This is a genomic window from Micromonospora matsumotoense, assembly GCF_900091525.1.
Classification (GTDB): Bacteria; Actinomycetota; Actinomycetes; order Mycobacteriales; family Micromonosporaceae; genus Micromonospora; species Micromonospora matsumotoensis.
Map to the genome: position 1 here is coordinate 747455 of NZ_FMCU01000001.1, position 115343 is coordinate 862797.

General features: G+C 73.1%; 102 protein-coding genes, 2 pseudogenes and 1 riboswitch (2 of these 105 running past the window's edge). Of the genes and pseudogenes, 29 read left to right on the forward strand and 75 right to left on the reverse strand.

Features of this window, described 5'->3' with window-relative positions:
- The 15 genes from GA0070216_RS03225 to GA0070216_RS03295 form a co-directional block, all read right to left on the reverse strand.
- A protein-coding gene (locus tag GA0070216_RS03225; RefSeq protein ID WP_091238415.1) for an alkaline phosphatase family protein crosses the window boundary here: on the reverse strand, positions 1-235 show its 5' portion. 1286 nt of this gene lie to the left of the window's left edge; the window shows 235 of its 1521 coding nt (coding positions 1-235); its start codon is at positions 233-235; the stop codon falls past the left edge of the window.
- A gap of 64 nt (positions 236-299) precedes the next feature.
- Positions 300-1538 (reverse strand): metabolite traffic protein EboE, encoded by a 1239-nt coding sequence (eboE, locus tag GA0070216_RS03230; protein ID WP_091238417.1) that lies wholly within the window; start codon positions 1536-1538, stop codon positions 300-302.
- Positions 1538-2392 (reverse strand): TatD family hydrolase, encoded by an 855-nt coding sequence (locus GA0070216_RS03235; RefSeq protein ID WP_091238420.1) that lies wholly within the window; start codon positions 2390-2392, stop codon positions 1538-1540. Before GA0070216_RS03235 ends, eboE begins: the two co-directional genes overlap by 1 nt.
- Before the next feature lies 1 nt (position 2393).
- Positions 2394-2996 carry an EboA domain-containing protein gene (locus tag GA0070216_RS03240; RefSeq protein ID WP_091238423.1) on the reverse strand — a complete coding sequence of 201 codons (603 nt, stop codon included), beginning with the start codon at positions 2994-2996 and terminating at the stop codon, positions 2394-2396.
- 37 nt (positions 2997-3033) lie between these two features.
- The gene (locus GA0070216_RS03245) at positions 3034-4047 is read right to left on the reverse strand and encodes a sugar phosphate isomerase/epimerase family protein (RefSeq protein ID WP_091238426.1); all 1014 of its coding nucleotides are present in this window, start codon (positions 4045-4047) and stop codon (positions 3034-3036) included.
- A complete protein-coding gene (locus GA0070216_RS03250; RefSeq protein ID WP_091238429.1) occupies positions 4044-5036 on the reverse strand; it encodes an SCO3242 family prenyltransferase in 993 nt (330 codons plus the stop codon). Before GA0070216_RS03250 ends, GA0070216_RS03245 begins: the two co-directional genes overlap by 4 nt.
- Positions 5033-6181, reverse strand: a complete 1149-nt coding sequence (locus GA0070216_RS03255) for an inositol-3-phosphate synthase (RefSeq protein WP_091238431.1) — start codon at positions 6179-6181, stop codon at positions 5033-5035. The genes GA0070216_RS03250 and GA0070216_RS03255 overlap by 4 nt, the downstream gene beginning before the upstream one ends.
- A 468-nt stretch (positions 6182-6649) precedes the next feature.
- Positions 6650-7825, reverse strand: a complete 1176-nt coding sequence (locus GA0070216_RS03260) for a Gfo/Idh/MocA family protein (protein ID WP_176738816.1) — start codon at positions 7823-7825, stop codon at positions 6650-6652.
- A gap of 53 nt (positions 7826-7878) precedes the next feature.
- Complete coding sequence (locus GA0070216_RS03265; RefSeq protein ID WP_091238437.1) at positions 7879-8934, reverse strand: substrate-binding domain-containing protein; 1056 nt, start codon at positions 8932-8934, stop codon at positions 7879-7881.
- Between the two features lie 127 nt (positions 8935-9061).
- Positions 9062-10183 (reverse strand): ABC transporter permease, encoded by a 1122-nt coding sequence (locus GA0070216_RS03270; protein WP_091238440.1) that lies wholly within the window; start codon positions 10181-10183, stop codon positions 9062-9064.
- A 31-nt stretch (positions 10184-10214) separates the two neighbouring features.
- Positions 10215-11798, reverse strand: coding sequence for a sugar ABC transporter ATP-binding protein (locus GA0070216_RS03275; RefSeq protein ID WP_091238444.1), 1584 nt, complete (start codon positions 11796-11798; stop codon positions 10215-10217).
- Positions 11799-11853: 55 nt separating this feature from the next.
- A complete protein-coding gene (locus GA0070216_RS03280; RefSeq protein ID WP_091238974.1) occupies positions 11854-13032 on the reverse strand; it encodes an ROK family transcriptional regulator in 1179 nt (392 codons plus the stop codon).
- Positions 13033-13383: 351 nt separating this feature from the next.
- The gene (locus tag GA0070216_RS03285; protein ID WP_091238447.1) at positions 13384-14478 is read right to left on the reverse strand and encodes a YihY/virulence factor BrkB family protein; all 1095 of its coding nucleotides are present in this window, start codon (positions 14476-14478) and stop codon (positions 13384-13386) included.
- A 165-nt stretch (positions 14479-14643) separates the two neighbouring features.
- Positions 14644-14835, reverse strand: coding sequence for a DUF397 domain-containing protein (locus GA0070216_RS03290; protein ID WP_091238450.1), 192 nt, complete (start codon positions 14833-14835; stop codon positions 14644-14646).
- A complete protein-coding gene (locus GA0070216_RS03295; RefSeq protein ID WP_245722265.1) occupies positions 14826-15629 on the reverse strand; it encodes a helix-turn-helix domain-containing protein in 804 nt (267 codons plus the stop codon). The genes GA0070216_RS03290 and GA0070216_RS03295 overlap by 10 nt, the downstream gene beginning before the upstream one ends.
- A 463-nt stretch (positions 15630-16092) precedes the next feature.
- Between GA0070216_RS03295 and GA0070216_RS03300 the strand changes: the two genes are divergently transcribed.
- The gene (locus GA0070216_RS03300) at positions 16093-16317 is read left to right on the forward strand and encodes a flavin reductase (protein WP_245722266.1); all 225 of its coding nucleotides are present in this window, start codon (positions 16093-16095) and stop codon (positions 16315-16317) included.
- Positions 16318-16524: 207 nt separating this feature from the next.
- On the opposite strand, the pseudogene GA0070216_RS03305 reads toward GA0070216_RS03300, so the two are convergent.
- The 6 genes and pseudogenes from GA0070216_RS03305 to ppdK all read right to left on the reverse strand — a co-directional run.
- A pseudogene (locus GA0070216_RS03305) lies at positions 16525-16977 on the reverse strand (hypothetical protein); the annotation flags it as partial.
- A gap of 299 nt (positions 16978-17276) precedes the next feature.
- On the reverse strand, positions 17277-19160 hold the full coding sequence (gene dnaG / locus GA0070216_RS03310) for a DNA primase (RefSeq protein WP_091238456.1): 1884 nt from the start codon (positions 19158-19160) through the stop codon (positions 17277-17279).
- Between the two features lie 82 nt (positions 19161-19242).
- Positions 19243-20877 carry a BCCT family transporter gene (locus tag GA0070216_RS03315; RefSeq protein WP_091238460.1) on the reverse strand — a complete coding sequence of 545 codons (1635 nt, stop codon included), beginning with the start codon at positions 20875-20877 and terminating at the stop codon, positions 19243-19245.
- A gap of 246 nt (positions 20878-21123) precedes the next feature.
- Positions 21124-21957 carry a siderophore-interacting protein gene (locus GA0070216_RS03320; protein ID WP_091238464.1) on the reverse strand — a complete coding sequence of 278 codons (834 nt, stop codon included), beginning with the start codon at positions 21955-21957 and terminating at the stop codon, positions 21124-21126.
- A 312-nt stretch (positions 21958-22269) separates the two neighbouring features.
- Entirely contained in the window at positions 22270-23583 is a 1314-nt protein-coding gene (locus tag GA0070216_RS03325) for a deoxyguanosinetriphosphate triphosphohydrolase (RefSeq protein WP_091238468.1), read from the reverse strand.
- 240 nt (positions 23584-23823) lie between these two features.
- Positions 23824-26526, reverse strand: coding sequence for a pyruvate, phosphate dikinase (gene ppdK, locus GA0070216_RS03330; protein ID WP_091238472.1), 2703 nt, complete (start codon positions 26524-26526; stop codon positions 23824-23826).
- Between the two features lie 312 nt (positions 26527-26838).
- Between ppdK and GA0070216_RS03335 the strand changes: the two genes are divergently transcribed.
- Positions 26839-28653 (forward strand): beta-N-acetylhexosaminidase, encoded by a 1815-nt coding sequence (locus GA0070216_RS03335; protein ID WP_091238475.1) that lies wholly within the window; start codon positions 26839-26841, stop codon positions 28651-28653.
- A 1105-nt stretch (positions 28654-29758) separates the two neighbouring features.
- On the forward strand, positions 29759-30412 hold the full coding sequence (locus tag GA0070216_RS03340; RefSeq protein ID WP_091238478.1) for a C39 family peptidase: 654 nt from the start codon (positions 29759-29761) through the stop codon (positions 30410-30412).
- A gap of 115 nt (positions 30413-30527) precedes the next feature.
- On the opposite strand, the gene dusB is transcribed toward GA0070216_RS03340, so the two are convergent.
- The 6 genes from dusB to GA0070216_RS03370 form a co-directional block, all read right to left on the reverse strand.
- Positions 30528-31706: a tRNA dihydrouridine synthase DusB gene (gene dusB / locus GA0070216_RS03345; RefSeq protein WP_176738818.1), complete on the reverse strand. Its 1179-nt coding sequence runs from the start codon at positions 31704-31706 to the stop codon at positions 30528-30530.
- A gap of 113 nt (positions 31707-31819) precedes the next feature.
- A complete protein-coding gene (locus GA0070216_RS03350) occupies positions 31820-32617 on the reverse strand; it encodes a hypothetical protein (protein WP_141723000.1) in 798 nt (265 codons plus the stop codon).
- A 22-nt stretch (positions 32618-32639) separates the two neighbouring features.
- Complete coding sequence (locus GA0070216_RS03355; RefSeq protein WP_091238484.1) at positions 32640-34313, reverse strand: hypothetical protein; 1674 nt, start codon at positions 34311-34313, stop codon at positions 32640-32642.
- A 155-nt stretch (positions 34314-34468) separates the two neighbouring features.
- Complete coding sequence (locus GA0070216_RS03360) at positions 34469-35848, reverse strand: glycine--tRNA ligase (protein ID WP_091238486.1); 1380 nt, start codon at positions 35846-35848, stop codon at positions 34469-34471.
- Between the two features lie 117 nt (positions 35849-35965).
- Entirely contained in the window at positions 35966-36439 is a 474-nt protein-coding gene (locus tag GA0070216_RS03365; RefSeq protein WP_091238983.1) for an Rv0361 family membrane protein, read from the reverse strand.
- Positions 36440-36610: 171 nt separating this feature from the next.
- Positions 36611-36952 (reverse strand): antibiotic biosynthesis monooxygenase family protein, encoded by a 342-nt coding sequence (locus tag GA0070216_RS03370; protein WP_091238490.1) that lies wholly within the window; start codon positions 36950-36952, stop codon positions 36611-36613.
- A 27-nt stretch (positions 36953-36979) separates the two neighbouring features.
- Between GA0070216_RS03370 and GA0070216_RS03375 the strand changes: the two genes are divergently transcribed.
- The 7 genes and pseudogenes from GA0070216_RS03375 (at position 36980) to GA0070216_RS03405 (ending at position 42553) form a co-directional block, all read left to right on the forward strand.
- The gene (locus GA0070216_RS03375) at positions 36980-37237 is read left to right on the forward strand and encodes a DUF6703 family protein (protein WP_091238494.1); all 258 of its coding nucleotides are present in this window, start codon (positions 36980-36982) and stop codon (positions 37235-37237) included.
- 54 nt (positions 37238-37291) lie between these two features.
- Positions 37292-38245: a metal ABC transporter substrate-binding protein gene (locus GA0070216_RS03380; protein ID WP_091238497.1), complete on the forward strand. Its 954-nt coding sequence runs from the start codon at positions 37292-37294 to the stop codon at positions 38243-38245.
- Positions 38242-39003 carry a metal ABC transporter ATP-binding protein gene (locus GA0070216_RS03385; protein ID WP_091238987.1) on the forward strand — a complete coding sequence of 254 codons (762 nt, stop codon included), beginning with the start codon at positions 38242-38244 and terminating at the stop codon, positions 39001-39003. Before GA0070216_RS03380 ends, GA0070216_RS03385 begins: the two co-directional genes overlap by 4 nt.
- 3 nt (positions 39004-39006) lie before the next feature.
- Positions 39007-39873 carry a metal ABC transporter permease gene (locus GA0070216_RS03390; protein ID WP_091238500.1) on the forward strand — a complete coding sequence of 289 codons (867 nt, stop codon included), beginning with the start codon at positions 39007-39009 and terminating at the stop codon, positions 39871-39873.
- Between the two features lie 43 nt (positions 39874-39916).
- Positions 39917-40219 (forward strand): annotated as a pseudogene (locus tag GA0070216_RS03395) (ArsR/SmtB family transcription factor); the annotation flags it as partial.
- A 67-nt stretch (positions 40220-40286) separates the two neighbouring features.
- Positions 40287-40892: a hypothetical protein gene (locus tag GA0070216_RS03400; protein WP_091238503.1), complete on the forward strand. Its 606-nt coding sequence runs from the start codon at positions 40287-40289 to the stop codon at positions 40890-40892.
- A 158-nt stretch (positions 40893-41050) separates the two neighbouring features.
- Positions 41051-42553 carry a cellulose binding domain-containing protein gene (locus GA0070216_RS03405; protein ID WP_091238507.1) on the forward strand — a complete coding sequence of 501 codons (1503 nt, stop codon included), beginning with the start codon at positions 41051-41053 and terminating at the stop codon, positions 42551-42553.
- 121 nt (positions 42554-42674) lie between these two features.
- Here GA0070216_RS03405 and GA0070216_RS35235 read toward each other — a convergent pair whose 3' ends face one another.
- The gene (locus GA0070216_RS35235) at positions 42675-43943 is read right to left on the reverse strand and encodes a cellulose binding domain-containing protein (protein ID WP_091238510.1); all 1269 of its coding nucleotides are present in this window, start codon (positions 43941-43943) and stop codon (positions 42675-42677) included.
- A 261-nt stretch (positions 43944-44204) separates the two neighbouring features.
- Here GA0070216_RS35235 and GA0070216_RS34355 point away from each other — a divergent pair, with 261 nt between their 5' ends.
- Entirely contained in the window at positions 44205-44372 is a 168-nt protein-coding gene (locus tag GA0070216_RS34355) for a hypothetical protein (protein ID WP_176738797.1), read from the forward strand.
- A 146-nt stretch (positions 44373-44518) separates the two neighbouring features.
- Here the strand turns inward: GA0070216_RS34355 and GA0070216_RS03415 are convergent, their stop codons facing one another.
- Positions 44519-45019 carry a DUF6328 family protein gene (locus tag GA0070216_RS03415; RefSeq protein WP_091238514.1) on the reverse strand — a complete coding sequence of 167 codons (501 nt, stop codon included), beginning with the start codon at positions 45017-45019 and terminating at the stop codon, positions 44519-44521.
- A 131-nt stretch (positions 45020-45150) separates the two neighbouring features.
- On the reverse strand, positions 45151-45981 hold the full coding sequence (locus tag GA0070216_RS03420; RefSeq protein ID WP_091238518.1) for an alpha/beta fold hydrolase: 831 nt from the start codon (positions 45979-45981) through the stop codon (positions 45151-45153).
- 111 nt (positions 45982-46092) lie between these two features.
- Positions 46093-46198, forward strand: a riboswitch (TPP riboswitch).
- A 75-nt stretch (positions 46199-46273) separates the two neighbouring features.
- Between GA0070216_RS03420 and GA0070216_RS03425 the strand changes: the two genes are divergently transcribed.
- The 3 genes from GA0070216_RS03425 to GA0070216_RS03435 are packed head-to-tail and all read left to right on the forward strand — an operon-like array spanning position 46274 to position 49128.
- On the forward strand, positions 46274-46870 hold the full coding sequence (locus tag GA0070216_RS03425; protein ID WP_091238991.1) for an ECF transporter S component: 597 nt from the start codon (positions 46274-46276) through the stop codon (positions 46868-46870).
- Positions 46871-46903: 33 nt separating this feature from the next.
- A complete protein-coding gene (locus tag GA0070216_RS03430) occupies positions 46904-48331 on the forward strand; it encodes an ABC transporter ATP-binding protein (RefSeq protein ID WP_091238521.1) in 1428 nt (475 codons plus the stop codon).
- The gene (locus GA0070216_RS03435; RefSeq protein ID WP_091238525.1) at positions 48328-49128 is read left to right on the forward strand and encodes an energy-coupling factor transporter transmembrane component T family protein; all 801 of its coding nucleotides are present in this window, start codon (positions 48328-48330) and stop codon (positions 49126-49128) included. Before GA0070216_RS03430 ends, GA0070216_RS03435 begins: the two co-directional genes overlap by 4 nt.
- A 241-nt stretch (positions 49129-49369) precedes the next feature.
- On the opposite strand, the gene GA0070216_RS03440 is transcribed toward GA0070216_RS03435, so the two are convergent.
- Positions 49370-49621, reverse strand: coding sequence for a hypothetical protein (locus tag GA0070216_RS03440; RefSeq protein ID WP_091238528.1), 252 nt, complete (start codon positions 49619-49621; stop codon positions 49370-49372).
- Positions 49622-49992: 371 nt separating this feature from the next.
- Here GA0070216_RS03440 and gndA point away from each other — a divergent pair, with 371 nt between their 5' ends.
- Positions 49993-51438 (forward strand): NADP-dependent phosphogluconate dehydrogenase, encoded by a 1446-nt coding sequence (gene gndA / locus GA0070216_RS03445; RefSeq protein ID WP_091238532.1) that lies wholly within the window; start codon positions 49993-49995, stop codon positions 51436-51438.
- Positions 51439-51614: 176 nt separating this feature from the next.
- Here the strand turns inward: gndA and GA0070216_RS03450 are convergent, their stop codons facing one another.
- From GA0070216_RS03450 to recO, 3 genes are all read right to left on the reverse strand, one after another.
- The gene (locus GA0070216_RS03450; RefSeq protein ID WP_091238535.1) at positions 51615-51803 is read right to left on the reverse strand and encodes a hypothetical protein; all 189 of its coding nucleotides are present in this window, start codon (positions 51801-51803) and stop codon (positions 51615-51617) included.
- A 78-nt stretch (positions 51804-51881) separates the two neighbouring features.
- A complete protein-coding gene (locus GA0070216_RS03455; RefSeq protein WP_091238538.1) occupies positions 51882-52694 on the reverse strand; it encodes an isoprenyl transferase in 813 nt (270 codons plus the stop codon).
- The gene (gene recO / locus GA0070216_RS03460) at positions 52691-53536 is read right to left on the reverse strand and encodes a DNA repair protein RecO (RefSeq protein ID WP_091238542.1); all 846 of its coding nucleotides are present in this window, start codon (positions 53534-53536) and stop codon (positions 52691-52693) included. The genes GA0070216_RS03455 and recO overlap by 4 nt, the downstream gene beginning before the upstream one ends.
- A gap of 101 nt (positions 53537-53637) precedes the next feature.
- On the opposite strand from recO, the gene GA0070216_RS03465 reads away from it, so the two are divergent.
- Complete coding sequence (locus tag GA0070216_RS03465) at positions 53638-54414, forward strand: DUF4097 family beta strand repeat-containing protein (protein WP_091238546.1); 777 nt, start codon at positions 53638-53640, stop codon at positions 54412-54414.
- Between the two features lie 14 nt (positions 54415-54428).
- On the opposite strand, the gene GA0070216_RS03470 is transcribed toward GA0070216_RS03465, so the two are convergent.
- The 11 genes from GA0070216_RS03470 to hrcA form a co-directional block, all read right to left on the reverse strand.
- On the reverse strand, positions 54429-55511 hold the full coding sequence (locus GA0070216_RS03470) for an acyltransferase family protein (protein WP_091238549.1): 1083 nt from the start codon (positions 55509-55511) through the stop codon (positions 54429-54431).
- 143 nt (positions 55512-55654) lie between these two features.
- A complete protein-coding gene (gene era / locus GA0070216_RS03475) occupies positions 55655-56551 on the reverse strand; it encodes a GTPase Era (RefSeq protein ID WP_091238552.1) in 897 nt (298 codons plus the stop codon).
- Positions 56548-56934 carry a cytidine deaminase gene (locus GA0070216_RS03480; protein ID WP_091238555.1) on the reverse strand — a complete coding sequence of 129 codons (387 nt, stop codon included), beginning with the start codon at positions 56932-56934 and terminating at the stop codon, positions 56548-56550. The genes era and GA0070216_RS03480 overlap by 4 nt, the downstream gene beginning before the upstream one ends.
- Complete coding sequence (locus tag GA0070216_RS03485) at positions 56927-58309, reverse strand: hemolysin family protein (RefSeq protein ID WP_176738798.1); 1383 nt, start codon at positions 58307-58309, stop codon at positions 56927-56929. Before GA0070216_RS03485 ends, GA0070216_RS03480 begins: the two co-directional genes overlap by 8 nt.
- Positions 58285-58758, reverse strand: a complete 474-nt coding sequence (gene ybeY / locus GA0070216_RS03490; RefSeq protein ID WP_091238559.1) for an rRNA maturation RNase YbeY — start codon at positions 58756-58758, stop codon at positions 58285-58287. The genes GA0070216_RS03485 and ybeY overlap by 25 nt, the downstream gene beginning before the upstream one ends.
- Before the next feature lie 18 nt (positions 58759-58776).
- A complete protein-coding gene (locus GA0070216_RS03495; RefSeq protein ID WP_091238562.1) occupies positions 58777-59832 on the reverse strand; it encodes a PhoH family protein in 1056 nt (351 codons plus the stop codon).
- Between the two features lie 138 nt (positions 59833-59970).
- On the reverse strand, positions 59971-61320 hold the full coding sequence (locus GA0070216_RS03500; RefSeq protein WP_245722287.1) for a serine hydrolase domain-containing protein: 1350 nt from the start codon (positions 61318-61320) through the stop codon (positions 59971-59973).
- Between the two features lie 89 nt (positions 61321-61409).
- Positions 61410-61769, reverse strand: a complete 360-nt coding sequence (locus GA0070216_RS03505) for a histidine triad nucleotide-binding protein (RefSeq protein WP_091238565.1) — start codon at positions 61767-61769, stop codon at positions 61410-61412.
- Between the two features lie 353 nt (positions 61770-62122).
- Positions 62123-62857 (reverse strand): 16S rRNA (uracil(1498)-N(3))-methyltransferase, encoded by a 735-nt coding sequence (locus tag GA0070216_RS03510; RefSeq protein ID WP_091239001.1) that lies wholly within the window; start codon positions 62855-62857, stop codon positions 62123-62125.
- 216 nt (positions 62858-63073) lie between these two features.
- Positions 63074-64219, reverse strand: coding sequence for a molecular chaperone DnaJ (gene dnaJ / locus GA0070216_RS03515; protein ID WP_176738819.1), 1146 nt, complete (start codon positions 64217-64219; stop codon positions 63074-63076).
- A 73-nt stretch (positions 64220-64292) separates the two neighbouring features.
- On the reverse strand, positions 64293-65315 hold the full coding sequence (hrcA, locus tag GA0070216_RS03520; RefSeq protein WP_091238570.1) for a heat-inducible transcriptional repressor HrcA: 1023 nt from the start codon (positions 65313-65315) through the stop codon (positions 64293-64295).
- Between the two features lie 237 nt (positions 65316-65552).
- Here hrcA and GA0070216_RS03525 point away from each other — a divergent pair, with 237 nt between their 5' ends.
- Positions 65553-66155 (forward strand): DUF4870 domain-containing protein, encoded by a 603-nt coding sequence (locus GA0070216_RS03525; RefSeq protein WP_091238573.1) that lies wholly within the window; start codon positions 65553-65555, stop codon positions 66153-66155.
- Between the two features lie 38 nt (positions 66156-66193).
- On the opposite strand, the gene hemW is transcribed toward GA0070216_RS03525, so the two are convergent.
- A complete protein-coding gene (hemW, locus tag GA0070216_RS03530; RefSeq protein WP_176738820.1) occupies positions 66194-67417 on the reverse strand; it encodes a radical SAM family heme chaperone HemW in 1224 nt (407 codons plus the stop codon).
- A 19-nt stretch (positions 67418-67436) separates the two neighbouring features.
- Here hemW and GA0070216_RS03535 point away from each other — a divergent pair, with 19 nt between their 5' ends.
- Positions 67437-68246, forward strand: coding sequence for an enoyl-CoA hydratase-related protein (locus GA0070216_RS03535; RefSeq protein ID WP_091239005.1), 810 nt, complete (start codon positions 67437-67439; stop codon positions 68244-68246).
- Between the two features lie 208 nt (positions 68247-68454).
- Complete coding sequence (locus tag GA0070216_RS03540; RefSeq protein ID WP_176738799.1) at positions 68455-69318, forward strand: hypothetical protein; 864 nt, start codon at positions 68455-68457, stop codon at positions 69316-69318.
- 17 nt (positions 69319-69335) lie between these two features.
- Here GA0070216_RS03540 and GA0070216_RS03545 read toward each other — a convergent pair whose 3' ends face one another.
- From GA0070216_RS03545 to GA0070216_RS03580, 8 genes are all read right to left on the reverse strand, one after another.
- Entirely contained in the window at positions 69336-69977 is a 642-nt protein-coding gene (locus tag GA0070216_RS03545; protein ID WP_091238579.1) for an MOSC domain-containing protein, read from the reverse strand.
- Between the two features lie 49 nt (positions 69978-70026).
- Positions 70027-70857, reverse strand: a complete 831-nt coding sequence (locus tag GA0070216_RS03550) for a carbohydrate ABC transporter permease (protein ID WP_091238581.1) — start codon at positions 70855-70857, stop codon at positions 70027-70029.
- Positions 70854-71840: a carbohydrate ABC transporter permease gene (locus GA0070216_RS03555; RefSeq protein ID WP_091238584.1), complete on the reverse strand. Its 987-nt coding sequence runs from the start codon at positions 71838-71840 to the stop codon at positions 70854-70856. Before GA0070216_RS03555 ends, GA0070216_RS03550 begins: the two co-directional genes overlap by 4 nt.
- Positions 71837-73126, reverse strand: a complete 1290-nt coding sequence (locus GA0070216_RS03560) for a sugar ABC transporter substrate-binding protein (protein ID WP_091238586.1) — start codon at positions 73124-73126, stop codon at positions 71837-71839. The genes GA0070216_RS03555 and GA0070216_RS03560 overlap by 4 nt, the downstream gene beginning before the upstream one ends.
- 301 nt (positions 73127-73427) lie before the next feature.
- Entirely contained in the window at positions 73428-73715 is a 288-nt protein-coding gene (locus tag GA0070216_RS03565; RefSeq protein ID WP_091238589.1) for a GlsB/YeaQ/YmgE family stress response membrane protein, read from the reverse strand.
- A gap of 223 nt (positions 73716-73938) precedes the next feature.
- Positions 73939-74226, reverse strand: a complete 288-nt coding sequence (locus GA0070216_RS03570; RefSeq protein ID WP_091238591.1) for a GlsB/YeaQ/YmgE family stress response membrane protein — start codon at positions 74224-74226, stop codon at positions 73939-73941.
- A gap of 342 nt (positions 74227-74568) precedes the next feature.
- The gene (lepA, locus tag GA0070216_RS03575) at positions 74569-76446 is read right to left on the reverse strand and encodes a translation elongation factor 4 (protein ID WP_091238594.1); all 1878 of its coding nucleotides are present in this window, start codon (positions 76444-76446) and stop codon (positions 74569-74571) included.
- A gap of 87 nt (positions 76447-76533) precedes the next feature.
- The gene (locus GA0070216_RS03580; protein ID WP_091238597.1) at positions 76534-77070 is read right to left on the reverse strand and encodes a DUF4240 domain-containing protein; all 537 of its coding nucleotides are present in this window, start codon (positions 77068-77070) and stop codon (positions 76534-76536) included.
- Positions 77071-77110: 40 nt separating this feature from the next.
- On the opposite strand from GA0070216_RS03580, the gene GA0070216_RS03585 reads away from it, so the two are divergent.
- Positions 77111-78223: an aminoglycoside phosphotransferase/kinase family protein gene (locus GA0070216_RS03585; protein ID WP_245722267.1), complete on the forward strand. Its 1113-nt coding sequence runs from the start codon at positions 77111-77113 to the stop codon at positions 78221-78223.
- Positions 78224-78386: 163 nt separating this feature from the next.
- A complete protein-coding gene (gene rpsT, locus GA0070216_RS03590) occupies positions 78387-78653 on the forward strand; it encodes a 30S ribosomal protein S20 (RefSeq protein ID WP_091238600.1) in 267 nt (88 codons plus the stop codon).
- 222 nt (positions 78654-78875) lie between these two features.
- On the opposite strand, the gene GA0070216_RS03595 is transcribed toward rpsT, so the two are convergent.
- From GA0070216_RS03595 to pepN, 9 genes are all read right to left on the reverse strand, one after another.
- Complete coding sequence (locus GA0070216_RS03595) at positions 78876-79313, reverse strand: hypothetical protein (RefSeq protein WP_091238603.1); 438 nt, start codon at positions 79311-79313, stop codon at positions 78876-78878.
- 98 nt (positions 79314-79411) lie between these two features.
- Positions 79412-80392, reverse strand: a complete 981-nt coding sequence (gene holA / locus GA0070216_RS03600) for a DNA polymerase III subunit delta (protein ID WP_091238606.1) — start codon at positions 80390-80392, stop codon at positions 79412-79414.
- Between the two features lie 260 nt (positions 80393-80652).
- Entirely contained in the window at positions 80653-83034 is a 2382-nt protein-coding gene (locus tag GA0070216_RS03605; protein WP_091239016.1) for a ComEC/Rec2 family competence protein, read from the reverse strand.
- Between the two features lie 101 nt (positions 83035-83135).
- Complete coding sequence (locus GA0070216_RS03610; RefSeq protein ID WP_245722268.1) at positions 83136-84137, reverse strand: ComEA family DNA-binding protein; 1002 nt, start codon at positions 84135-84137, stop codon at positions 83136-83138.
- Between the two features lie 287 nt (positions 84138-84424).
- Positions 84425-85276 (reverse strand): DegV family protein, encoded by an 852-nt coding sequence (locus GA0070216_RS03615; RefSeq protein ID WP_091238609.1) that lies wholly within the window; start codon positions 85274-85276, stop codon positions 84425-84427.
- A gap of 48 nt (positions 85277-85324) precedes the next feature.
- Positions 85325-85954 (reverse strand): histidine phosphatase family protein, encoded by a 630-nt coding sequence (locus GA0070216_RS03620; RefSeq protein WP_091238612.1) that lies wholly within the window; start codon positions 85952-85954, stop codon positions 85325-85327.
- Entirely contained in the window at positions 85951-86355 is a 405-nt protein-coding gene (gene rsfS / locus GA0070216_RS03625; protein WP_091238615.1) for a ribosome silencing factor, read from the reverse strand. The genes GA0070216_RS03620 and rsfS overlap by 4 nt, the downstream gene beginning before the upstream one ends.
- 110 nt (positions 86356-86465) lie before the next feature.
- A complete protein-coding gene (gene nadD / locus GA0070216_RS03630) occupies positions 86466-87062 on the reverse strand; it encodes a nicotinate-nucleotide adenylyltransferase (protein ID WP_091238619.1) in 597 nt (198 codons plus the stop codon).
- A gap of 57 nt (positions 87063-87119) precedes the next feature.
- Positions 87120-89636, reverse strand: coding sequence for an aminopeptidase N (pepN, locus tag GA0070216_RS03635; protein ID WP_091238622.1), 2517 nt, complete (start codon positions 89634-89636; stop codon positions 87120-87122).
- A 66-nt stretch (positions 89637-89702) separates the two neighbouring features.
- Between pepN and GA0070216_RS03640 the strand changes: the two genes are divergently transcribed.
- Entirely contained in the window at positions 89703-89921 is a 219-nt protein-coding gene (locus GA0070216_RS03640; RefSeq protein ID WP_067312494.1) for a DUF397 domain-containing protein, read from the forward strand.
- Positions 89922-90034: 113 nt separating this feature from the next.
- On the opposite strand, the gene GA0070216_RS03645 is transcribed toward GA0070216_RS03640, so the two are convergent.
- Positions 90035-90427: a hypothetical protein gene (locus GA0070216_RS03645; protein WP_091238625.1), complete on the reverse strand. Its 393-nt coding sequence runs from the start codon at positions 90425-90427 to the stop codon at positions 90035-90037.
- A gap of 231 nt (positions 90428-90658) precedes the next feature.
- Between GA0070216_RS03645 and GA0070216_RS03650 the strand changes: the two genes are divergently transcribed.
- Both GA0070216_RS03650 and GA0070216_RS03655 read left to right on the forward strand, forming a co-directional pair.
- Entirely contained in the window at positions 90659-91906 is a 1248-nt protein-coding gene (locus GA0070216_RS03650; RefSeq protein WP_091238629.1) for a cytochrome P450, read from the forward strand.
- Positions 91907-92157: 251 nt separating this feature from the next.
- Entirely contained in the window at positions 92158-93240 is a 1083-nt protein-coding gene (locus GA0070216_RS03655) for a glycosyltransferase family 2 protein (RefSeq protein ID WP_141723001.1), read from the forward strand.
- A 77-nt stretch (positions 93241-93317) separates the two neighbouring features.
- Here GA0070216_RS03655 and GA0070216_RS03660 read toward each other — a convergent pair whose 3' ends face one another.
- The 8 genes from GA0070216_RS03660 to GA0070216_RS03695 all read right to left on the reverse strand — a co-directional run bounded on the left by GA0070216_RS03660 (position 93318) and on the right by GA0070216_RS03695 (position 103050).
- Entirely contained in the window at positions 93318-93767 is a 450-nt protein-coding gene (locus GA0070216_RS03660; protein ID WP_091238632.1) for a GNAT family N-acetyltransferase, read from the reverse strand.
- A gap of 70 nt (positions 93768-93837) precedes the next feature.
- The gene (obgE, locus tag GA0070216_RS03665; RefSeq protein ID WP_091238636.1) at positions 93838-95313 is read right to left on the reverse strand and encodes a GTPase ObgE; all 1476 of its coding nucleotides are present in this window, start codon (positions 95311-95313) and stop codon (positions 93838-93840) included.
- Between the two features lie 155 nt (positions 95314-95468).
- The gene (rpmA, locus tag GA0070216_RS03670) at positions 95469-95720 is read right to left on the reverse strand and encodes a 50S ribosomal protein L27 (protein ID WP_088647594.1); all 252 of its coding nucleotides are present in this window, start codon (positions 95718-95720) and stop codon (positions 95469-95471) included.
- Between the two features lie 11 nt (positions 95721-95731).
- The gene (gene rplU / locus GA0070216_RS03675) at positions 95732-96046 is read right to left on the reverse strand and encodes a 50S ribosomal protein L21 (protein WP_067312477.1); all 315 of its coding nucleotides are present in this window, start codon (positions 96044-96046) and stop codon (positions 95732-95734) included.
- Positions 96047-96270: 224 nt separating this feature from the next.
- The gene (locus GA0070216_RS03680) at positions 96271-96765 is read right to left on the reverse strand and encodes a hypothetical protein (protein WP_091238640.1); all 495 of its coding nucleotides are present in this window, start codon (positions 96763-96765) and stop codon (positions 96271-96273) included.
- Between the two features lie 116 nt (positions 96766-96881).
- Entirely contained in the window at positions 96882-99977 is a 3096-nt protein-coding gene (locus GA0070216_RS03685) for an Rne/Rng family ribonuclease (protein ID WP_091238644.1), read from the reverse strand.
- Positions 99978-100108: 131 nt separating this feature from the next.
- Positions 100109-100828, reverse strand: a complete 720-nt coding sequence (locus GA0070216_RS03690; RefSeq protein WP_091238648.1) for a TIGR03936 family radical SAM-associated protein — start codon at positions 100826-100828, stop codon at positions 100109-100111.
- A gap of 191 nt (positions 100829-101019) precedes the next feature.
- Positions 101020-103050 carry a TIGR03960 family B12-binding radical SAM protein gene (locus GA0070216_RS03695; protein ID WP_091238652.1) on the reverse strand — a complete coding sequence of 677 codons (2031 nt, stop codon included), beginning with the start codon at positions 103048-103050 and terminating at the stop codon, positions 101020-101022.
- A 198-nt stretch (positions 103051-103248) separates the two neighbouring features.
- On the opposite strand from GA0070216_RS03695, the gene GA0070216_RS35240 reads away from it, so the two are divergent.
- Positions 103249-105150 carry a hypothetical protein gene (locus GA0070216_RS35240; protein WP_245722270.1) on the forward strand — a complete coding sequence of 634 codons (1902 nt, stop codon included), beginning with the start codon at positions 103249-103251 and terminating at the stop codon, positions 105148-105150.
- Positions 105151-105201: 51 nt separating this feature from the next.
- Here GA0070216_RS35240 and GA0070216_RS03705 read toward each other — a convergent pair whose 3' ends face one another.
- Positions 105202-105894, reverse strand: coding sequence for a lysophospholipid acyltransferase family protein (locus GA0070216_RS03705; protein ID WP_091238659.1), 693 nt, complete (start codon positions 105892-105894; stop codon positions 105202-105204).
- Positions 105895-106056: 162 nt separating this feature from the next.
- Positions 106057-109200, reverse strand: coding sequence for an isoleucine--tRNA ligase (gene ileS, locus GA0070216_RS03710; protein ID WP_091238662.1), 3144 nt, complete (start codon positions 109198-109200; stop codon positions 106057-106059).
- A gap of 362 nt (positions 109201-109562) precedes the next feature.
- On the opposite strand from ileS, the gene GA0070216_RS03720 reads away from it, so the two are divergent.
- The 3 genes from GA0070216_RS03720 to GA0070216_RS03730 are packed head-to-tail and all read left to right on the forward strand — an operon-like array spanning position 109563 to position 112177.
- Positions 109563-110573: an ABC transporter ATP-binding protein gene (locus GA0070216_RS03720; protein ID WP_091238668.1), complete on the forward strand. Its 1011-nt coding sequence runs from the start codon at positions 109563-109565 to the stop codon at positions 110571-110573.
- On the forward strand, positions 110570-111340 hold the full coding sequence (locus tag GA0070216_RS03725) for an ABC transporter permease (RefSeq protein WP_245722271.1): 771 nt from the start codon (positions 110570-110572) through the stop codon (positions 111338-111340). The genes GA0070216_RS03720 and GA0070216_RS03725 overlap by 4 nt, the downstream gene beginning before the upstream one ends.
- Before the next feature lie 48 nt (positions 111341-111388).
- A complete protein-coding gene (locus GA0070216_RS03730) occupies positions 111389-112177 on the forward strand; it encodes an ABC transporter permease (RefSeq protein WP_091238671.1) in 789 nt (262 codons plus the stop codon).
- Positions 112178-112227: 50 nt separating this feature from the next.
- Here the strand turns inward: GA0070216_RS03730 and GA0070216_RS03735 are convergent, their stop codons facing one another.
- Positions 112228-113010 carry an alpha/beta fold hydrolase gene (locus tag GA0070216_RS03735; RefSeq protein ID WP_176738800.1) on the reverse strand — a complete coding sequence of 261 codons (783 nt, stop codon included), beginning with the start codon at positions 113008-113010 and terminating at the stop codon, positions 112228-112230.
- Between the two features lie 141 nt (positions 113011-113151).
- On the opposite strand from GA0070216_RS03735, the gene GA0070216_RS03740 reads away from it, so the two are divergent.
- Positions 113152-115343 carry the 5' portion of a glycogen debranching N-terminal domain-containing protein gene (locus GA0070216_RS03740; protein WP_091238678.1) on the forward strand. 253 nt of this gene lie beyond the right edge of the window, so only the first 2192 of its 2445 coding nucleotides appear in the window; the start codon lies at positions 113152-113154; its stop codon lies off the right edge, out of view.

Genomic DNA, 115343 nt, shown 5'->3' on the forward strand with positions numbered 1-115343 from the left:
GCCACAGCAGCACCTCACCGAGGTCGCGGAAATACCAGCCGTTGCCGACGATGCCGTGCCCGGCCGGCGGTTCACCGGTCAGCAGGGTGGCCTGCGCCGAGCAGGTCACCGCCGGCAGCACGGTGCCCAACTCGGCGGAGAACCCCTGCTCGGCGACGGCACGCAACCGGGGCATGTGGGCCAGCAGCCGGGGGGTCAGGCCGACCACGTCCAGCACCACCAGGCGGCGGCTCATGCCGACACCCCGCTGCGTCCGGCGCGGCGGTGGCACCGCACGGTGCCCGGTCGGTGGTGCTCGCTCATCGTCGTACCCCCAGGGTTGTCGGGACGGCTCGATCGGCCGGAGTCGGGCCGGGGACGGCCCAGCCGGCCGGAGTCAGGCCGAGGGTGACCAGTTCGTCGCGGGCGAAGGCCAGCTCGGCGGCGATCCCGAGGGCCAGCTCCGCATCGGTGCGCGGCCGCCGCGCCGCCGGCAGCACCCCCCAGGTGTACGTCTCGACGTCCAGGTGGTCGCAGCCGGCGGTCGGGCCGGCGAGCAGCGCGGCCAGCGCGGTGCGCAGCACCGGCAGGGTGGAGGTCAGCGGCGGCTCGGGCGGGGCGTGCAGCGGCACGTGGTAGTGCACCCGCCACGCCCCGGGCAGCCGCGCGGCCAGCGCGGCGTCCAGGTCGTCGGCCGCGTACGCCGGGTCGGCCGGGTCGGCGACATGGGCGCAGCCGGCGGTGCGGGTCTGGTGCAGGAAGCGGGGCTCGACCCAGCGGCCCAGCGCCTCGGCGTCGGCGACCGGGTCGGCCGCCTCCAGCGCGGCGGAGACCTGCACCTTGACCACCGGCAGGCCGGCGGCGCGCAGCCGGGCCAGCGCCTCGACGGGCTCCTCCCAGGCGCAGGCGAGGTGGGCCAGGTCGAGACAGATCCCGAGCCGCTCCGGGTCGAGGCCGGCCAGCAGCGCGGCGGCCTGCCCGCTGCTCTCCACCACGCACCCCGGCTCCGGTTCGAAACCCACCCGCACCGGGCGGCCGGTGTCGCGTTCCACCTCGGCCAGCCCGGCGGTGAGCGCGTCGAGCCGGTGACGGGCCGCCTCGGCGTGCGCCGCGTCCCAGGGCTGCCGCCAGGCCAGCGGCAGGGTGGAGATCGATCCCCGGGCGGCGTCGTCGGGGAGCAGGTCGGCCAGCACCCGGGCCAGGTCGAGGGTGTAGCGCAGCCGCTGCCCGGTGGTCCAGTCCGGGTGGTAGACCGCGCCCTTGACCACCGGGGCCTGGAAGGCCGCGTACGGGAAGCCGTTGAGGGTGACCACCTCCAGCCCCCGGTGGGTCAGCTCGGCGCGCAGCCGGCGGCGGGCGGCCGGGTCGGCGGCCAGCTCGGCGGCGACCGGGGCGGCCAGCCACAGCCCCAGGCCGAGCAGGTCGGTGCCGAGCGCCTCGCGCACCGGCAGGGCGTACGTGTCGAGCTGGGCGAGGATGCCGGCGGTGTCCTCGGCGGGGTGCACGTTGGTGCAGTAGCCGAGGTGGACGGTGCTGCCGTCGGCGTGCCGCAGCCGCATCAGTCGCCGCCGCGCAGGATGGAGTTGCCCTCGAAGGTGCCGGTGGCCGGGGCGTCCAGGTCGGTCAGGTCGAGCCGGCCGGACTGCCCGTAGAACTCCACCGGGTTGCGCCAGAGCACCCGGTCGACGTCGTCGTCGGTGAACCCGGCGGCCAGCATCGCCTCGCCGGTGGCCCGGGTCAGCAGCGGGTCGGAGCGGCCCCAGTCGGCGGCCGAGTTGACCAGCATCCGCTCGGTGCCGTACGTGCGCAGCAGCTCCACCATCCGCGGCGGCGACATCTTGGTGTCCGGATAGATGGAGAAACCCAGCCAGCAGCCGCTGTCCCGGGCCAGCTTCACGGTCACCTCGTTGAGGTGGTCCAGCGCCACCCGGCCGGGGGCGATGCCGCTCTCGGCGACCACCGCGAGGCTGCGTTCGACGCCACGCGCCTTGTCCCGGTGCGGGGTGTGCACGAGGGCGGGCAGGGCGTGGTCGACGGCCAGGGCGAGCTGGGTGGCGAACGCCTCGTCCTCGGCCGGCGTCATGTCGTCGTAGCCGATCTCGCCGACCGCGACCACCGCGTCCTTCTCCAGGTAGCGGGGCAGCAGGTCGAGCACCGGGCGGCAGCGCGGGTCGTTGGCCTCCTTGGGGTTCAGCGCCACGGTGGCGTGGTGCCGGACCCCGAACTGCCCGGCCCGGAACGGCTCCCAGCCGATCAGCGAGTCGAAGTAGTCGGCGAAGGAGGCGGCGCTGGTGCGCGGCTGCCCCAGCCAGAAGGCCGGCTCGACCACGGCGCGGACCCCGGCGGCGGCCATCCGCTCGTAGTCGTCGGTGGTCCGCGACGTCATGTGGATGTGCGGGTCGAAGATGCGCATGTCACGCCTCCCTGATGGTGAGCCGGTCGAGCAGTGCGGTGGCGTCGGCGGGGAGCTGCCGGCCGGCGGCGTGCCGTTCCGCGGCGAGCGCGGCGAGCATGGCGGCCAGCTCGGCGTCGGCCCGGTCGTCCAGGTCGGCGACGGCGGCCAGCGGCACCCCGATGAACACGCACTTGAGCACCGCCTGCCGCCAGGCGTCCGCCGTCAGGTGCCGGGCGTACGGGCCGAGTGCGGCGGCGACCAGCCGGGTGTCGTTGGTGCGGATCGCGTCGTGCAGCAGCGACACTCCGGCAGTGCCGATCGGCAGCAGCGGCAGGGCCTTGAGCACGGCCCGCTTCTCGGCGGCGTCGCCGTGCCGGTAGACCTCCTCGGCCTGCCCGGCGGCCTGGTCGGCGGGGAGCGCGGCCAGCAGCAGCGCCCGCGCCGCCTCGTCGGCGGTCCAGCCGGGGGCGCCGGGCAGGTCGTGCCGGCCGCACCGCCGGGCGGCGGCCGGGAACGACCGCGCCACCGTGCCGGGCTCGGCCGCGGCGCGGCGCAGCGCGGTCTCCAGCCAGTCGGGATCGGGTACGCCCTCCAGCGCGGTCCGCAGTCGATCCGGTGTCATCCGTCTCCCCTCCCCAGGTGTGTGCGCTCGGCGGTGGTCAGTCCACCCCGGTGGTGCGGTCGGCCCCGACGGGCGCGGGTGGTGCGCCCGGGTCGAGGCCGGCGTGCCGGGCGGCGGTACGCAGGAAGTCCAGCGACCGGGCCGCCACGGTGGGCGCGGCGTGCGAGTGCCGGGGCAGCTCCACGGCGACCAGTCCCCGGTAGCCGGCGTCGGCCAGGGCCCGCAGCACCGGCGGGAAGTCGATTTCGCCGGTGCCGAACTCCAGGTGCTCGTGCACCCCCCGGCGCATGTCGTCGATCTGCACGTTGACCAGGTGCTCGGCCACCTGGTGCACGCAGTCCGGCACGCTCGACGACTCCAGGCAACGGCAGTGTCCGATGTCGAGGGTGATCCCGAAGCAGGCCGGCTCACCGAGGGCCCGGTGCAGCCGACGCCAGCCGGCGATGTCCTCGACCAGCATTCCGGGCTCCGGTTCGAAGCCCAGCCGCACCCCGGCCCGGTCGGCGGCGGCAACCACCGTGGCGCACCCGGCGACCAGCCGGTCCCACGCGACCTCGGGGGCGACGTGGCCGGGCCGGATGCCGGCCCAGCAGGAGACCGCCTCCGCGCCGAGGTCCGCGCCGACCCGCACGGCCCGTTCCAGGAAGTCGATCCGGCCGGCCGGGTCGTCGTGCAGCAACGTCGGGGCGTGTTTGCGCCACGGGTCGAGCAGGAAGCGGGCGCCGGTCTCCACCACCACGCCGAGACCGAGCGCGGCCAGCCGGTGCGCCACCGCGTCGACCCGCCGGGCCAGCCCCGGCGCGTACGGGTCGAGGTGGTCGTGGTCCAGGGTGAGCGCGATCCCCTCGTAGCCGAGGTCGGCCAGCACCGTCAGGGCGTCGTCGAGCCGGTGGTTGGCGAAGCCGTTGGTGCCGTAGCCGAACCGGAGCCGGTCCACCTCGCCGGCCGACGGGCCGGCGGTGGGGTCAGCCGGGCGGTCCGGGGCCGGGCGGCGGCGCGACGTGTCGGCAGCGCCCGTGGCGGCCGGCGCGACGGCGTGCGGGGTGGTCATGTCGGGGAGAGCTTCCGGGCCAGCCGGCCGCCCAGCGGCGCGGCGAGCGCGACCAGCGCACCGAGCAGGCCGGCGCCGGCCCGTGCGGTGAGCGCGCCCTGCAACGAGGGCAGCCCGGTGATGCCGGCCCCGACGGCCGCCCGGACCCGACCGGCGGTGGGGTCGGCGGCCACCCGGACCTGCGCGCCGCCGTACCGGGCGACGTACCAGCCGGCCAGTCCGACCGGCAGCGCGGCGGCGAGCGACCGGCCGACACCGGCGGCACCGGCGCGGACGCCCGGTGCGGTGCGGCGACCGGGGTCACCGGCCGCGCCGGTCGCCGCCGGCACCGCGTCGTCCCCCGGGGTCGGCCGGCCGGTGCCCGGGGTCGACCGGTGGGTGGGGCGGGGCAGGGTGGTGGCGGCCAGCGCGACCAGGGCGGTGCCGGCGAGGGTACGCCGGGGCAGGGCGACGTCGGCCCCGCTGACCTCACGCCGGGACAGGGCGGTGACCGTCCAGGTGTGCGCGGCGACGGTCAGCGCCGCCGGCAGCGCCCGGACCGGTCGGCCCGACGACGCGCCGAGCAGCACGTCCAGCCCCCGGCAGGCGGCCATCACGGCGGGACCGGCGGCGGTGTTCTTCGCTGCCAGGTCGTACCCCCAGATGGTGGCGGCGAGCGGGAGCGCGACGGCGGTGGCCCGTCGGCCGCCCACGGCGGCGGCCAGGCCCAGGCCGGCGGCGGTCAGTCCGACGGCGACCCCGGCGGCGGCGGTCGGGCTGATCCGGCCACTCGGGATCGGCCGTTCCGGGCGTTCCTCGGCGTCCAGCCGGCGGTCCGCCCAGTCGTTGGCGGCCATCCCGGCCCAGTAGAGCAGGACCGACGCGCCGGCCAGCCCGGCGGTACGCGGGCCGAGCACCCCGGCCGCCGCCGCCCCGGCCACCAGATCCCCCGGTACGGAGAGCGCGGCCGGCGCCCGGACCAGCTCGGCCAGGTCGGCCACGCTGGTCACCCGGCACCCCCGGCGTGCAGGTCCCGGGTGAAGTCGACCAGCCGCTGCCACTGCTCACTCAGCGAGTGGGTGGGGGCGTCGATCGGGTCCTTGAAGAAGAAGGCCAGCTCGGGCAGGGGGCCGACCCGGCCGGCGGCGTGCGCGGCGGCGGTGAGTCGGGCCAGGTCCAGCACCAGCGGGGCGGCCAGCGCGGAGTCGCAGCCGTGCCAGGTGAACTCCATCCGCATCCCGGTGCCGAGGAACCCGGCAAAGGTGATCAGGTCCCAGGCGGTCTTGAAGTCGCCCAGGTCCTCGACGTACTCGATCCGGGTGCCCCCCTGCGGCACGTAGCCCAGCGTCTCGCCGAGGACCCGCTGCTTGCTGTCCACCTTGGCGGCGTTGGCACCCGGCTCGGCCAGGGTCGCCCCGTCGCCGCCACCGAGCAGGTTGACCCCGGACCAGGAGCGCACCGCCAGGTGACGCATCGCGAACATCGGGGCGAGCACCGACTTGACCAGGGTCTCCCCGGTCTTGCCGTCGTGCCCGGCGTACGGCAGGCCACGCTGGGCGGCCAGCGCGGCGAGCGCCGGCAGGCGCAGCCCGGTGGACGGGGTGAAGTCGACGTAGGGGCAGCCCGCCTCGACGGCCGCGTACGCGTACAGCGAGCTGGGCGGCAGCACCTCGTCGGGGCCGGCGAGCGCGGCCCGCAGGGCGTCCGGATCGGCGTGGCCGGGGTGCGGCGACGGGGCCGGTTCGGTGGCGGAGACGTTGACCACCACCACCCGGTCGAGCTGGTGCCGGTCGCGGAACGCGGTCAGGTCGGCGGTGATCGTGGCGGCCCGGTCGGCCTGGCTGCCGCCGGTCGGTGCGGGCCGCAGGTCGTCCTCGACGGCGGTCAGGTCGGCGGCGAGGGCGGTGGCCAGCCGGCCGGGCAGCACCCCGGCGGCGGCGAGCGCGTCGGCGCGCTTCGTCAGCGGGGTGGTGGCCACGTCGTGGCCGCCGAAGACCAGGTCGGCGAAGGTGGGCAGGGCGGGCCCGCGCAGGTCGGGCAGTTCGGTGACGCAGCCGGTGGGGGCGGTGAGGCCGGCCCGCAGGGCGAGGCCTCCGACGATGCCGGTGGTCGCGACGGAACCGCGCGCTCCCACCAGCCAGACACCCGTACGCATGGTGCTCCTTCCGGATGGAAACGTGCTGTCGGTCGGTCGTGCTGTCGGGGCGCGGGGTGGCCCCGCCCGCCCGGTCGTCCGGGGTGGCACCGGGCACGGCGCAGACGTCGGCGGCGTCGACGCCACACCCGGTTCCCGGACGGCGTGCGGGCGGGGCTGGCAGGCAGGGCCGGTTCGGCGTCTCGGCCCTGCCTCCCCGCATCCGGCCGACGGCGGCGGCGCGCCCTCGGCCGGACGAATGGTGGTGGTGACCCGGATTCCCCAGGGGTAATCGAATCACACTCATCTATGTTCCTACTATCGGCCCTCCGGTGCGACCGGGGAATCCCGGTCCGGCCGCACCGGACGGCCATCGTGCGCGTGTCCCGGGCCGGGTGGCCCGGGTGCGCGCCCTCCACTGCCGACCCCGGCCCGGCCGCGGGGCGCAACCGCGGCCGGTCCCTCGCCGGTCGACGGCGGAGTGCCTGGTCAGACGGCGAGCGCGGCCAGGGCCTGCTCGACGTCGGTCCACTGGGAACCGAGTTCCGCCGAACGGGTCACCGCGTCCAGCACCAGCTGGACCTGCAACGCGTCGGCGAACGACGGGGTCGGGTCGACGCCGTTGGCGACCGCCTCGACGAAGTCGCGCATCTCGTGCGTGAAGGAGTGCTCGTAGCCGATGATGTGACCCGGCGGCCACCACGCCGCCATGTACGGGTGCTCGGCCTCGGTGACCAGGATCCGGGCGAATCCCTGCTCGGTCGCCGGCCGGGTGGCGTCATAGAACTCCAGCTCGTTGAGGCGTTCCAGGTCGAACACCACCGAGCCGAGCGAACCGTTGATCTCCACCCGGAGCGCGTTCTTGCGGCCGGTGGCGAACCGGGTCGCCTCGTACGTGGCCAGTGCGCCGTCGTCGAGCCGGGCCACGAAGATCGCGGCGTCGTCGACGGTGACCGTGCCGGTCGCCGTCGCGGTGCCGTCCACCTCGGCGGCCAGGCCGCTCGACGCGCCCGGCAACGGGCGCTCCTTGACGAACGTCTCGGTCACCGCGCTGACCCCGGTGATCCGTTGGCCGGTCACGAACTGGGTCAGGTCGATGATGTGCGCCCCGATGTCGCCGAGGGCACCGGAACCCGCCTTGTCCTTGTCCAGCCTCCAGACCAGGGGGAACTGCGGATCGACGATCCAGTCCTGGAGATACGTCGCGCGGACGTGCCGGATCGTCCCGAGCCGGCCTTCGTCGACCAACTGTCGCATCAGCGCGACGGCGGGCACCCGACGGTAGTTGAACCCGCACATGGACCGGACCCCGGCGGCCCCGGCGGTGGCTGCGGCGGCGGTCATCGCCCGCGCCTCGGCCACCGTGTTGGCCAGCGGTTTCTCGCAGATCACATGCTTGCCGGCGGCGAGCGCGGCAAGGGCGATCTCGGCGTGGCTGTCACCTGGGGTGCAGATGTCGACCACGTCGATGTCGTCCGAGGCGACCAGGGCACGCCAGTCTGTGGTGTGCGTGTCCCAGCCCAGCCGGTCGGCTGCCTCGGCGACCTTCGCGGCGTCCCGGCCGCAGATCTGCGTCATCCGAACCCGGGCAGGCAGGTCGTACACCCGGTTCACGGTCCGCCACGCCTGTGAGTGCGCGGCGCCCATGAACGAGTAGCCGATCATGCCGACCCGGAGTTCGCGGTGATGAGTGGACAAGGTGGGTCTCCCCCCGTGTATCAGAACCCGAGCTTGAGGTAGCTGCTCGCGTTCTCCTTGGTGATCGTCTCCGAGGCGAGGACGATCACCTTGGGCACCTGGAGTTCCACCAGGTCGGACATGCCCTTACCCTGGGCGATCAGGCGGGCCAGGGAGATGGCCGAGGAGGCCATCGACGGGCTGTAGGTCACGGTCGCCTTGAGCACCGTGTTGTCGGCCTGGATGTCCTCCATGGCCTTCTTCGAGCCGGCGCCGCCGACCATGAAGAACTCCTTGCGGTTGGCCTGGTTCACCGCGGCCAGGACACCGATGCCCTGGTCGTCGTCGTGGTTCCAGACCGCGTCGATCTTCGGCAGCGCCTGGAACAGGCCGGTGGCGGCCTGCTGGCCGGAGTCGGCGGTGAACTCCGCCGGCCGCCGGTTGGCCACCTTGAAACCGGCTGCGGCCAGCGTGTCGGCGAAGCCCTTGGAGCGCTGCTGGGTCAGCTCCAGCGAGTCGATGCCCGGGATCTCACCGATGATCGGGGCGCTGACGCCCTTGGCCTTGAGCTGCGCCACGATGTAGTTCGCGGCGGCCACGCCCATGCCGTAGTTGTCGCCCGAGATCTGGAGGCGGTAGGCCAGCGCGTCCGGGAAGGCGCGGTCCAGGTTGACCACCGGGATACCGGCCTTCATCGCCTCCAGGCCGAAGGCGTTGAGCTCCTTGCCGTCGTGCGGCAGCACCACGATGACGTCCGGCTTCTGGGCGACCAGGGTGGACAGCGCGGCCCGCTGGGCCGCCGCGTCCGCGCCCGCCTCGACGGTCTTGAAGTCCACGTCGGAGTACGCGCCGGCCTGCGCCTTGGCGTTGTTGGTGATGGCGGCGATCCAGCCGTGGTCGGCGGCGGGGGCGGAGAAGCCGACGGTGACCTTCTTGCCGGGGGCGGCGTTGCCACCACCGGAGTTGTCGGCCGCCTTGGTCTGCGCCGCGGTCGGTGTGGACTCGTTGCTGGTGCAGCCGGCGAGGAGCACACCGGCGCCGACCGCCGCGCTGCCGAAGAGCATCCGGCGACGGGACAGGTCACGGGGCTGGGTCATGACGACCTCCTGAAATGACGGATGGTGGGGGTGAAAAAGGTGGTGCTGATCCCGGCCACCGTCGGTGGCCGCCGGAATGCGATGGTGCGGAGGGTAGGGACGCGCCCGGTGGGGGCGGCGCGTCCGGTCAGCCGGAGGTGGTGGCCTTCTGGCGGCCGAAGAACTGGGTGACGCTGCGGAACTGCACCTGCTGGATCAGGACGGCGCCGACGATGATGCCGCCCTTGACCATGTTCTGCGCCTCGGTGGACAGGCCGTTGATGGCGAAGAGGTTGGTGATGGTGGAGAAGATCAGCACCCCGAGCAGGGAGCCGACGATGGTGCCCCGGCCGCCGCTGAGCAGCGTGCCGCCGATGATGGCCGCGGCGATCGCGTCCAGCTCGTACAGGTTGGCCATGGCCGCCTGGGCGGAGTTGGCCTGCGCGGTCAGCATGATCGCGGCGATGCCGCAGCAGAGTCCGGAGAGCGCGTAGAGCAGCAGGGTGTGCCGCCGGACGTTGATCCCGGCGAGCCGGGCCGCCTCGGGGTTGCCGCCGACGGCGACCGTACGCCGACCGAAGGTGGTCCGGTTGAGCAGCACCCAACCGGCGGCGACCACGGCGGCCAGGATGTAGACCAGCAGCGGGATGCCGAGCACGTCGGTGCTGGCGATGCCGTTGATGAAGGAGTTGTTCGACACCTGGGTCTGCTTACCGGAGATCTGCGCGGCCAGGCCCCGGGCGGCGACCATCATGGCCAGTGTGGCGATGAACGCCACCAACCGCCCGTAGGAGATGAGCACCCCGTTGACCACTCCGACCGCCGTGCCGACCACGATCGCGGTGAAGATCATGCCGCCGGCGCCGTAGCTCTGGGTGGCGAGCGTGGTCGCCCACACTCCGGCGAGGGCGACGATCGCGCCGACCGACAGGTCGATGCCGCCGCCGATGATCACGAAGGTCATCCCGACAGTGACCACCCCGACCACCGAGGCGAGCTTGAGGATGGTCAGCGTGTTGCCCCACACCCAGTCCGGGTTGGAGTAGAGGTCCCAACGGGTGGCGGCGCCGATCACGACCAGCACCACCAGCACGCCGATCAGGCCGAGGTTACGCTTCGCGCCCTCGCCCCCGTCGCCCTGCCAGAAGGACAACCCGCCCGCCCGGGGCTTCTCCTTGAGCGACGCCGTCACCGCCGGGTCGACCGGCGGGGACTGCGCCGGCAGGTCGGCCGGCCGGTCCGGTGTCGCGGTCCCGGTCGACTCACTCATACCGTCACCTCGTTATGCTCACTGCGCTCGCTCATGCCGGCGCGCCTTCCATCAGAGACCCCGCCATGACGAGGTCGAGCACGGTGTTCTCGTCCAGTTCGCCGGCGGGCGCCTCGCGCACCATCCGGCCCTCGCGCATCACCAGCACCCGGTCGGCCAGGCCGAGCACCTCGGGTACCTCGCTGGAGACCAGCAGTACGCCGACCCCCTGGGCGGCCAGGCCGCGGATCACCCGGTACAGCTCGGCACGGGCCCCCACGTCCACCCCCCGGGTCGGCTCGTCGAGCAGCAGCAGCCGGGTGTCGCCGAGCAGCCAGCGCCCGACCACCACCTTCTGCTGGTTGCCGCCGGACAGGGTGCGTACCGCCCGGCGCACGTCGTTGGGCCGGAGCTGGAGTTCGTCGGCGATCCGTTCCGCCTCGGCCCGTTCCCGCCCGGCGTTGGTGAAGCCGAGGCGGGCGTACCGGGTGAAGGTCGCCAGGGTGACGTTGCGGTGGATCGGCTCGCCGAGCAGCAGCGCCTGGCTCTTGCGCTCCTCCGGGGCCATCCCCATGCCGGCCCGTACGGCCGCGCCGACGCTGCCCGGACGCAGGGGCCGACCGCCCATCCGGACGGTGCCGGACTCGGCGCGGCGGGCCCCGTAGATCGTCTCCAGCAGTTCCGAGCGGCCGGAGCCGACCAGCCCGGCGATGCCGACGATCTCACCGGGGCGGACGCTGAGCGAGACGTCGGCGAACTCGCCGGTCCGGCTCAACCCCTCGACCCGCAGCAGGTCCGCCGCGGCGGCCGGCGCGGTGGGACGGTCCGGGAAGACGTACTCGATGTTGCGGCCGGTCATCCGGGCCACCAGGTCGCGGGTCGGGGTCTCCCGGGCCGGCAGGTTCGCCGCGGTGGTCCGACCGTCCTTGAGTACGGTGACCCGGTCGCCGATCTCGCGGATCTCCTCCATCCGGTGCGAGATGTAGATGACCGCGATGCCCTGGGCGGTGAGTTCCCGGATGATCCGGAACAGGTTGTCGACCTCGTCGTGGGCCAGCACCGCGCTCGGCTCGTCCATGATGATCAGTCGGGCCTCGTGGGACAGCGCGCGGGCCATGCTGACCACCTGCTTGCCGGCGGCAGGCAGGGCCCGCACCATCCGGCCGGGCGGGATCTCGCCGTGGCCGAGCCGGCTCAGGATCTCCCGGGTACGCCGGGCCATGTGGCCGCGTCGGACGAACCCGGCGACCTTCGGCTCGTGGCCGAGGAAGGCGTTCTCCGCGACCGACAGGTCCTCGACCAGGTCGAGTTCCTGGTAGATGGTGGCGATGCCGGCGCGCATGGCGGCCTGCGGGTTGGCGAAGTGCGCCGGTTCGCCGCGCCACTGCACCTGGCCGGAGTCCGGCCGGTGCACCCCGGCGAGCACCTTGATCAGGGTGGACTTGCCAGCGCCGTTCTGCCCGAGCAGGCAGTGCACCTCACCGGCCCGCACCTCCAGCTGCACACCGTCGAGGGCGCGTACCCCGGGGAAGGTCTTGACCACGTCGGTCAGCCGCAGCACGACCTCACCGGCGACGGTGTCGGCGGGCGCCTCGACCAGCGGGCTGTCCCCGGAGGGGGTCGATTCGGTGCTCATCGCGGATACTCCGTTCGCGACTGCGGGGCTCGCAAAACCGGCTCACTCCTCGCGCTCACGATGCCTCCCCGAAGGCGACGTCGCTGGCGAGGACGGCCGCACCGGCCACTCCGGCGCGCGGTCCCAGCTCGGACAGGACGACCGGCAGGTTGCCGGTGGCCAGCGGCAGCGAGCGGCGGTACACCACGCTGCGGATCTCGGCGAGCAGGATGTGCCCGAGGTGGGCCAGCCCGCCGCCGATGACGATCATCGACGGGTTGGTGAAGCTGACCAGCCCGGCCAGCACCTGCCCGACCCGGCGGCCCCCGTCACGGATGAGCTGGATGCAGACGACGTCGCCCTCGATCGCCGCCTCCGCGACGTCGCGGGCGGAGACCGCGCCCCGCTCGGCGAGCCGCTCGGCCAGCGCGGGCGAGGTGCCGGTACGGGCGGCGACGCCGGCCTCCCGGGCCAGGGCCGCTCCGCTGAACACGGCCTCCAGGCAACCGGTGTTGCCGCAGGAGCAGGTCGGACCGCCGGCGTCGGCCTGGATGTGGCCGATGTCCCCGGCACAGCCGTCGGTGCCCCGGTAGACGTCGCCGCTGAGGTAGATCCCACACCCTATTCCGGTGCCGATCTTGATAAAGAGGAAGTCGTCGACCGAGTGCGCCACCCCCCCGTGCCGCTCACCGATCGCCATGATGTTGACGTCGTTGTCGACCACCGCCGGGCAGCCGTGCTCCCGGCTGAGCAGCTCGCGCACCGGGTAGCGGTCCCAGCCGGGCATGATCGGCGGTGACACCGGCAGCCCGTCGCGGAAGCTCACCGGCCCGGGTACGCCGACGCCGACGCCGTTGAGCCGCTCGTACGCCCCGTCCACCCGGGCCTTGTGCAGCAGGTCGTTGACCCGGTGCAGGATGACCTTCGGGCCGGAGCGGATGTCGGCGACCTCGGCGTACGCGGCGACCGGCTCCAGCCGCCCGTTGACCACCTCGACGTCGATCGAGCTGGCGCCCAGGTCGACGGCGGCGAACCGGAGGTCGGGGTTCAACTCGACCAGGGTGGAGCGACGACCGCCCCGGGAGGCGGCCAGTCCGGCCTCGGCCACCAGGCCCAGCCCGACCAGGCGCTCCAACTCGGTGAGGAGCCGGGGTCGGGGCATCTGCAACCGGTCGCCCAGCTCTGCCCGAGACGCGGGCCCCTCGTCGCGGAGCAGCCGCAACAGCTGCACATGCAGGGGATCTGCCGCCCGCACGGGACTCACCTCCGTCTCACGGTTCACATTGACGTCACGCCGATGTGTTGTGGTCGACACAGTAGGAGACTTCCGAGGGGCATGTCCATACCTTCAGTCGTTCCGTCGGCAACTTTTGTCCGAAAGAACAAAAGCTACTAGTGGATCAAGAAAAGGTTGACAGACCGGAAAACTGCCACAACGACCTGCTACCGCCACCGGGTGACCCTCGCACACCGGGCCCACGCCGGGCGAGAGAACCGTTACCGCATCAGGCGGGGTCGTGACAAGCCACCGCCCCACCACGTGGCACGTGGCGGGGCGGGTGCGGCATGGCGGGCGGCGAGCGGCGCGGGAACGCGGCCGGACGCCTCAGCGGCCGGGGGCGGCGTTGCGCTTCTTGCGCAGCTTGCGGTCGTCGCGCAGCTCGACGTACGGCTCCTCGTCGGGGTCGTGGCCGGCGGAGATCGCCCGGCCCCGCTCCAGCTCGGCGTCGAACTCGGCACCCAGCAGGATCGCGAGGTTGCTCAGCCAGAGCCAGATCAGGAAGATGATCACGCCGGCCAGCGCGCCGTAGGTCTTGTTGTAGGACCCGAAGTTGCTCACGTACAGGGCGAAGAGGCCGGAGACGAGCAGCCACAGCAGCACCGCCAGCACGCCTCCCGGGCTGACCCAGCGGAAACCGCCGTGCCGGGCGTTGGGCGACGCCCAGTAGAGGATGGCGAACATCAGGCTGACCAGCACCAGCAGCACCGGCCACTTGGCGATGTTCCACACCGTCACCGCCGTGGAGCCGAGCCCGATCGCGCTGCCGACCTGCTCGGCGAGGCCGCCGGTGAAGACCACGATCACCGCGGCGGCGAGCAGCAGCACACCCACCAGGGCGGTCACCCCGAGCCGGATCGGCAGCGTCTTCCACACCGGCCGCCCCTCCGGCACGTCGTAGATGCTGTTCGAGGCACGCATGAACGCGCCCACGTAGCCGGAGGCCGACCAGAAGGCGGCGACCAGACCGATGATCGCGGCGACGCTGGCCAGCCCACCCGACTGGCCGGCCTGGTCGATCGCGGTCTCGATGATGGTGCGGATGTTCTCCTCCGGCACCACCTGACCGACCGTGTCCCGGACCCCGCTGGTGGCCCGCTCGCCGAGCAGACCGAGGATCGAGAGCAGCACCAGCATCCCGGGGAAGATCGACAGCACCCCGTAGTAGGTCAGCGCGGCGGCCCAGTCGGTCAGGCTGTCCTCCTGGAACTCCCGTCCGGTGCGCTTGAGCGCCGCCTTCCAGTCCGCACGGGGCAGGTCGGTGGGGCTGTCCGGGCCGTCGTCGGGACCGACCGGCCGGGTACGCGCGTCCGCCTCCCGCCGCTCACCGGAGCGCCGTTCACCGGACCGGTCCCGGTCGTGCCGGGCTGCGGTCACGGTGCCCGCGTCGTCGCGGTCGGCGTGGGTCTCGTCGGAGGCCATCGCCCCTCCTCGGGGATCTGCGGATGTCGCCCTCCGACATGCCCCGCCGAAGCCGCCGACTAACCCCGACCAGCAACAGGGGCGACGATGGGATAGCGCCTCCCTACGGCCGGGCGTGCTGCGGTGACGAAGCCACTCGATCGTTCCGGGGCTCAGGTGACCCCGCTATGACCTCCTGGTCATTCCGGCGACGAATGCGCGCCAGGCGTACGGATCAAAGGCCAGTACCGGCCCACTCGGGTCCTTGGAATCCCGCACGATCACCACGCCGGACAGGTTGTCCGCCACCTCGACGCAGTTTCCGCCATCCGGGCCGCTACGAGTGCTCTTACGCCATCGGGCGTCGCTCAGGTCCATGTCTCTGCCACTTCCGCCATCAGTTCGAGGGACTGCTGCTGCGATAGTGCCTCACCACGGATCGACTCCCACACCTCGACCATCTGCCGCACGTAGTCGGTCCGGTCGATCACCTGCCCATGACGCTGTCCCGCGAGGTAGACAAGGTCCTCTGCGTGCTGTGACGAGGCAAGCACGAAGGGTCCGCCGAGCCCCACGTATGCCCCAGCCGCCATCGGCACCACCTGGATTCGAACCCGAGGTAGCGTCGAGCCAACCTTCACCAGATGAAGCAATTGCTCGCGCATCAGTTCCGGCCCTCCGATGCAGCGATGCAGCACGTGCTCGTCGATTACGGCGGTGAATAGAGGTGGCCGCTCCCGGTGGAGTATCGCCTGGCGATCCAGGCGGGTCGTCACGTGGTGCTCGATCTCGTCAGGGGCGAACAGTCCGCCGCCGGAGAGTAGCGCGTGAGCATAAGCCTCGGTCTGCAACAGCCCCGGCACGCAGAGCGGTTCGAATGTGCGCAGCGCAGTGGCTTCCTGCTCGATGCCCGCCCAGTCGCGAAACCAGGGCACCACGGTTTCCCGGCTGATCCGCTTCTGGATGCGCTCGAACCGGCCGTCGGTGGTGAACACCGTGTCGCAGCGACGCGCGAAGTCCAGACTCGGCCGGCGCTCGCAGGTCTCCACCTTGGCCACCAGCGCGCCCGAATAGCTCAGCGCCTCGGCCAGCGTCGCCTGGGACATGCCGTGGGCGGCCCGCGCGAGCCGCATCTCCTCCGCGAAGTGGTCCAGCATCGACGAGTGCTCCACCAGACAGCCTCCGTACATCCTCGTACCACCCGGAGCCGGCCGGCCCACGCCCCGGCCGTCGGCACGGCGAATCCCCCACCGTAGCCGAGACATCTACAGACTGTCACTCAGCGGGACCGCTCCCGGGATCGGACGGCGGGCGGAACCAGGCCGGGAGCGTCCGCCGGTGACGACGTCGGCGGGCGCTCCCCTCCACTCTCGACGGAGGCTCGACCATGCGACTGCTGCTCCGGCCGCGCTCCGCACTCTCGCGGTGCCACAGCCCGCGACCTGGCGGACCGGCCCACAATAGACCGGCCCACGCCAGACCGAGCCACGACGGAACCAGCCACAGCGGACCGGACCACCGCAGAGCGGCCCACGGCAGAGCTGACCAGGGTGGACCAGGGCACGGCGGGTCGGGCGGCCACGGGTCGGGCGGTCACGGGTCAGGGCCGCGCTGATGCCCCGGTACCGCCCGCATGTGGCTGCCCGCCCCTCCTGGCGTTGCCGGGTGTGCGGGGCAGCCTGGCCGTGCTCGCCGGCCCGACTGGCGCTGCTCGGGGAGTACCGCGAGGATCGCACCGCCCTGTTGTTCTACCTGGGCACCCTGCTGGGCGAGGCGATGAGCGACCTCGCCACCCTGCACGACGGCGTCACGCCACCCGACCTGACCGCACGCATCGTCACCTGGGCGCGAGCCCGATGACCTGACCGGTTCGAGGCCGAGCGACTGAGATCTTGGAGGATTTCGGCCCCTCTGGCGGCCGTTTATTACCAAGATCTACCCGGGTCCGGGTTCGCAGCGCCGTGATCAACTCAGTGGTGGAGCGGTGTCGGCTTCGCTTTGATACCCGCCCTGTCGTCGCAGGTGCGAACGCGTCCAGCGACCGCGCGGGGCGGCACCCGTTCCGGGTCAGAGGTCGGCGGGGGCGGTGGCGGCGCGGGCGGCGGCGACGAGTTGGTCGGTCTCGGCGCGTACCCCGTCGGCGTCGACCGGGGTGCCGGGGTCGTAGCGGACCGTCCAGGTCAGACCGTCCGCCCCGGCCACCCGCCGGGCCGCGATCCGGCCTGAGCCGCCGGGCACCGCGTGCTGCTGGGTGTACGCCACCGAGCGGGTCACCCGCGCGCGCACCTGGTGCGGCAGGTCCCCCGGATCGAGCAGCAGGTACGTCTCGACGGGACGGTCGGCGACCACCTGGTAGCCGTCCCGCTCGGCGACCGTCTCCGCCACCGTGACGGTCAGCTCCCGCCCGGACCAGACGGCCTTGAGGATGTCGTGCCAGCCCAGCCGCTCCCCCCGGCCGGGCAGCCAGAGCCCGAGGTTGGTGGCCACCAGCACCCCGCCACCGGCACCCGCCGGCGCTGAGGTGCTCCCCCCGCCGTCGACGCCTGCCGAGGCACCGTCGCCCACGCCTGCCGAAGCACCGTCGCCGACAGCGTCCGGGGCGTCCTCGCCGCTGCTGGCAGCTGCCGCCGCGCCGGCACGGGTGGCCGTACCCTCGTCGTCGCCCCCTGCCGACGCGCGGGCAGGAGCGGCGGCCGGTGCGCCGGCGCTGCCGGCGGCGGTCGGTGTGCCGACGGCGGCCCAGGCAAGCACCCGTTCACCGGCGGCCAGCGCGGGGCGGGCGGCGGGCGGCAGCTTGGGTTTGCGGCCGAACAGTCCCATCAGAGTCCTCCTGCGGCCTGCTCGCGCAGGGCCCGCGCGTGCTGTTCCAGCGAGAGCAGTTCCCCGAAGAGGGCGAAGTACTCGTCCTTCTGGTTGACCGGGTTGATCCGCTGGATCTTGGACTTGAGGTCCCTGATCCGGGCGGTCACCGAGCCCCACTGCAACTGGGCGAGGGTGCTGGAGACGTACCTCGGGTCGGGTTCGCCGTCGAGCCGCAGGGGCTCCACAGCCAGCTCACCGACGAGCGCCTGGGCGGCCAGGTCCTCGCAGGCGTCCCGGACCGCCTCGATCCACACCGCGCCGCCGGCCGCCGTCGCCACCCCGCCGGCCGCCGCGATCGCCGTACGGACCGCCACGTGCACCGGGTGCCGGTATTCCACGGCCTCGACCGCGTCGAACATCGGCCCGGCGAGGACCGGCTCCTGGAGGGCGAGCTTCAACGCCTCCCGCTCGACCATCGACTCCGGACTGTCCCCGGCGGGCGTGGCCGGGCGGGCCCGACCCCGGGGCGGGGCGGCGGCCTCCCGTTCGCCGGGAGCGTGGGCGGCGGCCAGCACCGCCCGCTGCACCGGCTCGATCTCCATGCCGAGGTCACCGGCGAGCTTGCGGACGTACTCGGGGCGCTTCTCCCGGTCCTTGATCTTGGCAACCAGGGGCGCGGCCCGGCGCATCGCCTCCACCCGGCCGTCCACCGTGTCCAGGTCGTAGCGGTTGATCACGTGCCGGAGGGCGAAGTCGACAAGCGGCTCGCGGCGGGCCACCAGGTCGCGGATCGCCAGGTCACCCTTTGCCAACCGCAGGTCGCACGGGTCCATGTTGTCCGGACTGACCGCGATGAAGGTACGCCCGACGAAGCGCTGGTCGTCCTCGAAGGCACGCAGCGCGGCCTTCTGACCGGCGGCGTCCCCGTCGAAGGTGAAGATGACCTCACCGGCCACCGCGTCGGTGTCGAGCAGCAGCCGGCGCAGCACGGCGATGTGGTCGGTGCCGAAGGCGGTGCCGCAGGTCGCCACGGCGGTGGGGACCCCGGCCAGGTGGCAGGCCATCACGTCGGTGTAGCCCTCGACGACGACCACCCGGCCCTGCTTGGCGATCTCCCGCTTGGCCTGGTCGATGCCGTAGAGGACGTGCGACTTCTTGTAGATCGGCGTCTCGGGGGTGTTCAGGTATTTCGGGCCGTCGTCGTCGTCGAAGAGTTTCCGCGCCCCGAAGCCGATCACGTCCCCGGCGATGTCCCGGATCGGCCACATCAGCCGACGCCGGAACCGGTCGATCAGGGTGCCCGAGCGGGACGGGCGGGACAGCCCGCCGGTGACCAGCTCGTCGTGGCTGAACCCCTGCTGGCGCAGGTGCTTGGTGAGCAGGTCCCAGGCGTCCGGGGCGAAGCCGCAGCCGTACCGCTGCGCGGCGGCCCGGTCGAAGCCGCGACGGGCCAGGAACTCCCGGGCCGGGCGGGCCCCGGCCGTGCTGAGCTGCGACTGGTAGAACTCCACGGCGGCGGCGTGCGCGGCCACCAGCCGCTGCTTCTGTCCCTGCTGCGGTCGGGCCCGGGGCGCGGCCTGGTCACCCTCGACGTAGCGCAGCTGGATGCCGACCCGGTCGGCGAGCCGCTCGACGGACTCGATGAAGGTGAGATGCTCCGCGTCCATCAGGAACTTGATCGCGTCGCCGCCGACCCCGCAGCCGAAGCAGTAGAAGACGTTGCGGGCCGGCGAGACGTTGAACGACGGGCTCTTCTCGTCGTGGAACGGGCAGAGGCCCTTGAGGTTGCCACCACCGGCCGACTTGAGGGTCACCGTGTCCGAGATGACCTCCGCGATGGAGGTCCGCTCGCGGACCAACGCGATGTCCTCGTCCCTGATCCGGCCAGCCACCGACGCCACCTCCTCGGGCTACATCCTGCCCTGCCGCGCCGACGATCCCCCGCCCGGGGGACGCCCGGTGGCCCACCCTGCCGGCACCCGCTCACGGGGCACGCCGATGCAGCCACCGCGTCACCGGTGGCGGGTTCTCCTCCTCGTACGACCGGGCGGCCCGCACGGCGGCGGCCAGCCCGGACCGCTGCCCCCGACCCACCTGCGGGCTGACGGCCGGGTCCCGGGCCAGGTCACGCAGCAACGCCACGGCCAGGCCGAGCATCACCACCACGAACGGCAGCGCCACCATGATCGTCGCCTGTTGCAGGGCGGACAGCCCGCCGGCGAGCAGCAGCGCGCCGGCCACCGCGCCGATCAGCACACCCCAGGTCACCACCAGCAGCCGATGCGGGCGCAGCGCGCCGCCGGAGGTCAGCGAGCCGAGCACCAGGGACGCCGAGTCGGCACTGGTCACGAAGTAGAGCCCGATGAGGATCATGGCGAGCACGCTGGTCAACGTCGTCAGCGGCAACACCTCCAGCAGACCGAACAGCGCCTGCTCACTTCCCCTGCCCACGTCCGCGACCAGATCCCGGGTGCCGGTGGCCTGGGCCCGCAGCGCGCTACCGCCCAGCACCGCGAACCAGATCGCGCTGGCCCCGCTGGGCACGAGCAGCACCCCCACCAGGAACTGTCGGATGGTACGACCCCGGGAGATCCGGGCGATGAAGGTACCCACGAACGGGGCCCAGGAGATCCACCACGCCCAGTAGAAGATCGTCCAGGCAGCCAGCCAGGACGGATCGGAGAAGGCGCCGGTCCGGGTGGACATGAAGATCAGGCTGCTCAGATAGTCCCCGACGGAGGCCGGCAGCACCTCCAGCGTGTAGATGGTCGGGCCGACCACGAACACGAACGCCATCAACAGTACGGCCAGCATCACGTTGACGGTGGAGAGCCACTTCACCCCCCGGTGCAGGCCGGAGAAGGCGGACAGGACGAAGGCCAGGGTGAGCGCGCCGATCACGATCAGCTCCACCGCCCTGGTGTCCCGTACGCCTCCCACCAGGTTCAGGCCGGCGGCCACCTGGAGGGCACCGAGCCCCAGACTGGTCGCCGAACCGAACACGGTGGCGAAGACCGCCAGCAGATCCACGCACCGCCCTGCCAGGCCGTCGGCCCGTGCCCCGAGCAGTGGACGGAAGGCGGCCGAGACGCGGTTGTCCCGCCCCTTGCGGAAGGTCGAGTAGGCCAGGGCGAGCGCAGCGATCGCGTAGATCCCCCACGGGTGCAGCGTCCAGTGGAAGAGCGTGTACCGCATCGCCGCCGCCCCGGCGGCCGGCGTCTGCGCCTCGATGCCGGTGCCCGGTGGCGGGGTGGCGTAGTGCTGGATCGGCTCGGCCACCGCGAAGAAGACCAGGCCGATCCCCATCCCGGCGCTGAACATCATGGCCACCCAGGCCAACGTGCTGAACTCGGGCTCGTCGTCGTCGGCACCCAGCCGGATCCGGCCGTAGCGGGAGGCCGCGAGCACCACCGCGAGCACCAGGAAGGCATCGGCCGCGACGACGAAGAACCAGCCGAAGGTGCCGATCACCCAGGCGAGTCCGGACTCACCGAACGAGGCGAGCGAGTCGCGGGCGGTCACCCCCCAGACCACCACGGCCAGCACGCCACCCAGGCTCAGCGCGAGCACCACCGGATCGGGTCTGCGGGTCGCCGCCGTCCGTTCCTGTCTTCCCATGGTCACATCGTCTGGCCCCCACCCGGCAGGCGCGACGGATATCGCCACTTCTCACCGCTGCGGAGACCCCCGCGAGCGGCCACGACCGCCACTCCTCGCCGCTGCTGGGGGGACCGGGGAGAGCGGCCACGACCGCCACGAAGAGCACCGCCGTGGAGACCAGCACTGTGCCACGACCACACCCGCACCCCGGGCCACCGCCAACCGGCGGGGTGGCACCCGACCGACGAACACCGGTCGGTGGAATCAGCCGACGGTGGCGGCTTCCTCGGCCTCGACCTGCTGGTTCCAGTCCTGCTTGGTGGAACGCCAGCCCTCGTCGTCCATGCCCTGCCGCCAGTAGCCGGAGATGGACAGCGCCTCCCGGGGCACCGACCGCTCCACCCGCAACAGCCGCCGCAGCTCCTTGACGAAGGTGGCCTCGCCGTGCACGAAGGCGTGCACCCGACCGGGCGGGAACTCCAGCTCACGCACCGCCGCGACCAGTGCCTCGCCGACCGGCCGGTCGCCCCGGTGCAGCCAGGTCAGCGTCATCGCACCGGGACTGCGCAGCGGCTGCTCCTCGGCCCGGTCGGCGACCTCGACCAGGACGACAGCGAGGGCGCCCTCGGGCAGCCGCTCCACCGCAGCGCCGATCGCCGGCAGCGCACTCTCGTCGCCCACCAGCAGGTGCCAGTCCGCCGTCGGATCCGGCGCGTACGCCCCACCAGGGCCGACGAACAGCACCTCGTCGCCGGGGCGCAGCCGGGCCGCCCAGGGGCCGGCCAGCCCCACGTCCCCGTGGTGCACCACGTCGACCGTCATCTCCCCGGCCGCCGCGTCCCAGGCCCGCACGGTGTACGCCCGCAACCGGGGCCACTGCTCGCGGGGCAGGTCCCGCTTGATCGCCGCCAGGTCCAGCGGCCTCGGCAGGTCCACGCCGGGCGGCGGAAAGACCAGCTTGATGTAGTGGTCGGTGAACTCCCCCACGGGCAGCCCGGCCAACTCTTCCCCACCGAGCACGAGCCGCACCAGATGCGGCGTGGGCCGCCCCACCCGTACCACCCGTGCCGACGTAACCAACCTGGACCGCTCCGCCATACCGCTAAGGCTACCCTAACTTCCCACCCTCCCCCACCCTCCCCCCGCCCTCGCCCGCCCCCGCCGCCTGCCCCGCCCCGGTGATCAAGAGGTTTAGGTCAATTTGAAGATCAACCATGACGCAAACCTCTTGATCACCGGGGCGGGGCGGGGCGGGGCGGGGCGGGGCGGGGCGGGGCGAGGCGGGGCGAGGCGAGGCGGGGCGGGGCGAGGCGAGGGCGGCGGGGCGAGCCAGTCCGGGGCCGGGGGCGGGGGCGGGGCGGGTAAGCAGGGGTGGGGTGAGTCGGGGCAGGGTGGGGTGGGTGGGAGGGGTCAGGTGAGGTGGGTGTGCCAGGTCAGGGCGGCGGGGTCGGTGAGGGAGGCGACCTGGTCGATGATCACGCGGAGGCGGGCGGGGTCGTCCTCGGCCTCTCGCCACAGGGGGGCGAAGACCGGGTCCAGGGCTTGCGGGGCGCGGTCGGTGAGCGCGGTGACCAGTTCGGTGAGGACTTCCCGCTGACGTTGGTAGCGGGTGCGGGCGTCCGGACGGCACATCACGTACCGCCAGGCGATGCCCTTGAGCAGCGCACACTGCGCCCTGATCCGGCGCGGCACCACCAGGTCGGCGGCGTACCGGTGGTGCGGGCCGGGGCCGAAGCGCTCCCGGGTCGCCCCCACCACGGTCGCCACGAACCGGCCGGTGAGCACGCTGGTGGTGGCCTTGAGCGCGACCTGCGCCCGGTGGCTGCCGTCGTACCCGGCCAGCGGGGTGAGCACCGGATCGGCGAGCAGTTCGACCAGCACCCCTTCGAGGTCGGCCGGGGACTCCCCGGAGTAGACGGCGGCCACGTCGACGCAGAGCGCCGCCCGCTCGGCCGGGTCGTCGAGGAGTGGGCGCAGCGAGACGTAGCCGCCGTGGATGCCGTCCTCGACGTCGTGCACCGAGTACGCCACGTCGTCGGCCCAGTCCATCACCTGCGCCTCCAGGCACCGGCGGGCCCCACCGAACGGGTCGACGGCAGGCAGGTCGGGGGCGGTGGGGCTGCCGGCGCGTAGCCAGTCGAAGACCGGGCGGTCGTCGCCGTACACGCCGAACTTGCGCAGCCCGGGGCGGCGCGGCCACGGGTACTTGCTGACCGCGTCGAGCGCGGCCCGGGTGAGGTTGAGCCCGGCGGAACTGCCGTCCGGGGCGAGCACCTTGGCTTCCAGCCGGGTCAGCACCCGCAGCGTCTGCGCGTTGCCCTCGAAGCCGCCGCAGGACGCGGCGAGCCCGTCCAGGGTGTCCTCGCCGTTGTGCCCGAAGGGCGGGTGCCCGAGGTCGTGGGCCAGCCCGGCGGCGTCCACCAGATCCGGGTCGCAGCCGAGCCGGGCACCCATCTCCCGGGCGATCTGAGCCACCTCCAGCGAGTGGGTCAGCCGGGTACGCAGGAAGTCGTCGGTGCCGGCCACGTGCACCTGGGTCTTCGCGGCGAGCCGGCGGAAGGCCGCCGAGTGCAGCACCCGGGCCCGGTCCCGCTCGTACGGGGACCGGCCGTGGCCGGTGTCCTTCGGCGTCTCCGCGACCCACCGTTGCGCATCGGAGGGCTCCCCGGCGGTGGAGCGCGTCCCGGCAGTGAAGTGCCCCCCGGCGGCGGGTTCGGCGGGCATCTCAGCCCCGCCGCCGCAGCACGGGGAACTCGTCGCCCCCGGGTCCGGCCAGCATGATCGTGCCGGTTCCGGGCCGGCCGGCATCGACGGTCACGCTCACCCAGCCGCTGGTCATCCGGCCACCCCTTCACCGTCGTACCCCAAGGTCGCGGGAGAGCCCAGGTTACGCCGCACCGCGCCGGACAGCGCACGCACCGGCGGCGGCCGGTGGGGCCACCGCCGGGTGACCGTGGCGGGTGGTCAGCGGCTGTCCGAGCCGGTGGTCTCGATGGCGGCCCGGCCGGCTTCCAGCCGGGCGACCGGCACCCGGAACGGCGAGCAGGAGACGTAGTCCAGCCCCACCTCGTGGAAGAAGTGCACCGAGTCGGGGTCGCCGCCGTGTTCGCCGCAGATGCCGAGCTTCAGCCCGGGGCGGGCGGCCCGGCCCTCCTCGGCGGCGATCCGGATCAGCCGGCCGACCCCGTCGCGGTCGATCGACTCGAACGGGGAGATGCCGAAGATGCCCAGCTCCAGGTAGCGCCAGAAGAACGCGCCCTCGACGTCGTCGCGGGAGAAGCCCCAGGCCATCTGGGTGAGGTCGTTGGTGCCGAAGGAGAAGAACTGCGCCGCCTCGGCGATCTGCCCGGCGGTCAGCGCCGCCCGAGGCACCTCGATCATGGTGCCGATCAGCACCTCGACCCCGCTGTCCCCGACCACCTCGGCGATGATCTTTTCGGCCTCGGCGCGTACCGTCTCCAGCTCCTGGACCGCGCCGACCAGCGGGACCATGATCTCCGGGCGGGCCGCGCCGCCGTCGCGGGTGACCGCGACGGCGGCCTCGGCGATCGCCCGGACCTGCATCGCGAACAGGCCGGGGATGACCAGGCCGAGGCGCACGCCGCGCAGGCCGAGCATCGGGTTCTCCTCGTGCATCCGCCGGACGGCGGCGAGCAGCGCCTCCTCCTTGGCGACGTCCTCGCCGCGTTCCTGGGCGACCGCGACGTTGACCGCGAGCTGTTCCAGCGGGGGCAGGAACTCGTGCAGCGGCGGGTCGATCAGCCGGACGGTGACGGGCAGGCCGTCCATCTCGCGGAAGATCTCCACGAAGTCCTGGCGCTGCAGGGGCAGCAGAGCGGCGAGGGCGTCGGTGCGGTCGGTGTCGGTGGCCGCGAGGATCAGTCGTTCGACCAGCTCCCGCCGATCGCCGAGGAACATGTGCTCGGTGCGGCACAGGCCGATGCCCTCGGCGCCGAACCGCCGGGCCCGGGCCGCGTCCGCCCCGGTGTCGGCGTTCGTCCGCACGGCCAGCCGCCGCCGGTCGTCGGCGTGCGTCATGATCCGGTGTACGGCCCGGACCAGCGCGTTGTCGACGTGCGCCGGGTCGAGGCTGCCCTCGAAGTACTGCACCACCTCGGACGGCATGACCGGCACCTCGCCCAGGTAGACCCTGCCGGTGGTGCCGTCGATGGAGATGACGTCACCCTCACCGACGGTGTGCCCGCCGACGGTGAACCGCTTCGCCGGCACGTTCACCTCGATCTCGTCGGCCCCGGAGACGCAGGTCTTGCCCATCCCCCGGGCCACCACGGCGGCGTGGCTGGTCTTGCCGCCGCGCGAGGTGAGGATGCCCTGGGCGGCGATCATGCCGTTGAGGTCGTCGGGGTTGGTCTCCCGACGGACCAGGATCACCGACCGGCCCTCGGCGGCCAACTCGACCGCGCGGGCGGAGGTGAAGACCACCGTGCCGGAGGCGGCCCCCGGGGAGGCGCCGATGCCCCGGGCGACCGGCACGAAGTCGTGGTCGAGCTGGAAGCGGGGGAACATCAACTGGGCGAGCTGCGCCCCGTTGACCCGGTGCAGCGCCTCGTCCAGGTCGATCAGGCCCTCGTCGACGAGCTGTCCGGCGATGACGAACGCGGCGGCGGCGGTGCGCTTGCCCACCCGGGTCTGGAGCATCCAGAGCTTGCCCCGTTCGATGGTGAACTCGATGTCGCAGAGATCCTGGTAGTGCCCCTCCAGCCGGGCCATGATGTCGAGCAGCTGGTGGTAGGACTTCGGGTCGAGCTGCTCCAGCTCCTGCAACGGCACGGTGTTGCGGATGCCGGCGACGACGTCCTCACCCTGGGCGTTGGCCAGGTAGTCGCCGTAGATGCCCTGCGCGCCGCTGCCCGGGTCGCGGGTGAAGGCGACCCCGGTGCCGGAGTCGGGACCGAGGTTGCCGAAGACCATCGTCACCACGTTGACCGCGGTGCCCAGGTCGGCCGGGATGCGCTCCTGGCGGCGGTAGAGGATCGCCCGCTCGGCGTTCCACGACTCGAACACCGCCCGGATGGCCAGGTCGAGCTGCTCACGTGGCTCCTGCGGGAACTCCCGCCCGGTGTGCCCGGCAAAGATCTTCTTGTACGCCTCGACCAGCCCGCGCAGGTCGTCGGCGTCCAGGTCCAGGTCGTCGGTGCTGCCCTTGGCGCGCTTGGCCTCGTCGAGGGCGTGCGCGAACTCCTCGCCCGGCACCTCGCACACGGTCTTGCCGAACATCTGGATCAGCCGCCTGTAGGAGTCCCAGGCGAACCGGTCGTTGCCCCCGGCCTGGCTGCTCAGGCCGACGACGCTGTGGTCGTTGAGGCCGACGTTGAGGACGGTCTCCATCATGCCGGGCATCGAGAACCGGGCGCCGGAGCGTACCGAGACCAGCAGCGGGTCGTCCGGGTCACCGAGGCGGCGGCCCATCTCGCGTTCCAGAGCCTCCAGGTGGGCCTCGATCTGCCCGGCCAGCCCGTCCGGCTCCCGCCCGGTCGCCAGGTACGCCTTGCAGGCCTCGGTGGTGATGGTGAACCCGGGTGGCACCGGCAGGCCGAGATTGGTCATCTCGGCGAGATTGGCACCCTTTCCACCGAGCAGGTCCTTGAGATCCCTGTTTCCCTCGGCGAAGTCGTAGACGTACTTATCCGTCTCGTGCGCTGCCACCAGAAGCCTCCCACGCGCGCCGGAATTGACACTTAACGAAGGTTCAGTTCTGACCTACCCCGGGCCAACCTCCGGCAATCCGGCCTGGTCAGCGTTCGGTGGGCGAAGGTTAAGCGAACATCGGGCGGCCTGGGACCGTTCGGTGACAATAGGCACAGCCATCACGACTATCCGCGTTCGCGACGGTTTCTGGGAACGCTTCCATGCGCACGATCACGCAATTCCGCTTCCTCGCCGTACTCTTGACGTCGCCGGTCCCGTCAAACCTGACCTTTGCCATATCCCTCGCGAATACACCCCGGGAGCTGCCCCGTGTCGCTCACCCCACATGCCGGCGTCACCCCCGTCCCCGAGCAGCCAGACCCGGCCGCCGACGTCCCGACCACGGCCGGCCTGACCCCCAGCGAGCCGGCCACGCCCGACCTGGCCGCGAGCGTGCTGATCACGGCGGAGGAGCCGGCGGCGGCAGTGCTGGCGGGCAGCGCCGCCGAGGCCGCCGACCGGCTGCTCACCCGGCCGACGATCGGGCTGGGCGACGTGGTGCCGGCACCCGCGTCGGTCACGCCGCGCCCGGCCGCGAACTTCGTCCTCCCGGCCGACGCGGCGGTACGGGTGAGCGCCGACCCGGCCGCCCGGGACGTCGCCGCACAGCTCGCGGAGCTGCTGCGCCCCGCCACCGGCCTTCCGCTGCCGGTCACCGACCTGCCCGCCGCCCCGGGCGCACTGGTGCTGACCCTGGCCGCGACCGCGCCGCGCGGGTCCACGGCGGTGCGGGAGTGGGCGGAGGAGGAGTACCGGCTCGACGTCGACGTCGACGCGGTACGCATCACCGCCGGCACCGCGAACGGCCTCTTCCACGGCGTACAGACGCTGCGGCAACTGCTGCCGACGGCCGTGGAGAGCCGGACCCCGGTGGCCGAGCGTTGGGTGGTGCCCGGCGGCACGATCGTCGACCGGCCCCGCTTCCCCTACCGGGGCGCGATGCTCGACGTGGCGCGGCACTTCTTCACCGTCGACGACGTGTGCCGGGTGATCGACCACCTGGCCCGGTACAAGCTCAACCACCTGCACCTGCACCTCACTGACGACCAGGGCTGGCGGATCGCCGTCGACTCCTGGCCCCGGCTGACCGCCGTCGGCGGGAGCACCGGGGTGGGTGGTGGCCCCAGTGCCTGGTACACCGCCGCCGACTACCGGCGCATCGTCGGGTACGCCGCCCGACGACACGTCACCGTCGTACCCGAGGTGGACCTGCCCGGCCACACCAACGCGGCGCTGGTCGCCTACCCGGAGCTGGCGCCGGACAAGGTCGCGCCGCCGCCGTACACCGGCACCGACGTCGGCTTCAGCTACGTCGACCCCACCGACGAGCGGACGTACGACTTCGTCGCCGACGTGCTCGGTGAGGTGGCCGCGCTGACTCCCGGGCCGTGGCTGCACATCGGTGGTGACGAGGCGTTCAAGGTCAAGGGTGTGGCGTACACCGGTTTCGTGGAGCGGGTGCAGCGGATCGTCGCCGGGCTCGGCCGGACCGTGGTCGGGTGGCACCAGATCGCCCCCGCCGGGCAGGTCGACGGACGGGTGCTCCAGTGGTGGGGCACGAACGGCGACGACCCGACCGTGGCCGAGGCGGTACGGCGGGGCGCCCGGCTGATCCTCTCCCCCGGCAACCACGCATACCTGGACATGAAGTACGCGCCGGACACTCCGCTCGGACACGACTGGGCGGGCCTGATCGACGTGCACCGGGCGTACCACTGGGACCCAGCGACCCACCTCGCCGACGTGCCGGCGGAGGCGGTGCTCGGCGTGGAGGCACCGCTCTGGACCGAGTCGGTGACCTCGTTGACCGAGATCGAGTTCCTGTTCTTCCCGCGCCTGCCTGCCCTCGCCGAGCTGGCCTGGTCCGCGCCGTCGACCCGGAGCTGGACGGGATTCCGGGAGCGGCTGGCCGGCCAGGGCCCGCGCTGGCACGCCGCCGGCATCACCTTCCACCCGTCCCCGGAGATCCCCTGGCCCGCCACGTCAGCCGGCGGGCATCTCCCCGGCACCGCAGGAACGTACCGCAATCCCACCCCCCGCCAGCCCTCACCCGGCCGAGACCTCACCGCCCCCGACACCCGCTGACGACCCTGCACTCCCGAACCCGCCGCCCAGCTCCGCCCTGCCAGCTCTCCGGCCCGGCGGGCTCCCCGACACGGCGGGCTCCCCGACACGGCGGAGGGTCGACCTGCCGGAGGGTCGACCGGCCGGAGGGTCGACCGGCCGGAGGGTCGACCGGCCGGAGGGTCGACCGGCCGGCCTCCGCACCGACGTCCGACCTGGCGGCTCTCCGACCTGTCGACCTGTCGACCACAGCCAGTCACTTCGGGCACAAGGGGCCCATAGATCACATAGAGTGACCGCTCTCCGGCGTCAATCGGGGACCTCCGCCGCCCCTCACCCATGAAACCGCCCTGAGCTGCCCATTCTCATCGCTCCCCGGCAACCACCACATACCTCCCTCGCACCCTTTGCTCTGCTGCCGCATACGCAACAGACACACCAGGTGACCGTCGCGCGGAAGGCAGCAGAGCAAAGGGAGTGGAGGGGTCTTGGTGGGGGCGGGTCGTTATGACGCTGGGTGACCGGATTCGGGGGTGCCGACGGGTGTCGTCAGTGGCGACGATTCGATGACGGATCGGCCCACAGGGGGTGACGGGGACCACCCGCAGGGCGGAATCGTCGGCCGGCCGGGGTCGTTACACCTGGTATCCGCGATCGCCCCGGCCGGTCCGCCGACACGGCCCGGGTCCGCCCCAGCGGGCAGCGTGGCGCCACCCCCGCCAACGCCGTCAGCCCGGCCAGTAAAGTCCCGCCGCCCGGCCGGCGCAGCCCGCCCGGGCCGCTCGGCCCGCACGGCCCGCTCGGCCCGCACAGCCCGCTCGGCCGGTCGGGCAACCCGCACGTCACCCAGAACGCACGTCACCCTGACGGCCCCGGTCCGAAAGCGGGCCGCGGAATGCCTGATCCACCGGGTCGGTTGCACATCCTCGGGTCGGCATCCCCACGATCGCCGGTCCGATCTTCCTCTTCACCTGCCGATGCGGCACGACCGCACCTGCCGATGCGACGCACCTGCTACGCGGCGCACCTGCGACGCGGCGCACCTGCGACGCGGCACGACCGCGCGCCGTCCCGCACCCCCTGCGGACCGTGCGGGGACCCCCGAGATGCAGAGGAGCACGACATCATGCGTACCGACATCCTGCGTAAGACCGTGCTGGCCGCTGCCGGCCTGGCCGCCACCGCCGGTGGTATCTCCGGCCCCGCGTTGGCCGCCCAGGCCGCCGAGACCACCCGACCCGCCGCCGCCGTCCAGGCCGACCGCAAGCCCGCCGGCGAGCGCGAGCTGAAGGTCGACTATGCCGCCCAGCCCAACTTCTACTACTGCGGCCCCGCCGCCACCCGCAACGCCCTGAGCGTCCAGGGCAAGAAGATCGACGTCGACGCCATGGCCAAGGAGATGGGCACCACGGAGAGTGGCACCGACAGCATCAACGACATCACCCCGGTGCTGAACAAGGAGATCGGCCGCAACGCGTACCGCAGCACCGAGATCCCGGCCGACAAGGTCGACGACAAGCGGATCGCGCAGCTGCGTGCCGACATCGTCCGAGCCGTGGACGACGGCCGGGCCGTGGTCGCCAACATCGCCGGCACCGCCACCGACACCGACGGCAACACCCACGCCTTCGAGGGTGGCCACTACATCAGCGTCATCGGCTACCGCGACGGTGGGCGGGTCGCGACGATCGCCGACTCCGCCAACCCGGACACCGCCTCCTACCGGATCGACGTCGACGAGCTGGCCCACTGGATCGCCAGCCGCGGCTACGCCTCCTGACCTGTCCCACCGATCGCCGAAAGGGCCGACCCCCACAGGGTCGGCCCTTTCGCTGTCAGCGCGGACGGACGCCGGCGCGGACGGACGCCGGCACGGACGGACGCCGTGGGACTGCTCAGCCGCCCGAGTCGTCCAGCTCGGCGCCCTCGGGAACGGTGTCGTCGTCCCGGCTGGCCAGCCAGCCCTCCGGCAGGAAGACCTTGCCGGGAGAGTTCGTCCGGCCGCGCGGCTGGCCGAGGGTGGCCACCGAGAAGGGTTCGGCCGCATCGAGCTTGCCGAGCAGGTCGTCCAGCTGGGCCAGGCTCTCGATCATGGCCAGCTCCCGACGCAGGTCACTGCCCACCGGGAAGCCCTTCAGATACCAGGCGACATGCTTGCGGAAGTCGGTGCAGCCGTCCCGCTCGCCCCGGGAAGGGGTGCGCGAGCCGGCGGTGAACTGGTCCACCAGCAGTTCGGCATGCCGGCGCATGGTCACGGCGACCTCGCCGAGGGTGGGCAACCGACGCTCCGAACGGCCGTCGAACGCGGCCTCCAGGTCGGCGAAGAGCCACGGCCGCCCCAGGCAGCCACGGCCGACCACCACCCCGTCCACCCCGGTGTGGGCCACCATCCGCAGCGCGTCGTCGGCCTCCCAGATGTCGCCGTTGCCGAGCACCGGCACGTCGAGCGCCTGCTTGAGGGTGGCGATGGCGTCCCAGTCGGCGGTGCCGGAATACCGCTGCGCGGCCGTCCGCCCGTGCAGGGCCACTGCCGCGACCCCGGCGTCCTGGGCGGCCAGCCCCGCTTCGACGTACGTCAGGTGGTCGTCGTCGATGCCCTTGCGCATCTTGACGGTGACCGGCACCCCGGCGGGTGACGCGGCGTCCACGGCGGCCCGCACCAGCCGGGCGAAGAGCCGCCGCCGCCAGGGCAGGGCCGAGCCGCCGCCCCGGCGGGTCACCTTCGGCACCGGGCACCCGAAGTTGAGGTCGATGTGGTCGGCGAGGTCGCGTTCCACCACGATCCGCACCGCGGCGGCGGTCACCTCCGGGTCGGTGCCATAGAGCTGGAGGCTGCGCGGCCGCTCGTCGGCCCCGAAGGCGATCATGCGCAGGGTCTTCGGGTTCCGCTGGACCAGCGCGATCGTGGTGATCATCTCGCAGACGTAGATGCCGCCGCCCTGCTCCCGGCAGAGCTGCCGGAAACCGACGTTGGTGATGCCGGCCATCGGCGCGAGCACCACCGGCGGCCACACCTGGTGGGGGCCGATGATGAGCGGGCGCAGAACCGGAGCGGGACGGGTCACGTACCCCAGAATCCCATGCCCGTGGTGGCCCGCCCACCGCCGGTGGCCGGTCGCCGCCGCGACGGTGAGCGAACTCGCACCACGACGGTGAGCGAACTCGCACCGCGACGGCGACCGGTCGGTCAGTAGCCCCGGCCGGGACGGGTCAGGATCAGGGCCGAGACGTCCACGATCACCGCGGTCGCGGCGCGGACGTGGACGGCGAACGCGGCCGGGTCACGGTCGTAGGGACCCAGCGGCACCTCCACCAGGTTGGACAGGATCTGGTTCGGCCCCCACCAGTTCAGCGAGGAGGTCTCCGGCATGGTCACCCCGGCCTGGAAGGCGGTGAGCACTCCCCCGGAGACCGTGTTCGCCACGGTGACGTTGAGGTAGGCGCCGACCGCCACGCCGTCGGACGCCCCCGGGACCCGCCCCACGGTCAGGTGCAGGGTCCGACCCGCCTGCAACCTGCCCGACACCACCCCGTCGGCGCCGGCGAGGACGTTGGCGGAGTAACTGGCCAGCGCCCGGGTGTCCACCAGTCGCACCGGGGGTAAGGCAACGGTGCGGTTGGCCCAGCGCGACGTGTTGACGTAGGCCCGCCGACCGCTCCGGCCACCGATCACCAGGTCGGCTACCGGAGTCACGGCGAGGGACCCGGTCGGCAGCTCCGCCGGGATGGCGTTCTCCGGCGTCGGGGACAGCCGCAGCATCGGGCTGGTGCCGCCCAGCGCCAGCGTCGGGTTCGCCGACGCGCCACCGACCAGCAGCGTCTCGGCCGTACCCGCGTCGTTGACCTGGCCGCCGATCACCGCGGCGCCCGGCGCGGCATCGGCCGGCGTGCCGACCAGCGCCGCCGCGCCGACGCCGACGCCGGCGGCGACGCCGGTCCGCAGGACCACCCGGCGGGTGGTGGACGACGTCTCGTCGGTGCTCATGGCGCTCTCCCCGGTTCCGTGGTCACGCATCGGCCCGCACCGCCCGGTCGCCGCGCTCGGCGGCCTGCCTGATCGCCCGGGTCCGCGCCCGGCGGCCGTCGGACCCGGTGGCGGTACGGACCGACGTCGGGATGTTGATGACGGCGGACTCCGGGTGGTGGACCAGCAGGCCGGTCACGTCGAGGATCACCGCCGCCGCGCTCTTCTGCAGATAGATGCCGACCACGTCCGGGTGGTAGTCGCCGCCGACCGTCTCGTAGCCGCCGAGCTGCGTGATCACCCCGTTGGACAACAGCTGGCCGGCGGCCGCCCAGTTGATGGTGGAGGCGGTGGGCAGGCTGCCGGTGCCCCACACCGTGGCGAAGCCACCCTGGGTGGTGTCGGCCACGGTGATGTTGCCCAGCATCCCGTCGCCGTACTCGACGATGTCGCGCAGGTGCACGATCAGCAGCGTCTCGGCCAGCACCCGGCCCCGGGCGTCGATCCGGCCGGCACCCTCCAGCAGTCGGGCCCGGCCGGCGGCGCTGCGGGTGTCGAGGATCCGGATGGGCGGGACGGGCACCAGCATGGTCGCGTTCGCCGTGCTGAACGCGGCGTGCGTGGGGTAGCCCACGGAGCTGCCGTTGCCGACGTACAGCCCGCCCGGGTCGACGGCGATGGCGCCCACGTCGATGGTGCCGAGTTGGTGGCTGTCGCCCCGGGTCAGCTCCAGGGTCGCCCCGGTCGCGTTCCGCAGCGCCAGGGTGGCGGCACCGTCCGGGGCGGCGCTGGTCACCGTCGTGACACCGGGGCTGTTCGGCAGACCGATGACGATCGGCTCACCCGGGGCGGCCGCCGCCGGGGCAGGGTCCACCGGGGTCGCGGCGGGGGCGGCACCGCCGCTGCCCGCGACGACCTGGCTCGGGTGGCCGACCAGCAGGCTGGTCAGGTCGACGATCACGTGGGTAGGTGCGGAGACCTGCACCGTGAGCACGCTGCGGTACCCGCCGACGGCACCCAGCTCGGCGAAGAGGAAGTTCGACAGGATCTGACCGGCGGCCGACCAGTTCACCGTGGACGCGGTCGGCCTGGTGCCGCTGCCCCACGCCGTCAGGAAGCCCGGACCGGTCATCCCCACCACGGTCACGTTGCCCTTGAGGGCGTAGCCGTCCCGGACGAGATGGTCCAGGCTCAACACGATCGGGTTGCCGGGGGTGAGCCGGCCCGTCGGGTCGAGCGTCGAGGCGCCCGAGACGATGGTGCGGCGCAGGTCCGGGTCCCGGCTGTCCAGCACCCGGGTCGGCCGCACCGGGACCGAGGTGGTCGCCCACTCGCTCGTCCACACCCAGCTGTTGACCTCGTTGCCCGACGGGCCGGCCTGCACGAACAGGTCGCCCGACGGGTCCACCGCGACGGTGCCGGACGCCGAGTCCAGCACCTGCGGATAGATCTTCTCGCCGGGCACCAGCCGCAGCGGCGCACCGGCGGTGTTCCGCAGGGTGAGTCCGGCGTAGCCGAGGCTGAGCGTGGTGGTGGCCAGGCCGGCGTCGTTGGTCGTACCCATGGTGAGGTGGTCGCCTGGGGCGGCCTGGGCGGTGCCGGGCAGGCCGACCGTGGCGGCGACCCCGGCCCCGGCGGTGGTGACGGCGACCGTGGCGGCCCGGCGCAGCAGGCGGCGGCGGTCCGGATCATGGTCAGGTTGCGACGCGCGCGCCATTCACACCCCCGTGTAGAGATTCAGCACCGGGAATGCTGGCACGGCCCACCCACCCGCTCAAGGACCGGACGGCCAGAGAACTCGACCGATGCCGCAAACGCGTACCGGCCCCGCCCCGGGTCGGTGGGGCGGGGCCGGTACGACGGCGGGCGTGGTCAGCAGCCGGGCAGCCGCTCGATCAGGTAGCGCTCGACCTGGTCCAGGGCGACCCGCTCCTGGGTCATGGTGTCCCGGTTCCGCACGGTCACCGCGTCGTCGTCGAGGGTGTCGAAGTCGACGGTGACGCAGAACGGGGTGCCGATCTCGTCCTGCCGACGGTAGCGGCGGCCGATCGCCTGCGAGTCGTCGAACTCGACCACCCAGCGCTTGCGGAGCTGGGCGGCGAGCCCCTTGGCCTTCGGGGAGAGCGCCTCGTTACGCGACAGCGGCAGCACCGCCACCTTGACCGGGGCCAGCCGGGGGTCGAAGCGCATCACGGTGCGCTTGTCGACGCCACCCTTGGTGTTCGGCGCCTCGTCCTCGTCGTACGCCTCCAGCAGGAACGCCAGCACCGCGCGGGTGAGGCCGGCGGCCGGCTCGATGACGTACGGCACCCACCGCTCGTTCTTGGTCTGGTCGAAGTACGACAGGTCCACGCCGGAGTGCTTGCTGTGCGTGGACAGGTCGAAGTCGGTGCGGTTGGCCACACCCTCCAGCTCGGCGAACTCCGTGCCGCCGAACCGGAACCGGTACTCGATGTCGACGGTGCGCTTCGAGTAGTGCGAGAGCTTCTCCTTGGGGTGCTCGTAGAAGCGCAGGTTCTCCTCGGATAGGCCCAGGTCGAGGTACCAGTTCCAGCGCTCCTGAAGCCAGTATTCGTGCCACTGCTCGTCGGAGCCGGGCTCGACGAAGAACTCCATCTCCATCTGCTCGAACTCCCGGGTCCGGAAGATGAAGTTGCCCGGGGTGATCTCGTTGCGGAACGACTTGCCGGTCTGCGCGATGCCGAACGGCGGCTTCTTGCGGGCGGCCGTCGCCACGTTGTTGTAGTTGACGAAGATGCCCTGGGCGGTCTCCGGGCGCAGGTAGTGCAGGCCCTCGTCGCTCTCCACCGGGCCGAGGTGGGTCTTCATCAGGCCGTTGAACATCTTGGGCTCGGTGAAGGTGCCCTTGTTGCCGCAGTTGGGGCAGTTCAGCTCCTGCAACGAGGTCAGCGGCTTGCCGTGCTTCTCGACGTACGCCTCTTCGAGGTGGTCGGCGCGGAACCGCTTGTGGCAGGACTGGCACTCGGTCAGCGGGTCGACGAACTCGGCGAGGTGGCCGCTGGCCTCCCAGACCTTGCGGGCCAGGATGACCGCCGAGTCGAGGCCGACGACGTCGTCGCGCTGCTGGACCATGGCCTTCCACCACTGCCGGCGGACGTTCTCCTTCAGCTCCACGCCGAGCGGGCCGTAGTCCCACGCCGATCGGGTGCCTCCGTAGATCTCGCTGGAGGGGAAGACGAAGCCTCGGCGCTTGGCGAGGCTGACGACGGCGTCGATACGGTCGGCTGACATGGGTTTCCTCCTACGCCGGCTGGCGGTCGGCGGGGACGTGAGGTGAATGGGACCGAACGGTTCGGGACAACGGTACGACCAGCAGCGCCCCGGGCCCAGCAGAATACCGCTGCCGGCTCAGCTGACCCCGCAGACCTCCATGCCACCGGTCTGCTGGTCGGCGGCGAGGGTGACCTGCTGGGTGCCCCGCCCGCCACCGTTGAAGGTGACGTCGACCGGCACGGTCAGGGTCTGCGGGTCGACGTCGCCGACCCGGTAGCTGGCGACGGCCGGCTCCTCGGCGATCCGGCGGGTGAACTCCCCCCGGGACTCCCGCCGTCGCGCGTCGTCGCAGAGCTTCTCGTACGCCTTGCCGTACTGCTTGTCGACCAGGGCGCGGTAGTAGTCGTCGGTGACCGCCTGACCCTGTTCCTCGATCGCCTGCACGTTGCTGACCACCAGCCCGACGGCCGCCGCGCCGCCGCCTCCGCAGCAGATCAGCAGGGCGATCGCCCCGACGCCGAGCCCCAGCCAGAGCCGCTTGCGGCGACCCTCGGTGGGCGGGGCGGCGAACGGCGGGGCCACCCCGGGCCCGGGGGGCGGAGCGGGCACACCCGGATCACCCGGGGCGGTGGGCACCCCCGGGGCACCCGGCGGGGCGGGCACGCCCGGGTCACCCGGGGCGACCGACGGCGGGGTGCCGCCCGGGCCGGGTGTCGCGGGGTACGGCGGTGGGGCTGCCGGGCCGGGAGCGGTCATAGGAGCAGGGTAGTGCCCCCCGGCTCAGCGGTGCGGACGCGCGGCCCGATCGCTGTCGACCACCACCACCTCGCCGTCGGGGGCGGCACCGGCCAGTCTCTCGTACGCCGAGGGCTCGTCGACCGACTCGGCGAGCAACGGCACGGCGGTGATCTTGACGTCGAAACCGCCCAGGGCCCGCCGGTAGGTCCCGACCGACTCCCACTCGGTGAGCAGGCACCAGTGCCGGGGGTCGTCGAGGGCGCGCAGGAGTTCACCGCGCAGGTAGCCGGGACGGGCGGCGAGCGCGGCCAGCGCGGCGTGCGCCCGGGCGGTGAAGTCGTCCGACGCCTCGACGGCGACCACGAACCGGTTGGTGACCAGCACCGGGTTCCTCCTCGTAGAGTCTGTGGGATGCAGCCTACGCAGCGCCCCCTGCTGGCCCGGTTGGCCCGGGCGAACCCGACGTCGGTGTTCCTCGCCGCCCTGGCGCTGGTGCTGGTGGCGCTCTTCGCGCCCGGCCCGGTCGGCGGGTTGCTGTTGTTGGCGCTGGCCGCCGGGCTGGCCTACCTGCTGGCCACCACCTGGCCGGTGCAGGCGCCGCAGACCCGGCTGCTCCGGTTGGTGATGTTGACGTTGCTGGTCACGGTGGCCCTGGTCAAGCTCTTCTGACATGCACTCATGCGTTTTTGACAATCATTCTCGTTTTCACGGACAGTTGCCGACATGACCGCCCGCACCCTGCCCCGCGTCCTGACCGCCGCCGCCACCACCCTGCTCGTCCTGGCCGGTGGCACCGCCTGCTCGACCGACGTGGCCGGGGCCGATCCGGACCGGGTGGACGTGGTCGCCGCCTTCTATCCCCTCCAGTTCGTCGCCGAACGGGTCGGGGGGGACGCGGTCACCGTCACCAACCTCGCCAAGCCGGGCGCGGAGCCGCACGACCTGGAACTCAACCCCCGGCAGGTCGGCCAGGTCAGCCAGGCCGAGCTGGTCTTCTATCTCAAGGGCTTCCAGCCGGCGGTGGACGAGGCCGTCGCGCAGAACGCCGCCGACCGGGCCTTCGACGTGACAGGCGTCGCACCGCTGCGGGACGCGACAGCCGGCGGACACGAACACGAACACGAGGGTGAGGCCGATCACGCCGAGGAGGAGGGCGGCGGCAAGGACCCGCACCTCTGGCTGGACCCGACCCGGCTGGCCACCGTCGCCGACAAGCTGGCCGAACGGCTCGGCGCCGTCGACCCGGACCGGGCCGCCGACTTCACCACCCGGGCCCGGACGCTGCGCAGCGAGCTGGAGAAGCTCGACACCGAGTACGCCGTCGGCCTGAAGACCTGCCAGCGGCGGGAGATCGTGGTCAGCCACGCCGCCTTCGGCTACCTCGCCGAGCGTTACCGGCTGGAGCAGATCGGCCTCACCGGGCTCACCCCGGACACCGAGCCCGCCCCGCAGCGGCTGGCCGAGGTCGCCCGCGAGGCCCGCGAGCACGGCGCCACCACGATCTTCTTCGAGACGCTGGTCAGCCCGAAGGTGGCCGAGACCATCGCCGCCGAGGTCGGCGCGAAGACCGCGGTGCTGGACCCGATCGAAGGGCTCTCCGCTGACGGGGGTGGGGACTACCTTTCGGTGATGCGCACCAACCTGACCTCGCTCCGTACCGCCCTGGGGTGCTCGTGACCACACCCGTGATCCAGGTCGGGCACGCCTCGGTCGGCTACGACGGCCGCCCGGTGCTGCGGGACGTCTCGCTGACCGTCACCGCCGGCGAGGTGGTGGCCGTACTCGGGGCCAACGGCTCCGGCAAGTCCACCCTGATCCGCGCCGTGCTCGGGCTGGTCCCGCTCGGCACCGGCACGGTCACGCTGTTCGGCGTCCCGCAGCGCCGGTTCCGGCAGTGGCACCGGATCGGCTACGTCCCGCAGCGGCTCGGCGCGGGCAGCGGCGTGCCGGCCACCGTCCGCGAGGTGGTGGCCTCCGGGCGGCTGGCCCGCCGGGGGGTGCTGCGCCCACCCGGCCGGGCCGACCGGACCGCGGTCGAGGCGGCACTGCGCGCGGTCGGGCTCGCCGACCGGGCCCGGGACCCGGTGGCCACCCTCTCCGGCGGCCAGCAGCAGCGCACCCTGATCGCCCGTGCCCTGGCCGGCGAGCCGGAGCTGCTGGTGCTCGACGAGCCGACCGCCGGGGTCGACGCGGCCAGCCAGGAGGCGTTCGCCGGGGCGCTGCACGAGTTCGTCGGCACCGGCGGCACGGTGCTGCTGGTCGCCCACGAGCTGGGGCCGCTGCGCCCGCTGATCAGCCGGGCCGTGGTGGTGCACCAGGGCGGCGTCTGCCATGACGGCGCGGTGCCGGAACCGGCCGGGCACCACGCCGAGCCCGACCACGACCACGTGCACCCGCACGGTCCCGAGGAGCCCGCCGGGCTGTGGAGCAGCTGAGCAATGGACCTCTTCCAGTACGACTTCATGCAGCGGGCGCTGCTCGGCGCCCTGGTGATCGGGCTGACCGCCCCGGCCCTCGGGATCTATCTGGTGCAGCGGCGGCTGGCCCTGATCGGTGACGGCATCGGTCACGTCGCGCTCACCGGCGTCGGTGCCGGCCTGCTGCTCAACCGGTCACCGGTGCTGGTGGCGGTGGTCGCGGCGATCCTCGGCGCGGTCACCATCGAGCTGGTCCGGGCCCGGGGCCGCACCTCCGGCGACCTGGCGCTGGCGCTGCTGTTCTACGGCGGCATCGCCGGTGGCGTGATGCTGGTCGGCCTCTCCGACGCCAGCAGCGCCAACCTCAACGCCTACCTGTTCGGCTCGCTCACCACCACCTCGCCCGCCGACCTGACCACCATCGCGGTGCTCGGCGCGACCATCGCGGTGCTCATGCTGGCGCTGCGCCCGGCGCTCTTCGCGGTCTGCCACGACGAGGAGTACGCCCGGGTCGCCGGGCTGCCCGTCCGGGCGCTGAACCTGCTGCTGGCGGTCGCCACCGCGGTCACCGTCACGATCGCCATGCGGGCCGTCGGCGTGTTGCTGATCAGCGCCCTGATGGTGGTGCCGGTGGCCACCGCGCAGCAGGTCACCCGGGGCTTCCGCAGCACCATGACGGCGGCCATGGCGCTCGGCCTGTTCGCCGCCGGGGCGGGGGTCTGGGTGGCGGCCACCGCCGACACCGCCCCCGGCGCCTCGGTGGTGCTGCTGGCGATCGGGTCCTTCCTCGTGGTGGCGCTGGCCGCCGCCGGCTGGCGGGTGCTGCGCCGCCGGGCCACCCCGGCCGTCGCCACCACCCCGGAACCGCACGAGGTGGTGCTCCGGTGACGCCGACCGACGAACCGTCACCGGCACTGGTTACCGTTACGGGGTGACCGGCACCCAGGGCTACGACGCGTTCGAGGGCGCGGGCGAGCTGCTCCGGGCGCTGTCCGCCCCGATCCGGCTGGCCATCGTCAGCGAGCTCGCCCAGGGTGAGCGGTGCGTGCACGAGCTGGTCGAGCAGCTCGGTGCCCCGCAGCCGCTGGTCTCCCAGCACCTGCGGGTGCTGCGCGGCGCCGGGGTGGTGCGGGGCTCCCGGCGCGGTCGGGAGATCGCGTACGCCCTGGTCGACGAGCACGTCGCGCACATCGTGGCCGACGCGGTCAGCCACGCCGGGGAGGGGCCGTCGTCCCCCGCCGAGCCGGCTCACGGGCGACCGGAGGGTGCCGGCCGGCCCGCGTCGTGGCACGCTGTCGGCCGTGAAGGTCTACGCTGACCGGCTTCCGGTCCTCCTCCGTCAGGTCGTCACCGACCTGCTCGTCGTCGCCTGGGTCTACGGGGCGATCCGCTTCGCGATGTGGCTGTACGACCTGGTGGAGAAGCTCGCCGTACCCGGGCAGAAGCTGGAGGGGGCCGGCAGCGGCCTCGCCGACAACCTGGCCGAGGCCGGCGGCAAGGTCGGCCAGCTGCCGCTGGTCGGCGACGAGCTGACCGGCCCGTTCGCCAAGGCCGCCGACGCCGCCCGGGCGATGGCCGAGGTCGGCCGCGACGAGCAGGAACTGGTCGGCCAGCTCGCCTGGGCGCTGAGCATCGCCGTGCTGGTGTTCCCGCTCGGGCTGGTGCTGTTCGGCTGGCTGCCGCTGCGGCTGCGCTGGATGCGCCGGGCCGCCTCGGCCAAGGCCCTCGCCGCCGGCCCGGCCGGAAGGGACCTGCTGGCCCTGCGCGCGCTGACCAGCCAACCGCTGCGCCGGCTGACCAGGATCGATCCGGACGTGGCCCAGGCGTGGCGGCGCGGCGACGACGCCACCGTCGACGCGCTCGCCGCCCTGGAACTGCGCCGACTCGGCCTCCGGACCGGCCGCTAGGCCCGGGCCGGGCGGCGACCGGCCCGGGGCGCGACCGGGCGGGTCGGCCCGCCGCCGGTTGTGCCTCCGCACCGGAGAGGCTTAGATGACGATAAATGTCTTGAGCCTGGAAGCCGTCGGCGTGCGTCGGCGTGGACGGCCCGGAAGGGAAGCGATCCATGTCCGTGTCCCGCAGTCGGTCGATCGTCGCGGCCGGGGCAGCCTGCCTGGTGGCGATGCTGGCCGCCGCACTCATCGCCCTACCGTCGGCGCAGGCCGCCACCGGTGACGGCTCCCCCACCGACGCGAACATCGCGTTCGTCGGCCGCTGGGACCGCAGCAACAGCACCGCGTACGTGCCGAACTGGGCCGGCGCCTATCTGCGGACCGGATTCACCGGCACCACGGTCAAGCTGCGGCAACGTCGCACCATCGACCTCTACTACAGCATCGACGGGGCCGACTTCAGGTACCTGACCAACGTCAGCGGCACGGTCAACCTGACCCCGACCCCGCTGCGCGCCGGCAACCACACGCTGGTGGTGTCGTACCGGGTGGTCGCCGGCTCGTACACCGGGGACGCGGTGTTCCAGGGGCTGACCCTCGACTCGGGCGCGCGGACCCTGCCGGCGGCGGTGCGGCCCCGGCTGATCGAGTTCGTCGGCGACTCCATCACCCTCGGCACCACCTCGTCCCGCACGGCGCTGACCGCGTACGGCTGGCTGACCGGGGAGCAGCTCGGCACCGAGCACACCCAGCTCGGCTACGGCGGGGGTTGCCTGGTGGCCACCGCCGACGGCTGCGTCAGCGTGGCCAGCCAGTTCCTCCGCACCGGATACTCGGCCACCAGCCCCGCCTGGGACTTCACCCGCTACCAGGCGGACGCCGTGGTGATCAACCTGGGCACCAACGACCGCAGCCACGGGGTGAGCGGCGCGGACTTCCAGAACCAGTACGCCACGTTCATCCGTACCGTGCGGGGCAGGTACCCGCGCGCGGCGATCTTCGCGCTGCGCACCTTCAGCGGCCGGTACGCCGCGGAGACCGCCGCCGCCGTCACGACGGTCACCGGCGGCGGGGACCGCAACGTGTTCTACGTGGACACCACCGGCTGGCTGCCCGCCGACGGGCTGAGCGACTCGGTGCACCCGAACGACGCCGGCCACCGGGCGATCACGGCCCGGCTCGCCCCGATCGTCGCCGCGAAGCTGACCACCACCCCGACGCCGACCCCCACCACCCCACCTCCCACCACCCCGCCCACGACCACGCCGCCCGTGACCACCCCGCCCGTGACCACGCCACCGGTCACCACCGCACCGCCCACCACCCCGCCCGTGACCACGCCGCCGGCCGGCGGGACCGGGTGCGGCGTCGGTTACGCGGTCACCGGGCAGTGGCAGGGCGGCTTCCAGGGCGAGGTGACGATCCGCAACACGGGCGCCACCCCGATCGACGGGTGGACGCTCCAGTGGGCGTTCACCGACGGCCAACGGGTCAGCCAGGCGTGGAACGCCAGCTACACGCAGAGCGGCGGCACCGTCCGCGCGACCAACGTCAGCTGGAACGGCGCGATCGCGGCCGGGGCGACGGTGAGCTTCGGCTTCCTGGCCGACGCCACCGGCGCGAACAGCCGACCCGCCGGGTTCGCCCTCAACGGCACCGCCTGCGCGGTCTCCTGACGGTCCGCCGTGGTCCGGGTGGCCCCGCCACCCGGACCACGGCGACCGGGGCCGCCCGCTGCACAGCGCCGACCGCAGCCCGGCCGGGGCAGCTCCCATCCGCCCGGCCGGGGCGGACGCCTCACCGCAGGTAGGCCGAGAGGCCGATCTGCTGGTTGCGGAGGGCGGTGGCGACCACACCGGCGATCTGCCGGGCCCCGGCCGTCTCGAAGTGGGTGTGGTCGGCGCAGAAGAACGCCCCCACCGCGCCCGAGTTGTAGTCGCCGTTGTTCGGGCAGAGCCGCAGCGTGTTGTAGAGCGTGTAGCTCAGCTTGTGCAGGTCGATGACGGGGACGTTGTTGGCCCGCCCCGCGTCGAACGTCTCGGTGAGGAAGCCCCGGTTGCCGACGGCGGTGCTGCCCGAGCAGGTGATCGCGGCGGCCGGGGTGAGGAAGACCGGGTACGCGCCGCGCTGCTGGGCCGCGCGGGCCATCACGCCGAGCAGTTCCTTGTAGCGGGCCGACCCGACGTGCCGGTTGCAGGTGGCGCTGCCGTCGTTGATGCCGAACTGGATGAACAGGTAGTCGCCGGCCTTCATCCCGCCGCTGGCGTTCAGCATGGCCTGCCAGCGGGTCGAGTAGGTCTGCGGGTTGATCACGCACTCGCCGGACGCGTTCATCGTGGTGGTGACGTTGGGGTCGTACAGCCAGGTCTGGATGCTGCGCCCGCCGACCGCGCTGTTGACCACCGTGGCGTTGCCGTTGAGGTACTGGCCGAACTGGTTGCCCCAGCCGACCGGGCAGACGGTGCCGGAGGACGGGTTGGCGACCGTGGAGTCGCCGGCCAGCCACACGGTGACCGGCCGCTGCGCCGAGGGGGTCGGGCTGGGCGTCGGAGTGGGCGTGGGCGTCCGGGTCGGGGTCGGGGTCGGGGTGGGCGTCGGGGTCGGGGTCGGCGGGGTGGACGGCGGCGGGCAGGGGGTGGCGGTCGGCGTCGCGCCGGTGCAGGAGACCCCGTTGAGCGCGAACGCGGTGGGGACCGGGTTGGCGGTGGTCCACGCGCCGTTGAAGCCGAAGCTGACGCCGGCCCCGGTCGCGATGGCGGCGTTGTAACCGGCGTCCTTCGCGCTGACCGTCGTCCCGTTCTGGGTGACGGTGGCGTTCCACGCCTGGCTGACCCGCTGCCCGCTGGCGAAGGCCCAGGTGAGCGTCCAGCCGGAGACCGGGTCGCCGAGGTTGGTGATGGTGACGTCCGCGCCGAAGCCACCCTGCCACTCGCTGGTGACCTTGTAGTCGACCCGGCAGCCGGTCGCCACCGCGGCCCCGGCCCCGGCCGCGACCGCCACCCCGCCCGCGAGGACCGCCAGCGTGATCGCGCCCAGTCCGGCGGTACGTCGTCGCGCTGCTCTCATGTCCACTCCTCGTCGATGGTGCCGGGCCGGCGTCGCCCGCCCCCACCTGGACGGCGGCTCGATCCCCGCAACGAAGGCGGAGCCGGCCGCGCACCCGGGACGGAAGGAGACAACAATCGATATTACTCGATGCTAGACTCTCCCGTTCGCCGTCGGTCAGCTACGGCTGGTCAGCGCGACACGCCGGGGTACGCACCTACGGGCCGTAGCTGATCATGAGCGGTCGCCGGGCAGCCGAACCCCCTCGTCTAGGGTGGTGCGGTGCTCTACTTCCTGATCGTCATCGCCGTGCTGCTGCTGGCGTACGCCGCCGCGCTGGTCAGCTTCGTCCGGCGCGGCCGCAAGATCCCGCCGCAGGCGTACCTGGTGCTGGCGCTGCTCAACGGGCTCATCCTGGCCGCCGTGCTGGCCTGGGCGATCGCCCGCTGACGACCCGACCACGACGGGCCGGGCCCGCCCCGACGGCCGTGACCCGGCGGCCCGTTCCGACCGCCACGAAGCGGGGGCCCACCCGGCCACCGTTGGCCCGGGTGGGCCCCGGCCCACTTCGTTCGGCTCCGCCCCGACGGGCGTGATCAGTCGCCGTCCACCACCGGGTCGTCATCGTCGTCGTCGACGTCGTCCTCACCCCAGTTGCGCCGGACGAACGGCAGGATCACCCAGAACGTCAGGAACCACAGACCGGTGATCGCGGTGAGCACCACGGCGATGCCGGTGTCCAGCACGAAGTCGGCGATCAGCAGGACCGCGCTCACCATGGCGACCAGCATGAAGGCCAGGCCGCCGGTGGCCATCCGGTGGGCGAAGCGGACCAGTTCCGGCTTGCGGCCCTGGCGGAACAGCGCCCGGTGGAAGGCGACCGGCGAGATGATCATCGCGGTGGCCGCGGCGGCGGACAGCAACGCGAGAATGTAGACGTCCCGCTGGAACTCGCTCGTCCGGGTGAAACCGTTGCTGAACGGCAGGGTCAACAGGAAGGCGAAGAGGATCTGCACGCCGGTCTGGGCGACCCGCAACTCCTGGAGCAGATCGGCGAAGTTGCGCTGCCAGCGCTGCTTCTCGGATTCCTTCGACACGCGCTACCTCCGGATGAGACGGTACGACCGACGGGGACACCTCCCCGTCGGCAGCAACGCCTGTGCCCGATCCGGAACCGCGCGAAACCGACTCATGATCGCCGATCAAGCCGATCGGCCGGCGGATCGGCTCAGGCCGTCCCGCGCACCCGGGCCAGGATCGCCTCGGCCAGCGGGCCCGGCGCCTCGTCGGGAATCCAGTGGGTGACCCCGGCCAGCACCACGAACCGGTAGTCCCCCGAGACGTGCCGGGCGCACGCCTGCGCGGCGGTGCGCCCGATCGCCACGTCCCGGTCGCTCCAGACGTAGCTGGTCGGCACCCGCACCGGACCGACCACCTTCATGTCCCGCCCCGACATCGCCCGGTACCAGTTCAACCCGCCGGTCAACGCGCCCGGCCGGCGCATCGGCTCGGCATACCGGGCCACCCGGGCGGAGTCGCCGACGCCGGCCAGCAGCCGGCGCAGGACCGCCCCCCGCCAGGCCAGCAGCACCCGCTCCGCCAGGCCCGCCCGGCGGAACAACGTCATGTACGACGAGCGCGCCCGCTGCCGCCGGTCGGTGGCCAACGCGTGGCCGAAGGCGGCCGGATGGGGCACCGAGACCGCGGTGAGGGTGCGTACCCGCTCCGGGTGCCGGGCGGCCAACGCCCAGGCGACGATCGCGCCCCAGTCGTGCCCCACCACGTGCGCGGCCTCGACGCCCAGCCCGTCCAGCACCGCCACCGCGTCGGCGACCAGTTCCGGCAGCCGGTAGCCGGCCACCTCGGCGGGCCGGGCCCCGGGCGAGTAACCCCGCTGGTCGGGGGCGTAGGTGCGCAACCCGGCGGCGTGCAGGGCGGGCACCACCTCGTCCCACTCCCCGCCGTGCTGGGGGAACCCGTGCAGCAGCAGCACGACCGCGCCGTCCTCGGGCCCACCGGCCCGTACGTCGAACGTCAGTCCCCGCGCCGCTACCCGCATGATCGGCAGCCTACCCAGCGACCCCGGGCCCCGCTCGGGCGTCGAATGCCGGGAACCGTGACCTGCTGGGCTGTTGGCGCAGGTCGGTGCTAGCGTCTGCCGAGACAACTTCACATCCGACAGGGGAGCGCACAGCGCTGAGAGTGCGGGCACCGCCCGCAGACCCTCGAACCTGATCTGGGTAATGCCAGCGCAGGGAGTTCGGTCGACCTCCAGCCGCGCCGCCGTCCGGCAGCCGCCGGGCGCGGCGTGCGTCTTCTCCTGGTTCGATCTCTGGACTGGGAGCACCGACATGCCGCACACCACCACCAACAGCAACCGGTGGCGCACGATCGACATCGTGGTCGCCGCCGTGATCGCCGTGGCCTTCGGCGTCATCTTCTGGGCCTGGGGCCTGGTCTGGAAGGCCGCCGACCCGGCGTTCGCCGCCGCACCGGCCAGCCAGGCCGTCATGTACGGCGTCTGGCTGGTCCCGGCCGTCCTCGGCGGCCTGGTGATCCGCAAGCCCGGGGCGGCCCTGTTCTGCGAGGCCGTCGCCGCCACCGTCTCCGCGCTGCTCGGCGCGGAGTGGGGCGGGATCACCATCGTGCAGGGGCTGATCCAGGGTCTCGGCGCGGAGCTGGCCTTCGCCGCGTTCCGCTACCGGTCGTTCCGGCTGCCGGTGGCGGTGCTGGCCGGCGCGCTGACCGGGCTGAGCGCCGCCGTGTTCGACTTCTTCGCCTGGAACGCCGAGTACGACCTGGTCAGCTACCGCCTGCCGTACGCGGCGCTGACCGTGCTCAGCGCCGCCGTCGTCGCCGGGGTCGGCGGTTGGTACCTGACCCGCGCGCTGGCCGAGACCGGGGTGCTGGACCGGTTCCCCGCCGGCCGTGACCGCACCCTGGTCTGACCCTCCCCTGGCGATCATGGAGGTGCCGGCGACGTGGCGAGTGTGAGGCTGGTCGGTTTCGGCTGGCGGCACGCCGGGCGGCGGGCCTGGGCGGTACGCGGGGTGGACCTGCGCATCGACCACGGGGAGCGGGTGCTGCTGCTGGGACCGTCCGGGGCCGGCAAGAGCACCCTGCTGGCCGCGCTGGCCGGGCTGCTGCCGGCGGACTCCGGCGAGCAGGAGGGCACCGTCGAGATCGACGGCCTCGACCCGACCAAGGCCCGCGAACGGGTCGGCACCGTCTTCCAGGACCCGCAGTCCCAACTGGTGATGGCCCGCTGCGGTGACGACGTCGCGTTCGGCCTGGAGAACCGGGGGGTGCCCGGCGACGAGATCTGGCCCCGGGTGGACGAGGCGCTGCGCCGGGTGGGCTTCCCGTACCACCGGGACCGGCCCACCGCGGCGCTGTCCGGCGGCGAGCAGCAGCGGCTCGCGCTGGCCGGGGTCCTGGCGCTGCGGCCCGGGTTGTTGCTGCTCGACGAGCCGACCGCCAACCTCGACCCGGCCGGCGCGGAGCTGGTGCGCGCGGCGGTGGCCGGCGCGCTGGACCCGGACACCACCCTGGTCCTGGTCGAACACCGGGTCGCCGACGCTCTCGCCCTGGTCGACCGGGTGGTGGTGCTGACCCCCGGTGGCGGGGTCCGGGCCGACGGGCCACCGGAGGCGGTCTTCGCCGCGCACGGTGCCGCGCTCGCCGCCGAGGGCGTCTGGGTGCCCGGCCACCCCACCGGGTCCCGCCCTGCCGTCGGGCCGCCCGGCGCGGGGTTGCTCACCGCCGACCGGCTCGGCCTGCCACCCCGGCTGGCCCCCACCGACCTGACGGTACGCGCCGGCGAGGCGCTCGCCGTCCTCGGTCCCAACGGGGTCGGCAAGTCCACCCTGGCACTGCTGCTCGGCGGCCTGCTCCGCCCCGGCGTCGGGCGGCTGACCGGCACCGCCGCCCTGGCCGACGGAGACACCCGCACCCCGCCGCACCGGTGGCGGGCCCCCGCCCTGGCCGGCCGGATCGGTTCGGTCTTCCAGGACCCGGAGCACCAGTTCGTCACGGGCACCGTCCGCGACGAACTGGCCCTCGGCCCGCGCCGGACCGGCCGCCCGGAATCCGCCGTCCGGGCCACCGTGGACGAGTTGCTGGACCGGCTGCGGCTGACCCGGCTCGCCGGGGCCAACCCGTACACCCTCTCCGGTGGGGAGGCCCGGCGGCTCAGCGTGGCGACCGCCCTGGCCACCGCGCCCCGGCTGCTGATCTGCGACGAACCCACCTTCGGTCAGGACCGCCGGACCTGGGGTGAGCTGGTCGACCTCTTCGCCGACCTGCGCGACGCCGGGCACGGCGTGGTGACCGTCACCCACGACGGGGACTTCGTCGCCGCGCTCGCCGACCGGACGGTCACCCTGCACCCCGCCCGGGATGAGCCGTGATCAGCCTGGAACCCGTCGCGGTGCCCGGCGCGCCGCTGGCCCGGCGCAACCCGGTGGCCAAGCTGGCGGCCGGGCTGATCTTCTCGTTCCTGCTGGTGGCCAGCCTCGACCCGGTCGCACCGGCGATCGCGATCGCCGTCGAGCTGGCGTTGCTGCCGCTGTTCGGCATCCGCTACCGGGTGCTGGCCCGGCGGGCCCTGCCCTTGCTGGCCGGTGCCGTCGGCATCCTGGTCACGCTGCTGCTGTTCGCCGCCGACCGGACCGGCCGGGTGCTGTGGGAGGCCGGGCCGCTGCTGGTGACCTCCGGGGTGCTGGTCACCGCGCTCGGGCTGGTGCTGCGGATGCTCGCGGTCGCCCTGCCCGGGGTGATCGTGTTCGCCACCACCGACCCCACCGACCTGGCCGACGCGCTGGTCCAGAACGCGAAGGCCCCGGCCCGGTTCGCCATCGGCGCGCTGGCCGCGTTCCGGTTGGTGCCGCTGCTCGGCCAGGAGTGGCAGATGCTCACCATGGCCCGTCGCGCCCGGGGCGTGGACGCCGGCCGCAATCCGCTGGCCCGGTTGAGGCTCTTCGTCTCCACGGCATTCGCCCTGCTGGTGGGCGCGATCCGACGCGGCACCCGGCTGGCGGTGGCGATGGACGCCCGGGGCTTCGACGCCGGCACCCCCCGCACGGTGGCCCGCCGGCAGGTGTTCGGCCCGGCCGACTGGCTGCTGATCGTCGGCGCCGCCGCACTGGCCGGCGGCGCACTCGCGGTCAGCGTCGCCCTCGGCACCTTCCGCCCCCTGATCGGCTGACCAGCGCCCCACCCGGGCCATCGCCCCACCGGGCACGCCTGCCACCAGGCCACCCAGGCACGCCGGCACCACCCAGGCACGCCGGCACCACCCAGGCACGCCGGCACCACCCAGGCACGCCGGCACCACTGGGCCGAAACAGCGGTATCCGGTCCCCCGGATACCGCTGTTTCGGCGATCTGGTGTGGGACGTCTCCGCCGGGACGTCTCCGCCGGGGCGGATCAGCTCCGCCGGGGCGGATCAGCTGCGCCGGAAGGCGTACCGGCGGTTCTGGCCCTGGGCGGTGGTGGAGCCGGCCCGGACCGGCCGGCCCGACCGCGACGGCGGCGGGGGCGGGCTCGACCGGACGACGGCGTCCGGATGGGCCGACGCGACGGCGAGGGGGACCGGGTGCGCGGGCGTCACGGCGAGTGCCGCGAGCGCCGCCGGGTCCACCTCCATCGGGGACGGCACCGGACGACGGGACTTCTTCGGACTGCGCTTGGCGGGCATACGCTGCCTCCTGTACGTACGGAGGACCACACCGCAGCCTTGAACGGCGGGCGGGCGGTCGACGGACGGGGAATCGGCCCCGGACGACCGGCCACGAGTCATCCCCTGCCAGGAGGGGTGGGAGACGCGGACGCCCGAGCACGCGGACCCGCGGCCACGGCGGCGGGTCGGCTCTCAGATAGGGCGTCAGATGCGCATGCCGTCACGGTAGCCGACCCCCGCGCCCGACGCACCCGCTTTTCCCGACGGCCATCCCGCCCCCTGCCGCACGCACACGACCACCCTGTGACACTGGGTGGACGGCGGCTGCCGACCGTCGCGGGCGCGCGATACGGTCGCAGCACACAGGTGACGTGAGAGGGCGGGTACGGATGACGCAACAGGCGACGGCGCAGATCGGCGTGACCGGGCTGGCGGTGATGGGTCGCAACCTGGCCCGGAACCTGGCCCGGAACGGGTTCACCGTGGCGGTGCACAACCGCTCCCCGGAGCGCACCCGCAGCCTGGTCGCCGACCACGGTGACGAGGGCACCTTCGTGCCGTCGGAGTCCCTGGCGGACTTCGTCGGCTCGCTGGAGCGGCCCCGCGCGGTGATCGTCATGGTCAAGGCGGGCGCCCCCACCGACGCGGTCATCGACGAGCTGGTGCCGCTGCTGGAGGAGGGTGACATCGTCGTCGACGCCGGCAACGCGCACTTCGCCGACACCCGCCGGCGGGAGGAGACGCTGCGCGAGCACGGGCTGCACTTCGTCGGCACCGGCGTCTCCGGCGGTGAGGAGGGCGCGCTGCTCGGGCCGAGCATCATGCCGGGCGGTTCGGCGGAGTCCTACCAGAAGCTCGGGCCGATCTTCGAGAAGATCGCCGCGCAGGTGGACGGCGTCGCGTGCTGCCAGCACGTCGGCCCCGACGGTGCCGGCCACTTCGTCAAGATGGTCCACAACGGCATCGAGTACGCCGACATGCAGCTCATCGCCGAGGCGTACGACCTGCTGCGGGCCGGGCTGGGGGCGACCCCGGGTGAGATCGCGGAGATCTTCCGGGAGTGGAACACCGGCGAGCTGGAGTCGTTCCTCATCGAGATCACCGCCGACGTGCTGGCCCACACCGACGCGGCCAGCGGCAAGCCCTTCGTCGACGTGGTGCTCGACCAGGCGGAGCAGAAGGGCACCGGCCGCTGGACGGTGCAGATCGCCCTCGACCTGGGCATCCCGATCACCGGCATCGCCGAGGCGACCTTCGCCCGGTCGCTGTCCGGGCACGCCGGTCAGCGGGAGGCCGCCCGCCGTACCTTCGGCGACGCGGGCGAGAAGTGGCAGGTCGAGGACCGGGACGCGTTCGTCGAGGACGTCCGCCGGGCGCTGCTGGCCAGCAAGATCGTCGCGTACGCGCAGGGCTTCGACCAGATCCGGGCCGGCAGCCGCGAGTACCACTGGGACATCGACCTGGGCGGCACCGCCACCATCTGGCGGGGCGGCTGCATCATCCGGGCCCGCTTCCTGGACCGCATCCGGGAGGCGTACGACTCGCAGCCGGAGCTGCCGACCCTGCTGGTCGCGCCGTACTTCGCCGACGCGGTGAGCGACGGCGTGCCGAGCTGGCGTCGGGTGGTGGCGGACTCGGCACGGGCCGGCGTGCCCACCCCGGCCTTCTCCTCGTCGCTCGCCTACTTCGACGCGCTGCGCGCGGAGCGGCTGCCGGCGGCCCTGATCCAGGGCCTGCGGGACAACTTCGGGGCGCACACCTACCACCGGGTCGACCGGGAGGGTGCGTTCCACACCCTGTGGGCGACCGCCGACCGCTCCGAAGTGGCCGGCTGACCAGCCCGCCATCGCCGGGTGTGCCGCGGTGTCCCGCAGCGGGGGCACCGCGCTCACCGGACCGGCACCAGTGCTACACGAACGCCCCGCCGTCCCGGTGAGAACCGGGGTGGCGGGGCGTTCGCCGTGAGGTCAGTGGTGACCCGCTGGTCACCGGGAATGCCGGCGCCGGATGGTCACCAGAACCGACGACGCCGGGCGGCCTTCTGGGGGCGCAGCACGTCGGCGCCCTTGGACAGCATCCGGCTCACTCCGCTGGGCCCCCGACGCGACTCCAGGGTGTGGCTCAGCTGGCGGGCACCGGCCGCGGCCAGCGGCACGGCGACCGCCATGACCGCCCACTGCGCGATCCGCTTCTGAATCATGTGTGCTCACCTCCGCGATTGGCTGCTGGAGTGGTGGTACCCCGCAGGTGGGATCACCAATCGTGACCGGGGCAACGGTCAGCGCGGCGGGGCCACCGGGTTGGGCAGCGCCCCACCGAAGCGGCGGTCCCGCTGGGCGTACAGCTCGCAGGCGTACCAGAGGTGGCGGCGGTCGAAGTCCGGCCAGAGGGTGTCCAGGAACACCAGCTCCGCGTACGCCGCCTGCCAGAGCATGAAGTTGGAGATCCGTTCCTCGCCGGAGGGGCGCAGGAAGAGGTCGACCTCGGGGACCTCCGGGTGGTAGAGGTACTTCGCCACGGTCTTCTCGGTGACCTTGGCCGGGTCGAGCCGGCCCGCGGCCACCTCCCGGGCGATCGCGGCGGCGGCGTCGGCGATCTCGGCCTGGCCGCCGTAGTTGACGCAGAACTGGAGGGTCAGCGTCGAGTTGCCCCGGGACATCTCCTCGGCGGTCTGCAACTCGGAGATGACGCTCTTCCAGAGCCGGCCGGCCCGCCCCGACCAGACCACCCGCACCCCCAGGTCGACCAGCTGGTCGCGGCGGCGACGGATGACGTCCCGGTTGAAGCCCATCAGGAACCGGACCTCGTCCGGCGAGCGCCGCCAGTTCTCGGTGGAGAAGGCGTACGCCGACAGGTAGGGCACGCCCAGCTCGATCGCCCCCTCGACGGTGTCGAAGAGGCTGTGCTCTCCCTGCTCGTGGCCCTTGGTACGGGGCAGACCGCGTTCCTTGGCCCACCGGCCGTTGCCGTCCATCACCACGGCGATGTGCTTGGGCAGCGCCTCGGCGGGCAGTGCCGGCGGTCGGGCGCCCGACGGGTGCGGAGTCGGCGGCGTCGGCTCCCGCCGGCCGGCCCTCAACGATCGGATCACTCGGTCATCTCCTTGTCCCCACCCTCCACACCGACCCGGGGCGATAGCGCCGGACCGCTCCCCTCGCCTGCCGTCGGACCGCCCCGGTCGACCAGCGGCAGCGAGCGTAGCGCGCGTTCCAGGTGCCACTGCAGGTGCGCCGCGACCAGGCCGCTGCACTCCCGGCGTACCCCGGTCGCGGTGGCGTCGGCGACCTGCCAGTCACCGCTGGTGAGGGCGGACATCAGGTCGATGGTGGCCGGTGCGGGGTGGGCCGCGCCGGGCGGCCGGCAGTCCGGGCAGACCGCGCCCCCGGCCGGTACGGAGAACGCCCGGTGCCGCCCCGGGGTGCCGCAGACCGCGCAGGCGGTCAGCGCCGGCGCCCAACCGGCCAGGCTCATCCCGCGCAGCAGGTACGCGTCGAGCACCAGCGTGGTGGCGTGCTCGCCCCGGGACAGCGCCTTGAGCGCGCCGAGGGTGAGCTGGAACAGCCGCAGCGACGGCTCCCGCTCGACGGGGGTGAGGCGTTCGGCGGTCTCCGCGATCGCGCTGGCCGCCGTGTACCGGGGGTAGTCCCCGAGGAAACGTTTGCCGTACAGGTCGATGCCCTCGACCTGGCTGACGCTGTGCAGCGAGCTGCCGGTGTTGCCCTTCGGGTCACCGGCGAGCTGGACGTCGACGTGGCCGAACGGCTCCAGCCGGGCGCCGAACTTGCTGGTGGTGCGGCGTACCCCCCGGGCCACCGCCCGCAACCGGCCGTGCCGGCGGGTCAGCAGGGTGATGATCCGGTCGGACTCGCCGAGCTTCTGCACGCGCAGCACCACCGCGTCGTCGCGGTAGAGCTGTCGGCGGTACCCGGCCATCCGGTCATTCTCCCTCGGGGTGGGAAATCAGGGTCGGATCGGGGTGGGCCCGCGCTTCGCCCCGGATGTGCCGCAGGTGGCGGCGGTCGTAGGTTGCTGGCATGGCTCTTCCCCGCAGCGCGGTCGCCCTGGGCGCGACCGCCGCCCTCATCCTCGCCACCGGGTGCGACACGCTCTCGTTCCGACGGCTGGACTTCGACACCACCGAGGCGGCGAAGATCGCCCGGATCACCGTACGGCCCGGTTCCGGGGACGTGGTGGTCCGGGCGACCGGCCCGGCCACCGGCGTACGCGTCAAGCGGGTGCTCCGTTACCAGGGTGACCAGCCGGACACCACGTACGAGATCACCGGTGACGAGTTGGTGCTGGACACCGAGTGCGGTTCCCGCTGCTCGGTGTCGTACGAGGTGACCGCCCCACCCGGGGTGCGGGTGCAGGGTGAGACCGGCTCGGGTGAGGTGGAGCTGGCCAGGATCGGGTCGGTCGACTTCACCCTCGGCTCGGGCAACATCCGGATCATCGAGGCGGCCGGCCCGGTGCGGGCCGAGACCGGGTCGGGCAACATCGAGGTGCTCGACGTCACCGGCCCGGTCGACGTGCGGGCGTCCTCCGGCGACGTCACCGGCACCCGGCTCGGTGGCGACGTCTCCGCCGAGACCGGTTCCGGCAACATCACACTCACCCTGAGCAGGCCGGCCTCGGCGCGGGCCCATGCCGGCAGCGGGGACGTCGAGTTGACGGTGCCGGCCGGCCGGTACCGGGTGAAGTCGAACGTCGACTCGGGGGACACCGAGATCGGGGTCACCAACGACCCGGGCGCATCACTGGTGCTGGACCTGGAGGCCGGCAGCGGGAACGTGACGGTCGTGCAGCGCTGAGCGGGGGGCGTACCTCAGCGGGCCCTGATCTCGACGGGGTCGACCTCGGGTGTCCGGGGAGCCGGGACGCCGGGCGACGCCGTCGCCGGGCGGGGGAGCGGGCGGCCGGGGATCAGCTCGGGGCGACGGCGGGCCGCCACGTCCTCCACCCAGCCGACCAGCAGGGTCACCACCCCGACCAGGAGGAAGACCAGCACCACCCGGACCGCCAGGCCCCACGGGTCCCGGGGTGACCAGCCGACCAGGCCCACCAGCGGGGTGAGCGCCACCACGAAGGGCATGTGCCACAGATAGATGGTCAACGCACGCCGGTTCGCCACCGTCACCAGCCGACCGAAGATCCGGCTACGGTCCACCCAGGCGGCGGCCGCCGGGCCCCGGCCAATGACCACCAGGATGAACGCCGCCGACCACAGGGCGTTGCCCAGCGGGATGTCGTTGAGGTCGTAGCCGCGCGGCCCGGGATGGGTGAGGACCCATGCCCCGCCGGCCCCGGCCAGCAGCACCGCCACCGGCACCAGCACCCGGTCGGCCAGCCGGCGCAGCATGCCGTCGTGGTGGGCGAAGCCGAGCAGCCAGGCCCCGAAGTAGAGGCCGAAGTCGCGTAGCACCGCCGAGGTGGTCGGCAGGATGCCCACCTCGATCGCGACCAGCAGCAGGTAGGGGGCGGCCAGGGTGGGCAGCGGGGCCCGGCGGAAGAGCCAGAGCGCCACCGGTGAGGCGAGCACGAACCACAGGTAGTCCCGCAGGTACCAGATCGGGCTGAGCGCGAGCCCGCCCCAGTAGTTGGCCGGCGGGTCGGCGATCGGAAACAGCCAGATCACCACCTGGGGGGTGAACGTCAGCCCGGTGAGCAGCATGGCCGGCACGAAGATCACCGCCACCACCCAGAGCGAGGGCAGCAGGCGGCGCAGCCGACGTCCCACGGCGGGCACGCCGGACCGGTCCAGCGACGCGGCCATCAACGACCCGGCCAGGGCGAACATGATCGACATGGCCGGGAAGATCAGCGTCAGCGTGGCCAGCCCGGTGACGTGGTAGACCACGACGCGGACGATGGCCAGGAGGCGGAGCAGGTCCAGATATCGGTTACGCATCAGGCTGCATCTATGTCGGGGGCGGTTGCACGTCCCCTACCCTGCGACCCCAGCCTGTGAAACCGCTGCTAATTCGGGCTAGAAGTGAAAATTCCCATATCCGCCCCCAAATGTCGCAGCGACGGACCCCCCGGGAGCCGGGCTCAGAAACCCAGCTTGCGCAGCTGCTTCGGGTCCCGCTGCCACTCCTTCGCCACCCGGACGTGCAGGTCCAGATAGACCCGGGTGCCGAGCAGCTCCTCGATCTGCTTGCGGGCGGTGGTGCCGACCTCCTTGAGCCGGCTGGCCCGGTGACCGAGCACGATCGCCTTCTGGCTGGGCCGCTCGACGTAGACGTCGGCATAGATCTTCATGAGCTGACCCTCGGGGATCATCTCCTCCACCACCACGGCGATGGAGTGCGGCAGCTCGTCGCGGACCCCCTCCAGGGCCGCCTCCCGGATCAGCTCGGCGACCAGCACCTGCTCCGGCTCGTCGGTGAGCATGTCGTCCGGATAGAGCTGCGGTGACGGCGGCAGGTAACCGGTCATCACCTCGACCAGGGTGTCCACCTGGTGCCCGGAGACCGCGCTGACCGGCACCACGGCGGCGAAGTCGGCCAGCTCGCTGACCGCGAGCAACTGCTCGGCCAGCCGCCGCTTGTCGACCAGGTCGGTCTTGGTGACCACCGCGAGCACGGTGGCCTTCAGCTCGCTCAACTCGCCACTGATGAACCGGTCGCCCCGGCCCACCCGCTCGTCCGCCGGGATGCAGAGGCCGATCACGTCGACCTCCGTCCAGGTGGTGCGGACCAGGTCGTTGAGGCGCTCGCCGAGCAGCGTCCGGGGCCGGTGCAGGCCGGGGGTGTCGACCAGGACCAGCTGCGACTCCGGCCGGTGCAGCACCGCCCGGATCACGTGCCGGGTGGTCTGCGGCTTGTTCGAGGTGATCGCGATCTTGGTGCCGACGATGGCGTTGGTCAGCGTCGACTTACCGGCGTTCGGCCGCCCGACGAAACACCCGAAACCCGCCCGGTACGGCCGCTGCTCCCCGCCGGTCACTCGATCACCGTGCCCAGGACGGTCCCGTCCGGCGCGGCCACGTGGATCGGCGCGTCGGCGGCCAGGTCCCGCACCGCGGCGTGCCCCGCCCCGTCCAGCGTCGACGCCTCGGTCACCACCGCCGCCGCCTCCAACCGGCTCGCCCCGGCCGCCGCCGCCGAGGCGACCGCCAACTGGAGCGCCGTGACGGTCAGCGAGGGCAGCGAGACGCTCGCCGCGGCGTACGTCCGGCCGTCCTGGTCGCGGACCGCCGCGCCCTCCACGGCAGCCACCCGGGCCCGGGCGCCTCGGGCCAGCACGACCAGCTTGCCGTCCTCGGCGCTCAACTCGGCCGGATCGGACGGGGTGGGCCGGGCAGCCGGCACGGCGGGTGTCTCAGGCATCGGCGGGTTGCCTCTCCTCGGCGCTGTTCTGGTGGTCACGGGAATCGGGGCCGCCGGTCGACGGTGCCCGGCTGACCAACACACTGTCTATCCGGTTGCGCCGGCCGGTGGTGCCCTCGGCGACCAGCTTCAGGCCGGCCACCTCGGCGTCGGCACCCGGGATCGGGACCCGACCCAGAGCCTGCGCCAACAGCCCACCGACCGTCTCCACCTCGTCGGTGGGCAACTCGGTGTCGAACAACTCACCCAGGTTCTCCACCGGCAACCGGGCGGTGACCCGGACCGCGCCGTCGGCCAGGTGCTCCACCGGCGGGCGCTCGACATCGTACTCGTCGGTGATCTCGCCGACGATCTCCTCCAGGATGTCCTCGATGGTGACCAGGCCGCCGGTGCCGCCGTACTCGTCGACGACGATGACCAGGTGGTTGCGGGCGGCCTGCATCTCCGACAGCAGGTCGTCGACCGGCTTGGACTCCGGCACGAAGGTGGCCGGGCGCATCAGCTCGGCCACCGGGGTCTGGTGCGCCCGCAGGTCGCCACCCCGGGTATGCCGGATGAGGTCCTTGAGATAGAGCACGCCGAGCACGTCGTCGACGCTCTCACCGATCACCGGGATGCGGGAGAAGCCGGACCGCAGGAAGAGCGCCAGCGCCTGGGAGAGCGCCTTGCCCTCCTCGATCCACACCATCTCGGTACGCGGCACCATCACCTCCCGGGCGATGGTGTCGCCGAGCGCGAAGACCGAGTGGATCATCTGGCGCTCGCCGTGCTCCACCACCCCCCGTTGCTCGGCCAGGTCGACCAGCTCACGCAGCTCCACCTGGGTGGCGAACGGACCCTCCCGGAAACCGCGCCCCGGGGTGACCGCGTTGCCGATCAGGATCAGCAGCGAGGCGAGCGGGTTGAGCGCCCGGCCCAGCCAACGGACCAGCGGCGCCACCGCCCGACCCACCGCGTACGCGTGCTGCCGGCCCAGGGTGCGCGGTGCCACGCCGACCACCACGAAGCTGACCACGGTCATCGCCCCGGCGGTCACCAACGCCGCCCGCCAGCCCGCGCCGAAGCTGTCCACCGCCACCAGGGCGACCAGGGTGGTGGCGGTCAACTCCGCGAGCAGCCGGAGCAGCAGCAGCAGGTTGAGGTGGCGGACCACGTCACCGGCGACGGCCTGGAGGGTACGCGCGCCGCGCGCCCCGTCGCGGGCCAGCTCGGCGGCGCGGGCCGGGGAGACCGCGGCCAGCGCGGCCTCGGTCATCGCGATCAGACCGGCGAGCACCACCAGCCCGGCCGCGAAGAAGATCAGCTGAAGATCGGGAAGGCCGGCGGTCGGACCGGCCGCGAATATGTCCATCACCGGGACCGGGTCGACCGCCAACTGGCCAGCAACCGGGCCTGGAGGGCGAACATCTCCCGCTCCTCCTCCGGCTCGGCGTGGTCGTAGCCGAGCAGGTGCAGCACGCCGTGCACGGTGAGCAGGTGCAGCTCGTCGGCGGCGGTGTGCCCGGCGGTGGCCGCCTGCTTGGCCGCCACCTCCGGGCAGAGCACGATGTCGCCGAGCAGGGCCGGCTCACCGCTGGCCGGGGCGCTCTCCCCCGGGCCGTGGTCGACGCTGCCCTCGTCCATGGGGAAGGCGAGCACGTCGGTGGGGCCGTCGCCGCCCATCCAGCGATGGTTCAGCTCGGTCATGTAGCCGATGTCGACCAGCAGCACGGACAGCTCGGCGAGCGGGTTGACCCCCATCTCGTCGAGGGCGTGCCGGGCCACGGCGAGCACGGAGTCGGTGTCGACCTCGGCACCGGACTCGTTGGCGATCTCGATGGACAACTGTCTTCCTCTGATTGGTTAGCGGCGCCGGCCGGCCCGGCCGCCCTGGGCGGTCCGCCCCGGCACGGCGTGCACGCCCTGCTCCTGCTGGTTCTCCCGCTCGTCCCAGCGGGCGTACGCGTCGACGATCTCCCCGACCAGCCGGTGCCGGACCACGTCCGCGCTGGAGAGCTGGGCGAAGTGCACGTCCTCGACGTTCACCAGGATCTCCCGGACCACCCGCAGCCCGCTGGCCGTCCCACCGGGAAGGTCCACCTGGGTGACGTCACCGGTCACCACGATCTTGGAACCGAAGCCGAGCCGGGTGAGGAACATCTTCATCTGCTCGGGCGTGGTGTTCTGCGCCTCGTCCAAGATGATGAAAGCGTCATTCAGGGTCCTACCCCGCATATATGCCAACGGCGCCACCTCGATCGTGCCGGCGGCCATCAGCTTCGGGATGGACTCCGGGTCGAGCATGTCGTGCAGCGCGTCGTAGAGCGGGCGCAGGTAGGGGTCGATCTTCTCGTTCAGGGTGCCCGGCAGGAAGCCCAGCCGCTCACCCGCCTCGACCGCCGGCCGGGTCAGGATGATCCGGCTGACCTGCTTGGCCTGGAGCGCCTGGACGGCCTTCGCCATCGCCAGGTAGGTCTTGCCGGTGCCGGCCGGGCCGATGCCGAACACGATCGTGTTGGCGTCGATCGAGTCGACGTAGGTCTTCTGGCCCAGCGTCTTGGGGCGGATGGTGCGCCCGCGCCGGGAGAGGATGTTGAGGGTGAGCACCTCGGCGGGCCGCTCGGTGCCGCCCTGTTCGAGCATGCCGACGGTACGCCGGACAGCATCAGTGGTCAGGGTCTCACCTTTCTCGATCAGTTCGAGCAGCTCGTTGAAGAGGCGCTCGGCGAGAGCGTTGTCCGCGGGCGCACCGGTGATGGTGATCTCGTTGCCGCGGACGTGCACGTCACTGGTGACCGAACGTTCGACGAGTCGCAGGATCTCGTCGCCCGCGCCGAGCAGGTTGACCATGATCTTGGCATCGGGAACCGTGATCCTGGTCTGCGCCCGGGGCGGGCCGGGAGGTGGGGTGCCGGTCATAGATCGGGCCGTGGGGCCCTGCGCCACCTGCTTCCATCTCGCGCCGTGCCCTGCTGGCGCGGCGTGCGGACGATACTCCCATCGTATCCGCTCCGCACCGGCGGCACCGCGTCACTTTTCCCGGCCCGGTCGGCCCGGTCAGGCCCGGAAGTCGTACCGGTCGAAGGTCTCCTGGTGGCGGGTGAAGCGGTAGGTGGCCCAGTGCAACGCGACCACCGTCCCGTCGGTGCCCCGGGTGAGCCGCAGCAACTCCCCGACCTCCCGCCCGGCGACGGTCCGGAACACGTCCGGCGACTCCGGGATCGGCGCGAAGACCGCCGGCGGCCGGCCCACCGGATCGTCCGCACCCCGGGCCCGCAGCGTCCCCTCGTGCCAGCTGAAGACGTACTCGAATCCCTCGCCCCACCAGCGGCCCAGCACCCCGCGCAGCGACCCCGGCGCGCCCGGTCCCGGACGCCACGGCGGGATTTCCGCCGGGTCGTGCTCGGCGGCGGCGGCCAGCAACCGGTGCGGCAGCTCCGACACCTCCGCCGCCGTGCCCGAGGAGGCGAGCACCGCGCAGCCCATCGCGCCGGCCGTGCCGTCACCACCGCGCCGACCGTAGACCCCGGCCAGGAAACCGGGCATCGCACCGTCGTGCCCCACGTGCACCACCCGGTCCGGGTACGGCACCAGGATCAGGCCGAGGCCGAAGCCGGCCTTCCAGACCGTCTCGTCGGTGGTCGTCACCGGCCAGCGCATCTCGTCCAGGGTGGCCGGGGCGAGCACCGCCCCGGCCGGGTCGAGGGCCCCCGGGTCGGCCAGGAACGCCGCCCACCGGGCCATGTCCGTCGCCGTGCTCCACAACTGGGCGGCCGGCCCGACCGCCCCGAAGTCGGTCGGCGGCTCCGGATGTGCCTCGTCGGAGTACGCGTCGACCAGGAACCCGGTCACCGCCTGCGGCCCCGGGTCGACCGAGGTGTCGGCCAGCCCCAGCGGGGTGAGCACCCGGTCGGCGAGCACCTCGGCCCAGGTGCCGCCCCGCAGTGCGCCGACCAGCCGGCCGAGCAGCGCCATGCCCAGGTTGGAGTAGTGGTAGCGGCGTCCGGTGGGCAGGACCCGCTCGACCCGGACCAGGTCGGCGATCAACTCGTCCACCTGCGGCGCGCGCAGCGTGTCCCAGACGTCCCCGTACGGCTCCCGTTGCAGCCCGGCGGTGTGCGACAGCAACCGGCGTACGGTCAGCTCGCCGTGCGCCGGCAACCCCAGGTGCCGGCCCAGCGGATCGTCCAGGTCGAGCAGCCCGTCGTCGCGGCACTGCAACACCAGCACCGAGGTGAAGGTCTTGGTGACCGAGCCGATCCGGAACCGGCTGCGCGGGCCGAGCGCGGTGTCGTTGCCGGTGCCGCCGACCTGGCAGGTCCAGAGCGGACGGTCGGCCCGGTGCAGCGCCACCGCCAGCGCGGGCACCCGGGCCTGTGCCTGGACCTGCCGGACCAGCCGCTCCAGCCGATGGCCCGAGCCGCCCCGGTCCGGATCGGACGACGGGCCTGGCTTCGGGTCGGGCTCCAGGCCGGACTCCGGGTCGGCTTCGGACGTCACCCCAGGTCCCGGGCCAGCATGGGCCCCAGCGGCGCGCCGCCGAGCAGGTGGGCGTGCACGTGGAAGACCTCCTGACCGCCGTACGGCCCGGTGTTGAACATCAGCCGGAAGCCGTCGCCGGTCAGCCCCTCGTCCTCGGCCACCGCGGCAGCCGTGGCCAGCACCTCACCGGCCAGTCCCGGGTCGCCCTGGCCGAGCGTCGCCACGTCGGCGTAGTGCTCCTTGGGGATGACGAGCACGTGCACCGGCGCCTTCGGCCCGATGTCGCGGAAGGCCAGGGTGGTGGCGGTCTCCTTGACGATGGTGGCCGGAATCTCCCCGGCGACGATGCGGCAGAACAGACAGTCGGCTCCCATCCCCCCACTCTAAAGACCACCCCCACCACCCCCACCACCCCGACCCGCCCCCCACCCCGCCCCGCCGACCCCGCCAGCCTCGGCCAGCCCCGCCCCGCCCCGGTGATCAAGAGCTTTACGCCAACCTCAAGCCTCCAGATGACCCAAACTTCTTGATCACCAGCCACCAACGCCAAGGGCTGGGTGGTGGGCCCGGTGATCAAGAGGTTTGGGGCGGGATTGGACTCGCGGATGACGTAAACCTCTTGATCACCGGGGAGAGGCGGAGGCGGGCGGGGAGAGGCGGAGGCGGGCGGAGGCGGGCGGAACGGAGCCGGAGGAGAACGGAGCCGGAGGGAGGAGGGGAGCGGGGGTTACCAGCGGGGGAGGCGGGTGGCTAGGACGGAGAGGGCGGCCACGCCGGCGGTGGAGGTGCGCAGGACCGAGGGGCCCAGCCGTACCGGGCGGGCGCCCGCCTCGGTGAAGACGGTCAGCTCGGTCGGCGCGATGCCACCCTCGGGTCCGACCACGAGGACGATCTCACCGGTGGTCGGCAGCTCGACCGTGGTCAGCCGCTCGTCGGCCTCCTCGTGCAGGACGAACGCCGCGCCGGCCCCGGCGATCCGGCGGGCCACCGTGGCGGTGGACTCGTCCGGTGCGCCGGCCACCACCGGCAACCAGGCCCGGCGGGCCTGCTTGGCCGCCTCCCGGGCGGTCGCCGCCCACTTCTCCCGGGCCCGTACGCCCCGGTCGCCGCGCCACTGCACCACCGAACGGGACGCCGCCCAGGGCACGATCTCGTCCACCCCGACCTCGGTCATCGCCTGCACGGCCAGTTCACCCCGGTCGCCCTTGGCGATGCCCTGCACCACGACCAGCCGGGGGACGTCCGCGTCGACGTACCCCCGGGAGGTGACGGTGAGGTCGAGGGTGCCCCGGCCGACGGCGGTGACCACGGCGGCGGCGGTGCCACCCCGCCCGTCGGCGAGCAGCAGTTCCTCGCCGACGCGCAGCCGTTGCACGGTGGCGGCGTGGTGCCCCTCGGGGCCGTCCAGGGTGAGCTGGTCGGCGGCGGGCAGCGACTCGACCAGGAACAGCGGCGCGGACACGACGATCAGGCTAGCCGCCCGGGACCCCGCCGCCCCGGGCCGGGCCCGGCGCCCCCGAGGGGAGTCGGGCCGGGCACCCTCGACCGGGGCCGGCTGGCCGGAACCCGCCCGCATCACCACCACGCCGAGCCGCCCGGCCGACACCACACCGGCGACGGCGACGGCGACGGCAGGAGGGAACAGGGCCGAACGGGGCCGGCCAGGGCCGGCCCCGGGTCAGGCGTGGCCGTTGAAGGCGTCGCGCATCCGGGAGAAGAAGCCGCCCTGCTTGCTCAGTTCGGCGACCTCCTCGCCCCGGGTCTTGGCGAAGTCCCGCAGCATCTTCTCCTGGTCGACGTCGAGCTTGGTGGGGGTGCGCACGTCGAGGTGGACGTAGAGGTCACCCCGGCCGGTGCCGCGCAGGTGCGGTACGCCCCGGGCGCGCAACCGCAGCGTGCTGCCGGGCTGGGTGCCGGCCTTGACGTCGACGGTCTCCTCGCTGTCCAGCGTCTTGATGGTCAGCCGGGTGCCCAGCGCGGCGGCGGTCATCGGGACGGTGACCCGGCAGTGCAGGTCGTCGCCCTTGCGGGAGTAGACGTCGTGCGGGCGCTCGTGGATCTCGACGTAGAGGTCACCGGCGGTGCCACCACCCGGGCCGACCTCGCCCTGCTGGGCCAGCCGGATCCGCATGCCGTCCTCGACCCCGGCCGGGATCTTCACGGTCAGCGAGCGGCGGGTCCGCACCCGGCCGTCGCCGGCGCAGGTCGGGCAGGGGTGCGGGATGGTGGTGCCGTACCCCTGGCAGACGGTGCACGGTCGGGCCGACACCACCTGACCGAGGAAGGTCCGTTGCACCGACTGCACCTCGCCCCGGCCCCCGCACGCCTCGCAGGTCGCCAGGTGGGTGCCGGCCGCGGTGCCCGCACCGGAGCAGGTGGTGCAGAGCACGGCGGTGTCGACGGTGATCGGGGCCTCGACCCCGAAGGCCGTCTCGTGCAGGTCCAGCTCCAGCCGCAGGATCGCGTCGGCCCCCGGCCGGGTACGCGGGCGTGGACCACGCGCGCCACCGGCCGCACCGCCGAAGAAGGCGTCCATGATGTCCTGGAAGCCGACGAACGGGCCCGCCCCGGCGGGGCCACCCGGGCCACCGGCGCCCCCGCCGCCCGGGGCGAGCGGGTCGCCGCCCAGGTCGACGATCTGCCGCTTCCGATCATCCGAGAGGACCTCGTACGCGGCGTTGATGTCCTTGAACTTCTCCTGTGCCTCCGGGTCCGGATTCACGTCCGGGTGGAACTGCCGCGCCAGCTTGCGGTAGGCGCGCTTGATCTCGTCATCGGAGGCTTCCCGGCCCACGCCGAGAATGCCGTAGTAGTCCCTGGCCACTGCGTTCCGTGTCCTCATGTTCGTCTCGCGTTGCGCCGGTCGGCGGCCGGAGCCGGCCGTCGGCCCTGACTGGTCAGTTCTGGGCCAGCAGCTCGCCCACGTAGCGTGCCACGGCCCGCACCGTGGCGATGGTGCCGGGGTAGTCCATCCGGGTCGGGCCGAGCACGCCCATCCCGCCGACGATGGTGCTGCCGGGGCCGTATCCGGTGCTGACCACCGAGGCGGCGCGGAGGTTGTCGACCTCGTTCTCGTCGCCGATCAGTACCCGGGTGGTGCTCGGCTCGGCCTCGCCGATCAGCTTGAGCAGGACGACCTCCTCTTCGAGCGCCTCCAGGATGGGTCGGAGCGAGCCCTGGAAGTCGAGCAGGCCACCCCGGGTGAGGTTGGCGGTGCCGGCCAACGCCAGCCGCTCCTCGGTGCGTTCGACGAGGGTCTCCAGCAGCACGGTGGACAGGGTGGTCATGGCGCCGCGCAGGTGCGTCGCGGACTCCTCGACCAGCGCCTGGACCAGCGGTGGAGTGTCGGACAGCCGACTGCCCACCAGCTTCTCGTTGACCAGCCGACGCAGGTCGGTGACGTCGGCGGCGGGAACCGGCGTGGGCAGTTCGACCAGCCGCTGCTCGACCCGTCCGGTATCGGCGATCATGACCAGCATCAGCCGGGTGGTGGAGATCGGCACCAGCTCCAGGTGGCGCACCGACGAACGGGCCAGTGACGGGTACTGCACCACGGCGACCTGCCGGGTGAGCTGCGCCAGCAGTCGTACGGTGCGGTGCACCACGTCGTCCAGGTCGACCGCGCCGACCAGGAAACGCTCGATGGCCCGACGCTCGGCGGGGCTGAGCGGTTTGACCCGGGAGAGCCGGTCGACGAAGAGGCGGTAGCCCCGGTCGGTGGGCACCCGGCCGGCGCTGGTGTGCGGCTGCCGGATGTAGCCCTCCTCCTCCAGCACCGCCATGTCGTTGCGGACGGTCGCCGGGGAGACCCCGAGCTGGTGCCGCTCGACCAGCGCCCTGCTGCCGACGGGCTCCTGCGTGGCGACGTAGTCCTCGACGATGGCCCGCAGCACGGCCAGTTTGCGGTCGTCGAGACCCATCTCCCACCTCCTGACGCACGTCGGCCCGGACACCTGCCGCGTCCGGCAGGCGCTCTGGCACTCGACTGTAGCGAGTGCCAGTCTACGTCGGCAGCACCGCCGCCGCGATGATCAACGACGGACCGTCGGTGCGTCCGCGCCGGCGGGCAGCCGGCGTGGTCACTGACCGAACGTCGAGGCCAACCTCACCAGTGTCGCTCTGGTGCACCCTTGCCGGCAGCCCCTACCGTGACGTGCATGACTGAACCACCTCGCCCGCCCGGCGCGGGGGACGGCTACCCGCCGGACCCGAACGCTGGCCAGGGCTCGCCATACGAGCCGCCCACCGCACCACTGTCCGGGGCACCGGGGGCAGGCGGATATCCCCCGCCCGGCGGGTACCCGCCGCCCACCGGTGACCAGCCGCCGTCGGGTGGCTACGGCCCGCCCGGCGGCTATCCTCCGGCCGGTGGCGGATATCCGACCGGTGGCGCGTACGGCGCCCCGGCCGGTGGTTACGCCAACAGCGAGGACAAGACCTGGACGCTGGTCGCGCACTTCGGCGGTGCCGCCGGCGCGCTGATCAGCTTCGGCCCGCTCGGCTTCGTCGCCCCGCTGATCGCCTACCTGGTGCGCGGTCAGCAGTCGCCGGCCGTCCGGGCGCAGGCGCTGGCCGCGCTGAACTTCCAGATCCTCTGGTCGATCATCGCGTTCGTGCTGCTCTTCGTGAGCTGGTGCCTGTTCTTCCTGCCCAGCATCGCGGTCGTGGTGATCCAGATCCTGTTCGGGATCATCGCCGGCATGAAGGCGAACGAGGGTCAGGCCTACCGCTACCCGATGTCCACCAGCTTCATCAAGTGAACCTCGGCCGGCCGCTCCCCCGGCCGGCCGGGCACCACTCAGGGCAGCAGGTCGCGGACCACGGCGTCGGCCAGCAGCCGGCCCCGCAGGGTGAGCACCGCCCGCCCCTGCGGGTACGCCACCGGGTCCAGCAGCCCGTCGGCGAGCGCCCGGGCGGCACCGGCCCGGCCGGCGTCGTCCAGCGCGGTCAGCGGCAGCCCGGAGGCGAGCCGCAGCCGCAGCATCACGTCCTCCATGTGCGCCTCGGCCGGGGTGAGGACCTCCCGGGCCAGGCCGGGCGAGCACCCGGCGGCGAGCCGCTGCGCGTACGTCGTGGGGTGCTTGACGTTCCACCAGCGCACCCCGCCGACGTGGCTGTGTGCCCCCGGGCCGAGCCCCCACCAGTCGGCCCCGGTCCAGTAGAGCAGGTTGTGCCGGCACCGGGCCGCCTCGCTGCGGGCCCAGTTGGAGACCTCGTACCAGGAGAAACCGGCCGCGTCGAGGGCGGCCTCCGCCGCCAGGTAACGGTCCGCCGCCACGTCGTCGGAGGGGTACGGCAGCTCGCCGCGCCGCATCCGGGCGGCCAACCGGGTGCCGTCCTCCACGATCAGGGCGTACGCGCTGACGTGGTCGACCCCGGCGGCGACCACCTGGTCCAGCGAGGCGGCGAAGTCCTCGGGGCGCTCCCCCGGGGTGCCGTAGATCAGGTCCAGGTTGACGTGGTCGAACCCGGCGTCACGGGCCTCCCGGGCGGCCTCGGCGGCCCGTCCCGGGCGGTGGGTACGGTCGAGGATCGCCAGCACCCCGGGGGCGGCGGACTGCATGCCCAGCGAGATCCGGGTGTAGCCGGCGGCCCGCAGGGTCTTCAGCGACTCCGGGGTGACCGATTCGGGGTTGGCCTCGGTGGTCACCTCGGCGTCGGCGGCCAGCCCCCAGGTGCGGTCGATGCCGTCCAGCAGGCGGGCCAGGTCGTCGGCGGGCAGCAGGGTGGGGGTGCCGCCGCCGACGAAGACCGTGTCGACCCTCGGCGGCGGGGTGTCGCCGAGCACCCGGGCGGCGAGCGCCAACTCGGCCAGCACCGTGTCGGCGTACGACCCGCGGTCGGCGCCCCCGCCCAGCTCGGCGGCGGTGTAGGTGTTGAAGTCGCAGTAGCCGCAGCGGCTGGCGCAGAACGGCACGTGCAGGTAGACGCCGAAACCGCGCGCGCCGACCTCCCGCAGGGCGGTGGTGGGCAGCGCACCGTCGACGGGAACGGTCTCACCATCTGGAAGGACGCCGGGCATGGCCACTAGTGTGCCCGGCATGACCTCTCCCGACCGACTCGTGCGGGTCGCCACGGCCCGTGGGGTGACGACGCTCACCCTGGACAGCCCGCACAACCGCAACGCGCTCTCCACCGCGCTGATGACCGAGCTGCTGGCCGGGATCGCCGCGGCGGTGGCCGACGACGCGGTCCGGGTGGTCGTGCTGGACCACACCGGCCCGGTCTTCTGCTCCGGGGCGGACCTGAAGGAGACGGCGGCGGCGTACGCCAGCGGGTCGGTGCCGGCCGGGATGCTCGGTGACGTGCTGGTGGCGGTCCGGGAGTGCCCGAAGCCGGTGCTGGCGAAGGTGGCCGGGCCGGCCCGGGCCGGCGGCCTCGGCCTGATCGCGGCGGCCGATCTGGCGGTCTGTGCGCAGGAGGCGACGTTCGCCTTCACCGAGGTGCGGATCGGGGTGATCCCGGCGGTGATCTCGGCGACCGTGCTGCCCCGGCTGCACCCCCGGGCCGCCGCCGAGCTGTATCTGACCGGCGACACCTTCGACGGTCGGCGGGCCGCCGAGGTGGGGCTGGTGACCGCCGCCGTGCCGGCCGGTGAGCTGGACGCGGCGGTGGCGCGGTACTGCGCCTCGCTGGTCCGGGGAGCACCGGGGGCGTTGGCCGGGACGAAGGAGTTGCTGCGCCGGCCGGCGGCCACCGACCTGCGTGCGGAGATCGCCGACCTGTCCGCCCGGTCCACCGGCTACTTCCTGTCCGCCGAGGGCCGCGAGGGTGTCGCGGCGTTCCGCGAGAACCGGTTAGCTCGATGGGTGGTGGCGGTGGACGGTGGGGACGGTGAGGGTGCGGGGTGAGAGCGAGGGGCACGGGCGGGGGTGCGGGGTGAGAGCGAGGGCACGGGCGGGTGCGGGGTGAGAGCGAGGGCACGGGCGGGTGCGGGGTGAGAGCGAGGGGCACGGGCGGGGGCGGGGTTTTCTGGGCGGTGCTGCGGGAACGTGAACCGGTCGACCGACCCGGTGCCGCCGGTCGACGACGTACGCTTGGCGAACGCTGAAACGGGAGGTGCGGGTGCAAACACGGACATTCGTGGCAGCCGGTGTCGTGGTGGCGTTGTTCGCCATCGTCGGGGGCTGGGGAGTCCGTCAGCTCGACGGGGAGCTTCGGCTCCCGACCGCCGGCCGCAACTGCACCGTGCAGGCCGACGGCACCGTGAAGCTGGACGCCGACCAGATGGCCAACGCGGCCACCATCGCCGCGATCGGCATGCAGCGGCAGATGCCGGAGCAGGCCGTGGTGGTCGCCCTGGCCACCGCCTACCAGGAGTCGGGGCTACGTAACCTCGCCCACGGCGACCGGGACTCGCTCGGCCTGTTCCAGCAGCGCCCCAGCCAGGGTTGGGGCACCCCGGAGCAGATCCGCGACCAGCGGTACGCGGCGAATCGGTTCTACAAGGCGTTGAAGAAGGTACGCGGCTGGGAGCGGATGGAGGTCACCGACGCCGCCCAGGCGGTGCAGCGGTCGGCGTACCCGACGGCGTACCAGAAGTGGGCGGACGAGTCCCAGGTGCTGGCGCGGGCCCTGCTCGGTGAGGCGACCGGCGCGGTGGCCTGCACGGTCGGGCGTACCCCGGTGATGCGCGGGCAGGCGGCGGCGGCCGAGCTGACCCGCGGCCTGACCCTCGACTGGGGGTTGCCCGACGCCGGTGCGGTGGCCGAGCTGACCGACGTGACGGTGCCCGCCACGGACGCCCGCGACGGCTGGCGGTACGCGCACTGGCTGGTCTCGCACGCCCCCGACCACGGGGTGAAGCGGGTCCGCTTCGGTGGCCTGGAGTGGAGCGCCGACAACGGTCGGTGGGCGAAGGTCTCCGACGGCCGGCCGACCGAGGCCCGGGTGCTGGCCGAGGTCTTCGCCGACAACGCCTGACGGGGCTGCCGGTGCGGTCAGCCGGCGACGTTCAGCCGGCGACGCACCTTCTCCATGGTCGAGGCGGGCAACTCGGGGACGTCGAGCAGTCGGGGCAGCAGTTCCGGCTCCAGGCTGGTGGCCCGGAACACCTCACCGATGGTGACCCCGTGCGCCGGCCGGTCCACCACCTCGACCGGGTCGCCCGCGCCGACCTCACCGTCGCGCAGCACCCGCAGGTACGCCCCGGGCGTGGCCCGGACGGTGAACCGCTTGATCAGGTCGGGCACCCCCCAGAAGCCGGCGAAGGTCAGGCACGGGGTGCGCGGCTTGGTGACCTGAAGCAGCGCCGACCCGACGGACCAGCGTTCGCCGATCACCGCGCCGGTGACGTCCACCGCCCAGGTGGTCAGGTTCTCACCGAACCCGCCGGGGCCGATGTCGCGGGCCAGCTCGGCCGACCACCAGCCGGCGTCCTCCTGCGCATAGGCGTAGACCGCCTGGTCGGGGCCGCCGTGGTGGGCCCGCTCACCGATGAAGTCACCGGTCACCCCGTCGGCGCGCAGCAGCACCGGGCCGTCGACCGGCCGCTTGTCGATGCCGCTGCGCCCGCTGGCGTCGCCCGCCCACTGCGCCTCGGTCACCACGCCCAGGTTCACCGCCGCCACCCTGCCTGTCATGGCCCCAGCCTACGACCGCGTGCGGGCCCTTGCCGTCCCCCGTCGTCGCTCAGCCCTTGACCGCACCGGCGACCAGGCCGGAGACCATCCGCCGCTGCACCAACAGGAAGAAGACGATCACCGGCAGGGTGAACAGCGTGGAGGCGGCCATCACCGAACCCCAGGCGGTGTCGTCCCGGCCGAAGAAGAAGGTCATCGCCACCGGCAGGGTGTACCGGCTCTGGTCGTTGACGAAGGTCAGCGCGAAGATCAGCTCGTTCCAGGCGGTGATGAAGGAGAAGATGCTGGTCGCCACCAGGCCCGGTGCGACCAGCGGGAAGAGGACCTTCCGGAAGGTCTGCGACCGGCTCGCCCCGTCGATCGCGGCGGCCTCCTCCAACTCCTTCGGCACCGCCGCGACGAAACCGCGCAGCATCCACACCGCGAACGGCAGCGAGAAGCCCAGGTAGGTCAGGATCAGGCTGGGCAGGGTGTTGTAGAGGCCGAGCCGCTGGATCATCAGGAACAACGGGATGACCAGCGCCTCCAGCGGGATCATCTGGACCACCAGCAGCATGATCAGGAAGGTGGTCCGCAGTCGGAACCGGAACCGGGCCACCGCCGTCGCGGCCAGCAGCGCCACCAGGCCGCTGAGCACGACCGTGCTCACCGCCACCAGCACGCTGTTGAGGAAGAAGTCGCCGAAGGTGACGCCCGGGATCAGGTTGCCGGTGAGGATCTCCCGGTAGTGCTCCAGGGTGGGGTGCGCCGGTACCGGCCGGGGGGTGGCCGAGAAGATCTCCCGGTGGGGCTTCAGTGAGGTGGCGACCATCCAGTAGACCGGGAACGCGGCGAAGAGCGCCACCAGCAGGCCCGCGCCGTTGAGGGCGACCTTCTTCACGACTCGTCCTCCTGTCTGAGCACCATCCGGACGTACAGGCCGGTCACCAGCAGCAGGATCAGCGTGAGGATGACCGCGACGGCCGAACCCACCCCGTACTTGGGCGGCGGCGAGAACGCCTCGGCGTACGAGTAGATGGCCAGCATGTACGTGGGTCGGTCCTGGGTGCCGCCGGCCAGCACGAACTGCTGGGTGAAGACCTTGAAGTCCCAGATGGTGGAGAGCACCACCAGGATGCCGAAGACCGGCCGCAGCACCGGGAAGGTGATCTTCCAGAACACCTGCCACGGGCCGGCCCCGTCGACCCGGGCCGCCTCGGGCAACTCGCTCGGCACGCTCTTGAGCCCGGCGAGCACGCTCACCGCGATGAACGGGAACGAGTGCCAGACCACCACCAGGGTCAGGATCGCGAAGAACAGCAGCGGCGAGTTGAACCAGCCGTAACCGGACCAGTCGGTACGCCCGAAGAGCGCCTGGGACAGCCCGTCCGGCAGGGCGTTGAACGCCCAGGTGACCAGGCCGGAGGTGTCATCGAAGATCCACTTCCAGACGATCGTGCCGGTCAGCGCCGGGGTCGCCCAGGCCAGCATCACGCAACTGGCCACGAAGGTGGCCATCCGGCGGCCGAGCCGGTGCAGCAGCAGCCCGACCAGGGTGCCCAGCACCATCGTCAGCAGCACGTTCGCCGCCGCGAAGAGCACCGTGTTGCGCAGCACCGTCCGGAAGAACGGGTCGCCGAGGATCTGGGTGTAGTTGGCCCACCCGACGAACGGCCACCCACGGTCGCCGCGCAACTGCCGGACGTTGTCCAGCTTGAAGAACGACATCGCCACCACCTGGCCCAACGGCCAGAGCAGCAGCACCCCGATGACCACCAGGCAGGGCAGCAGAAGCAGGTACGGCAGGCGGTCCGCCCGGGACCGCCGCCGTACGGGGGTCTCCCGCGCGGCGGCCGTCCCGGTGTCCTCGGTCAGCGTGCTCACTTGGCGTTGAGGATGCTTTCCATCTCGGCGGCCGCGTCGGCGGTGGCCTGCTCGACGCTCTTCTGCCCCTTCATCACCGAGCTGTTCATCGCCTGGGTCACCGTCCTGGTCCGGCTGACCTCGACCCACTTCGGCGTGAGGGGGGTGACCCTGGTCTTCTGCATGGTGGTGGCGAACGCCGCCATCAGCTTGTCGTTGGCGTACTCCCCGCCGCTGACCAGGTCGGAATAGACCGGGAAGAAGCCGAGGCTGCCGGCGAAGGCCCGCGCGTTCTTCTTGTTGAGCAGCACGGTCAGGTAGTCCCAGGCCAGGTCCTGCTTCTTGCTGTCGCGCCAGAGGGCGAGGTCCGAGCCACCGGCGAACGCGGGGGCCGGCCGGCCGTCCGGGCCGGGGATCGGGAACGTGCCCCAGACCTTCTCGATCTCGGGGTTGTCCTTCTTGATCGCGCCGGCCTGCCAGCTTCCGGCGAAGGCCATCGCCGCCTTGCCGGTGGCGAACTGGGTACGGGCGTCGATCTCGTTCCACCCGGCGGCGGCGGGCGGGGCGACCTTGTGCACGGTCACCAGGTCGGTCCAGAACTTCACCGCCTGCTGCGCCGCCGGGCTGGTGTAGCCGGACTTCCAGCTGCCGCCCTGGTCGGTGGCGATCTCGCCGCCGGCACCCCAGAGGAAGGAGTAGAACGGCAGCTCGGAGTTGCCGGGCAGGGCGATGCCGTAGGTGCCGGGCTTCTTGGCCTGCACCGCCTTGGCGACCGAGACCAGCTCGTCCCAGTTCTTCGGCGGCTGCACGCCGGCCTCGGCGAACCAGTCGGTGCGGTAGTAGATGGCGCGCACACCGGCATACCAGGGGACGCCGTACTGCTTGCCGTCGAGCTGGGCGTTGCGCACCAGGTCCGGCAGGACGTCCCTGCCCTCGGCCCAGCTGCCGAACCGCCCGGAGACGTCGGCGAGGGCCTCCTGCGCCGCCCAGCCCTGGGTCTCGGTGTTGCCGAGTTCGGTGACGTCCGGGCCCTCTCCACCGGCGAGCGCCGCCTGGAACTTCTTCGGTGCCTCCAGCCAGGGGAGGTACTGGACCACCACGTCCGTGTCGGGGTGCTGCTGCCGGAACTCGGTCTCGACGCCGTCGAGGAACGTCGTCTGGGCTGCGCTCCCCTCGCCCATCATCCAGACCGTCAGCTTGCTGTCGTCGGCGGCTTCGTCATCGCCGGAACCGCCGCAACCGGCGAGCACCATCGCGGCCGAGGCCACGACGGCGGTGACCGGAGCCAGCCGTTTCCACCTGTTCACGCCACTTCTCCCTCGCGCCGTCCGGCACTAACCTTCCCAGCCGCACCCTAGTAGGAAAATTTCCTTTACGACAGGGGGGTGGTGCGCGCCCCGGCCGCGGACCGTCGCCGACGTCGGCGACGCCACCGGAGGGCGTCGGCGAGGCGACCGTATCGCAGCCGGGGGTCGCTGAGGCAGGCCCCGCGAAGGCCGGTCCGGCTCGACCGTCGGCACCCGGACGAGCGGATGCCCGCCCCCCGAACCGGGGGGCGGGCATCCGCTGAGTGGTACGTGCCGGCCGGTCACCGACCGGCGGGCGGGGTCACCGGTGGCTGACGCCCCGACGCCGACCCACACCGGCCACCAGGGCCACGGCGATGGCGGCGAGGACGACCTGCACCAGCAGTTCGGCCCAGTCGATGCCGGCGGTGGCGGTCGCGATGCCCAACGCCCGCGCCAGCACGGTGCCCAGCAGCGCGGCACCGACACCGATCAGCAGGTGTAGCCAGATCGGCATGTTCTGGCGGCCCGGCACGACCAGGCGGCCCAGCGCGCCGACGATGAGGCCGACGACGAGCGCGGTGATGATGCCCCAGACGGTGAACTCCACGACCGTCCTCCTTCTGTTGATATGTCATCAGGTGAGTTGTTGTTGCTGTGGTGATCGATAGGTTCCCGGAGCGGAGAATTTCCAAACCGGCTCCGGTAACGATCCGGTCTAGATCGCCCGCCACCGCGATCGATCCGCTTCCCACGGGAGCGGCAGCTCAGGGCGGACGCGAGCGGGCGCCCGACCCCGAAGGGTGCGGGCGCCCGCCGAGCGGTACGGCTGATTACCGGTGGGTGACGCCGCGGCGGCGACCCACGCCGGCCACCAGGGCCACGGCGATGGCCGCGAGGACGACCTGCACCAGCAGCTCGGTCCAGTCGATGCCGGCGGTCTCCGTGGCGATGCCCATCGCCCGGGCCAGCACGGTGCCCAGCAGCGCGGCGCCCACGCCGATCAGCATGTGCATCCAGATCGGCATGTTCTGGCGGCCCGGCACGACCAAGCGGCCCAGAGCGCCGATGATGAGACCAACAACGAGCGCAGTGATGATGCCCCAGACGGTGAACTCCACGGTCGCCCTCCTCCTCCAAGTTGAGTCACACGGTATGTGTGGTTCCTGTCGTGACAGTTAGATTCCCGACCGCCCGCCAACCCAAACCGACTCATCCCCAGGCGAGTCGCCGCACGTCGATACGACGACGGTGCGTCGTTTTGCCAGCGGTCGATATTTGGGCAGGTCAACAGGCATCCGGTGGGGCGTCGCGCGCGTCCCGGAGGGCGAGGGAAATTTTTCCGTACGACAGGTGGGGCGCCCAGCCGACGGTGGCCGGCACCCGGCGGGAAACACCGGGTACCGGCCACCGTGGACCGCAGGGGCGGGGGCTTCCGGGCTCGGCCGGTGCGCCCGGCCCCGCTACTTCTTGCCGGCCGACTTGACGTCGCCGGAGTCCGAGGAGAGCGCCGCGATGAAGGCCTCCTGGGGCACCTCCACCCGGCCCACCATCTTCATCCGCTTCTTGCCCTCCTTCTGCTTCTCCAGCAGCTTGCGCTTACGGCTGATGTCACCGCCGTAGCACTTGGCGAGGACGTCCTTGCGGATGGCGCGGATGGTCTCCCGGGCGATCACCCGGCTGCCGATGGCCGCCTGGATCGGCACCTCGAACTGCTGGCGCGGGATCAGGTTGCGCAGCTTGGCCGCGATCGACGTGCCGTAGTGGTACGCCTTGTCCTTGTGCACGATCGCGCTGAACGCGTCCACCGGCTCACCGTGCAGCAGGATGTCCACCTTGACCAGGTCGGACGCCTGCTCGTCGGAGGGCTCGTAGTCCAGCGAGGCGTAACCCTTGGTGCGGCTCTTCAACTGGTCGAAGAAGTCATAGATGATCTCGGCGAGCGGGAGGGTGTAGCGCAACTCCACCCGGTCGGCGGAGAGGTACTCCATGCCGAGCAGGCTGCCGCGCCGCCCCTGGCACAGCTCCATCACCGCACCGACGTAGTCGTTCGGGGTGAGCACGCTGGCCCGCACGACCGGCTCGTACACCTCGGCGATCCGGCCGGTGGGGTACTCGCTCGGGTTGGTCACCACGATCTCCTCACCGTCGTCGGTGACGGCCCGGTAGACCACGTTCGGCGCGGTGGAGATCAGGTCGAGGTTGTACTCCCGTTCCAGCCGCTCCCGGATGATCTCCAGGTGCAGCAGGCCGAGGAAGCCGCAGCGGAAGCCGAAGCCGAGCGCCCCGGACGTCTCCGGCTCGTAGTCGAGCGCGGCGTCGTTGAGCTTGAGCTTGTCCAGCGCCTCGCGCAGGTTGGGGTAGTCCGAGCCGTCGATCGGATAGAGGCCGGAGTAGACCATCGGCTTGGGGTCCTTGTAGCCGCCGAGCGCCTCGGTGGCCGGCCGGGAGTTGATCGTGACGGTGTCACCGACCCGGGACTGCCGGACGTCCTTCACACCGGTGATCAGGTAGCCCACCTCGCCGACGCCGAGCGCGTCGGCCTTGACCATCTCGGGCGAGATGACGCCGATCTCCAGCAACTCGTGCACGGCGGCGGTGGACATCATCTTGATCCGGTCCCGGGCGCTGATCCGGCCGTCGATCACCCGGACGTAGGTGACCACGCCCCGGTAGACGTCGTAGACCGAATCGAAGATCATCGCGCGGGCCGGCGCGTCGGCGTCGCCGACCGGCGGGACGAACTGCCGGACGATCTCGTCGAGCAGGTAGGGCACCCCGTCCCCGGTCTTGCCGGAGACCCGGATGCAGTCGGCCGGGTCGCCGCCGATCAGGTGGGCCAGCTCCTCGGCGTACTTCTCCGGCTGGGCCGCCGGCAGGTCGATCTTGTTGAGCACCGGAATGATCTTGAGATCGTTCTCCAGGGCCAGGTAGAGGTTGGCCAGGGTCTGCGCCTCGATGCCCTGGGCGGCGTCGACCAGCAGCAGCGCCCCCTCGCAGGCGGCCAGCGACCGGGACACCTCATAGGTGAAGTCCACGTGGCCCGGGGTATCGATCATGTTGAGGACGGCCTGCTCACCGGTCCGCTCGCCCTCCCGGATGGTCCACGGCATCCGGACGGCCTGGCTCTTGATGGTGATGCCGCGCTCGCGCTCGATGTCCATCCGGTCGAGGTACTGCGCGCGCATCTGCCGGGGGTCGACCACGCCGGTGAGCTGCAGCATCCGGTCGGCCAGGGTCGACTTCCCGTGGTCGATGTGGGCGATGATGCAGAAGTTCCGGATGCGCGCCGGGTCGGTGGCACCAGGAGCGTTCGCGCCGGGATCGAGCGTCGGTGGCACAGCGGTCCGTTCTGGTCGGCTGACGTGAGCAGGCCGGCGCACCGCCGGCCCCCTCTATGCTCCCACGTCGCTCCGAACCCGGTCCGATCACTCCTCGGGTGGCTCCACGAAGAGGGCGGCGAGCTTCGGCAGCCGGCGGCGGGCCTCCTCCTCGTCGTCGAAGTCCCAGAAGTCGTTCAGGTCCGGCACCGGCACCTTGTCACGCTCCGCCGGCAGGTCGGCGGCGGTCGCCTTCCGGTAGGCGTCCCACGGCACCGCCAGCATGTCCGCACACTCGAACTCCTCGCCGCTGAGCGCGGCCGACCGGACCCGCGGCACCTCGGCCAGCGAATCCGGGGCGGCCACCGCGGCGGCGAAGACCGCCCGCCCCTGGGTCATCAGCCAGCCCCGGAAATACTCGAACCCGTCGTCGGACGCACCCCCGTTGATCAGGTACGCCGCACCCCACAGGTCGACCCGGTAGGAGGCGGCGAGCACCCGCTGCTGGTGGTGCGCGTACCCGACGATGTCCTCCGGGGTGCGCTCGGCGAGCAGCGCGACCGCCCGGGCGGCGACCGCGTCGGCCTCGCCCCCGGCCCCGGCCCGGGCCTGGTCGATCAACTGCCAGAAGTCGTCGGTCCTCATGGCCTGGAGTCTCCCAGAGTCGACCGGGCACGATGGTGGGGTGTCCACGACGCTGCCGCCGTACCACCGCACCGCCGTGCGGCCCGACTGGCGCGACCTGCCCGCCGGCCTGCGGGACGCGGTGACCGCCCGGCTCGGCGCGCCGGTGGTCGCGGCCCGGACCGCGACCGCGGGCTTCACCGGCGGCTTCGCCGCCGTGCTGGAGACGGCGGCCGGCGGCCGGGTCTTCGTCAAGGCCGCCGACCTGACCCGGCAACGCCACCTGGCCGACTGGTACGCCCGGGAACTGGCCGTCCTCGCCCGGCTGCCGGAGGGCCTGCCGGTCCCCCGCCCGCGCTGGGCGCTCGACGCCGCCGGCTGGTACGCGGTCGGCCTCGACGCCCTGGACGGGCGGACGCCCCGACTGCCCTGGGACCCGGTCGAGCTGACCGCCGTGCTCGCCGGATACGCCGAGGTGGCCGCCGCGCTGGCCGACCCGCCGGCCGCGCTGACCACCCTCGGCCTGCCCCGGCTGGCCGACCTGGCCCGCGCCGACATCCTCTGGTGGGGCGAGGTGGCCGCCGGCCGGGAGCCGACGCCCCCGCTGCCCCCGGCGGCCCACGACCGGCTGCCCGAACTCGTCGCGCTGGAGTCCCGACTGCCCGGGTACGCGGCCGCCTCGGTCGGCCTGGCCCACGGTGACCTGCGGGTGGACAACGTGCTGCTGGACCCCGCCGGGCGGGCCTGGTTCTGCGACTGGAACTGGCTCTGCCACGGCTCCGCCTGGTTCGACCTGGCCGGCCTTCTGATCACCGGGTACGCCGGCGGGGTGGACCTGGACGCGATCTTCGCCGGTCATCCGGCGGCGGCCGACGCCCCAGCCGACGCCCTGGACGTGACGCTGGCCGCCCTCTCCGGCTACTACCTCACCGCCGCCGGCCCACCACCGGCCGCCGCTCCCCCACCCGCTGGCTCCCCGGCGGGTGGGGGAGCCTCCCCGGCCGCCGGCTCCTCAGCGGTTGCCGGCGTCCCGCCGACCGCTGACCTCTCCACGGCGGCCGAGGGGGGCGCCGGTCCGGATGCCGCGGGAACGTCTCCGCTGCTGGGGGCGCACCGGCGGTTCAGCGGGGAGCAGGCCCTGCGCTGGCTCGCCGCCCGGCAGGGCTGGCGCTGAACCTCGCCGCCGGCAGCCGTCGGGGCTGGTCGGTCCGGGCGGGGGTGGGGCGTTTTGGCTCGTCCGGCCGGACCTGGTAACCTGGCCTTTCGCGTGGCGATGACGCATGCTCGTCGCGCGCGGTAATGCAGACCAAACCGAGCTATCAAGACGAGGCTGTCGCGTGGCGAACATCAAGTCCCAGATCAAGCGCAACCGGCAGAACGAGAAGCGCCGGCTGCGTAACAAGTCGGTCAAGTCGTCGCTGAAGACCGCCATCCGGAAGTTCCACGAGGCTGCGGAGGCCGGTGACGCCGAGAAGGCCACCGTCCTGATGCGTGACGCCGCCCGCAAGCTCGACAAGGCCGCCAGCAAGGGCGTCATCCACGCCAACCAGGCAGCCAACCGGAAGTCGGCCATCTCGAAGCGCGTCGGCTCGCTCTCGGCCTGACCGAGCGACCCCAGACCTGACCGTAGGCCCCGGAGCAGTGCTCCGGGGCCTACGGCTTCGCGCTGTTGCCGGGTGCCGGCTCCAGCCCTCCGCGCTGTTTCCGGGCGGCGGCCTGTCGTCCGCTCAGGTGTCGGCCCGTCGTCCGCTCCGCGCGGCGGGCTGATCACGACCTGGCCGGCCTCCGGCGGGCTGACCAGGGCCTGCTCGGCCACCGGCGGCTGATCACGACCTGGCCGGCCTACCTGCGCGTGGCGACGGCGCGTCGGCCGGCTCCCACCGGGCGGGTGCGGTGGTGACCATCGCGCCGGGCAGGGTGTGCGGCACCCGGGCTCGTCCGACCACCGGCTCGACCTGCCGTCGAAACCGGTCCCGTTCCTGCTCCGGCACCAGCGCCGCCGAGTGGACCACCCGCTCGGCGACCTCGTCGTTGAGTTTCACCATGACCGCCACCGCCATCGGCAGCACCGGCACCGCCCACCAGTTCACCAACTCGGCCAGGGCGAGAAGCACCGCAAGCGCCACCGCCCCCTCGAAGAAGAGGAAGCAGAGCACCCCGCCGGGGTTGACGAAGCGCAGGCCGAGTAGCCGGGCGTAGAGCGGTCGGTAGCGTTGATCATCCGCCGGCACGGCGGACCATCCGGTCCGGCTGTGCCCCGCCACCGGGCGGGCGGGTCCAGGCACCGGGCGGGTGGGAGCAGGCAGGCCATGACCGCCATCCACCGGGCGAAGGTGACCCGTCACCGGGCGGATCGGGCCGGTCACCGGGCACTGCCTCGCCGGGCGGCGGCGACCGAGAAGACCGCCTTTTCCAGGGCGTACCCCCGGTCGTCGGCACCGCCCTTGACCGCCGCGTTGCACTCGGCCGCCGCCCGCATCGCCTCGACCAGCCCTTCCGGCGTCCAGCCCCGGGCCCGCTGCTGGGCATTCTTGATCTTCCAGGCAGGCATGCCGAGGGTGCTCGCCAGCTGGTACGGATCACCTCGGCCGGCGGCGGCGACCCGGGCCACCGTGCGGACTCCGTCGGCGAGGGCATCGGCGATCGGCACCGGGTCGACCCCGACGTGCAACGCCCAGCGCAACGCCTCCAGGGCGGCAGGGACATCGCCCACCATGGTGGCGTCGGCGACGGTGAAGCCGCTCACCTCGACCCGGCCGCGGTAGTAGCGGGAGACCGTCTCCGCGCCGATCCGCCCATCCGTGTCGGCGATCAGCTGGGAACAGGCGGCGGCCAGTTCCCGCAGGTCGGTGCCGACGGCGGCGATCAACGCATCGGCCGCGTCGTCGGTGCACTTGCCGCCACCCCGGCGGATCTCGTCGCGGACGAAGGCCACCCGCTCGCGGTGCCCCTTGAGCTTCGCTGCCGGGACGACCGTCGCACCGGCGGCGCGCAGGCCGTCGGCGAAGGCCTTGCCCTTGCCCCCGCCCAGGTGCAGCGCCACCAACTGGACGTCCGGGTCGGGATTCTTCGCGTAGTCGAGCAGTGCGGCAACCAGGTCTTTCCGGGCGTCCTGGGCGGACCGGAGCACCAGCACCCGCCGCCCCCCGAACAACGACGGGCTGAGCATCTCGGCGATCTCGCCGACCGCCAACGCCCCGGCCTGGTACTCCCGGACGTCCACCTCCGGGTCGACGCTACGGGCTTTCGCCACGGCGTCGGTCACCGCGCGCGTGGCGAGCAGCTCCTCGTCGCCGAGGACGAGCAGAATAGGAGCAATGTCGACGCCGGTCACGTCGCTCATCTTGGCACGGCCCGGCGGAGGATCGTGCCTGCTCATCAACGGCTGCGACGGCCCACCCCGCACTCAGTGCAAATATAGACATTTACCTCGATTGCCGGGTAATAGCAAAGATACCCCCTCGACTTCGGATTGCCTTTCACCTTCCGCCGGCGGGTGCGGGCTGCTCGGCCTCCCACCCCATCGGCCCGTGCGCGGGCTGCTCGGCCTCCCACCCCCATCGGCCGGGGAGGACTCGGGAGCACAGTTCTGAGCTGTCCCGGTCAGCGGCGGCCCGGGGACAGCCCTCGACCGACCACTGCGAGCCGGCCGGACCGCACTACCACCGCCACGTCCCCGTCGGTGTCGGTACGCAGCACCCGCGCACCGGAGCGGGCCAGCCGATCCAGGATCACCGGGCTCGGGTGGCCGTAGTCGTTGTCGACTCCCACCGGCACCAACGCCACCATCGGCCGGACCGCGTCGAGGAAGGCCGGGTCCTGGTACGCGCTGCCGTGGTGGGCCACCTTGAGCACCTCAGCCCGCAATTCCTGCGGCGGCGTCCGGTCCAGCAGTGCCCGCTGCTCCTCCGTCTCCGCGTCCCCGGGCAGCACGATACGTACGCCGGCCACGGTGGCCCGCAACACCAGTGAGTTGTTGTTCGGGTCGGACCGGGTGCCCCGCATCGGGTAGGGCGGCCCGAGCGCGACCACCTCCACCCCACCCGACCGGTACGACCAACCCGCCGCCGGCACCACCTGCCGCGCAGCACCGACGGCGGCCGTCACCAGGTCCCGTCCCGCCGCCGGCTCGGCCAGTGCCGGAGCGAGCACCATGGCCACCCGTCGACCCCGGGACACCCCGGCCACGCCACCGACATGGTCGGCGTGGAAGTGGCTGACCACCAGCAACGACACCTCACGCACCCCGAGCCGGCGCAGGCAGGCGTCCACCGCCGACGGCTCCGGACCGGCGTCCACCACCACCGCCCGCCCGGGCGTCACCGGCAGCACGATGGCGTCCCCCTGTCCGACGGCGCACGCCGCCACCACCCAACCGTCCGGCGGCCACCCGCTGGCGACCAGCCGGACCGGGAGGGTGCCCAGCACCACCGCCACCGCGCCGACGGCCACCAGCCGGCGGATCAGCGGTCGGCGGACGGCCAGCAGCAACCCCAGGGTCAGCCCGGCGAGCAGCAACGCGCCCGGCAGCCCACCCGGCCAGGGCAGGGTCCCGGCCGGCAGGCGGGCCCCGACCCGGGCCACGGTGACCAGCCACCAGGCCGGCCAGCTCGCCAACCAGGCGCTGAACTCCGCGCCGGCCGGCCACACCGGGGAGACGACCGCCGCCGCCACCCCCAACACCGTGGCCGGGGCGATCGCCGGCACCACCAGCAGGTTGGCCGGCACCGCCACCAGGCTCACCGTGCCGGAGATGCCCGCCACCACCGGCCCGCAGGCGAGTTGGGCCGCCGCCGGGACGGCGAGCGCCTCCGCGAACCCCGCCGGCACGCCCCGGCGTCGCAGCCCGTCCCGCCAGCCCGGGGCGAGCAGCAGCAACCCACCGGTGGCCAGGACGGACAGCGCGAAACCGGCGTCACCGGCCAACTCCGGGTCGACCAGCACCAGCACGGCCACCGCCGCGGCCAACGCCGGCAGGGTGGCCCGGGGACGTCCGGCGGCCAACGCGGCCAGCCCGATCGCCCCCATGGTGGCCGCCCGGACCACACTGGGCGAGGGACGGACCAGGACGACGAAGCCGATCAGGGCGAGGCCACAGAGGATCGCCGCCAGCCGGGGACCGGCCCGGCCCCAGCGGGCCAGCAGCAGCACCGCGCCGACCACGATCGCCACGTTCGACCCGGACACCGCGTTGAGATGGGTCATCCCGGTGGCCCGGAAGTCCTCCTCCACGGTGGCCGGCAACCGGCTGGTGTCGCCGACGACCAGGCCGGGCAACAGACCACCCTGATCGGGTGGGAGCGGTGTGCAGGCCCGCTGCAGACCGGCCCGCAGGGTGCCGGCGGCACGCTGGAGCCACGGCGGTGGCCCGTGCCGGACGGGAGGACCCGGCACGGTCAGCACGGCAGCGGTGAGATCGCCGCCCCGGGGTGCGGCCAACCGCCCCTGGGCGGTCAGTCGCTGTCCGGGCAGCAGACCCCGCCAGGCCGGGTCGGTGGCGAGCACGAGCACCCGCACGGGGACCCGCAGGCGATGGCCCTGGGGGTCGGTGAGGACGGTCGACTGCGCGGTGACGAGCAGGGTCGCCGGGCGGCCCGGCGCGCCCCGGACCGGGCGGGGATCGTCGCGGAGCACCAGCTCGGCGGTGACCCGGGCCCGGTCGTCGACCAGGGCACGCACCGGAGCGGCGTCCCGGACGTGCAGCCGGGCCCCGGTGGCGGTGCTGCCGCAGACCACACCGAGCAGCACGGCGACGGCGATCCAGCCGTACCGGCGGACGGGGGCGGCCGGGGTGCCCAGCACGCCGCACAGGTGCCCGGCGAGCAGGGCGGCGAGGACAGCGGCGGCGGCCGCCAGCAGGACCGCCGTCCGGGCGGTGAGGTGCAGGCAGGCCAGCGCCGCCCACCAGGCCGCCACCGCCAGCCCGGCCAGGCGCAGGTCGGGAAGCCGGTCGCCGGTGGCGGGGTCGCCGGATGCAGCGGTCATCGCGCCGGCGGGTGCGGGGCCGCCGGCACCTTGGCCGCCCACCCCGGGCCACCGGCCGGCAGCGCTGCTCCGCCGGTCCTGCACCGGCTCGGGACGGCCGGTCACACCGTCACCAGGTCCTTGAGCTGCTCGTACCGGGCGTCGCCGATGCCGTCGACCTGGCGCAGGTCGCCCACGCTACGGAAGCCGCCCTGCTGGTCGCGGTGGGTGAGGATGCGTTGGGCGAGCACCGGGCCGACCCCGGGCAGCGCGTCGAGCTGCGCCAACGTGGCCGTGTTGAGGTTGACCCGACCGCTCGGAACTCCCCCGGGCGGCGCTGCTGCGGGGCCGGCCGCAGCACCGTCCGGGCCGGTTCCACCGGGTGGTGCGGTGACGCCGACCAGGATCAGTTCCCCGTCGGTCAGCTTCCGCGCCGGGTTGAGCAACGCCACGTCGACGCCGGGCAGGGCACCACCGGCTGCCTCGACCGCGTCGGCGACCCGCGCCCCGGCCGGCACCCGGACGAGCCCGGGGCGGCGTACCTTGCCGGCCACCGCCACCACCAGGTCGCCGGTCGGTTTCGGGGCCGGGCCCGACGCGGCCCCGGCTGAGGACTCCGGCCCCGCCACCGCAGTCGCCGCCGGGACCGGTTGCGCCTGGGGGCGGGAGCGCCAGGCCCAGAACCCCGCGCCGAGCACCACGACCACTGCCACGGCAGCCAACGCCCGGACCCCGCGCCGGCCGGGGTCGAAGACGCCGGGCCCGGGCAGCCGACCGGCGGAGATCCCGTCGTCACCGGCGGCGTGGTGCGCCCGGTCGAGGTCGGCGGACCGGACGGAACCGCCGTCCCGGACCGGATCGTCCACTTCGGTGTGACGCGCCCAGTCGGCATCGGAAGGACCGACCTTGAGGGGTCCACCGGCCGGCCCGGCGTCGCGGGGGCTGGTGTCGGCGGCCGGCCCGGACCGACGGCGGGCCGACGCCCCACCCACGCCGTCACCCGGCGGTACGCGCAGCCCCACCGGCCCGTACGGGCGGGGCGGTGACAGCGGCGGCCCTGCCGACACCCCGTCGGTCAGCCGGTACAGCCGCCGCCGCACCCTGGTTTCCTCATCCTCCGACACGGCGCGAGATTAGGCCGGCGGAGGGCACCTGCTCCGCTCGTCGGAGGTCGGCTGTGGACAACGGCACCGGCTGTGGACAACCGCCTGATCATGGTCAGATCTGCTACAGCGCACAGCGGGTAACGCACAGCGGACGGTTGCCGGGTCAGGGGTTCGTCCCCGCCGTGTGCCCGGTGCCGCCGCCGCGCCGCCACAGGCGGTGCATGCCGAGATCCACGTGGCGCTCGGAAGGCGTCGCGTCGCCGACCCGAGCAGTCAACGGGGCAGCTGCCGGCGCCCGTCCCGGCTCAGGTCGGCCGGCGGTGGACCACCACGCTGGCCAGGCCCGGTCCGGCGTGGGCGGCGACCACCGCACCGGCCTCGGAGACGTAGGTGTCGTGCAGGCGGTCGCCGAACCGGGCGGTGAGCGCCTCGACCAACTGCTGGGCGCGTTGCGGGGCGGCGAGGTGGTGCACGCCGAGATCCACGTCGGCGTCGGCGGCGGCCTCGACCGCCAGGTCGATCAGGCGGGCCACCCCCCGGCTGGCGGTACGCACCTTGTCGCGTACCACGATCGCGCCGTCCGGCATGTGCATGATCGGCTTCACCGACAGGGCGGTGCCGAGCAGCGCCTCGGCCGCGTTGATCCGGCCGCCCCGACGCAGGAACTCCAGCGTGTCGACATAGAAAAAGATGGTGGTCCGGTCGACGGCGGCCAGCGCTGCGGCGCGTACCCCGGCCAGGTCGGCACCGGTCTCGGCGGCAGTGGCGGCGGCGAGCACCGGGAAGCCGAGGCCCATGCCGGCGGCCCGGCTGTCGACCACCTCGACGCGGTCACCGACCTCGGCGGCGGCGAGCCGGGCCGCCGCCACCGTGCCGGACAGTTCGGCCGACAGGTGCACCGACACCACCCCGTCCGCGCCGTCGGCCAGCAACCGCCGGTAGGTCGCGACGAACTGTGCCGGGGAGGGGCGGGACGTGCTCACCGAGACCCGTCGGCCACCGAGCACCCGGGTGGCGTCGGCGGGGAAGGTCTCCACCCCCTCCAGCCCCTCGGCTCCGTTGAGCACGACGGTCAACGGCACCACGGTCAACCGGTGCGCCCGCACCGGTTCGGGGGGCAGGTAGGCGGTGGAGTCGGTGACGACCGCGACGGACATGCCCGGCACGCTAGCCGATGCCGGGGCCGACCGCCCGGGCCGACCGGCTCAGACCGGCTCGGATTGCGCCGGCCGGGTGATCGGGCCGACGTTGTGGGCGCGCAGGTGCCAGCCCCGGACGTCGTTGTGCCGCAGCTCGGTCCAGTGGCAGTTGGCCAGTGAGCCGACGCTGCGCAGCACCGAGTGGTCCCAGCCGAGCAGGTGACCGACGCCCTGCCGGGCCGCACCGCCGTGGGTGGCGACCACGACGGTGCCACCGTCGACCAGCTCGGCGGCGGCCAGCAGCGCCTCACCGACGCGCTTGCCGAGGTCGTCGAGGGATTCGATGCCCGCGCCCGGGTCCGGCTCGCCGGCCCGCCAGCGGGCGTGCTCGGTGGGGAACCGTGCGGCGGCGTCGGTCAGGGCGAGCCCCTGCCACTGGCCGAAGTGTCGTTCCCGCAGCCGGGTGTCGGGGCGTACCGGCTGGCCGGTCAGCTGGGCGAGCGCGGCGGCGGTGTCGGCGGCCCGGCGCAGGTCGGAGGCGACGACGACGTCCGGACGCAGCGCCGCGAGCAGCGGCGCGGCGGTCCGGGCCTGGTCCCGGCCGAGCTCGTTGAGCGGTACGTCGACCTGCCCCTGAACCCGGCCGGCAGCGTTCCAGTCGGTGTTGCCGTGCCGCCAGACGATCAGGCGGGTCATTCGGCGGCGGAACCGGCGGCGTCGGCGTCGACCAGGTCACGGTCGACGAACGGCAGCTGCGGGCAGTCCTTCCAGAGCCGGTCGAGGGCGTAGAACTCGCGCTCCTCGGTGTGCTGGACGTGGACCACCATGTCGACGAAGTCGAGCAGCACCCAGCGGCCACCGCGCTCGCCCTCGCGGCGGAGCGGCTTGGCCTTCTCGGGCAGCTCCAACAGACGCTCCTCGATGGCATCGACGATGGCCATCACCTGGCGCTCGTTGGGCGCGGAGGCGACCAGGAACACGTCGGTGATGGCGAGCTGCTCACCCACGTCGATGAGGACGATGTCCTGCGCCTTCTTGTCGGCCGCAGCCTGGGCGGCGGCCATCGCCAGCTCGTGAGCGCGTTCGGAAACTGTCACCGTTCTCCTTCGATCAACCGTGCGACCCACCAAGCGTCTCACACCTGGCGCAGCGACGACTTGTCAGTTCTGGCCGGTTACCGGGACGAACTGGCTGTTACCGGACGGGATCACTGCTGGTAGAGCCGCCGTTTCGCGATGTACTGCACCACACCGTCGGGCACCAGATACCAGACCGGCTCGCCCCGACCGACCCGGTCGCGGCAGTTGGTCGAGGAGATCGCCATCGCGGGCACCTGCACCAGGCTGACCGTGTCGGCGGGCAGGTGCTCGTCGGTCAGCGCGAAGCCGGGCCGGGTGACCCCGATGAAGTGGGCCAGCGCGAAGATCTCGTCCAGGTCCTTCCAGGAGAGGATGCGCTCCAGCGCGTCCGCGCCGGTGATGAAGTGCAGCTGCGCCTTCGGGCCGTACTCGTGGTGCAGGTCACGGAGGGTGTCGACGGTGTAGGTGGGGCCCCCACGGTCGATGTCGACCCGGCTGACCTGGAAGCGCGGGTTGGACGCGGTGGCGATGACCGTCATCAGGTAACGGTCCTCGGCCGGGCTGACCGGGGTGTCCGCCTTCTGCCACGGCTCACCGGTCGGCACGAAGACCACCTCGTCCAGGCCGAACCGGTCCGCCACCTCGCTGGCCGCCACGAGGTGGCCGTGATGGATCGGGTCGAAGGTGCCGCCCATGATGCCGATCCGCCGGATGTCTTCCTCCACCCGATGATCGTAGGCCGCCCCGCGCCGGGCCCGCCGGGGCCCGGCGCGGACCGACCGTCAGGCGGCGGCAGCCGCGACCGCCGTCCGGGCGACCAGGGCCCGACGCAGGTCGTCGGCGGCGTCGACGACGGTCCGGCGCAGCCCGGGAGTGAGGTCGTCGCGGGCGAGCAGGGCCGCGGCCGAGTCCAGGGTGGGCTGGGCCACGGCGTACCGGGGGAAGGCCAGCCGGGCGACCCGTTCGGCCACCCAGGCGGTACGCCGCCGTGCCGCCGCCGGCATCTCGGTGAAGTACCGGTCGACGTAGATGCCGGTCAGCTCGGCCTGCTCCGGTTGCCAGAACCCTTCGGCCGCCGCCTCGACGAGCCGGTTGGAGCGGGTGGTGTCCCGGGTGATGATCTCCCAGGCGGCGTCCTTCGCGGCCACCTCGGGCCGGGCCGCCCGGCACCGGGCCGCCCGCTCGGCACCGGTGGCGCTGGGATCGGCCGACGCCTCGGCGGCGATCTCGGTCTCGCCGGCCGCGCCCAGCACCACCAGCCGGCGCAGCAGCGCCCAGCGCAGCTCGGCGTCGACCGCCAGCCCGTCGGGCACCTCCCGGCCGACGAGCCACCCGGCCAGCAGGTCGGCGTCGGCGGTGGCCGAGAGCAGCCCACGCGCGGCGGCCAGTTGCAGCGAACCGCCGGCCGGGGCCGCGGCGAGCAACGTGGCGCAGGCCTCGGCCGTCCGCAGCAGCGCGGCGTCCCGGGCGAGCGGGTCGAGATAGCGGTCGACCAGGTTGCGGCTGCGGGCGAGCACGCTCTCCGCGACGGCCACCTCGGTCTCGGTGGGCAGGGCCACCGTCAACAACGACACCACCGCCGACACCGGCCGCTCGCCGTCGGTCGCCGCGTCCAGCGACTCCTCCCAGAGCAGGGCGCGGGCCAACGGGTCGGTGAGTCCGGGCAGCACGGTGCCGACCGCGTCCGCCGACGCCGGGTCGAGCCGGATCTTGGCGAAGGTGAGGTCGCCGTCGTTGGGCAGGAGCAGACCCTCGGCGACCCGTCCGGTCAGCGCGGGCAGCGCGGTGCGCCCCCGGTCGGCGGCCGGGTCGAGATCGACCTCGATCCGTTCGGCCGGGCCGTCGGGCAGGTACCGGGCGACGGCGATCCGGTGCGGACGCAGCACCGGGTACTCCTGCGGCGCGGTCTGCACCACCGCCGCCGAGGCCCACCGGCCGTCGGCGTCCACCGAGATCTCCGTGCGCAGCGTGTTGACCTGCGGTTGGCGCAACCAGCGGGCGGCCCAGTCGGTGAGGTCGCGCCCGCTGGCGGCGCTGAGATTGGCGAGCAGGTCGGCCAGGGTGGCGTTGCCGAAGCGGTGGGCGGCGAAGTGCCGGTTGAGCCCGGCCAGGAAGGCGTCGTCGCCGAGCCAGGCGACGAGCTGGCGGAGCACGCTGGCGCCCTTGGCGTACGAGATGCCGTCGAAGTTGAGCAGGGCCTGGGCGGCGTCGGCGACCTCCTCCGGGGCGACCGGGTGGGTGGACGGGCGCTGGTCGGCGGCGTACCCCCAGGCCTTGCGGCGGATCGCGAAGGTCGTCCAGGCCCCGTCGAACCGGGTCGCCTCGGCGGTGACCCGGGTGCCCAGGTACTCGGCGAAGGACTCGTTCAGCCACAGGTCGTCCCACCAGCGCATGGTGACCAGGTCACCGAACCACATGTGGGCCATCTCGTGGGCGATGGTGGTGGCCCGCTGCTCCCGCTCGCTGTCGGTGACCGCCGACCGGAAGACGTCGTCGTCGCGGATGGTCACCAGGCCCGGGTTCTCCATCGCCCCGGCGTTGAACTCCGGCACGAACGCCTGGTCGTACTTGACGAACGGGTAGGGCTCGGCGAAGAGCTGGTGGAAGCGGTCCAGGCACTGCCTGGTGACGGTGAGGATCTCGTCCAGGTCGGCGTCGAGGTGGGTGGCCAACGACTGCCGGCAGTAGACGCCGAGCGGGATGCCGTCGTGGCTGTCCCGGCGTACGTGCCAGGGGCCGGCGATCAGGGTGACGAAATAGCTGGCCAGCGGCGCGGTGGGGGCGAACTCCCAACGGCCCGGGGCCGGGTTGGCGGCGAGCGGGCCGTTGGCGGCGACCGTCCACTGCGGTGGCGCGGTCACCGCGAGGGTCACCGGGGCCTTGAGGTCGGGCTGGTCGAAGGCGGCGAAGATGCGCGGCGCCTCGTCCAGGAACGACATCGCGTAGAGGTATGTCGCTCCGTCGGCCGGGTCGACAAAGCGGTGCATCCCCTCACCGGTGTTGGAGTACGCCATCTCGGCGGTGACCGTGAGGGTGTTCTCCGCCGCCAGTCCGGTGAGTGGGAAACGGCCGTCGGTGAGGGCTGCCGGGTCCAGCTCCCGGTCGTTGAGGCGGACCGCCTCCAGGGTCGCGGGCTTGACCTCGACAAAGGTCTCGGCACCGGCGGTGGCCCGGAACCGGATGATGGTCGTCGACCGGAAGCGTTCCTCGCCGCCGGTCAGATCGAGGTCCACCTGATAGGACTCGACATCGATCAGTGCGCGACGCGCGGTCGCCTCTACACGGGTCAGGCTCGGCATCCGCTTATCCTGCCCGACGGGGGAGCCGGCCGGGCTTCCCTTACGCGTGGCAATGGAGGATCAACAATGGGTCAGCACCCCAAGGGCGACTTCGACCTGTCCCGGGCGGTCTGGCAGCGAGCCGAGGGAGACACCTCCGACAGCGCGGTCGAGGTGGCCTTCGTGGACGACCTGATCGGGATGCGCAACTCGGCCGAGCCGGACGGTCCGGTGCTGGTCTTCACCCAGGCCGAGTGGGACGCGTTCGTCGCGGGCGCCCAGGACGGCGAGTTCGACCTGGACTGAGCGCCGGACGTCGACCCCCGGGCGGTACGCGGCGAGACGCCCTACCCCCCGGGGGACACCAGGCCGGCCGACGGCCACCGCGCCGGCCGGTCGACCGGCCCCGGGACGACGACTCACCCGTCCCCCTCGCCCCAGCCCAACCCGCCCGGCCCGGGTGCGTGGTGGAACCCCGGGTGGCCGGCGACGTCGGCGCAGCGCTCGTCGTCCGGGCCGACGGCGGCACAGAAGAGCCGCTCCGCGGCCCGCCAGGAATCGGCCGGGGACAGGGCGACCGAGGCCAGCACCAGCTCCGGACGGAGCAGGCTCAGCGCCTCCGCGTACGCCACCGCCAGCTCACGGGCCTGCTCCGGGCCGTCGGCGGCGAAGCCCAGGTGAACGGTGAAGTGTCGGGGTGGCCGGCGGGGTCGCAGGATCAGCGGTTGCTCCGGCGGACGGACCCCGACCGACCCACCGGGCGGGTCGGCCATCCGTCGCTGACGCCAGTACGGCGGTGTGTTCTCCCGCATCCGGTCCTCCCCGTCGTCGACGCACGACCACCTGCGGTGGTCCTGCCGACGAGCCAACCAGGTTTCCGGCGTCCCGGGAGGGGCCAGCGGTCGCCTGACTGCTGGCCCACATCCGGCCGACCGCCCCCGGCACCGGGCCCACACAGGGGGATTCAATACCCCAAAACCGGGTAGAACCCCCACGGCCGACCAGCCGGGTCCGCCCACCGTCACTGCGTCAGGAGAAGCCAGATGGCCACCACCCCGGCCGACCGCAGCCCGGAGAGCACGCTGGCGTTCTTCCGCGAGGGCTACCGGTTCATCAGCACCCGGTGCGAGCGCTACGACACCGACATCTTCACCGCGCGGCTGCTGCTGGAACAAACGATCTTCCTGCGCGGGCGGGAGGCGGCGGAGCTCTTCTATGACACCGAACGGTTCCGGCGGGCCGGCGCGGCACCCAAGCGGGGCCAGCGGACGCTGACCGGGCAGGGCGGGGTGCAGGGGTTGGACGGCGCGGCCCACGCCGACCGCAAGGCCATGTTCATGTCGATCATGACCCCCTCGGCCGTCGCGCGACTCGGCCAGCTCTTCGCCGACCAGTGGCGCAGCCGACTGGCGGGCTGGGGCGGGACCGGCCCGGTGGTGCTGCGCGACGAGGTCGGCCCGCTGCTGCTACGGGCCGTCTGCGCCTGGGCGGGAGTGCCGCTGCCGGAGAGTGAGGTCGTCCGGCGCAACGCCCAGATGCAGGCCATGATCGACGGACCGGCCGCGCTGGGGCCCCGGCACTGGCGTGGTCTGCGCGGACGCCTGCGGGCCGAGCGCTGGATCGCCGACGTGGTGGAGCGGGTCCGGACCGGCACCCTGCCCGCACCCGCCGGAAGCGCGCTCGCGGTCATCGCCGAGCACCGGGACGCCGACGGGCGGCTGCTCCCCCGCCGGGTCGCCGCGGTGGAACTGATCAACGTGCTGCGCCCCACCGTGGCCGTCGACCGGTACGTGGTCTTCGCCGCCCTGGCCCTGCACGACCACCCGGCCTGGCGGGACCGGGTCCGCACCGGCGACGAACCGACCGAGTGGTTCGTCCAGGAGGTCCGCCGCTACTACCCGTTCTTCCCGGTCGCCTTCGCCCGGGTGCGGCACTCCTTCGAGTGGCAGGGGCACCACTTCCCGAAGGGCCGCCGGGTGCTGCTCGACCTGTACGGCACCAACCACCACCCGCGGCTCTGGGCCGAGCCGGAGCAGTTCCACCCGGAGCGGTTCGCCGGTTGGCGCGACGACCCGTACGGTTTCGTGCCGCAGGGCGGGGGCAGCCACCTGGGCGGTCACCGCTGCGCCGGGGAGTGGATCACCATCGAGCTGATGAAGCAGGCGGTCGGCCTGCTGGCCGGGGCGATGGACTACCAGGTGCCCCCGCAGGATCTGGCCCTGAACCTGTCCCGGGTGCCGACCCTGCCGCCCAGCGGCTTCGTGCTCACCGGCGTGCGCCGGGCCGGCTGACCCGTCCCCCGCACCGGGGCCACCGGGCGTCGGCGTCCGACGGGCCGCCGCCCTGACCGGTCAGCCCGGGGACGGGCACTCTGCCACCCGCGTCGAGGGCCGGAAACTGCGCGGTTTGGTCGGGCAGCGGCGGGGGATGTTCGGGAACCATCATCACCGGGAGGACCCTTGCCCGACACCACCACCGGCCGGGACCACCGTGCCGTCCGCCGTCGCGACCGTCGTGCCGTCGCCCGCCGGACGGAGCGAGGGTGAGCGCCCCCGCCGGGTCCGCGCGACCGGCCCCGGCCGGGTCCCGCCTAGGCGCCCCGCCCCGATTCCCCGTCGAGTACGTCCTGCCGCTGTGCCGGGCCGACGACGACGGCCCGGACGAGCTGACCGGCTACCTGCGCGCGCTGTGCCGGCTGGTCGACGTGACCGTGGTCGACGGCTCACCACCGCAGGTGTACGCCCGGCACGCCGCCCGCTGGCACGGCCTGCTGCGCCACCTGCCACCCGATCCGACGGTGCACGGGGTCAACGGCAAGGTACGCGGGGTGCTGACCGGGGTGGCGGCGGCGCGGCACGAACACGTGGTGATCGCCGACGACGACGTCCGGTACGACGAGGCGGGGCTGCGGGCGGTGCACCGGTTGCTGGACACCGCCGACCTGGTCCGCCCGCAGAACTACTTCGACCCGCTGCCCTGGCACGCCTGGTGGGACACCGGCCGGACCCTGCTCAACCGGGCGTTCGGCGCGGACTGGCCGGGCACCCTGGCGGTGCGGCGCAGCACCTTCCGGGCGATGGGCGGCTACGACCCGGACGTGCTCTTCGAGAACCTGGAACTGGTGCGCACCGTCCGGGCGTACGGCGGGACCGAGGCGAGCCCCGCCTGGCTCTACGTACGACGGTTGCCGCCCAGCGCGGCGCACTTCCGGGGCCAGCGGGTCCGCCAGGCGTACGACGACCTGGCCCAGCCGGCGCGGCTGCTGGTCGCGCTGGCGGTGCTGCCCGGGGTGCTGGCCGCGGTGGTGGCCCGCCGGCCGGGACTGCTGGCCGTCGGCGCGGCCGGCGCGGTGGCCGTGGCGGAGGTCGGCCGGCGACGGGCCGGCGGACCGGCGGTGTTCCCCCCGGCCACCGCGCTGGCCGCACCGTTCTGGCTGCTCGAACGCGGGGTCTGCGGCTGGCTCGCACTGGCCCGTCGGGTGGGTCGCGGCGGGGTCCGCTACGCCGGTCGGCGGGTCCGTCGACCGGCCCACTCGGTCCGGGCGCTGCGTCGCCGGCTGACCCCGGCCGAGCCCAGCGACCTGAGCAGGTGGATCCGGGCCGACCCGACCACCCGGGGCCGCTGACCGGCGAGAACGCCACCGGCTCACGGCCACCTGGGTCGATCCGCTCGCCGACGCCACCCTGTCGCGGGCCGTCCCCTTCAGGCCGCCACCGGCAGCCGCTTGGCGAAGCACACGCTGTACGGGTTGTCGACGTACTCGCCGTAGACCGGGATCGGCTGGTAGCCGCCGGAGGTGTAGAGGCCGATCGCGGCCGGCAGGTAGCTGCCCGTCTCCAGGCAGAGCACCGAGTGGCCCTGCTGGAACGCCAACTCCTCCAGCGCGCTGAGCAACTGCCGGGCGATCCCGCGCCCCCGGTAGGCCGGGCGGACGTACATCCGCTTCAGCTCACCGGTGTCCGCGTCGAGGGGCTGGACGCCACCGCAGGCGACCACCCGGCCGCCGTCCACCACCACCAGGTAGCGGATGCCGTCGTGGACCACCGTGGCCTGCCCGTCCAGCCCGCCGTCGGCCACGCGCAGCTCCCGCTGCTGGGCGGCGACCAACGCGTCGACCTCCGGGTCGGTGGCGGGACGGGACTCGATCAGCATCACCCCACGCTAGGCCGGGTCCGTTTCCCGGAGGTTTCCGGAAAACGACCCGGACCCGACCGGTACGGGGCTACTCCTCGTCCTCGTCGCTGTCCTCGTCGTCGTCCGCCAGGTCCTCCGAGGCGGTGGACAGTTCGTCCTCGGGGCGCTGCCGACGGGCCTTGCGGGCGGCCAACCGCTCCGCCGCCGCAGGGCGCGACGACTTGTCCTCCAGCCGTACGTCGGTGCCCCGGTTGCCGGGGACGAAGTCGACGCCGGCGTACAGGGTCGGTTGCCAGTCGAACTCCCGCTCGCCGATCCGGACCAGGTCACCGGGGTTCGCGCCGGCCTTGGCCAGCTTGTCCTCCACCCCCAGCCGGGCCAGCCGGTCGGCGAGGAAACCGACCGCCTCGTCGTTGTCGAAGTTCGTCTGGCGTACCCAGCGCTCGGGTCGGACACCCCGGACCGTGAACGAGCCGTCGGCCGCCGCCTCGATGGTGAAGCCGGCGTCGTCGACCGCCTTGGGACGGATCACGGCCCGGGTTGGCTCGGCCGGCGGCGCGGCACGGCGGGCCTGGTCGACCAGCTCCGCCATCGCGTACATCAGCTCCTTGAGCCCCTCCCGGGTGGCCGCGGACACGTCGAACACCTGGAAACCCCGCGCCTGGAGGTCGGGTCGGACGATGTCGGCGAGGTCCTGCCCGTCCGGCACGTCGACCTTGTTCAGCGCCACCAGCCGGGGCCGGTCGGTCAACCCGCCGTACTCGGCCAGCTCCGCCTCGATGGTGTCGATGTCGGCCAGCGGGTCCCGACCCGGTTCCAGGGTCGCCGTGTCGACCACGTGCACCAGCACGGCGCACCGCTCGACGTGGCGGAGGAACTCCAGGCCCAGTCCCTTGCCGGTGGCCGCACCCGGGATCAGGCCCGGCACGTCGGCGACGGTGAAGGTGTGGTTGTCCACCCGCACCACGCCCAGGTTGGGCACCAGGGTGGTGAACGGGTAGTCGGCGATCTTCGGCTTGGCGGCGGAGATCACCGAGATCAGCGACGACTTGCCCGCCGACGGGAAACCGACCAGGCCGACGTCGGCGACGCTCTTGAGTTCCAGCACCACGTCGAGCTGGTCACCGGGCTCGCCCAGTTCGGCGAAGCCGGGCGCCTTACGTCGGGCGTTGGCCAGCGAGGCGTTGCCCCGTCCGCCCCGCCCGCCCCGGGCCGCCTCGAAGGTGGTGCCCGCGCCGACCAGGTCGGCCAGCACCGTGCCGTCGAGGGTCTGCACGACGGTGCCGTTCGGCACCTTGATCAGCAGGTCGTGGCCGTTGGCGCCGTCCCGGTTCGAGCCCGCGCCGCCCTTGCCGTTGTCCGCCTTCATGTGCGGGCGGAAGTGGAAGTCCAGCAGCGTGGTCACCTGCGGGTCGACGACCAGCGAGACACTGCCGCCGTGCCCGCCGTTGCCCCCGTCCGGGCCGCCGAAGGGCTTGAACTTCTCCCGGTGGATGGAGACACAGCCGTGCCCGCCGTCGCCGGCCTGCATGTGCAGGACGACCCGGTCAACGAACGTCGTCACGACGCCAATCCTTCCAGCGGGGTCCGGCCCCGCACCTGAAAAACACACCCCCGGGCCGGCCCCACAGGCAGTGGGCACCCGGTGGCGGGAGATCCCGCCCCTGAAACGGCGAAGCGGGCCGGGACCCGAGGTCCGCGGCCCGCTTCGCCTTCGAGCTACTGCGGCACGATGCTGACGGTCTTGCGACCCCGCTTGGTGCCGAACAGGACCGAGCCGGCGGCCAGCGCGAAGAGCGTGTCGTCGCCACCGCGGCCGACCAGGTCACCGGGGTGGAACTTGGTGCCACGCTGACGGATGAGGATCTCACCCGCGCTGACGACCTGACCACCGAAGCGCTTCACGCCGAGTCGCTGGGCCGCGGAGTCACGACCGTTACGCGAGCTGGACGCACCCTTTTTGTGAGCCATTGGAGGACGACCTACTTCCCGCTGGAGATGCCGGTCACCTTGACCTGGGTCAACGGCTGGCGGTGACCCTGGCGCTTGTGGTAGCCGGTCTTGTTCTTGAACTTGTGGATCCGGATCTTCGGGCCCTTGGTGTGCGCGGCGATCTCGCCGGACACCGCGACCTTGGCAAGCTTCGCCGCGTCGGTCACCAGGTCGTCACCGTCGACGAGGAGCACCGCGGTGAGCTTCACCGCGTCACCGGGGGCACCGGTGAGCTTCTCGACCTCGATCACGTCGCCCTCGGCGACCTTGTACTGCTTGCCGCCGGTCTTGACGATCGCGTACATCGGAGGCGGACTCCCTGTCGTTGAGGCTGCTGGCGGTCGTTCCCATGGCAACTCGCCGGGTAGCTGTGACACCGGCAGCGCGGGCACGCGGGAACTCGGCACACCAAAGTGTGCCGCAGGAAAGAGTACGCCATCACCCACCCGCCCCCCAAACCGGCCCCCCTGTCGACCGGCCTCCCGGCGGCCCCACACCGGTCAGCCGACCGCGCCGCAGCCGTCCGCCGTCAGCGGGCGCAGAGCTGGTCCAGCCGCTGCTGGAGCCGGTCCAGCTCGGTCTCGTCGATCGAGTCGACGTCGGTGCCGAGCCGGCCGATCTCGGCGGCCAGGTCGGTGAGCAGGGTCTTCAACTGCGGATCGGTGGCCCGGCCGGACTGCTGCCGCAACCCGGTCCGCCAGGTGGACAGGGCCGCCTCCGCCCGCTTCCGGGCGGTGTCCGCCGCCGTGCTGTCGTTCGCGCCGACCGCCGCGATCATCTTGCCCAGTTCCTCGACGTAGGTGCGCACCGCCGTGGTCGACGCGGCCTCGGCGTCGGCGCACACCTGCGGCCCGTTGCCACCCGCCGGAGAGCCGCTGACCATGGCGGACGGGACCACGGTGGCGGGGGTCGCGGCACCGGACGACGGGCCGGAGGTGGCCGGCGCGTCGGACCGGTCGCCGGAACACCCGACGCCGGTCAGCAGGACGGTGGTCACCACGATGGCGGCGAGCAGGCGGCGCATGTCTTCTCCTAGCCGGGGGTGACCGATCGTATCGTCGGCCACCGGCACGGCAGGACCCCTCCCACCGACGGTACGCCGAGGAAGGGGTCCGGTGACGCCTGGTGCAGGTCAGCCCGTCACGGTCGGGTACGGCGACGGGCACCGCCCCGGCGGGAGCGACGCCGACCCGTGCCGGCCTCCCCACCGTCGTCGTCGCCGTCGGCCTCGCCGAGCGCGTCCGGGTCGTCCGCCCCCGCGAGCCGGGCCGACTCGCCGGTCTGGGCGTCGACCACGGCCGACGCGGCCGGGCTCTGCGTCTCGTACCGGGACAGGTCGTAGCCCATGGTGTCGTCGTAGCCGTTGTCGGCCGCCGGGGCGGCGACCTCGACGTCGGGGGCCTCGGTGGTCTCGACCACGGTCCGCTCCGCCGTGGCGGCCTTACGGGCCCGCCGCCGCGACGACGCGCTGGCCGGCGGCTCGGCCGGCGGTGCGGCGACCGCCGAGGCGACGGCCTTGACCCGGTCGCCCGCGCCGCCGTTGACGGCACGCGGCTTCTCCGGCACCGGCTCGGTGTGGATCACCAGGCCCCGACCCTTGCAGCACTCGCAGGGCTCGCTGAACGCCTCCAGCAGGCCGGCGGCGATCCGCTTGCGGGTCATCTGCACCAGGCCGAGCGAGGTGATCTCGGTCACCTGGTGCTTGGTCCGGTCCCGGCCCAGGCACTCGGTGAGCCGGCGCAGCACCAGCTCCCGGTTGGACTCCAGCACCATGTCGATGAAGTCGATCACCACGATGCCGCCGATGTCACGCAGCCGCAGCTGGCGGACGATCTCCTCGGCCGCCTCCAGGTTGTTGCGGGTGACCGTCTCCTCCAGGTTGCCCCCGGAGCCGGTGTACTTGCCGGTGTTGACGTCGATGACGGTCATCGCCTCGGTGCGGTCGATCACCAGCGAACCACCGGAGGGGAGGAAGACCTTGCGGTCCAGCCCCTTGATGATCTGCTCGTCGATCCGGTACTCGGTGAACACGTCGGCGGTGCCGACGTACCGGCGCACCCGGTCGACCAGGTCCGGTGAGACGTGCGACAGGTACGACTCGACCATGCCGTACGACTGCTCGCCCTCGATGACCAGCTCGCGGAAGTCCTCGTTGAACAGGTCCCGGACCACCCGGATGACCAGGTCGGGCTCCTCGTAGAGCAGCACCGGGGCGCCACCCGCGGTCGCCTTGGCCTGGATGTCCTCCCACTGGGCCTGCAGCCGCGTGACGTCCCGGGCCAGCTCGTCCTCGCTGGCCCCCTCGGCGGCGGTCCGGACGATCACGCCCGCGCCGTCGGGAACCAGCTTCTTGAGCACGTCGCGCAGCCGCTTGCGCTCGGTGTCGGGCAGCTTGCGGCTGATCCCGGAGGCGTTGCCGTTGGGCACGTAGACCAGGTGCCGGCCGGAGAGCGCGACGTGGCTGGTCAGCCGGGCACCCTTGTGCCCGATCGGGTCCTTGGTGACCTGCACCAGCACCGAGTCGCCGGAACGCAGCGCCTGCTCGATCGAGCGGGAGCGCCCTTCCAGGCCGCTGCTGTCCCAGTTGACCTCACCGGCGTACAGGACGGCGTTGCGACCCCGCCCGACGTCGACGAAGGCCGCCTCCATGCTGGGCAGGACGTTCTGCACCTTGCCCAGGTAGACGTTGCCGGCCATGGTGCCGGAGGAGTTCCGGGTGACGTAGTGCTCCACCAGGATGCCGTCCTCGAGGACCGCGATCTGGGTACGGTCGCCCCGCTGACGGACCGCCATCACCCGGTCGACCGCCTCCCGGCGGGCCAGGAACTCCGACTCGCTCAGGATCGGCGGGCGGGTCCGCCGCTGCTCCCGGCCGTCCCGGCGGCGCTGGCGCTTGGCCTCCAGCCGGGTCGAGCCGGAGACCCCCTGCACCTCGTCGACGGCCTTGCGGGGTTCCCGGATCTTCACCACCGTGGGTACGCCGTCGTCGGCGCCCGCCTCGACGTCCCCGGCACCCCGACGGCGACGCCGCCGACGCCGACGGGTCAGTCCGTCGCCGTCCCCGTCGCCGTCGTCCTCGGCGTCGTCGCCCTCCGGCTCGGCCTCGGCCTGGGCCGGCTCCTCGGTCTCGTCCTCGTCGGCGTCGTCCGCGCCGCCCTTGCCCCGGCCCCGGCCACGGCGGCCACGGCGGCGACGGCGGCGCGCGGCAGCCGACTCGTCGTCGTCCTCGTCGTCGTCCTCGTCGTCGCCCTCCTCAGCCTCGCCGGTGGGCTCCTCCGCGACGACCTCGACCGGCTCGACGGCCTCGACCGGCTCGACCTCGCGACGGCCACGGCGACGCCGCCGACCCGTCTCGACCGGTTCGTCGACCGGTTCCTCGACGGGCTCCTCGGCGACCGGGCCGGGCTCGACCACCCGGAAGGTGGGCAGTTCCTCCGGCTGCGGGGCCATGAACAGGACCGTCGGCGCGGCGATCGCGGCCCGCCGCCGACGGGTACGCGGCTGCGGCTCGGCCGGCTCCACCGGCTCGTCGGCCGCCGACACGGCGACACCGGGCGACACCTCCCCGGCAGCGGACCCGAACGACGGCGTCGCCGCGGTGGACGGCTGACCGACGGGCGCCGCCGCAGCGGGCTCGTCGGCGACGGTCGGCTCGGTCGGGGCAGCCGCCTCGACGGCAGGCTCCTCCTCCTCGACCACCGCTTCCTCAACTGCGGAAACCTGAGCCGTCGCCGCCGGCGCGGTCGGGGTCTCGGCGGGTGGCTCGGTCGCCGCCGGGGCGACGGCCTTCTTCCGCCGGGTACGGGTCACCTTCACCGGCGGCGCCAGTTCCGCGCTGCCCTCTTCCACGCCGTCAGCGACGACCGGCTCCTCGGCTGCCTTGGCCGGGGTGGCCTTGCGGCGGCGTCGGGTGGTCTTCGGCGCGGAGTCCAGCTCACCGGCGACCGGGACGATCACCTCGGCCTGCTGCGACTCGTCGGTGGCCGAGGCGGCGCTGGCGGACGCCTCGGCGGGCGCCCCGGTCAGCTCCGGCTGACTCAGCGGCGCGGCCCGCCGTCGGGTGGTCCGCCGCCGGGTCGGTGCCGCCGCCGCACCGTCCGGCGACGCCACAGCGCCGTCCGGTGGTGTGCCGTCGGTGGCGGCGGCTCCCGTGCCGTCGGCGACGGTGCTGTCGGCGGTGTCGCCGGCCGGCTGGGAACCGGTCCGTTCGCCGCCCTCGGGCTCGTTCTCGAGCATGGAGGTTCTCCAGTTCTGGCGGCCCCGGGCGCGGGTGAGCGCTGCCACGCAGGATCGCCGCAAAAGTGTTTCCGCCGGGCACGCGACGTGCGTGACCGCCGAAGTCTGCCTGCCAGAACGCTGACCGACGGTCAGTGTTCTCCGATGGCTGCCCCGTCGCGGTCCGCGTCCAACGGATCCACGATCGCGCCCTGCGCGGTCAACATGCCCTGCGCCAGCCGGATCACCCTCGGGGAGACCGGCGGCTCCAGGGCGGCCACCACGCGGAGGCCGGAAAGGACGTCATCGGGTCGCACGGACGGGGTGACCTGCCGAACGACCAGTTCGAGTATCGCACACGACGAGTCCGCTGCCCCGGAAGGCGTCTCCACCGGGGGCAACACATCGATGCGGGTCACCGCGCCACGGGCGTCGAACGTCCGTCGGCCCTGCTTGGTCATCCGCTCGACCTGCACCTCGTCGGCGGCCACGAAGGCGGAAACCGCCCGTTGCGCCACTTCCGGGTCGACGTCGGGCAGCTCGATGCGCCAGTACGACGCCTCCATCCGCTCGGCCAGGCTCCCCCCGGCGGCGACCACCACCTCCAGCACGTCGAGGCCGGGTGAGAGCGCCGCGTCGAGGGCGACCCGCAGTTGCTCCGGGTCGACCGTCGCCTGGAGGCCGACCTCCAGGTACTCCGCCTCGCTGGCGACGCCGGTGGGGGCGGCGCTGGCATAGGAGATCTTCGGGTGCGGGGTGAAGCCCTGGGAGAAGGCCACCGGCACGGCGGCCCGGCGCAGGGCGCGCTCGAAGGCGCGGGCGAAGTCCCGGTGGGAGGTAAACCGCAACGGCCCGCGCTTGGCGTACCGGATCCGGACACGCTGGACGACCGGCGCCTGCCCGCCCTCCGGCTGTGGTTTCCTGCTGATCGTCGTACTCCTCGGTCTGACGCCGGCCGGTCATCCCGCGCCCCGGATCAACCCGTGGCGCGGACTGCCGGTGACGATAGCTTCACGATCGTCGGCGCGGGACGGGTGGCCCGCCGGAGCCGCCCCGTCGACGGTCACTGCTGGGCGGCGGTGGGCACCTTCAGCGCGGTGACCGGGGTGAGCGGCAGGAGCTTGCGGCCGGTGGGACCGATCTGGATCTCGGTGTCCATCGACGGGCAGACGCCGCAGTCGAAGCACGGGGTCCACCGGCAGTCGTCCTGCTCGTACTGGCTCAGCGAATCCTGCCAGTCCTGCCAGAGCCAGTCCTTGTCCAGGCCCGAGTCGAGGTGGTCCCAGGGCAGCACCTCCAGCTCGTCGCGCTCGCGGATGGTGTACCAGTCCAGGTCGACACCGAAGGCGGGCAGCGTCTCGGCGGCGGCGTCCACCCAGCGCTGGTACGAGAAGTGCTCGCTCCAACCGTCGAACCGGCCGCCGTTGCGCCACACCTGGTGGATCACCGCGCCGACCCGGCGGTCACCCCGGCTGAGCAGCCCCTCGATCAGCGAAGGCTCGCCGTCGTGGTAGCGGAAGCCGATCGCCCGACCGAGCGACCGGTCCGCGTTGATCGCCTGCTTGAGCAGCTTGAGCCGGCCGTCGATGACCTCCGGGGCGGACATCGACGCCCACTGGAACGGGGTGTGCGGCTTGGGCACGAACCCGCCGATGGACACGGTGCAGCGGATGTCCTTCGATCCGGTGGCGGCCCGCCCGGCCCGGATCACCTCGTGCGCCATGTCGGCGATCTCGAGGACGTCCTCGTCGGTCTCGGTGGGCAGGCCGCACATGAAGTAGAGCTTCACCTGCCGCCAGCCGTTGGTGTACGCGGTGACCACGGTGCGGATCAGGTCTTCCTTCGACACCATCTTGTTGATGACCTTGCGGATCCGCTCCGACCCGCCCTCCGGGGCGAAGGTCAGCCCGGTCCGCCGGCCGTTGCGGGACAGCTCCTGCGCCAGGTCGATGTTGAACGCGTCCACCCGGGTCGACGGCAGCGACAGCGACACGTTGGTGCCGGCGTACTGCTCGGCCAGGCCGGAGCACATGTCGCCGATCTCGGAGTGGTCGGCCGAGGACAGCGACAGCAGCCCCACCTCGTGGAAGCCGGAGAACTCCAGCCCCTGCTGGACCATCTGCCCGACGGTGGTGATCGAACGCTCCCGGACCGGACGGGTGATCATGCCGGCCTGGCAGAACCGGCAACCCCGGGTGCAGCCCCGGAAGATCTCCACCGCGTACCGCTCGTGCACCGTCTCGGCCAACGGCACGAGCGGCTTCTTCGGGTACGGCCAGGCGTCCAGGTCCATGGTCGTGCGCTTGTGCACCCGGAACGGCACGTCCGGGCGGTTCGGCACCACCCGCTGGATGCGACCGTCGGGCAGGTAGTCCACGTCGTAGAAGCGCGGCACGTAGACGCTCTCGGTGCGGGCCAGCCGCAGCAGCAGCTCGTCCCGGCCGCCCGGGGAGCCCTCCGCCTTCCACTCCCGGACGATCGTGGTGATCTCCAGGACCGCCTCCTCGCCGTCGCCGAGCACCGCGGCGTCGATGAAGTCGGCGATCGGCTCCGGGTTGAACGCGGCGTGCCCACCGGCCACGATCACCGGGTCGGCCTCGGTGCGGTCGGCGGCGCGCATCGGGATGCCGGCGAGGTCGATCGCGGTGAGCAGGTTGGTGTAGCCCAGCTCGGTGGAGAACGAGATCCCGAACACGTCGAAGCGGCGCACCGACCGGTGCGCGTCGACGGTGAACTGCGGCACGCCGTGGGTGCGCATCAGCTGTTCCAGGTCCGGCCAGACCGCGTACGTCCGCTCGGCCAGCACGTCGGGCAGCTCGTTGAGCACCTCGTAGAGGATCTGCACGCCCTGGTTGGGCAGGCCCACCTCGTACGCGTCGGGGTACATCAGCGCCCAGCGGACGGTCGCCGCGTCCCAGTCCTTGACCACCGCGCCCAACTCGCCACCGACGTACTGGATGGGCTTGGTCACCTGGGGCAGCAGCGCCTCCAGCCGGGGCCACACCGACAACTCGGAGTCGCGGTGCGGCGGCAGACCCACCGCGTCGTCGGTCATGGCCGCGGCGGGGCGCGGGGTCGTGGACGGAGCACTCATGGAGCCCAAGGGTACGCGTCCACCGGCGGACGGCACGCCGCACCGCCGACCTACCCCGCCACGCTGCCGCCCCCTCCCGTCGGGCTCCCCACCCCCGGCTGACGCCCCGTGCGCGGTCGGGGCTTCCCGGGTGCCGGGGTGGGCGGTCGCGGGGCGCCGATTGGTCGAGGTGGCGCCCCGGTACTAACCTCGCAACCGGTGCGAGAGGAGATTGCCGCGATGCCGGAGCCGCAGCCGGGAGCAGACCGGCTGGCCGATGGGGGCGACCCGCTCCCAGGTCGGCAGCAGGATCCGGTGGTCACCGCCGGGTCGGTCGACCTCCCCGTACCCCCACCCCACGACCCTGTCGACACCGCAGCGCCGGCCGACGAGCCCACTCCGGTCACGCAAGGCGACCTCGCGCATCCGGCCGGTGAGGATTCCCCGCCGACCCCGCCCGTCGACGCCACCACCGGTCCGGAGCGTCCCACCCTGGCGGAGCCTCCCACCCCGACCGGGCCCACCACCGCACCGGAGTCCACCAGCCCGACCGGGTCGTCCCACCCGCCGGAGCCGGCCGCCCCGGACGAGCAAACCAACCCGGACGAGCCGGCTGACCCGGATGAGCAGACCAGCCCGCCGGAGCCCGTCGGTCCGGACGCGCAGAGCCGTCCGGTGGAGGCGGCCGCCCCGGCGCGGGGGGTCGCCCCCGGCCCGGTCACCCCGGCGCGGGGGGTCGCCCCCGGCCCGGCCGCCCCGGCGCGGGGATCGGCCGCCGTTCCGGCCGGGAACACGCCCCCCGAGCCGCCGACGCCCGGCCGACCCGACCCGACCCGACTGGACCCGCACCCCGACGCCCCGCACCCCGACGCCCCTCGCCCCGACGCCACCCGGCTGGAACAGCGCCCCGACGCGACGCTGGAGGAGCCGGCGGTGCCCCGGTGGAGTGGTTCCGCCGCCGTACCCGCGCCGCCGCCGCGCCGCCGCGGCTGGGGTGAGTCGGTCGAGTTCTCTCCGGTGCCGCCGCCACCGCCACCGCCGCTCCCACCGGAGCTGCCCGAACACCGCGCCCCGGTGGACCCGTGGGCGGGCGCGGACACCGGTGGCTGGGACCTGCACCACCCGGAACTGGCTCCGCCGCCCTACCCCGCGTCCCCGCCGACCCGCCCCTACCCACCGGTCGCCGACCCGACCCCACCCCAACGGGCCCACGCCACCCCGCCGGCCCCGTCGACGCCGCCCTACCAGCACACCCCGACCCCACCGGCCCCGCCCTACCAGCAGACCCCGACGCCGCCGACCCCGCCGGCCCCGTCGACGCCCCACCCGCACTCGCCGGCTCCGGCGTACCCGTCGGCGTCGTCGGCCGGTCCGGCCTCGCCGTCGCCGACCCGGCCGTACCCGGTCGCGCCGGTGCCCGCCGCGCGGCCGGCGTCCCCGCCGCCGGCCCGCCCGGCGCTGCCACCCCCGCCGCCGCCCGCGCCGCCCCGGCCGCCCAAGCAGCGGCGGGTCCGCCCGCAACCGGTCGCCCCGCCGCCGAACCCCGCCAGCCCTCCCAAGGGGTACGTCCGCCGCAAGCGGCGGCGCTGGCCCTGGGTGCTGCTGCTCAGCCTGGCCTGCTGCTGTGGCTGCCCCGCCTGGTTCGGCAAGCCGGTCTGGCAGCAGTACCCGGCCGACGCGGCGCTGCCCGCCCAGGTGGCCGACCTGACCCTGCGCGACGACTCGGGCAGTGAGGTCGACAAGCTCAAGACCGAGGCACGCAAGGCGAACATGCTGGCCGAGGACGTCTACGCCGGGGTGTACATCACCTCCGACGGCAAGCGGGTGGCAGTCTTCGGTGACACCGGTTTCCGGTTCCGGCCGGAGTCCGACGCGGACGACGCGATGGTGCAGCTGACCGGCACCTACAAGCTGGGTACGCCCCAACCGGTGGACAGCGGCGTGCGGGGCCGGTACGAGCGCTGCGCGACCGGTGTCTCCGACGGCGCCGACGTGGTGGTCTGCACGTCAGTGGACCACGGCAGCAGCGCCACCGGAGTCTTCACCCGGCTCTCGGTGGACGACAGCGCCCAACTGCTCGCCAGGATGCGCGCCCAGATCGTCACCCCCAAGCAGGGCTGAGCGCGGGCCGGCGCCACCCACGCCCGGTCAGGCCGGAGCCGGGCGGACCGGTCAGGCCGGGGTCCCGCCCGGGGTGGGCTCGGCCCGGCGGGGGGCGTAGCGGGGGACGTACTCCTGGCCGGTGAGCTTCTGGATCTCGGCCATCAGCTCGTCGGTCATCTCCCGCAGCGAGGTGCGGTCGTCGGAGCGGCCGGTGAAGTCCAACGGCTTGCCGAACCGGATGACGATCTTCGCCTTGCCGGGGCGGGGAATCCGGGTGCCGATCGGCTGCACCTTGTCGGTGCCGGTCACCCCGACCGGGATCACCGGCACCCCGGCCGCCACCGCCAGCCGGGCGGTGCCGGTCCGTCCCCGGTAGAGCCGGCCGTCGGGCGAGCGGGTCCCCTCGGGGTAGACGGCGACCAGGTCGCCACCGCGCAGCGCGGGGATGGCCGCGTCGAACGCGGACAGTGCGGCCCGGCCACCGGCCCGCTCGACCGGAATGGCCCCCAGGCCGGTGAGGACGAACTTGGACAGCGCGCCCCGCGCACCGGTGCCGGTGAAGTACTCCGACTTGGCCCAGAAGGCGAGGTGCCGGGGGACGACGGTGCCCAGGAGCAGTTCGTCGGCGACGGAGAGGTGGTTGCCCGCGAAGATCGCGCCGCCGGTCGCCGGGATGTGCTCCAGCCCCTCGACGGTCGGGCGGAAGGCCAGCCGCATCGCGGGTCCCACGGTGAGCTTGCCGATGGTGTAGAGCAGCGGCACTGGTCCTCCGGCGATCGTACGTTGAACAGGCGGTGTCACGGTAGCGGACGGACGCCCGCGCGACCCAACGGGTGCACGCGCGTCCGCCCACTGGATCGCGGGTCCGGGGAAGGGTCCCCACCCCCGCGTGTCAGGCGATGGTGGGGGGCCCTTCCGCACGCCTCACACCGGGCGGACGGTCACCGTCACCCGCTCGCCGTCGCCGACCTCACCGGTGAAACCGGCCAGGCCGTCGGCGAAGTCCACCGTGTCGGCGAGCACCTCCCGGGCCACGAACCCGGTGTACGCCGACACCGCCGCCCGCACCTGCTCGCTGGCCGACACCGACACCACGATCCGGTCGGAGATGTCCAGGTCGGCGTCCCGGCGGGCCTGCTGCACGACCCGGACCACGTCCCGGGCCAGTCCCTCGGCGGCCAACTCCGGGGTGACCTCGGTGTCGAGCACGACGACGCCCTCGCCGCCGGGAAGCGGCGCGGAGTGCTCGGCGTCGGCGGCGACCAGGCGCAGCTCGTACTCACCCTCGGCGAGGGTGACCCCGGCGGCGACGGGGGCACCGTCGTGCAACTCCCACTCCCCCGCCTTGACCGCCCTGATCACCTGCTGCACCTGCTTGCCGACCCGGGGGCCGAGTGCCCGGGGCACCACGGTCAGCACCTGCTGGCAGTAGTCGGCGACCTGCTCGGAGAACTCCACCGCCTTGACGTTGACCTCGTCGGCGACCAGGTCGGCGAAGGGCCGCAGCTGGTCCGCGACCGGGGAGGCCACGGTCAGCCGGGGCAGCGGCAGCCGGACCCGCAGCCCCTTGGCCTTGCGCAGCGACAGCGCCGCCGAGCAGACGTCCCGGGTGGCGTCCATCGACGCGACCAGGTCGTGGTCGGCCGGGAACTCCTGCGCCGACGGCCAGTCGGTCAGGTGCACCGACCGCTCCCCGGTGAGCCCACGCCAGATCTCCTCGGCGGTCAGCGGGGCCAGCGGCGCCACCACCCGGCAGAGCGTCTCCAGCACCGTCCACAGGGTGTCGAACGCGTCGGCGTCACCCGACCAGAACCGGTCCCGGGAGCGCCGCACGTACCAGTTGGTCAGCGCGTCCAGGTAGGACCGGACGGTGCCGCAGGCCCCGGAGATGTCGTACGCGTCCATCTGCGCACCGACCGTCTCCACCAGTTCCCGGGTCTTGGCCAGCACGTACCGGTCGAGCAGGTGCGTGCTGTCCACCCGCCGCCGGGCGGTGTGCCCGTCGGCGTTGGCGTAGAGCGAGAAGAAGTACCAGACGTTCCACAGCGGCAGCAGCACCTGCCGGACGGCGTCGCGGATCGCCGGCTCGGTGACCGCCATGTCGCCGCCGCGCAGCACCGGCGAGGACATCAGCATCCAGCGCATCGCGTCCGAGCCGTACGCGTCGAAGACGTGGTACACGTCGGGGTAGTTGCGCAGGCTCTTGGACATCTTGCGCCCGTCGGAGCCGAGCAGGATGCCGTGGCTGAGGCAGTTGCGGAACGCCGGCCGGTCGAACAGCGCGGTGGCCAGCACGTGCATGGTGTAGAACCAGCCCCGGGTCTGCCCGATGTACTCCACGATGAAGTCGCCCGGGTAGTGGTGCTCGAACCAGTCGGCGTTCTCGAACGGGTAGTGCACCTGGGCGAACGGCATCGCGCCGGACTCGAACCAGCAGTCCAGCACCTCCGGCACCCGACGCATCATCGACTTGCCGGTCGGGTCGTCCGGGTTGGGGCGGACCAGGTCGTCGACGGCCGGCCGGTGCAGGTCGGTCAGGCGTACGCCGAAGTCCCGTTCGATCTCGGCCAGCGAGCCGTAGACGTCCAGCCGGGGATAGGTGGGGTCGTCGGACTTCCAGGCCGGGATCGGCGAACCCCAGAACCGGTTGCGGCTGATCGACCAGTCCCGGGCGTTGGCCAGCCACTTGCCGAACGAGCCGTCCTTGATGTGCCCGGGGGTCCAGTTGATCTGCTGGTTCAGCTCGACCATCCGGTCCCGGAACTGCGTCACCGCGACGAACCACGACGACACCGCCTTGTAGACCAGCGGGGTGTCGCAGCGCCAGCAGTGCGGGTACGAGTGGGTGTAGGTGTCCTGCCGCAGCACCACCCCCCGCTCCTTCAGCTCCCGGATCACCGGCTTGTTGACGTCGAAGACCTGCTCACCCTGGTAGGGCGGGACCAGCGCGGTGAACCGGGTGTGGTCGTCCACGGTGACGACGGTGGGGATGCCGGCGGCGTTGCAGACGTTCTGGTCGTCCTCACCGAACGCCGGGGCGAGGTGCACGATCCCGGTGCCGTCCTCGGTGGTGACGAACTCCGCGCCGAGCACCTGGTAGGCGTTCGGGCCGGCCTGCTCGACGAGGAAGTCGAACAGCGGGGTGTAGCGGCGTCCGACCAGGTCCCGGCCGTACACCGTGCCGACCTGCTCGAAACCGTCCAGCTCCTTGGCGTACGCGGCCAGCCGCGCCGCGCCGACGACGAACCGCTCGCCGTCGCGGTCGAGCACCGCGTACTCGATGTCGGGGCCGACGGCGAGCGCCAGGTTCGACGGCAGGGTCCACGGGGTGGTGGTCCAGACGCCCAGCTTCACCGGCCCGCGCAGCAGCTCCGGGGCGGACTCGTCGGCGGTCAGCCCGAACCACACGGTCAGCGTCGGGTCGTGCCGGTCGCGGTAGACGTCGTCCATCCGGGTCTCGGTGTTCGACAGCGGCGTCTCGCACCGCCAGCAGTACGCCAGCACCCGGAAACCCTCGTAGATCAGGCCCTTGTCGTGCAGGGTCTTGAAGGCCCACATGACGCTTTCCATGTAGTCCAGGTCGAGGGTCTTGTAGTCGTTGGCGAAGTCGACCCAGCGGGCCTGCCGGTTGATGTACCGCTCCCAGTCCTGGGTGAACTCCAGCACCGAGGAGCGGCACGCCTCGTTGAACCGGGCCACCCCGAGGTCGAGGATCTCCGCCTTGCTGGTGATGCCGAGCTGCTTCTCGGCCACCACCTCGGCGGGCAGGCCGTGACAGTCCCAGCCGAAGCGCCGCTCGACGTGCCGACCGCGCATGGTCTGGTAACGCGGCACCACGTCCTTGACGTACCCGGTGAACAGGTGGCCGTAGTGCGGCAGGCCGTTGGCGAACGGCGGGCCGTCGTAGAAGACGTACTCGTTCTTGCCGTCGTCGCCGGCCGGCCGGGCCGCCACCGAGGCCTCGAAGGTCCGGTCGGCGGTCCAGTGCTCCAGGACGCGGCGTTCGACCGCGGGCAGGTCCGGGCTCGCCGGGACGCCGGCGGCCGGGTCGTGCAACGGATAGCCCATCGGGGGTCGCTCTCCTCTGGCAGCTCACTGATCTCGTGGTCTGCGAGGACGAGCCTGTCCGGTACGCCGTCGTCGACGCCCCGGGCCGGGCCCGCGGTACCACCCCGCTTGGCGGTCAGGATCGACCGCCCGCTCGTTGGTCGGCTGTGACGGGCCGCCCCGTCCGGTTCTAGTCGGGCCCGAGGGCCCTTTCTTCCGGAGGCTCACCGGTGATGGCCGGATCGTCGCCTGTACCGGTCAGGGTACTCGACCGGCGGCAGCGCCCGCCGCCGAGTTACGCCGGGCCCGAGCAGGCGGGGCCCGGCCCGCCGCCGCGGTAACGGGGGTGCGGGCGCCCCTGGTCGGCCCATAGATTCGCGGCCATGGGTGAACACGCGATCGAGGCGGTGGGGCTGCACCGCAGCTACCGCAGCCGGACCGGCTGGTTACGACCACAGCGCCGGGAGGTGCACGCCGTCGCCGGGGTCGACCTCGCGGTGCGCCACGGTGAACTGTTCGGCCTGCTCGGCCCGAACGGCGCCGGCAAGACCACCACCATCAAGCTGCTCAACACCCTGCTCATCCCGACCGGGGGCGAGGCCCGGATCTGCGGCTTCGACGTGGTCCGGCAGACCCGGGAGGTGCGCCGCCGGATCGGGTACGTCTTCGGCGGCGACCGGGGTCTCTACGATCGGCTCTCCGCCCGGGACAACCTGCGCTACTTCGCCGAGTTGTACGGCGTACCGGGCCGGGAGCAGAAGCGCCGGATCGCCGAGTTGTTCGCGCTGGTCCGGCTGACCGGCCGGGAGGACGACCGGGTCGAGAGCTACTCCCGGGGCATGCGGCAGCGGCTGCACATCGCCCGGGGGCTGCTGCACCGGCCCCGGGTGCTGTTTCTCGACGAGCCGTCGATCGGGGTCGACCCGGTGGCCGCCCGGGAGCTGCGGCAGACCGTCGCCGAACTGGCCGCCACCGGCACCACCGTGCTGCTGACCACGCACTACATGGCCGAGGCCGACGAGTTGTGCGGCCGGATCGCGGTGATCGCGGGCGGCCGGCTCCAGGCGCTGGGCACCCCCGCCGAGCTGCGCCACCACGCCGACGGCCGGCGGGTGCTGGAGGTGCAGGCGTACGGGGTGACCGACGGGCAGCTGGCCGCCATCCGGGCCCGGCCCGGCGTACGCGAGGTGAGCCTGGCGGTGCACGGTGCGGCGCAGCTGCTCGGGGTGCAGTCCGACGCGGGGGTGGACGTGCAGGCCGACGTGCTGCGGGAGCTGAGCGGGGTGCGGCTGGGCCGGGTGACCGCCCGGCAGCCCACCCTGGAGGACGCGTACGTGGCGATCGTCAACCGGGCGGCGGAGCCGACGCCGCTGGTCGGTGGGGTGCCGGCGTGAGCACCCTGCGGATGATCGCGGTCGGCGCGCTGCTGCACGTCAAGCAGCTCAGCCGCTCCCCCTTCGAGATCGCCATCGCGCTGTTCGTCCCGGTGGTGCAGGCGACCCTGGCGGTCTATCTGTTCCGGGCCGGCGGCGAGCCGGACCGGTTGCTGGAGGCGGCGGTGGGCGCGGGCCTGATGGGGGTCTGGTCGACGGTGTTGTTCGGCTCCGGCGGGGCGATCCAGTCCCAGCGTTGGCAGGGCACCCTGGAGATGATCATGTTGGCGCCCCGGTCGCCGGCGCTGGTGCTGCTGCCGGTCACCCTGGCCACCGGCATCACCGGCACGTACGCGATGCTCGCCACCCTGGCCTGGGGACGGTTGCTCTACGGCATCCCGCTCGACTTCGCCCACCCGGTGGCGTTTCCGGTGGCCGTCGCCGGCTGCATCGCCGGGCTGGGCATGTTCGGGCTGCTGCTGGCGTCCAGCTTCGTGCTGCTGCGGCACGCCAACGCCCTGGCCAACATGCTGGAGTACCCGATCTGGCTGGTCTCCGGGATGCTCGTGCCGGTCACCGCGCTGCCCGGCTGGACCGGGCCGGTCGCCGCGGTGCTCCCGACCACCTGGGGGGCCCGCGCGGTGCACGAGGCCGCCGCCGGCGGGCCGGTCTGGCCGGCGCTCGGCGGCTGCCTGGCGATCAGCCTGGCGTGCCTGGCCGTCGGCTGGGTGTTGATGACGTACGTCGAGCGCCGGGCCCGGGTCGCCGCGACCCTGGCCCTGGCCTGAGGGGGCACCGGTGCACGTCCGATCCCGACCGGTCGACGGAGGTCCCCGATGAGCGCGCTGTTCCGGCTGGTCGGCGTGGGTGGGGTGATCGCCTACCGGGCCCTGTTCAACTGGACCACCCCGTCGATCTTCGTGGGCACCCTGCTGGTGGGCCCACTGTTCCAGCTCTTCTTCTTCGCCTACCTGGGGCGGGAGTTCGGGGTCGCCGACGACCGGTTCTACATCGTCGGCAACGCGGTGCTCACCGCCGCACTGGCCTGCGTCTACGGCGGCACCATGGCGGTGGCCAACGAGCGGCGCTTCGGCACCCTCGGGCACGTGCTGCTCTCCCCGCGCAGCCGCACCGCCATCTTCCTCGGCCGGGTGCTGCCGTACGCCGGCAACGGCCTGCTGATCGCGGCGAGCACGCTCACCGTGGCCGCGCTCCTGCTCGGTCTGAGGATTCCGGCCACCGCCCTGCCCGGCCTGCTGCTGGCGCTGGCGGCGGCCTCGCTCACCTGCGGGTTCTTCGGGCTGACCCTGGGCGCGTTGGGGCTGCGCTTCCGGGACGTCTTCCTGATCTCGAACGTGGCGGTGGCGCTGCTGCTGTTGTTCACCGGGGTGAACGTGCCGGCCGACAGCCTGCCGGCCGGCATCCGCGCGGTCGGCGCGGTGCTCCCGATCACCCATGCCGCCGACGCGGCCCGGCGGCTGGCCGGCGGGGCCACCCTGGGCGACGCCCTGCCGGCGATCGGCGTCGAGCTGGCCGTCGGGGTCGGCTACGCCGTGCTGGCGGCCGGGCTGTTGACGGTGTTCGAGGCGGAGTCCCGTCGCCGCGCCTCGCTGGACACCCTCTGAACCGGTGGGCCGGCGGGTCCCGCCCACCGGCCCATCCACGGGGTCACGGCTCAGCCGGTGACTTCCAGATAGCGGTCGAGCATCGCGTCGACCTGGGCCGGCACCTGGAGCTGGACGAAGTGCCCGGAGCCCACGGTCTGTCCGATGAACGCCTGCGGCGCGAGTTCGGCCAGCCGGGCGTAGTCGGCGAACGGGGCGTTGCTGCCCACGAAGATCAGCGGGCGGTCCCAGCGGTGCAGGGCCGCCACGTCCCCCTCGGCGGCGCTCCACTCGGCCAGCCCGGCGATCGGCGCGTACGCCACCTCGGTCGAGGGTCGGGCGGTGGCCGCCACCACCCGCTCCACCAGGCGCGGGTCGGAGTACGGCGGGAAGTACGACCGGACGATCGACTCCCGGACCGCACCCGAGGTGTCGTCCCGCAGCGAGGCCGCCACCTGGGCGATCGCGGCGGCGGCGCCGGGCGGGCCGGCCACCGCGGAGTCGAGCAGCCCCAACCCGGTGAACCGGTCCCGGTCGCCGGCGGCGGCCACCAGTGACCAGACACCACCCAGGCTGTGCCCGATCACGAAGACCCGGCGCAGGTCGAGCGCGTGGGCGAAGGCCCGCAGGTGGCCGGCCATCTCGGTCACGCCGTAGCCGTCGGCCGGGGGTGGGCTGGCCCCGTGGCCGGGCATGTCGACGGCGATCACCCGGGCCTGCCGGTCGGCCAGGTGCCGGGCCAGGGGTGCCATGAAATCGTGGTCGCAGCACCAGCCGTGCACCAGCAGGAAGGTGTCACGCCGACCGTGCCCGTACGTCCAGTACCGCATCCCGGCGGCCGTCTGCCTGTCCATCATCGAGTCCCCCCCGGCGTTTGCGCAGCGTAGTGGCGTTCTTCCACTTAAGCGCGCCCGCCCGGACCCGGCGCGGCGTATTGTTCCTTTTGGCACACCTAGACCTTTTCGTGGGCGTGCCAGCGGGGACGGGAGCGGGCGGTGGACGGGCGGATCGCGGAGTTCTTCGCCGACCTGGCCGCGAACGGCCGGGGGCGGTTGCCCGCCGCTCCCATCGGGCTGCTCCGCTTCGAGGTCAGCGTCGAGGACGGCGAGACCGCCGTCTGGTTCGTTCAGCTCGCCGACGGGCACAGCCAGGTCAGCCGGACCGGGGACGACCCCGACTGCACGGTGGAGGTCCGACCGGAGGCGTTCGCCCGGCTGCTGGCCGGCCGGGACAACCTGGTGGCGATGCTGCTGCGCGGTGACGTCTCGGTCGCCGGCGACCTGGCACTGCTGTTCACCTTCCGGCGGCTGCTGCCGGTCGACGCCGACAGCACCGGAGCCGGGTCGGCCGCCGAGATGGTCCGGCACACCGCCCCAAGCTTCATCGGGCTACACGAGGTCACCAGCGTCTTCTCCGGCAACATCTTCATGATCAGCGCCCAGAACGGGGACGTGCTGAGCGCCCCGACCACCCCGCTGGGGCTCTTCTCTTTCGACACCCGGTTCCTGTCGACCTGGCGGCTGACGGTCAACGCGGAGAGCCTCTCGGTGCTCTCCGTCGATGACGTCGCCACCTACGAGGCCAAGTTCGGGCTGGTCCCCGGGGAACCCACCCACTACGTCAACGCCACCACGTCCGTGCTGCGCCACCGCTGGGTGGGGCCGGAGTTCGAAGAGGAGATCGTCCTGTTCAACTACGCGCCGGAACCGGTGCGGTACGTCGTCCGGCTCGAGGTGGGCGCGGACTTCGCCGAGGTGCTGGAGGTCCGCGACGGCTTCCATCGGGCCCGGCCGGTGACGGCCACCATCGCCGATGACGCGCTCCGGCTGCACTACAAGCGGGGCAGCCTGCACCGCGAGACGGTGATCACCTCCAGCACACCGGCCGAGCTGGACGAACACGGGCTGACCTGGACGTTCACCGTCGTCCCGCACGGCACCTGGTCCACCCGGCTGCGGGTGCTCGCCCTGCTGCGCGACCTGCGCCGCCGCGACCTGCGGGAACGGCTGACCAGCTCGGTCGGCCGCGGCCAGCACCAACGGGGCCGGGACATCGCCGCCCGGACCGCCGGGGTGCCCCGGCTGCGCACCGACCACAAGCCGTTGCAGCAGGCGTACGAGTACGGCATCCGGGACCTGGCCGCGCTGCACTACCCCGGGCTGAACTTCCAGGCCGCGCTGCCCGCCACCGGGCTGCCCTGGTCGATGGCGCTGCTCGGCCGGGAGAGCCTGGTCAGCAGCTTCCAGGCGCTCCCCTTCATGCCCGAACGGACGGTCAACACGCTGCGCATCCTGGCGCTGAGCCAGGGCGTCCGGCAGGACCCGTTCCGGGGCGAGCAACCCGGCAAGATCGTCCAGGAGAGCCGGTACGGCGACTCCGGCGCGTTCAACGACACCCCGGAGGCCGCCAACTTCAGCGCGGTCGACACCACCGCCCTGTTCGTCATCCTGCTCGACGAGTACGAACGCTGGACCGGCGACGCGGAGCTGGTGCGCCGGTTCGAGTTCGAGGCCCGGGCCGCCATCGGCTGGCTCGACTCCGACGCGGACCCGACCGGCAGCGGCTACGTCTGGTCCACCCGGCACCCGACCCGGACCGGTCCGCAGAACGAGAGCTGGCGCAACTCCGCCGACGCGATCTGCTTCGCCGACGGCCGCCCGCCCACCTTCCCGCTGGCGATCTGCGAGATCCAGGGGTACGCCTACGAGGCCCGCCGACGGGCTGCCCGGATGGCCCGCCGGTTCTGGGGCGATCCGGGCTGGGCCGGCCAACGGGAACGCGACGCCGCCCGGCTGCGGGAACAGTTCGACCGGGATTTCTGGCTGCCCGAGCACGGCCACTACGCGGTGGCGGTGCAGCTCGACGGCACCCCGCTGGACTCCCTCACGTCCAACATGGGCCAGTTGCTCTGCACCGGCATCGTCGCCGCCCACCGCGCCGAGCAGGTGGTGGCGCACCTGTTCTCCCCGGCGCTCTACTCCGGCTGGGGCATCCGCACCCTGGCCAGCACGGCGGCCGACTACAACCCGCTCGGCCACCACACCGGCGCGGTCTGGCCCTGGGAGAACTCACTGATCGCCTGGGGGCTGCGCCGGGCCGGTTTCCGGGCGCAGGCCGCCCGGATCGCCACCGGGCTGCTCGACGCCGCCCGGCACTTCCAGGGCCGGCTGCCGGCATACCTCACCGG

What these genes read in the sequence shown, in the direction of transcription:
- eboE (WP_091238417.1), bottom strand. Translation starts at nt 1,538, where the DNA reads ATGCGGCTGCGGCACGCCGACGGCAGCACCGTCCACCTCGGCTACTGC.
- GA0070216_RS03235 (WP_091238420.1), bottom strand. Translation starts at nt 2,392, where the DNA reads ATGCGCATCTTCGACCCGCACATCCACATGACGTCGCGGACCACCGAC.
- GA0070216_RS03240 (WP_091238423.1), bottom strand. Translation starts at nt 2,996, where the DNA reads ATGACACCGGATCGACTGCGGACCGCGCTGGAGGGCGTACCCGATCCC.
- GA0070216_RS03245 (WP_091238426.1), bottom strand. Translation starts at nt 4,047, where the DNA reads ATGACCACCCCGCACGCCGTCGCGCCGGCCGCCACGGGCGCTGCCGAC.
- GA0070216_RS03255 (WP_091238431.1), bottom strand. Translation starts at nt 6,181, where the DNA reads ATGCGTACGGGTGTCTGGCTGGTGGGAGCGCGCGGTTCCGTCGCGACC.
- GA0070216_RS03260 (WP_176738816.1), bottom strand. Translation starts at nt 7,825, where the DNA reads ATGATCGGCTACTCGTTCATGGGCGCCGCGCACTCACAGGCGTGGCGG.
- GA0070216_RS03265 (WP_091238437.1), bottom strand. Translation starts at nt 8,934, where the DNA reads ATGACCCAGCCCCGTGACCTGTCCCGTCGCCGGATGCTCTTCGGCAGC.
- GA0070216_RS03270 (WP_091238440.1), bottom strand. Translation starts at nt 10,183, where the DNA reads ATGAGTGAGTCGACCGGGACCGCGACACCGGACCGGCCGGCCGACCTG.
- GA0070216_RS03275 (WP_091238444.1), bottom strand. Translation starts at nt 11,798, where the DNA reads ATGAGCACCGAATCGACCCCCTCCGGGGACAGCCCGCTGGTCGAGGCG.
- GA0070216_RS03285 (WP_091238447.1), bottom strand. Translation starts at nt 14,478, where the DNA reads ATGGCCTCCGACGAGACCCACGCCGACCGCGACGACGCGGGCACCGTG.
- GA0070216_RS03290 (WP_091238450.1), bottom strand. Translation starts at nt 14,835, where the DNA reads ATGGACCTGAGCGACGCCCGATGGCGTAAGAGCACTCGTAGCGGCCCG.
- GA0070216_RS03315 (WP_091238460.1), bottom strand. Translation starts at nt 20,877, where the DNA reads ATGGGAAGACAGGAACGGACGGCGGCGACCCGCAGACCCGATCCGGTG.
- GA0070216_RS03320 (WP_091238464.1), bottom strand. Translation starts at nt 21,957, where the DNA reads ATGGCGGAGCGGTCCAGGTTGGTTACGTCGGCACGGGTGGTACGGGTG.
- GA0070216_RS03325 (WP_091238468.1), bottom strand. Translation starts at nt 23,583, where the DNA reads ATGCCCGCCGAACCCGCCGCCGGGGGGCACTTCACTGCCGGGACGCGC.
- GA0070216_RS03340 (WP_091238478.1), top strand. Translation starts at nt 29,759, where the DNA reads ATGCGTACCGACATCCTGCGTAAGACCGTGCTGGCCGCTGCCGGCCTG.
- GA0070216_RS03350 (WP_141723000.1), bottom strand. Translation starts at nt 32,617, where the DNA reads ATGAGCACCGACGAGACGTCGTCCACCACCCGCCGGGTGGTCCTGCGG.
- GA0070216_RS03355 (WP_091238484.1), bottom strand. Translation starts at nt 34,313, where the DNA reads ATGGCGCGCGCGTCGCAACCTGACCATGATCCGGACCGCCGCCGCCTG.
- GA0070216_RS03360 (WP_091238486.1), bottom strand. Translation starts at nt 35,848, where the DNA reads ATGTCAGCCGACCGTATCGACGCCGTCGTCAGCCTCGCCAAGCGCCGA.
- GA0070216_RS03375 (WP_091238494.1), top strand. Translation starts at nt 36,980, where the DNA reads ATGCAGCCTACGCAGCGCCCCCTGCTGGCCCGGTTGGCCCGGGCGAAC.
- GA0070216_RS03380 (WP_091238497.1), top strand. Translation starts at nt 37,292, where the DNA reads ATGACCGCCCGCACCCTGCCCCGCGTCCTGACCGCCGCCGCCACCACC.
- GA0070216_RS03390 (WP_091238500.1), top strand. Translation starts at nt 39,007, where the DNA reads ATGGACCTCTTCCAGTACGACTTCATGCAGCGGGCGCTGCTCGGCGCC.
- GA0070216_RS03405 (WP_091238507.1), top strand. Translation starts at nt 41,051, where the DNA reads ATGTCCGTGTCCCGCAGTCGGTCGATCGTCGCGGCCGGGGCAGCCTGC.
- GA0070216_RS35235 (WP_091238510.1), bottom strand. Translation starts at nt 43,943, where the DNA reads ATGAGAGCAGCGCGACGACGTACCGCCGGACTGGGCGCGATCACGCTG.
- GA0070216_RS03420 (WP_091238518.1), bottom strand. Translation starts at nt 45,981, where the DNA reads ATGCGGGTAGCGGCGCGGGGACTGACGTTCGACGTACGGGCCGGTGGG.
- GA0070216_RS03425 (WP_091238991.1), top strand. Translation starts at nt 46,274, where the DNA reads ATGCCGCACACCACCACCAACAGCAACCGGTGGCGCACGATCGACATC.
- GA0070216_RS03440 (WP_091238528.1), bottom strand. Translation starts at nt 49,621, where the DNA reads ATGCCCGCCAAGCGCAGTCCGAAGAAGTCCCGTCGTCCGGTGCCGTCC.
- gndA (WP_091238532.1), top strand. Translation starts at nt 49,993, where the DNA reads ATGACGCAACAGGCGACGGCGCAGATCGGCGTGACCGGGCTGGCGGTG.
- GA0070216_RS03450 (WP_091238535.1), bottom strand. Translation starts at nt 51,803, where the DNA reads ATGATTCAGAAGCGGATCGCGCAGTGGGCGGTCATGGCGGTCGCCGTG.
- recO (WP_091238542.1), bottom strand. Translation starts at nt 53,536, where the DNA reads ATGGCCGGGTACCGCCGACAGCTCTACCGCGACGACGCGGTGGTGCTG.
- GA0070216_RS03465 (WP_091238546.1), top strand. Translation starts at nt 53,638, where the DNA reads ATGGCTCTTCCCCGCAGCGCGGTCGCCCTGGGCGCGACCGCCGCCCTC.
- GA0070216_RS03470 (WP_091238549.1), bottom strand. Translation starts at nt 55,511, where the DNA reads ATGCGTAACCGATATCTGGACCTGCTCCGCCTCCTGGCCATCGTCCGC.
- GA0070216_RS03480 (WP_091238555.1), bottom strand. Translation starts at nt 56,934, where the DNA reads ATGCCTGAGACACCCGCCGTGCCGGCTGCCCGGCCCACCCCGTCCGAT.
- GA0070216_RS03495 (WP_091238562.1), bottom strand. Translation starts at nt 59,832, where the DNA reads ATGACCGGCACCCCACCTCCCGGCCCGCCCCGGGCGCAGACCAGGATC.
- GA0070216_RS03505 (WP_091238565.1), bottom strand. Translation starts at nt 61,769, where the DNA reads ATGGGAGCCGACTGTCTGTTCTGCCGCATCGTCGCCGGGGAGATTCCG.
- hrcA (WP_091238570.1), bottom strand. Translation starts at nt 65,315, where the DNA reads ATGGGTCTCGACGACCGCAAACTGGCCGTGCTGCGGGCCATCGTCGAG.
- GA0070216_RS03525 (WP_091238573.1), top strand. Translation starts at nt 65,553, where the DNA reads ATGACTGAACCACCTCGCCCGCCCGGCGCGGGGGACGGCTACCCGCCG.
- hemW (WP_176738820.1), bottom strand. Translation starts at nt 67,417, where the DNA reads ATGCCCGGCGTCCTTCCAGATGGTGAGACCGTTCCCGTCGACGGTGCG.
- GA0070216_RS03535 (WP_091239005.1), top strand. Translation starts at nt 67,437, where the DNA reads ATGACCTCTCCCGACCGACTCGTGCGGGTCGCCACGGCCCGTGGGGTG.
- GA0070216_RS03545 (WP_091238579.1), bottom strand. Translation starts at nt 69,977, where the DNA reads ATGACAGGCAGGGTGGCGGCGGTGAACCTGGGCGTGGTGACCGAGGCG.
- GA0070216_RS03580 (WP_091238597.1), bottom strand. Translation starts at nt 77,070, where the DNA reads ATGAGGACCGACGACTTCTGGCAGTTGATCGACCAGGCCCGGGCCGGG.
- holA (WP_091238606.1), bottom strand. Translation starts at nt 80,392, where the DNA reads ATGAGCGACGTGACCGGCGTCGACATTGCTCCTATTCTGCTCGTCCTC.
- GA0070216_RS03605 (WP_091239016.1), bottom strand. Translation starts at nt 83,034, where the DNA reads ATGACCGCTGCATCCGGCGACCCCGCCACCGGCGACCGGCTTCCCGAC.
- GA0070216_RS03615 (WP_091238609.1), bottom strand. Translation starts at nt 85,276, where the DNA reads ATGTCCGTCGCGGTCGTCACCGACTCCACCGCCTACCTGCCCCCCGAA.
- GA0070216_RS03620 (WP_091238612.1), bottom strand. Translation starts at nt 85,954, where the DNA reads ATGACCCGCCTGATCGTCTGGCGGCACGGCAACACCGACTGGAACGCT.
- pepN (WP_091238622.1), bottom strand. Translation starts at nt 89,636, where the DNA reads ATGCCGAGCCTGACCCGTGTAGAGGCGACCGCGCGTCGCGCACTGATC.
- GA0070216_RS03640 (WP_067312494.1), top strand. Translation starts at nt 89,703, where the DNA reads ATGGGTCAGCACCCCAAGGGCGACTTCGACCTGTCCCGGGCGGTCTGG.
- GA0070216_RS03645 (WP_091238625.1), bottom strand. Translation starts at nt 90,427, where the DNA reads ATGCGGGAGAACACACCGCCGTACTGGCGTCAGCGACGGATGGCCGAC.
- GA0070216_RS03650 (WP_091238629.1), top strand. Translation starts at nt 90,659, where the DNA reads ATGGCCACCACCCCGGCCGACCGCAGCCCGGAGAGCACGCTGGCGTTC.
- GA0070216_RS03660 (WP_091238632.1), bottom strand. Translation starts at nt 93,767, where the DNA reads ATGCTGATCGAGTCCCGTCCCGCCACCGACCCGGAGGTCGACGCGTTG.
- rpmA (WP_088647594.1), bottom strand. Translation starts at nt 95,720, where the DNA reads ATGGCTCACAAAAAGGGTGCGTCCAGCTCGCGTAACGGTCGTGACTCC.
- rplU (WP_067312477.1), bottom strand. Translation starts at nt 96,046, where the DNA reads ATGTACGCGATCGTCAAGACCGGCGGCAAGCAGTACAAGGTCGCCGAG.
- GA0070216_RS03680 (WP_091238640.1), bottom strand. Translation starts at nt 96,765, where the DNA reads ATGCGCCGCCTGCTCGCCGCCATCGTGGTGACCACCGTCCTGCTGACC.
- GA0070216_RS03685 (WP_091238644.1), bottom strand. Translation starts at nt 99,977, where the DNA reads ATGCTCGAGAACGAGCCCGAGGGCGGCGAACGGACCGGTTCCCAGCCG.
- GA0070216_RS03695 (WP_091238652.1), bottom strand. Translation starts at nt 103,050, where the DNA reads ATGAGTGCTCCGTCCACGACCCCGCGCCCCGCCGCGGCCATGACCGAC.
- ileS (WP_091238662.1), bottom strand. Translation starts at nt 109,200, where the DNA reads ATGGGCTATCCGTTGCACGACCCGGCCGCCGGCGTCCCGGCGAGCCCG.
- GA0070216_RS03720 (WP_091238668.1), top strand. Translation starts at nt 109,563, where the DNA reads ATGGGTGAACACGCGATCGAGGCGGTGGGGCTGCACCGCAGCTACCGC.
- GA0070216_RS03730 (WP_091238671.1), top strand. Translation starts at nt 111,389, where the DNA reads ATGAGCGCGCTGTTCCGGCTGGTCGGCGTGGGTGGGGTGATCGCCTAC.
- GA0070216_RS03735 (WP_176738800.1), bottom strand. Translation starts at nt 113,010, where the DNA reads ATGGACAGGCAGACGGCCGCCGGGATGCGGTACTGGACGTACGGGCAC.